The sequence below is a fragment of the Prochlorococcus sp. MIT2304 genome, assembly GCF_059772405.1.
In genome coordinates this window covers 1291353-1406695 of record NZ_CM186286.1, presented here as the reverse complement: position 1 = coordinate 1406695, position 115343 = coordinate 1291353, and the positions used below count along the sequence as shown (strand labels likewise).

Annotated in this window: 110 protein-coding genes and 1 pseudogene (2 of these 111 cut by a window edge); 61 read left to right on the top strand and 50 right to left on the bottom strand. The window is 34.7% G+C overall.

Features of this window, described 5'->3' with window-relative positions; translation table 11 throughout:
- The 4 genes from AC6EIY_RS08055 to AC6EIY_RS08040 all read left to right on the top strand — a co-directional run.
- A protein-coding gene (locus AC6EIY_RS08055; RefSeq protein WP_498506423.1) for a DUF4214 domain-containing protein crosses the window boundary here: on the top strand, positions 1-751 show its end. 2273 nt of this gene lie to the left of the window's left edge; only the last 751 of its 3024 coding nucleotides appear in the window; the start codon falls outside the window, past its left edge; the stop codon is at positions 749-751.
- Between the two features lie 3 nt (positions 752-754).
- Positions 755-964 (top strand): hypothetical protein, encoded by a 210-nt coding sequence (locus AC6EIY_RS08050; protein ID WP_498506422.1) that lies wholly within the window; start codon positions 755-757, stop codon positions 962-964.
- Positions 942-2369, top strand: coding sequence for a hypothetical protein (locus AC6EIY_RS08045; RefSeq protein WP_498506421.1), 1428 nt, complete (start codon positions 942-944; stop codon positions 2367-2369). Before AC6EIY_RS08050 ends, AC6EIY_RS08045 begins: the two co-directional genes overlap by 23 nt.
- 73 nt (positions 2370-2442) lie before the next feature.
- Complete coding sequence (locus AC6EIY_RS08040; protein WP_498506420.1) at positions 2443-2616, top strand: hypothetical protein; 174 nt, start codon at positions 2443-2445, stop codon at positions 2614-2616.
- Between the two features lie 872 nt (positions 2617-3488).
- On the opposite strand, the gene AC6EIY_RS08035 is transcribed toward AC6EIY_RS08040, so the two are convergent.
- The gene (locus tag AC6EIY_RS08035) at positions 3489-5045 is read right to left on the bottom strand and encodes a zinc-ribbon domain-containing protein (RefSeq protein WP_498506419.1); all 1557 of its coding nucleotides are present in this window, start codon (positions 5043-5045) and stop codon (positions 3489-3491) included.
- Between the two features lie 379 nt (positions 5046-5424).
- Between AC6EIY_RS08035 and AC6EIY_RS08030 the strand changes: the two genes are divergently transcribed.
- From AC6EIY_RS08030 to AC6EIY_RS08010, 5 genes and pseudogenes are all read left to right on the top strand, one after another.
- Positions 5425-6879 (top strand): tyrosine-type recombinase/integrase, encoded by a 1455-nt coding sequence (locus AC6EIY_RS08030; RefSeq protein ID WP_498506418.1) that lies wholly within the window; start codon positions 5425-5427, stop codon positions 6877-6879.
- Between the two features lie 7 nt (positions 6880-6886).
- Complete coding sequence (locus AC6EIY_RS08025; protein ID WP_498506417.1) at positions 6887-7360, top strand: thermonuclease family protein; 474 nt, start codon at positions 6887-6889, stop codon at positions 7358-7360.
- A complete protein-coding gene (locus tag AC6EIY_RS08020) occupies positions 7339-12033 on the top strand; it encodes a tetratricopeptide repeat protein (RefSeq protein ID WP_498506416.1) in 4695 nt (1564 codons plus the stop codon). Before AC6EIY_RS08025 ends, AC6EIY_RS08020 begins: the two co-directional genes overlap by 22 nt.
- Positions 12030-12227 (top strand): annotated as a pseudogene (locus AC6EIY_RS08015) (PD-(D/E)XK nuclease family protein); the annotation flags it as partial. The gene AC6EIY_RS08020 and the pseudogene AC6EIY_RS08015, both read left to right, overlap by 4 nt.
- A 103-nt stretch (positions 12228-12330) precedes the next feature.
- A complete protein-coding gene (locus tag AC6EIY_RS08010) occupies positions 12331-14775 on the top strand; it encodes a DNA-directed RNA polymerase (protein WP_498506415.1) in 2445 nt (814 codons plus the stop codon).
- A 128-nt stretch (positions 14776-14903) separates the two neighbouring features.
- On the opposite strand, the gene AC6EIY_RS08005 is transcribed toward AC6EIY_RS08010, so the two are convergent.
- A complete protein-coding gene (locus AC6EIY_RS08005; protein ID WP_498506414.1) occupies positions 14904-15068 on the bottom strand; it encodes a hypothetical protein in 165 nt (54 codons plus the stop codon).
- Between AC6EIY_RS08005 and AC6EIY_RS08000 the strand changes: the two genes are divergently transcribed.
- The 13 genes from AC6EIY_RS08000 (at position 15060) to AC6EIY_RS07940 (ending at position 26314) form a co-directional block, all read left to right on the top strand.
- On the top strand, positions 15060-15284 hold the full coding sequence (locus tag AC6EIY_RS08000; protein ID WP_498506413.1) for a hypothetical protein: 225 nt from the start codon (positions 15060-15062) through the stop codon (positions 15282-15284). The genes AC6EIY_RS08005 and AC6EIY_RS08000 overlap by 9 nt on opposite strands.
- Complete coding sequence (locus tag AC6EIY_RS07995; RefSeq protein ID WP_498506412.1) at positions 15281-15742, top strand: hypothetical protein; 462 nt, start codon at positions 15281-15283, stop codon at positions 15740-15742. Before AC6EIY_RS08000 ends, AC6EIY_RS07995 begins: the two co-directional genes overlap by 4 nt.
- The gene (locus AC6EIY_RS07990) at positions 15743-16012 is read left to right on the top strand and encodes a hypothetical protein (protein WP_498506411.1); all 270 of its coding nucleotides are present in this window, start codon (positions 15743-15745) and stop codon (positions 16010-16012) included. It abuts the gene before it with no gap.
- Positions 16009-17844, top strand: coding sequence for an N-6 DNA methylase (locus AC6EIY_RS07985; protein WP_498506410.1), 1836 nt, complete (start codon positions 16009-16011; stop codon positions 17842-17844). The genes AC6EIY_RS07990 and AC6EIY_RS07985 overlap by 4 nt, the downstream gene beginning before the upstream one ends.
- A complete protein-coding gene (locus tag AC6EIY_RS07980) occupies positions 17845-19299 on the top strand; it encodes a class I SAM-dependent DNA methyltransferase (RefSeq protein WP_498506409.1) in 1455 nt (484 codons plus the stop codon). It abuts the gene before it with no gap.
- The gene (locus AC6EIY_RS07975; RefSeq protein ID WP_498506408.1) at positions 19296-20420 is read left to right on the top strand and encodes a restriction endonuclease subunit S; all 1125 of its coding nucleotides are present in this window, start codon (positions 19296-19298) and stop codon (positions 20418-20420) included. Before AC6EIY_RS07980 ends, AC6EIY_RS07975 begins: the two co-directional genes overlap by 4 nt.
- Positions 20417-22723: an EcoAI/FtnUII family type I restriction enzme subunit R gene (gene hsdR, locus AC6EIY_RS07970; RefSeq protein ID WP_498506407.1), complete on the top strand. Its 2307-nt coding sequence runs from the start codon at positions 20417-20419 to the stop codon at positions 22721-22723. Before AC6EIY_RS07975 ends, hsdR begins: the two co-directional genes overlap by 4 nt.
- Positions 22724-22981: 258 nt before the next feature.
- On the top strand, positions 22982-23773 hold the full coding sequence (locus tag AC6EIY_RS07965; RefSeq protein WP_498506406.1) for an SIMPL domain-containing protein: 792 nt from the start codon (positions 22982-22984) through the stop codon (positions 23771-23773).
- Positions 23774-23809: 36 nt separating this feature from the next.
- The gene (locus AC6EIY_RS07960) at positions 23810-24100 is read left to right on the top strand and encodes a hypothetical protein (protein WP_498506405.1); all 291 of its coding nucleotides are present in this window, start codon (positions 23810-23812) and stop codon (positions 24098-24100) included.
- Complete coding sequence (locus tag AC6EIY_RS07955; RefSeq protein ID WP_498506404.1) at positions 24097-24447, top strand: hypothetical protein; 351 nt, start codon at positions 24097-24099, stop codon at positions 24445-24447. Before AC6EIY_RS07960 ends, AC6EIY_RS07955 begins: the two co-directional genes overlap by 4 nt.
- Before the next feature lie 516 nt (positions 24448-24963).
- Positions 24964-25839, top strand: a complete 876-nt coding sequence (locus AC6EIY_RS07950; protein WP_498506403.1) for a hypothetical protein — start codon at positions 24964-24966, stop codon at positions 25837-25839.
- A 17-nt stretch (positions 25840-25856) separates the two neighbouring features.
- Complete coding sequence (locus AC6EIY_RS07945; RefSeq protein WP_498506402.1) at positions 25857-26012, top strand: hypothetical protein; 156 nt, start codon at positions 25857-25859, stop codon at positions 26010-26012.
- A gap of 149 nt (positions 26013-26161) precedes the next feature.
- Complete coding sequence (locus AC6EIY_RS07940; RefSeq protein WP_498506401.1) at positions 26162-26314, top strand: hypothetical protein; 153 nt, start codon at positions 26162-26164, stop codon at positions 26312-26314.
- 324 nt (positions 26315-26638) lie between these two features.
- Here the strand turns inward: AC6EIY_RS07940 and argJ are convergent, their stop codons facing one another.
- A complete protein-coding gene (argJ, locus tag AC6EIY_RS07935) occupies positions 26639-27901 on the bottom strand; it encodes a bifunctional glutamate N-acetyltransferase/amino-acid acetyltransferase ArgJ (protein ID WP_498506400.1) in 1263 nt (420 codons plus the stop codon).
- Between the two features lie 15 nt (positions 27902-27916).
- Here argJ and coaE point away from each other — a divergent pair, with 15 nt between their 5' ends.
- Positions 27917-28561 carry a dephospho-CoA kinase gene (gene coaE, locus AC6EIY_RS07930; protein ID WP_498506399.1) on the top strand — a complete coding sequence of 215 codons (645 nt, stop codon included), beginning with the start codon at positions 27917-27919 and terminating at the stop codon, positions 28559-28561.
- Here the strand turns inward: coaE and gatB are convergent.
- A complete protein-coding gene (gene gatB / locus AC6EIY_RS07925) occupies positions 28558-30033 on the bottom strand; it encodes an Asp-tRNA(Asn)/Glu-tRNA(Gln) amidotransferase subunit GatB (RefSeq protein ID WP_498506398.1) in 1476 nt (491 codons plus the stop codon). The genes coaE and gatB overlap by 4 nt on opposite strands.
- Before the next feature lie 99 nt (positions 30034-30132).
- Between gatB and thiO the strand changes: the two genes are divergently transcribed.
- On the top strand, positions 30133-31236 hold the full coding sequence (gene thiO, locus AC6EIY_RS07920; RefSeq protein ID WP_498506397.1) for a glycine oxidase ThiO: 1104 nt from the start codon (positions 30133-30135) through the stop codon (positions 31234-31236).
- A gap of 37 nt (positions 31237-31273) precedes the next feature.
- On the opposite strand, the gene ndk is transcribed toward thiO, so the two are convergent.
- Positions 31274-31729, bottom strand: coding sequence for a nucleoside-diphosphate kinase (ndk, locus tag AC6EIY_RS07915; RefSeq protein ID WP_498508188.1), 456 nt, complete (start codon positions 31727-31729; stop codon positions 31274-31276).
- 142 nt (positions 31730-31871) lie between these two features.
- Here ndk and speA point away from each other — a divergent pair, with 142 nt between their 5' ends.
- Positions 31872-33815 carry a biosynthetic arginine decarboxylase gene (gene speA, locus AC6EIY_RS07910; protein WP_498506396.1) on the top strand — a complete coding sequence of 648 codons (1944 nt, stop codon included), beginning with the start codon at positions 31872-31874 and terminating at the stop codon, positions 33813-33815.
- 1 nt (position 33816) lies between these two features.
- Here speA and alaS read toward each other — a convergent pair whose 3' ends face one another.
- Positions 33817-36477: an alanine--tRNA ligase gene (gene alaS, locus AC6EIY_RS07905; protein WP_498506395.1), complete on the bottom strand. Its 2661-nt coding sequence runs from the start codon at positions 36475-36477 to the stop codon at positions 33817-33819.
- Positions 36478-36771: 294 nt separating this feature from the next.
- On the opposite strand from alaS, the gene AC6EIY_RS07900 reads away from it, so the two are divergent.
- The 3 genes from AC6EIY_RS07900 to AC6EIY_RS07890 are packed head-to-tail and all read left to right on the top strand — an operon-like array spanning position 36772 to position 40975.
- On the top strand, positions 36772-38547 hold the full coding sequence (locus tag AC6EIY_RS07900; protein ID WP_498506394.1) for a flavin reductase: 1776 nt from the start codon (positions 36772-36774) through the stop codon (positions 38545-38547).
- A 2-nt stretch (positions 38548-38549) separates the two neighbouring features.
- Positions 38550-40400, top strand: coding sequence for a flavin reductase (locus AC6EIY_RS07895; RefSeq protein ID WP_498506393.1), 1851 nt, complete (start codon positions 38550-38552; stop codon positions 40398-40400).
- A gap of 50 nt (positions 40401-40450) precedes the next feature.
- Complete coding sequence (locus tag AC6EIY_RS07890; RefSeq protein ID WP_498506392.1) at positions 40451-40975, top strand: NAD(P)H-dependent oxidoreductase; 525 nt, start codon at positions 40451-40453, stop codon at positions 40973-40975.
- Here AC6EIY_RS07890 and mrdA read toward each other — a convergent pair.
- Genes mrdA through AC6EIY_RS07875 form a run of 3 tightly spaced genes read right to left on the bottom strand, consistent with a single transcriptional unit; the run spans position 40972 to position 43835 of the window.
- The gene (gene mrdA, locus AC6EIY_RS07885) at positions 40972-42813 is read right to left on the bottom strand and encodes a penicillin-binding protein 2 (RefSeq protein ID WP_498506391.1); all 1842 of its coding nucleotides are present in this window, start codon (positions 42811-42813) and stop codon (positions 40972-40974) included. The two genes, AC6EIY_RS07890 and mrdA, sit on opposite strands and share 4 nt — an antisense overlap.
- A gap of 16 nt (positions 42814-42829) precedes the next feature.
- Complete coding sequence (locus AC6EIY_RS07880) at positions 42830-43207, bottom strand: hypothetical protein (RefSeq protein ID WP_498506390.1); 378 nt, start codon at positions 43205-43207, stop codon at positions 42830-42832.
- A 16-nt stretch (positions 43208-43223) separates the two neighbouring features.
- Positions 43224-43835, bottom strand: coding sequence for a DUF8672 family protein (locus tag AC6EIY_RS07875; RefSeq protein WP_498506389.1), 612 nt, complete (start codon positions 43833-43835; stop codon positions 43224-43226).
- Between the two features lie 306 nt (positions 43836-44141).
- On the opposite strand from AC6EIY_RS07875, the gene AC6EIY_RS07870 reads away from it, so the two are divergent.
- Both AC6EIY_RS07870 and AC6EIY_RS07865 read left to right on the top strand, forming a co-directional pair.
- Positions 44142-44459, top strand: coding sequence for a hypothetical protein (locus AC6EIY_RS07870; RefSeq protein ID WP_498506388.1), 318 nt, complete (start codon positions 44142-44144; stop codon positions 44457-44459).
- Positions 44460-44796: 337 nt separating this feature from the next.
- Positions 44797-44922, top strand: a complete 126-nt coding sequence (locus tag AC6EIY_RS07865) for a hypothetical protein (protein ID WP_498506387.1) — start codon at positions 44797-44799, stop codon at positions 44920-44922.
- A gap of 338 nt (positions 44923-45260) precedes the next feature.
- On the opposite strand, the gene AC6EIY_RS07860 is transcribed toward AC6EIY_RS07865, so the two are convergent.
- From AC6EIY_RS07860 to AC6EIY_RS07840, 5 genes are all read right to left on the bottom strand, one after another.
- Positions 45261-45638, bottom strand: a complete 378-nt coding sequence (locus AC6EIY_RS07860; protein WP_498506386.1) for a hypothetical protein — start codon at positions 45636-45638, stop codon at positions 45261-45263.
- Between the two features lie 37 nt (positions 45639-45675).
- The gene (locus AC6EIY_RS07855) at positions 45676-45846 is read right to left on the bottom strand and encodes a hypothetical protein (RefSeq protein ID WP_498506385.1); all 171 of its coding nucleotides are present in this window, start codon (positions 45844-45846) and stop codon (positions 45676-45678) included.
- 8 nt (positions 45847-45854) lie between these two features.
- Positions 45855-46130 carry a potassium channel family protein gene (locus AC6EIY_RS07850; RefSeq protein WP_498506384.1) on the bottom strand — a complete coding sequence of 92 codons (276 nt, stop codon included), beginning with the start codon at positions 46128-46130 and terminating at the stop codon, positions 45855-45857.
- A 14-nt stretch (positions 46131-46144) separates the two neighbouring features.
- A complete protein-coding gene (locus AC6EIY_RS07845; protein WP_498506383.1) occupies positions 46145-46453 on the bottom strand; it encodes an ion transporter in 309 nt (102 codons plus the stop codon).
- Positions 46454-46697: 244 nt separating this feature from the next.
- On the bottom strand, positions 46698-47426 hold the full coding sequence (locus AC6EIY_RS07840) for a hypothetical protein (RefSeq protein WP_498506382.1): 729 nt from the start codon (positions 47424-47426) through the stop codon (positions 46698-46700).
- A 307-nt stretch (positions 47427-47733) separates the two neighbouring features.
- On the opposite strand from AC6EIY_RS07840, the gene AC6EIY_RS07835 reads away from it, so the two are divergent.
- On the top strand, positions 47734-47901 hold the full coding sequence (locus tag AC6EIY_RS07835) for a hypothetical protein (protein ID WP_498506381.1): 168 nt from the start codon (positions 47734-47736) through the stop codon (positions 47899-47901).
- Between the two features lie 291 nt (positions 47902-48192).
- Positions 48193-48378: a hypothetical protein gene (locus AC6EIY_RS07830; RefSeq protein WP_498506368.1), complete on the top strand. Its 186-nt coding sequence runs from the start codon at positions 48193-48195 to the stop codon at positions 48376-48378.
- 1034 nt (positions 48379-49412) lie between these two features.
- On the opposite strand, the gene AC6EIY_RS07825 is transcribed toward AC6EIY_RS07830, so the two are convergent.
- The gene (locus AC6EIY_RS07825) at positions 49413-49604 is read right to left on the bottom strand and encodes a hypothetical protein (protein WP_498506380.1); all 192 of its coding nucleotides are present in this window, start codon (positions 49602-49604) and stop codon (positions 49413-49415) included.
- A 1246-nt stretch (positions 49605-50850) separates the two neighbouring features.
- On the opposite strand from AC6EIY_RS07825, the gene AC6EIY_RS07820 reads away from it, so the two are divergent.
- From AC6EIY_RS07820 to AC6EIY_RS07810, 3 genes are all read left to right on the top strand, one after another.
- The gene (locus AC6EIY_RS07820; protein ID WP_498506379.1) at positions 50851-51339 is read left to right on the top strand and encodes a hypothetical protein; all 489 of its coding nucleotides are present in this window, start codon (positions 50851-50853) and stop codon (positions 51337-51339) included.
- Between the two features lie 284 nt (positions 51340-51623).
- The gene (locus tag AC6EIY_RS07815) at positions 51624-51932 is read left to right on the top strand and encodes a DUF1651 domain-containing protein (RefSeq protein ID WP_498506378.1); all 309 of its coding nucleotides are present in this window, start codon (positions 51624-51626) and stop codon (positions 51930-51932) included.
- Positions 51933-52944: 1012 nt separating this feature from the next.
- The gene (locus tag AC6EIY_RS07810; RefSeq protein ID WP_498506377.1) at positions 52945-53184 is read left to right on the top strand and encodes a hypothetical protein; all 240 of its coding nucleotides are present in this window, start codon (positions 52945-52947) and stop codon (positions 53182-53184) included.
- 249 nt (positions 53185-53433) lie between these two features.
- Here the strand turns inward: AC6EIY_RS07810 and AC6EIY_RS07805 are convergent, their stop codons facing one another.
- Positions 53434-53664 (bottom strand): hypothetical protein, encoded by a 231-nt coding sequence (locus tag AC6EIY_RS07805; RefSeq protein ID WP_498506376.1) that lies wholly within the window; start codon positions 53662-53664, stop codon positions 53434-53436.
- 224 nt (positions 53665-53888) lie between these two features.
- On the opposite strand from AC6EIY_RS07805, the gene AC6EIY_RS07800 reads away from it, so the two are divergent.
- Complete coding sequence (locus tag AC6EIY_RS07800; protein WP_498506375.1) at positions 53889-54188, top strand: DUF1651 domain-containing protein; 300 nt, start codon at positions 53889-53891, stop codon at positions 54186-54188.
- Here AC6EIY_RS07800 and AC6EIY_RS07795 read toward each other — a convergent pair whose 3' ends face one another.
- Complete coding sequence (locus AC6EIY_RS07795; RefSeq protein ID WP_498506374.1) at positions 54189-54374, bottom strand: hypothetical protein; 186 nt, start codon at positions 54372-54374, stop codon at positions 54189-54191.
- 48 nt (positions 54375-54422) lie between these two features.
- Between AC6EIY_RS07795 and ppnP the strand changes: the two genes are divergently transcribed.
- Complete coding sequence (gene ppnP / locus AC6EIY_RS07790; RefSeq protein WP_498506373.1) at positions 54423-54740, top strand: pyrimidine/purine nucleoside phosphorylase; 318 nt, start codon at positions 54423-54425, stop codon at positions 54738-54740.
- Between the two features lie 547 nt (positions 54741-55287).
- Here the strand turns inward: ppnP and AC6EIY_RS07785 are convergent.
- The 4 genes from AC6EIY_RS07785 to AC6EIY_RS07770 all read right to left on the bottom strand — a co-directional run bounded on the left by AC6EIY_RS07785 (position 55288) and on the right by AC6EIY_RS07770 (position 56806).
- The gene (locus tag AC6EIY_RS07785; RefSeq protein WP_498506372.1) at positions 55288-55413 is read right to left on the bottom strand and encodes a hypothetical protein; all 126 of its coding nucleotides are present in this window, start codon (positions 55411-55413) and stop codon (positions 55288-55290) included.
- Between the two features lie 137 nt (positions 55414-55550).
- On the bottom strand, positions 55551-55760 hold the full coding sequence (locus AC6EIY_RS07780) for a hypothetical protein (RefSeq protein ID WP_498506371.1): 210 nt from the start codon (positions 55758-55760) through the stop codon (positions 55551-55553).
- A 53-nt stretch (positions 55761-55813) separates the two neighbouring features.
- A complete protein-coding gene (locus tag AC6EIY_RS07775; RefSeq protein WP_498506370.1) occupies positions 55814-55960 on the bottom strand; it encodes a hypothetical protein in 147 nt (48 codons plus the stop codon).
- Positions 55961-56635: 675 nt separating this feature from the next.
- Entirely contained in the window at positions 56636-56806 is a 171-nt protein-coding gene (locus AC6EIY_RS07770) for a hypothetical protein (protein WP_498506369.1), read from the bottom strand.
- A gap of 462 nt (positions 56807-57268) precedes the next feature.
- On the opposite strand from AC6EIY_RS07770, the gene AC6EIY_RS07765 reads away from it, so the two are divergent.
- From AC6EIY_RS07765 to AC6EIY_RS07745, 5 genes are all read left to right on the top strand, one after another.
- On the top strand, positions 57269-57454 hold the full coding sequence (locus AC6EIY_RS07765; protein ID WP_498506368.1) for a hypothetical protein: 186 nt from the start codon (positions 57269-57271) through the stop codon (positions 57452-57454).
- 536 nt (positions 57455-57990) lie between these two features.
- Positions 57991-58275 (top strand): galactose oxidase, encoded by a 285-nt coding sequence (locus tag AC6EIY_RS07760; RefSeq protein ID WP_498506367.1) that lies wholly within the window; start codon positions 57991-57993, stop codon positions 58273-58275.
- A gap of 27 nt (positions 58276-58302) precedes the next feature.
- The gene (locus tag AC6EIY_RS07755) at positions 58303-58548 is read left to right on the top strand and encodes a hypothetical protein (protein ID WP_498506366.1); all 246 of its coding nucleotides are present in this window, start codon (positions 58303-58305) and stop codon (positions 58546-58548) included.
- 401 nt (positions 58549-58949) lie between these two features.
- Positions 58950-60167: a DUF4214 domain-containing protein gene (locus AC6EIY_RS07750; RefSeq protein ID WP_498506365.1), complete on the top strand. Its 1218-nt coding sequence runs from the start codon at positions 58950-58952 to the stop codon at positions 60165-60167.
- Positions 60168-60674: 507 nt separating this feature from the next.
- A complete protein-coding gene (locus AC6EIY_RS07745) occupies positions 60675-62963 on the top strand; it encodes a tetratricopeptide repeat protein (RefSeq protein ID WP_498506364.1) in 2289 nt (762 codons plus the stop codon).
- 201 nt (positions 62964-63164) lie between these two features.
- Here the strand turns inward: AC6EIY_RS07745 and guaA are convergent, their stop codons facing one another.
- Both guaA and cbiD read right to left on the bottom strand, forming a co-directional pair.
- A complete protein-coding gene (guaA, locus tag AC6EIY_RS07740) occupies positions 63165-64751 on the bottom strand; it encodes a glutamine-hydrolyzing GMP synthase (protein ID WP_498506363.1) in 1587 nt (528 codons plus the stop codon).
- Positions 64752-64827: 76 nt separating this feature from the next.
- Positions 64828-65973, bottom strand: a complete 1146-nt coding sequence (gene cbiD / locus AC6EIY_RS07735; RefSeq protein WP_498506362.1) for a cobalt-precorrin-5B (C(1))-methyltransferase CbiD — start codon at positions 65971-65973, stop codon at positions 64828-64830.
- A gap of 79 nt (positions 65974-66052) precedes the next feature.
- Between cbiD and AC6EIY_RS07730 the strand changes: the two genes are divergently transcribed.
- From AC6EIY_RS07730 to pdxA, 5 genes are all read left to right on the top strand, one after another.
- Positions 66053-67207, top strand: coding sequence for a pyridoxal-phosphate-dependent aminotransferase family protein (locus tag AC6EIY_RS07730; protein ID WP_498506361.1), 1155 nt, complete (start codon positions 66053-66055; stop codon positions 67205-67207).
- A gap of 217 nt (positions 67208-67424) precedes the next feature.
- Positions 67425-67847 (top strand): DUF6554 family protein, encoded by a 423-nt coding sequence (locus AC6EIY_RS07725; RefSeq protein ID WP_498506360.1) that lies wholly within the window; start codon positions 67425-67427, stop codon positions 67845-67847.
- Between the two features lie 146 nt (positions 67848-67993).
- A complete protein-coding gene (locus tag AC6EIY_RS07720; protein WP_498506359.1) occupies positions 67994-68404 on the top strand; it encodes an HNH endonuclease in 411 nt (136 codons plus the stop codon).
- A 260-nt stretch (positions 68405-68664) separates the two neighbouring features.
- The gene (locus tag AC6EIY_RS07715) at positions 68665-69564 is read left to right on the top strand and encodes an SDR family oxidoreductase (RefSeq protein WP_498506358.1); all 900 of its coding nucleotides are present in this window, start codon (positions 68665-68667) and stop codon (positions 69562-69564) included.
- A 173-nt stretch (positions 69565-69737) separates the two neighbouring features.
- Positions 69738-70763 carry a 4-hydroxythreonine-4-phosphate dehydrogenase PdxA gene (gene pdxA / locus AC6EIY_RS07710; RefSeq protein WP_498506357.1) on the top strand — a complete coding sequence of 342 codons (1026 nt, stop codon included), beginning with the start codon at positions 69738-69740 and terminating at the stop codon, positions 70761-70763.
- Positions 70764-70772: 9 nt separating this feature from the next.
- Here the strand turns inward: pdxA and accB are convergent, their stop codons facing one another.
- Both accB and efp read right to left on the bottom strand, forming a co-directional pair.
- On the bottom strand, positions 70773-71270 hold the full coding sequence (accB, locus tag AC6EIY_RS07705; protein WP_498506356.1) for an acetyl-CoA carboxylase biotin carboxyl carrier protein: 498 nt from the start codon (positions 71268-71270) through the stop codon (positions 70773-70775).
- Entirely contained in the window at positions 71267-71830 is a 564-nt protein-coding gene (gene efp / locus AC6EIY_RS07700) for an elongation factor P (RefSeq protein WP_036906095.1), read from the bottom strand. The genes accB and efp overlap by 4 nt, the downstream gene beginning before the upstream one ends.
- 63 nt (positions 71831-71893) lie before the next feature.
- On the opposite strand from efp, the gene AC6EIY_RS07695 reads away from it, so the two are divergent.
- Positions 71894-72970 carry a peptidylprolyl isomerase gene (locus AC6EIY_RS07695; protein WP_498506355.1) on the top strand — a complete coding sequence of 359 codons (1077 nt, stop codon included), beginning with the start codon at positions 71894-71896 and terminating at the stop codon, positions 72968-72970.
- A 12-nt stretch (positions 72971-72982) separates the two neighbouring features.
- Positions 72983-73966 (top strand): thiamine-phosphate kinase, encoded by a 984-nt coding sequence (gene thiL / locus AC6EIY_RS07690; protein WP_498506354.1) that lies wholly within the window; start codon positions 72983-72985, stop codon positions 73964-73966.
- Between the two features lie 16 nt (positions 73967-73982).
- Here the strand turns inward: thiL and gap are convergent, their stop codons facing one another.
- Positions 73983-75005: a type I glyceraldehyde-3-phosphate dehydrogenase gene (gene gap / locus AC6EIY_RS07685; protein WP_498506353.1), complete on the bottom strand. Its 1023-nt coding sequence runs from the start codon at positions 75003-75005 to the stop codon at positions 73983-73985.
- A 139-nt stretch (positions 75006-75144) separates the two neighbouring features.
- On the opposite strand from gap, the gene murC reads away from it, so the two are divergent.
- Genes murC through AC6EIY_RS07670 form a run of 3 tightly spaced genes read left to right on the top strand, consistent with a single transcriptional unit; the run spans position 75145 to position 77893 of the window.
- Positions 75145-76629, top strand: coding sequence for a UDP-N-acetylmuramate--L-alanine ligase (gene murC, locus AC6EIY_RS07680; RefSeq protein ID WP_498506352.1), 1485 nt, complete (start codon positions 75145-75147; stop codon positions 76627-76629).
- 3 nt (positions 76630-76632) lie between these two features.
- Entirely contained in the window at positions 76633-77508 is an 876-nt protein-coding gene (gene murB / locus AC6EIY_RS07675) for a UDP-N-acetylmuramate dehydrogenase (protein ID WP_498506351.1), read from the top strand.
- Between the two features lie 37 nt (positions 77509-77545).
- The gene (locus AC6EIY_RS07670; protein ID WP_498461772.1) at positions 77546-77893 is read left to right on the top strand and encodes a YbaB/EbfC family nucleoid-associated protein; all 348 of its coding nucleotides are present in this window, start codon (positions 77546-77548) and stop codon (positions 77891-77893) included.
- Here the strand turns inward: AC6EIY_RS07670 and rsgA are convergent.
- From rsgA to msrB, 5 genes are all read right to left on the bottom strand, one after another.
- The gene (gene rsgA / locus AC6EIY_RS07665; RefSeq protein ID WP_498506350.1) at positions 77862-78800 is read right to left on the bottom strand and encodes a ribosome small subunit-dependent GTPase A; all 939 of its coding nucleotides are present in this window, start codon (positions 78798-78800) and stop codon (positions 77862-77864) included. The two genes, AC6EIY_RS07670 and rsgA, sit on opposite strands and share 32 nt — an antisense overlap.
- The gene (locus AC6EIY_RS07660) at positions 78787-79032 is read right to left on the bottom strand and encodes a sulfurtransferase TusA family protein (protein ID WP_498506349.1); all 246 of its coding nucleotides are present in this window, start codon (positions 79030-79032) and stop codon (positions 78787-78789) included. The genes rsgA and AC6EIY_RS07660 overlap by 14 nt, the downstream gene beginning before the upstream one ends.
- A 2-nt stretch (positions 79033-79034) precedes the next feature.
- Positions 79035-80165, bottom strand: a complete 1131-nt coding sequence (gene dnaJ, locus AC6EIY_RS07655; RefSeq protein WP_498506348.1) for a molecular chaperone DnaJ — start codon at positions 80163-80165, stop codon at positions 79035-79037.
- Positions 80166-80209: 44 nt separating this feature from the next.
- The gene (gene grpE / locus AC6EIY_RS07650; protein WP_498506347.1) at positions 80210-80992 is read right to left on the bottom strand and encodes a nucleotide exchange factor GrpE; all 783 of its coding nucleotides are present in this window, start codon (positions 80990-80992) and stop codon (positions 80210-80212) included.
- 94 nt (positions 80993-81086) lie between these two features.
- Positions 81087-81554, bottom strand: coding sequence for a peptide-methionine (R)-S-oxide reductase MsrB (msrB, locus tag AC6EIY_RS07645; protein WP_498506346.1), 468 nt, complete (start codon positions 81552-81554; stop codon positions 81087-81089).
- A gap of 89 nt (positions 81555-81643) precedes the next feature.
- Here msrB and dusA point away from each other — a divergent pair, with 89 nt between their 5' ends.
- On the top strand, positions 81644-82651 hold the full coding sequence (gene dusA, locus AC6EIY_RS07640; RefSeq protein ID WP_498506345.1) for a tRNA dihydrouridine(20/20a) synthase DusA: 1008 nt from the start codon (positions 81644-81646) through the stop codon (positions 82649-82651).
- A gap of 16 nt (positions 82652-82667) precedes the next feature.
- On the opposite strand, the gene AC6EIY_RS07635 is transcribed toward dusA, so the two are convergent.
- From AC6EIY_RS07635 to AC6EIY_RS07610, 6 genes are all read right to left on the bottom strand, one after another.
- Positions 82668-83420, bottom strand: a complete 753-nt coding sequence (locus AC6EIY_RS07635) for an RNA recognition motif domain-containing protein (RefSeq protein WP_498506344.1) — start codon at positions 83418-83420, stop codon at positions 82668-82670.
- A gap of 127 nt (positions 83421-83547) precedes the next feature.
- Positions 83548-84939 carry an argininosuccinate lyase gene (argH, locus tag AC6EIY_RS07630; RefSeq protein ID WP_498506343.1) on the bottom strand — a complete coding sequence of 464 codons (1392 nt, stop codon included), beginning with the start codon at positions 84937-84939 and terminating at the stop codon, positions 83548-83550.
- Positions 84940-84993: 54 nt separating this feature from the next.
- A complete protein-coding gene (locus AC6EIY_RS07625) occupies positions 84994-86343 on the bottom strand; it encodes a PP2C family protein-serine/threonine phosphatase (protein ID WP_498508187.1) in 1350 nt (449 codons plus the stop codon).
- Between the two features lie 103 nt (positions 86344-86446).
- On the bottom strand, positions 86447-87712 hold the full coding sequence (gene ftsY / locus AC6EIY_RS07620; protein WP_498506342.1) for a signal recognition particle-docking protein FtsY: 1266 nt from the start codon (positions 87710-87712) through the stop codon (positions 86447-86449).
- The gene (nusB, locus tag AC6EIY_RS07615) at positions 87709-88335 is read right to left on the bottom strand and encodes a transcription antitermination factor NusB (protein WP_498506341.1); all 627 of its coding nucleotides are present in this window, start codon (positions 88333-88335) and stop codon (positions 87709-87711) included. Before nusB ends, ftsY begins: the two co-directional genes overlap by 4 nt.
- A 20-nt stretch (positions 88336-88355) precedes the next feature.
- Positions 88356-89081 (bottom strand): DUF502 domain-containing protein, encoded by a 726-nt coding sequence (locus AC6EIY_RS07610; RefSeq protein WP_498506340.1) that lies wholly within the window; start codon positions 89079-89081, stop codon positions 88356-88358.
- Positions 89082-89268: 187 nt separating this feature from the next.
- Between AC6EIY_RS07610 and queG the strand changes: the two genes are divergently transcribed.
- The 3 genes from queG (at position 89269) to AC6EIY_RS07595 (ending at position 93652) form a co-directional block, all read left to right on the top strand.
- Positions 89269-90213 carry a tRNA epoxyqueuosine(34) reductase QueG gene (queG, locus tag AC6EIY_RS07605; protein WP_498506339.1) on the top strand — a complete coding sequence of 315 codons (945 nt, stop codon included), beginning with the start codon at positions 89269-89271 and terminating at the stop codon, positions 90211-90213.
- A 44-nt stretch (positions 90214-90257) separates the two neighbouring features.
- Complete coding sequence (locus AC6EIY_RS07600) at positions 90258-91085, top strand: tetratricopeptide repeat protein (protein WP_498506338.1); 828 nt, start codon at positions 90258-90260, stop codon at positions 91083-91085.
- Positions 91086-91168: 83 nt separating this feature from the next.
- The gene (locus tag AC6EIY_RS07595) at positions 91169-93652 is read left to right on the top strand and encodes a DNA gyrase/topoisomerase IV subunit A (RefSeq protein ID WP_498506337.1); all 2484 of its coding nucleotides are present in this window, start codon (positions 91169-91171) and stop codon (positions 93650-93652) included.
- Here the strand turns inward: AC6EIY_RS07595 and purF are convergent.
- From purF to AC6EIY_RS07560, 7 genes are all read right to left on the bottom strand, one after another.
- On the bottom strand, positions 93649-95106 hold the full coding sequence (gene purF, locus AC6EIY_RS07590; protein ID WP_498506336.1) for an amidophosphoribosyltransferase: 1458 nt from the start codon (positions 95104-95106) through the stop codon (positions 93649-93651). The genes AC6EIY_RS07595 and purF overlap by 4 nt on opposite strands.
- A gap of 61 nt (positions 95107-95167) precedes the next feature.
- Complete coding sequence (purL, locus tag AC6EIY_RS07585) at positions 95168-97579, bottom strand: phosphoribosylformylglycinamidine synthase subunit PurL (protein ID WP_498506335.1); 2412 nt, start codon at positions 97577-97579, stop codon at positions 95168-95170.
- Between the two features lie 3 nt (positions 97580-97582).
- A complete protein-coding gene (locus tag AC6EIY_RS07580) occupies positions 97583-98365 on the bottom strand; it encodes a PRC-barrel domain-containing protein (protein ID WP_498506334.1) in 783 nt (260 codons plus the stop codon).
- Between the two features lie 2 nt (positions 98366-98367).
- On the bottom strand, positions 98368-99528 hold the full coding sequence (gene dnaN / locus AC6EIY_RS07575) for a DNA polymerase III subunit beta (RefSeq protein ID WP_498506333.1): 1161 nt from the start codon (positions 99526-99528) through the stop codon (positions 98368-98370).
- A 373-nt stretch (positions 99529-99901) separates the two neighbouring features.
- The gene (gene thrC, locus AC6EIY_RS07570) at positions 99902-101008 is read right to left on the bottom strand and encodes a threonine synthase (protein WP_498506332.1); all 1107 of its coding nucleotides are present in this window, start codon (positions 101006-101008) and stop codon (positions 99902-99904) included.
- Between the two features lie 26 nt (positions 101009-101034).
- Positions 101035-101598 carry an alpha/beta hydrolase gene (locus AC6EIY_RS07565; RefSeq protein WP_498506331.1) on the bottom strand — a complete coding sequence of 188 codons (564 nt, stop codon included), beginning with the start codon at positions 101596-101598 and terminating at the stop codon, positions 101035-101037.
- Positions 101599-103458: an ABC1 kinase family protein gene (locus AC6EIY_RS07560; RefSeq protein ID WP_498506330.1), complete on the bottom strand. Its 1860-nt coding sequence runs from the start codon at positions 103456-103458 to the stop codon at positions 101599-101601.
- 75 nt (positions 103459-103533) lie between these two features.
- On the opposite strand from AC6EIY_RS07560, the gene AC6EIY_RS07555 reads away from it, so the two are divergent.
- The 3 genes from AC6EIY_RS07555 (at position 103534) to AC6EIY_RS07545 (ending at position 110535) form a co-directional block, all read left to right on the top strand.
- A complete protein-coding gene (locus AC6EIY_RS07555) occupies positions 103534-105219 on the top strand; it encodes a DNA repair protein RecN (protein WP_498506329.1) in 1686 nt (561 codons plus the stop codon).
- 44 nt (positions 105220-105263) lie between these two features.
- Positions 105264-108212 carry an excinuclease ABC subunit UvrA gene (gene uvrA, locus AC6EIY_RS07550; RefSeq protein ID WP_498506328.1) on the top strand — a complete coding sequence of 983 codons (2949 nt, stop codon included), beginning with the start codon at positions 105264-105266 and terminating at the stop codon, positions 108210-108212.
- A 196-nt stretch (positions 108213-108408) separates the two neighbouring features.
- Positions 108409-110535 carry an HAD family hydrolase gene (locus AC6EIY_RS07545; RefSeq protein WP_498506327.1) on the top strand — a complete coding sequence of 709 codons (2127 nt, stop codon included), beginning with the start codon at positions 108409-108411 and terminating at the stop codon, positions 110533-110535.
- A 48-nt stretch (positions 110536-110583) separates the two neighbouring features.
- Here the strand turns inward: AC6EIY_RS07545 and AC6EIY_RS07540 are convergent, their stop codons facing one another.
- From AC6EIY_RS07540 to AC6EIY_RS07530, 3 genes are read right to left on the bottom strand one after another with little or no spacing between them, the layout of a single operon-like run.
- Complete coding sequence (locus AC6EIY_RS07540; protein ID WP_498506326.1) at positions 110584-110835, bottom strand: hypothetical protein; 252 nt, start codon at positions 110833-110835, stop codon at positions 110584-110586.
- Positions 110836-110852: 17 nt separating this feature from the next.
- Entirely contained in the window at positions 110853-112004 is a 1152-nt protein-coding gene (gene mraY / locus AC6EIY_RS07535) for a phospho-N-acetylmuramoyl-pentapeptide-transferase (RefSeq protein WP_498506325.1), read from the bottom strand.
- Positions 111985-112260 carry a DUF3134 domain-containing protein gene (locus AC6EIY_RS07530; protein WP_498506324.1) on the bottom strand — a complete coding sequence of 92 codons (276 nt, stop codon included), beginning with the start codon at positions 112258-112260 and terminating at the stop codon, positions 111985-111987. The genes mraY and AC6EIY_RS07530 overlap by 20 nt, the downstream gene beginning before the upstream one ends.
- A 287-nt stretch (positions 112261-112547) precedes the next feature.
- Between AC6EIY_RS07530 and AC6EIY_RS07525 the strand changes: the two genes are divergently transcribed.
- Positions 112548-112748: a cytochrome B6 gene (locus AC6EIY_RS07525; protein WP_498506323.1), complete on the top strand. Its 201-nt coding sequence runs from the start codon at positions 112548-112550 to the stop codon at positions 112746-112748.
- Positions 112749-112883: 135 nt separating this feature from the next.
- Positions 112884-114086, top strand: a complete 1203-nt coding sequence (locus tag AC6EIY_RS07520; RefSeq protein WP_498506322.1) for an argininosuccinate synthase — start codon at positions 112884-112886, stop codon at positions 114084-114086.
- 41 nt (positions 114087-114127) lie between these two features.
- Here AC6EIY_RS07520 and rpsF read toward each other — a convergent pair whose 3' ends face one another.
- The 3 genes from rpsF to AC6EIY_RS07505 form a co-directional block, all read right to left on the bottom strand.
- Positions 114128-114568 (bottom strand): 30S ribosomal protein S6, encoded by a 441-nt coding sequence (rpsF, locus tag AC6EIY_RS07515; protein ID WP_498506321.1) that lies wholly within the window; start codon positions 114566-114568, stop codon positions 114128-114130.
- Positions 114569-114644: 76 nt separating this feature from the next.
- Positions 114645-115103 carry a Tic20 family protein gene (locus AC6EIY_RS07510; protein WP_498506320.1) on the bottom strand — a complete coding sequence of 153 codons (459 nt, stop codon included), beginning with the start codon at positions 115101-115103 and terminating at the stop codon, positions 114645-114647.
- A 22-nt stretch (positions 115104-115125) separates the two neighbouring features.
- On the bottom strand, positions 115126-115343 hold the 3' end of the coding sequence (locus AC6EIY_RS07505; protein WP_498506319.1) for a shikimate dehydrogenase. It continues 670 nt past the right edge of the window; the window shows 218 of its 888 coding nt (coding positions 671-888); its start codon lies off the right edge, out of view; its stop codon occupies positions 115126-115128.

Genomic DNA, 115343 nt, shown 5'->3' with positions numbered 1-115343 from the left:
TGGTACAGATACAGTGAAATATTCTGGAAGCTTCAAAGATTATTCCTTTAATCGTATATCAGATACTCTAGAAATTACTGATCTAAGAACGGGCTCGAATGATGGAATTGATACTCTAAAAGAAATTGAATTAATCCAATTTACAGATCAAACCGTTGAAGAATCAAAGGTAGACATAGTTAAAACTTATAGCGGTAATTTCAGAGATTATAAGTTCTATAACAAAGGTAATGGCAGTTATGAAATCAAGAATAGCTCGACAGGAACAACTGACGACATCACTGGACTTCCCTTATTAACCTTTACAGAAGAAGCAACAACAAGTTCATTTAGAGATGTCAGTGCCATCGTTGATATCAAAGGTGTCTTTGATCAAGTCACTGGTTTAAATACAGACTCAGGACGTATGTTCCGTTTATATAACGCTTCGTTTAAGCGATTACCTGATGCTGATGGATTGGAGTATTGGATTAATCAGTTCAGTTCTGGAGCAAACTCCATCCGAGTCGTTGCATCATCATTTCTAGGTTCAGCTGAATTTACAGAGCGGTATGGAGAGAACGTCTCGGATTCCACCTATGTGAATACTCTCTATACAAATGTCCTAGGGAGAGATGCTGATACAGGAGGCTTAAACTATTGGTTAGGACAGTTAGATAGTGGAGCAGAAACAAGATATGAAGTACTATTAGGGTTTGCTGAATCAGCTGAAAACAAAGCTCTCTTTACAGACATGACTGGGTTTGCTTAACCAATGAAATATTTTTTACCACTAGCCCTAACCGCTACATTCCTCTTCCCCACCCCATCACAAGCAGACACCAATCACTTCGGTGCAGGAGGAATCTTCGAATTAGATCTAGGCGATAGTGAGATACCTTTGACGCCGAAGCAAGAAAGAGAACAACAGCTTCTAGAAGAAAATTTAAAAATGAAAACTAATGAAACTAAACAGACCCAATAAATTTAATAAGACACGTCACTCAAACCAAGAGGGAACAAAAACTGCACTAGCTTTTTGGAAGTTTCCAAAGAACAGGTATAGAACCGAAAAGCACCCAGTCATCATCAGCAAAGTTAAATGCTCAAGCAAGGTAGAAACCATCCTGAGCTTCCAAGAGAAACAGATGCTTGAAGGCTTGGTTAATGCAGTCCAGACAAGCCAAAGAGACGCTATCAGAATCGCACTTTACGAGCTCTCTAAAACGTCTCCAGAGGCTTCTCTAAGGCTTCTGAAATATGCGAGTAAGGGAAGCCAAGAGAAGGGTCACACAAGTCGCTCCAGCAAGATTACAGCCAAGCTTCCGAAGGCTGAGAAGGTGGTGTTCGATGAGCTGCAAACCAACTGCAAATTAACCAGCAAAGAGACGGTCAGACTAGCGATTATCTGGCTTGCTATGAGCGTTAAGGATGAAGATTTTAAGCTCACCAAAAGTCCACGAGTTAGCCAGAAAAAACTAGCTAGAGAATGGAGTAAAACCTACGATAAAGAAAAAGGTTCCAAGCTCACTGCACTCACTGAAGCTGCTGATGCTGCTTACGAAAAAGCAAAAGAGAAAGCCGAGGAAAGACGAGAAGAGGAATACAAAAGAAGAGGTGAGACTCTCGAGTTGATGAAAAAAGATGGGAGTCTCGCTATGTGGGCTGCTCTTCAAGATGCAGATCAGAGTTGGCAATTAGATCCACAAATTATTGATGAATATGAGGCGAGTTTAAATAGTGAAAGTTTTGAGAAATGGATTATTGGTTTAGAAGAGCTAAGTGAGCGAGAAAAGGAAATCGAACGCATAAAAGCATCTTTCCCGCCTGGAACAGAAGACGATCAATTGGCTAATGACATATATGAAATCAATCGAAGAGAAAGACAAGAAGAGGAATTTTTAAATAGCTGTACTGATGAAGAGTTAATAGATCAAAGCCCTGAGTTGTTCTTTATGAATCGACCTGAGCTGAATGGAATCTTTTTTTATGATGATGTCATCTCTTTTAAAACAGACAAAGAATACAAAAGGAAAGACGGCGAAACCGCAGACGAATACTTCAATCGAGCTTTTCCTCTTAATGTCTTAGAAAACATAAAAAAGAAGCAAGAGGAGAGCGCAGCTCAAGCAAAAGAAAGGATGACTGAACTCAATAAAAAGTTTCAGAAAACTGCAAAAAAATATGGGCTTGACCTAAGCAGAGAGGAAAGAATAATGAAACAGGAAGATAGACACATAGATACACTTAATCAATACCTCAAAGATGCAAAAGAAAAAGATCGACGTGAAGAGATAGAACAATTGAATGCCGAATTAGATAAACGTCTCAGATTAACCAAAGAACAGATCATTCAATATTGGGATAACACTCACCCAAACCTCTTCTGAAAACTAACTTTTCAGTCTAACCCTCCTACTCTATTAGAGGTAACGACCTCAAATAAGAAATTCCATACCGATAATGCCAATCATCAACGAGGCAAAAGAAAGAGTTTGCCGAAACCTCCTGAATAAAGTAATTGTCTTCGATCAACTGATTGACAAAGCTGAAGCCATAGACAATCCAGACAAAGCAAAAGAACTATTCCTCAAGCAAGCCAATATCCTTAACAGGCTTGAGAAGGTTATTAGTTAGAGGAAGACAACAGCTCGCTGCGCTCGCAAGACAACAATTTAGTAACTCTAAAACGAACGACTGAGCGAAGCGAAGGAGTGAGTTTTCCCAACCTACTCAAACATCCTCTAACAAACTCGATACATATAGCTACTATGAACCTCACAATCATCAATAACGAACAATCAAATCATTTAAAGACTTATGGATTAAAAGAATCACTCTTAATAAAAACTCGATACGTCGAAAAGAGTTCCAAGCCTATACGACAATTAAAAATTAAAAATACATAACTTAGTAAAAGTCCAATCAGTTGATGACGTTAAAAGCTACGCAACATAAAAAGCCTGTCTTAAAGACAGCACGAATTATTTACCTATTAAGGAACTCATAGGAGATGGAGTGTGGTTGACTCCATCTCTTTTTTAGTCCTTAGCAGCTGTCAGCAATACCACGACAACAGAAGCAAAGAAAACTAAAACCAGCACCGTTGTCAAAGGACTAAACATTGCTGGATCAAAAGACATAAACCTAATGAATTAAAAGTATGAGACCTTTGAACGAATTAATTAACTCTGGTAAAACATTAACCAAGAGAGAGAGAAGCAGTAGAACGTCATATTCAGGCTCACTCGGAAGAGATTTCGCAAAGAGAACTGAATGCCCTAAAAGTTAAGGCTGCTATCCGAAAAAGACGATTGTTATGGGCTAATGAATAAAGGGATCTGAGGCTATAGATTACTTAAATCAAAGCTAGAAGGTGACTGTTTTTCAACGAATGAACAATGACATTCACCAAAGAAAAGTAGCCTTCTGAAGATGGAGCTTAACAATTACTCAAATACAACTAATAAACCTATGAGTGTATAAAAACTAAACAGCAATGAAAAGAATCAATCTTTACTATCAGTTTTTGATCTCCTCCTCCTATTTTGGGAACAAACTTTGCATCCTTGTCTCTGCTTACTAGTCCTATCTTTTACTGGTTTTTGATATAGATGACCTTTAGGACAAATCCAATGTGCTTTATAGTTAGTGCCATAGGAAACTTGGCTTGGCTTAAGAGGTTTATTTAATTCATAATCCCATTCAATAGCTATTTCAGGGAACAAATCTTCTAGGCTTTTACCTACAGGTCCTGGAAGACATGAGATTAATTCTCGATACCTTTTTTCATTACAAAAATCTTTTTTAGATAGATAGTCATCAGGTTGATTAATCCCAGCAAGCTTGACTGCTTTTACTACTATATTATTTAAAATATTTTTATCTAATTTGTTTGACTTCGGCAGAACAACATCATCTACAGATAAAGACTCTAACGGGTACTCTCTTATATAAATAACATTAATATTAGCTTTACTAAAATAGCTTCGTTTCTTTAATTCTCTATCTACAACATCTTTTCTATGATGATAATACCAACCATCGTATTCAATACCTAAAGAGTACTCAGGTATGAAAATATCAAGCTCATTGCCATCAATCTTTTCTCGATGAAGGATATTTTTAAAGATCAATGCAAGTTCAGACAATATTCTCAGTTCAGCTTTAGAGGTTTGATTAGAACATTTGGGACACCCAGTGTTACGTTTTGACCTGCAATAGATAGTTGCTGGATAATCATCATGACCTCTAGGGCAAATCCACCAAACCTTTTGATTGCTACCTGAAGTGAATTGAGTTGGTTTTTTATCCTTATTTTTTTTATAACTCCATTCTTTCGCTAAATCAGGTTCTAGAGTTTCAAGATTATTTTCTTTAGTGACTCGTCTTCCAGAGCATATTGGGCAATTTTGTGGTGATGTTTTATTAGTTCTTGCATTTAAGCTAAGAGGATAATTGTGGGGTTTATCTGGACAATTCCACCAAAAGACTTCATTCAATGAAGGTAATACCTGATTAGCTTTAATTCCATTTTTCTTTTCATCCCACTCTTTTGCAATCTCAGGATGACAAACTTCTAAATTATAATTTTCGCTTGGAATAGATTTATTACAAACTGGGCAAGGTTCTTTGTCTTTTAATAAACGAGTTCGAATATCGCCGATCCTTAAAGGACCATATCTCCATCCACACTCACATCGAAAAAAAGCTCGCTTTTGGCTACCTGGAGTTAACTTAGAGGGATCTAAATCAATGTTTTTTTCATAATCCCATATTGATAAGAGTTCAGGCATTACATCTGGAATAGTTTTTGGAATTTTGCCTGCGCATTCGGGACAATTTATTGGATATTTTCGAGTTCTATTACATATCTTTGTTGAATATCTATGCTTTGAATTCTTTGGACAAATCCAATGAACTACTAAATTCTTACCTTTTGAATAATCCTCAGGAACACCTAGACCTTCTTTTTGATTTTTTTCATAGTCCCACTCCTCTGCAAGTTTTGGAAAAAGAATTTTTAGATTATTTTTTGCAAGAAATTCTGGAGTATGTTTTGTCATAAGCAATCAAATATACAATCGCCAACCAAACCATTAGCCAATTAATTATCGCATATTTTCACCATAAATTTCTCTTCCCCATTAACGTATAAGCCAGGACTCTATTTCCCCCTCATACCCCTTCAAACTATGTGCATATTAAGTGGTAGCATTGCGGTAGCACTTAAATTAAGCAGCCCTAAATTCCTTTTATACTAATAGATCTAGAGTTACGTTGTATAATCGGCATTATTAGAAACATATAACACTACTCTAGTTTTAGCAATGCTTTTAAAGCATGTTACTATGATTACCATAAGATTACCAAGTCGCTTCTCAAGCTGAAAAGCTTGTCACTGCGATGGCATCGTTACCAAAAGATTACCAATTGGCTTAAATCTTGCCTAAAAACTCACTAGCCAAGAAACAAAATATCCTCGATAGAAAAGAGATTCCAGGAGATCCCTATGCATACGTCTACAGAAGAGTAGATAGGAATAATCGTTGGTTCTTATATTACTTGGATTCAGACAAAGGTAATAAACACAGATTTACTCTAAAGAATCCAGACGGTACTTATCCACTACCAACCAAAGGAGGACAAGAAGAAGCTTGGATGCTTGGTGTGGCTAAGTTTATTGAGCTAAAGGCAAAGACTGATAGGGGAGAAGAAATCAAGGCATTAACGTTTGGAAGTATGGTGCATCAGTTCTTAGATAAAGAAAAAAGAAGAATCAGTTCAATTCCACAAGAGGGTATTACTAAAGAGAGTTATCGGTTAATTGATACGCAGTGTCGTTGGATCAGAGATTATATAAACGATGACAAGAAAGAGATTCATAAACTCAGGAAGAACACGTTCTTGAACTATGAGACCTGGAGAAAAGAAAGAGCTGTTCAATTCAATAAACCGATCCCTAAACAAACAACCATCACAGCTGAGATGTCATGTCTCAGAAGAATGTTTAAACAGATAGCTGTAGACAATAACTTTATTCATCAAGACAATGTTCCATCTATTCCATCTATCAAACAGTCAAAAGATAAGAAGCATCGTAGAGATGACCTAACCGCTAAAGAGTGGGAAGAGCTTGAGAGAGTTGCTCGCCTCTACTACATCAAAGGCAAGACGAGAATATTGGATGACAAGTACACCATCAAAAAAGATAGTCAGGGTAAGTATGAAACCATCTCAAATATTGCTTTTAAAGGACCTCGAGGAAAGAAGCAATTAGTCCATAGAGAGTTGTCTTACTTAGCAATGAGAGTCTCTATGGATACTGGAATCAGACCAGGTTCAATGAGAAAACTAAAGTGGAAAGATATCAGTGAAAACACAACTATTCCAAAGGAAGAACGAAAGATCTGGGTCAACATTGATGTACCAGCTGAGAAGACCAAAACAGGAAGGTCTTATCGAGTAGCCGCTCCCATTGCCAAGTTCTTAGAACGCATAAGAGTCCTAACTAAATTTAAAAAGATGGAGGATTACATCTTTGCCAATCAAAACTCAGGTAAACAAATTAGTGAACGAATTTGGCAAAACAATCTCTGTGAATTGTTAGTCGAAGCAAGGCTCGCAGACTGGAGAGATGACCACGATAGTCAAACAAAGAAAGTCATAGTTCACTCTGGTAAAACACTCACCTGGTATAGCTTCAGGCATACATACATAACGATGCGTTTATCAGCTGGTGTACCTCTTCCAACAGTTGCAGCCAATACAGATACGAGCATGAAATATATCCAAGAGCATTACTTCCATTACAGGGCTGATGAATCCACTGAGATCCTTGGTAAAGGTCGAAAGATTAAACCAGCAGAGGAAAGTTTGAGATGGATTGGAGCCAATTAGTTTCACAATGCCAAAGAATAAACTGAACTCCGAACAACGATTTATTAGGAATCTCCTTATTGGATTTTTCTCAGCGTTATTTGTTGTCTTTGTATTAGCGATGCTTGCGCTATTCCAGACACTGATTACTTATCCAAGTGCTCCAGAGCTACCAAGCGTCACGATTCAGAGCTGTTATGACGGGGATACTTGTACAACTACAGAAGGAGAAAAGATCCGACTTGCTTGTATTGATACTCCTGAATTAAGAGGTAAGAAGGCTGATCCAATTCCAGCAAAGGCAGCAAGAGATTACCTCAATGATTTAATTGCTGGATCAACAGTCACAATCAGGCGGATTACTGAAGATCGATATGGAAGAACAGTCGCTGAGTTATCCAAAGGTCCTATGAATATTCAAGAAGACCTAGTTGAAAAAGGCTTTGCACGTATCTATGAAAGATACGCAAGTCAATGTGAATGGAGCAAGAAAGAGAAATGAAACTAAAAAATACTGCCATTGCTTTAGGAGTTGGTGCTGCGACTGCTGTTGGTCTTTCTTTATTGCAGGTAGATAAACCAATGGTTATTGCTGGAGTAATTTTTTTTACAGGTGGAATAATTACTACCAAAAGTTTAAGAAAAAAGCCAGCAAAAAAAATATCTATAAATTCGTATCATAAGGAGAATAATCAAGTGAACTTAGAAGCTCTAGAATCACTAAAAGAAAGAGGGATCGTAAAGCTACAGAGTGGCGACCATGAAGGAGCTATTGATGACTGCAATAGTGCTCTTGAATTAGATGATAAATATCCTCAAATTTATTTCATAAGAGCTCTTGCTAAAAGACATACAGGTGATATCGAAGGAGCAATAAATGATTACTCTACAGTATTAGATATTGACCCTAATGCCGAAGAGGCATTCTATAATCGTGGCATTGCTAAGGAACAATTAGGGTTATATAAAGAAGCAATTAATGATTACAATAGTACTCTTAAGATTAAACCTGATTTTTGGAATGCTTACTTAAATCGAGGAAAACTTAAATCAGAATTAGGTGATCATATAGGTGCAATAATTGATATGACAAAAATTATCGATGAAGATCATAGCAATTCTGCTTCACCTCTAGCTTATAATAATAGAGGAAGATCAAAAATGCGTGTTGGTGACTACAAAGGATCAATAGAAGATTTAAATCAAGCTTTAAGAATAAAGCCTAATCTTGTTGCTGCCTTAATTAATAGAGGGCTTGCAAATTCATATATTGGAGATACAAGTTCTTCACTTAAAGATTATAATAGAGCTATTGAATTAGAACCAGAATCTACGATTTGCCTAGGTAATAGAGCTTACATCAAGTTTATTTTAGGAGATGAGGAAGGAGCTGATTTAGATATTAAAAAGGCATTAAGTCTAGATCCTGACTGTCCAACTATCATAGGTAATAGAGGAATTATTCAATATAAAAAAGGTCAATATAATAAAGCTTTAGTAGACCTTGATTGTTGCATAGAGTCAGAGCCACTTAACCCTATATACCTTTATTACCAAGGAAAAGCTAATTATGAAATGAAAGCGTATGAGAAATCGATTGAAAGTTTAGATTTGGCTATAGCTATTAATCCTGTTGAAGCTGAATATTATTTTTCACGTGCTCTCTCATACGAAAAATCAGGCAGAATTGATGATGCAATTAAAGATCTTGAAAAAGGAGTTGATTTAGATCCAAGTGATGAAGATGCAAAATCTATATTAAAAAACATAAGAGATATCCAAGAGATTAATGTTGGAGAGTACCAGGATAAAGACACTGGAGAGAATTCTTTAATAAGAAGTGGTGAAATGAAAATCTCGACTGGAAATATCTTTGAAGCAAAGAAAGATTTCGAAGAGGCTATTAAAATAAATCCAAATAATGCTATTGCATACTGTAATCTAGGTCTAACACTTCATAATACTAAAGACCTAAAAAATGCTCTAGTTGCCTATAATAAAGCAATTGATATAAATCCATTACTTGCAATTGCTTTCAGTAATAGAGCTGCTTTAAAAAATGACCTTCTAGACCCTACAGGTGCAATAAACGATGCAAATAAAGCTATAGAAATTAATCCTAATTGGGCAAATTCATATTACAATTTAGGTCAAAGTTATTTAGCTATTGCTCAGTCATATGAAGCTATAAAGGCTTTTAGTAAATGTATTGATTACAATGAAAATTTTGCATACGCATACTCTCAAAGAGGATTAGCTAAAAGTAATTTAGAAGACTATGAAGGTGCTATATCGGATTGCAACAAATCAATTTCTATAGATCCAAGAAATGCTCTTGCATACGCCAACCTTGGATTAGTTAAAAATCATTTAGAAGACTATGAAGGTGCTATATCAGAATATGATAAAGCTATTAAAATTGATCCTCATAATTATGGTTATTACAGTAACAGAGGCGTTAGTAAAATTGGTATTACGAATTTTTCAGAGGCTATAGAAGACTTTAATAAATCAATTGAACTAAATCAAAATTATTCATTTAGTTACTTAAAGAGAGGAGTTTTAAGGTACTTAACAAAAAATTTTAATGGTGCTATTCAAGATTTAGAAAAAGCAAAAGATTTAGGTAATAATGAAGCTGTCGAATATTTAAATGAGTATTATGAATCTAAAAATTCGACTATAAATTCTATAGATGTAAATCTACTACTTGAAATAGCCGGAGATAAATATAAATCAGGAGATATTGACTCAGCTTTAGAGAATTTAGAAAAAGCTTTAAAGATAGATCCAAAGAATCAAGATGCCTATAGATTAATAGCTTTCTATAAGATGGGTAACGACAATATAGGTGCAATTAAAGCTTTGAATAGTTACATCGATATAGATAAATTAAATCCTATTATTTACGCTTTAAGAGGAGAATGCTATTTAGGACTTCAAAAAGAGCAATATGCACTTATAGATTATAATATATGTATAGATCTAATTACTAATACTAATACTTACTCAGACTATCTTGATGAGGTCTTATGTAACAGAGGAAAGGCTAAGTATATTTTAAATGATAATAAAGGATCTTTAAAAGATTTCGAAGAAGCATTAGAAATAAATCCTAATAATGAGGAAGCAATCAGGTTAAAAGAACAAATTGACTTCCAATCTTGTTTTCAATTCCAAAAAGCAGAGAAACTCATCGAGACTCTTGCCCCTTGGAATGTTTTAAGAAAGGAACTTATCCTATCTGCTCGACTGGGATACGACGTAGCGATTAACAAATTGAAGAGTGGTTATGAAAATATGGAAAAACTAGTTAATAGTCAAACAAACAACATTGCTAAAGAACCGCAGTCATCAAAGCATTACATTCAAAGAGGCTTACTAAAAGAACATTATGATCCTTTAGACGCTATTAATGACTACACAAAAGCATTAGGTCTAAGCCCTGAATCAGCTAATATCTATAGATATCGTGGTGCATTAAGGCAAAGTACAGGAGATATATTAGGAGCTATTGATGATTATAGGAAAGCTATTGAAATTGATCCAGAAGATAAGGATATTGACCCTTACAATAAAGAGAAAAATATAATCGTTGATCTTCTCAATGAAGGAGGAGAAGATTTCACTAACTTACAATATGAAAGAGTTATTTACCCTAAAGAATTATTAGGAGATTTATTAAAGGACAGGAACGAAATAGTTCTAGAAAATTTTGAAGATTATTCTTGCCGTGCTCAGAGCAGATATATTTCAAGAAATTATTTAGGAGCACTGGACGATTACAATAAAGCAATAGAGATCAATAAAAAAGATAAGGGATTAGCTTCCTTATACGTTAATAGAGGTAATTGCAAAGATTTTATTGGCGATTCTAATTCTGCTATAGAGGACTACACCACAGCATTAGAAATTAATCCTCAATTTATTGATGCTTACTATAACCGTGGTATTACTAAAAGAGACTTAGGTGACGACATTGGAGCACTTTCAGATTTTGAAAAAACAGTTGAATTAAATCCTGATCTATCTGATGCTCATCAAAATATAGGGAGTATAAAGTTTCGCTCTTCAGATTTAAAAGGTGCTTGCTCTTTCTGGAAGAAAGCATCCAAATTAGGTAACAATTATGCCGATAATTTAATTGATCAGGAATGTATTTCGGAGGGAGTCTTAGCTAGTGCAGAGTTCTATAAGAATAGAGCGGAGGAAAAATGTGATTATGAAGATGATTATGAAGGAGCAAAAGATGATTATCTCAAATCAATTAAAGTAGACCCAAATAATGCAGATACTTATTTTGATCTAGGAAATGTATATGATTCTTTAGATGATGAAGAAAATGCTATTAAATCCTGGGATAAATCGATAGAACTCGATCCAAGTAATCCTGGACCTTACTTTAATAGAGGTTTGACAATTTATTATGATGACTCTGAATTGGCAATTAATGATTTTAAAAAAGTATTAGAACTACAACCTGAAAATGAACGAGCATTAGCATCTATAGGAGATCTTTATGCAGAAGAATTAGAATATAGTAAGGCAATTAAGTATCTAGATAAAGCAATAGAATTAGATGACTCAATACATAAGGCATATAGTAGACGTGCAGAGTGCAGAAGAGAATTTAATGATTTCAAAGGAGCATTGTCAGACACTTATAAAGCATATGAAATTGATCCTGAAGCAGTATTTCCTTCTTTAATGATTGATGCTGCCTCAGATCATTACCATCTAGGCGAATATCAAAAAGCAATTGACCTATTAAATGAAGAAATTGATGATTCTTCTGATTATCTTGATGTAGACCTATATATACAACGTGGTAAGTATAAAAAAGCTGCAGGAGATATAGAAGGAGCTAATTCTGACCTGATGATTGCCTATAAAGAGGTTGATAAGAAGATTTCAGAATCTGACGAATTTGAAGAATCAGAAATAAGTAATCGAGCTGAAATAAAGGAACTGCTAGATGATTTTAATGGTGCAATTAGTGATTACAATCAACTCCTGGAATCAGGTTTCTCGCATTGGAAGCGTATTTATCTTTGCAAGTCAGGTAAATGTAAGAAGGCATTGGGAGACCTTAAGGGTGCCTGTGAGGATTGGAAAAAATCAGCAGAATTAGAATTCGAAGAAGCAATTAAATTGTTGAAAGAACATTGTGAATGATCGACCTCAAAAGAAACTGCAAAAAAGAACCTGTAAAAGCAACTGGCGTTCATAGTAAAGAGTCCTCTTCCTATACCCCTAATCAAACAGCAGATTTCAAGATAAGTAGAGGTCGTTTCTCAAACTTCCTAACTTGCAAAAGATGCTTCTATCTAGATCGAGTGATAGGTTTTGATCCTCCTAGAACTCCTGGTTCGAAGATTTTCAGAATTAGCTAATGTACAACATCAGAAAAATAACAACTATCGGTTTAGCAGATGTTTTTGTTTAAAAATATCCAAACTTAAAAAGTAAATAATGTCAGAAAAACAATTACTACATGAAATAAATTCAAGTCGAGAAGCAACAGAAGAGATTAGAAAACAAGTTCTACAAGCAAAGCAGAAAGGTTATTTCAGTAGCACAGAATTTGGCAGACATTTCCTAAGTACCTTCGTTCCCGACTTCGCAAAAGAACTTCTCCAAACAACAAGCAAAACAGCATGGGGAAGAGCAACAACTACAAACATTGTTATCGCATATCCATTAATGCAGGATGCAATCTCATTACTTGATCCTGAAGGATATCTCCTTTCAGTTATCTGTCTAAAATCAATCCTTGATAGCTTTGGAGTATGTAAGTACGACTTACCCAGAACAGCAGAAGCAGCAAGCTTTATTGGTAGAAGAATAGAAGATGAACTGAGGACGAATTACTACATCGAGGTAGCCCCAGAGTCTCCCGTGACAGCTCTAATCAAAGAGTTGAACACCAAAGGTTCAAGCCCTCACTTCAGGCAATACGGAGGCAAAAAGACCATAGAAAGACTACTGAAGGAAAGAGGTTGGACAGGGGATGATCTTTACCCAGATTGGACAAACCAACAGAGTCAAAGAGTAGGTCTATTTGTTTTAGACGTAGCCTTGAAGCTTCAATTCATCTCAAAATCTACAAAGCAAATCACACCTAATAAGAAGCAAAGTTTCCTTCAACTATCAGCAGAACTAGAAGCACACTTCGCTCATTACCAAGCTGAGTTAGAAGCGATCAGCGTTAAAACTCATCCATTAATTGAGGTGCCAATTGATTGGGAATACGAGGTTGGAGCATCTTGCAAAAACTTTACTGGCGGCTACTACCACCAATGGATCAGACAACTTAATCCGCTTGGTCGTAATGGATCTAAAAGCGAATTTGGAAATGATGCAATCAATCTCTTAAACACACTCAACAGGACATCATGGATCATTGATCAAGACATTTTTAATATTGCAAGTAAGGCACTTGAAAGAGGATCAACAATTGGTTCCTTGAATGCCATCGAAAGAAGTAAAGTTCTTGATCAGGAGATGCCTGAGCGAATTAAACAACTAGAACCAACAGATATCGAAAGAGTTGACTGGAGAAAAATGAGAGCAGTTGCCTATACAAAACTTGCTGAATCAAAAGAAAAAAGTGTCAGATCAAGACGCGTTATCTCACTAGCTAATAGATACAAAAATGAACCCCACTTCTACTTGAGTTGGAGCTGTGATTCAAGAGGAAGAATGTACAGCCAACAATCATTTCTCCATCCACAATCGAGTGATCTTGAACGTGCCATCATCAGCTTTGAGCGAGGCTGCAAACTCAACAAGAGAGGAGAAGAGTATGCAGCCCAGGCAGTCGGCGCTGCATTTATTGGGAGCAAAGTCTCTTATGAAGAAAGAAGCAAATGGACATACGGCAACAAAGAACTCATCCAAGAGATAACCAAAGATCCACTCAAAATGAGCGAACGCTGGGAAGGCTGTGACGAACCTTGGCAGTTCTTACAACTCGCATATGAGTTCAATCGAGTTTGTTTCCTTAGAGAAACGAATGAGTGGAAAGTTGGAATAGGAGCTGACTCAACTGCCTCTGGTCTTCAACTCTTAAGTGCAATGAGGAGAGATCCAAAAGGGATGAAGTTCACTAATCTCTTAGCACCCGATCACCCTAATGATCCTCCTCAAGATGCCTACAAAGAAGTCTTGAGAATTGCTCGAGAGATAGTCTCACAAGATCCAGCAACCGAATGGCTACAGCAGTACTTAGTTAAGAGAGAGCTAGGTAAAAAGATACTGATGAAAGCAGTGTATGGAGCGACATTGCAAACCTACAGATCAGACATCAAACAGTTCTTCATCGATGAAGGCGTATTCCCTGACACCATCAGCTACAAACCTCACATTGAATACATCACGAGTGTCTTAGATAAAGCTTCAAAAGAAGTATTCCCTATGGCATTTGAAAGTTTGAGATGGATTAAAGCTTTATATAAACAAGCTCGAAAGAATGGATCACAATCAATCCAATGGACTACACCTAACCAAGACAAGATCCATTTGTCTAAGAATAAGATTGATGTAGTGCAGGTCAGAACAACTCACCTAGGCAAAGTGACACTCGGCATCGGTGAAGGTAAGAGACCTGACTACAAAGCAATGGAGAAAGCTTTAGCACCATCATTTGTACATAGCTATGACGCTGCTGTTCTTAAATCATCCTTCCAAGATTGGATACAACCAATCGCATTGATTCATGACTGCTTAAAAGTACTTCCTAACGATATGGACAAAGCAAAAGAAAGGATTAGGCATGGATTCGTTCACACATGCAGTGGTGATCCTTTATCGAAACTAGCTGATGATTTAAATGTGCAACCAGTGCAATTGCCTCGATTGAGGCAAGGTTCAGGTGATCTTTCTGAAGTTTTCAAGTCGAGTTACATGTTCAATTGAGCTTCAAATCCACTTGTTTTTACTGAAATCAACATTTTGTAATAAAAAATTAGACCAAACCTTAACCTAAGCAAATCAACTGCACTACATGCAGTTTGAGAAGATTACAGGGAGAAAATCTCTATGTTTTATAAACTTCTGGCTTCAGAAGTTTCTGGTAGTAGTTGCTTTTTTCTTTCTGGATGATGTATAAATAGTTCATACAAACAAACAAGCTTATGCTTACCACAAAACACTTCGGATCTCGCATCCAACAAAGAGGCATTCTCCAATCCACCATTGAGATGGCTCAACGCTACGGATTCCCAAAAGGGGATAAAATAGTTTTAGGAACAAAACAAATTGATTCCGCCATTAAAGATCTTGACCAAGGGAAAAAATACTTTGAGCAAGAGAAGAAAAATCTACTCAAGGCTCGTGACCAGGGTGGGATTGTCGTAGTCCAAGCGAATGGAGCATTTATTACCGCTTATCGCGTTGACTCTTACGTCAGGAGTTTTGGAAAATGATTACAAAAGCCAAACTTGTAAAAACATTATTCCGCTTCAAAAAAGTTCGAGGTACAGGAGTAATGGTAAGAATGAGTGTGAGAGGCAAAGAGACTGATGTCATCGCTTATGAGAGAGACTTCCCTTGCGGACTATTAGCGAACAAAAGTTTTCTTATTGGTAAAGATCTAGAGATCCAATTCTCACCTCAAACAAATAGTCGTTCAAAGATTCGCTACGAGCTCTTGAAATGGGTTAATCAAAGTGATCAAATAAAAAGCGGAATAATCAATCACTTGATCACTGGAATAGATAAAGCTTGCGTAGAAGGAATTCCTTGGGAAAAGGATTTAAACGAGGAGCATTCTAAAGATTTAAAGATTCGAGAACGACTTGAAAGGATTTACTTAGGGAAAGACAGCACGCAAATTAGTCAGGAAGATTCCCTAAATAACAAAGGCATTGAGGAGAATCAATAAATGGCTAGAAATCACGGAAACAAAATGTACGTGCAGCTTTTGCTCGATCCATCTAGATTCATGCTGATCGAGCAGATAGCTAAAGATAAAGGTATGAAGACCAATGCACTTCTGAGACAAGCAATTTACGACTGGCTTGGGTTCATGATGCCTAAAGAAATTATCTTGGCAGCTGAAAAACTCGACGAAGCACGCTGGCAGCAGTCAGTACAAAATAGAATTCTCGGAAGAAATAGACGCTCAAAAAAGATATGTCGAGGTGAGTCATGAATGAATTCCAAAAAAATGCACTTCACTCTATTGTTTATGCATTAGATCATGGACGAGGAAAAAGGAACATAGACGATCAATTTGCATGGATATTGCTAATGCTGCTATGGGCTAAATGGATACCACAAACAACTAAAGAATTTATCGGTTACTTCGATTCACTTGAATCTATTAATTTCAACTCTACTCATCTAGTAAAAGAGATTTCAAGAAGAATTGATTTAGACCTTAGTGATATTTGTGAAACAAATAACTATAAAATAATAAAAAAATTTGAGCTTGAAGAATTAAGAAATATTCTTATGCCTACTGCAAGACTAGTAGCCAAAGATGACAAAGAAAATATTGATTTCATAATCAGGGAAATATATTTTCTAAAATCAAATGTATATGGCCGAAATGGCGCAGAGATAGTAATAGATCCACTTGTTTATAAGATAACTAATGATATTTTTCATTCTAAAAATATCAAAACATTAGGATGCCTATATCCCTTAGGCTCCAGCTTAGCTCCCTTATTTGCTTCTGAGAATAAGACCTTATTAATGGACATAAAGTCACCATGGATAACATGGCCAAAGGCATATATAAAATTATATGGTGATTCTATTAATCAAGAGATATTAAATTCTTCAAGTCGTCCAGATGCTATTTTTTCTGGTCCACCATGGAATCAAAAAACTAATGATTTTTATGACATTTGGTCACCTATCATTGGAGAAGAACAACTAGAATTATCAAAAACGATTAAAGATTTAGATGCAAGAAGAGTATATTTTTCAACTCTTAATACAAAAAAAATAACCATTTGCTTAGTGCCTCCAAGAATACTTTTTCAGACTAGTAAAGGACTAACTCATTTTAGAAAAACAATCATAGAGAATAACTGGTTAGATGCGGTTATTCAACTTCCTAGTGGAATGATTACAGATACAAATATACAAGGTATTCTATTAATTATGAATAAGGAAAGAACTGATAGCGATCCAGTATATTTTTATGATATTTCAGGAGTAAAGAAGAAAAATAAAGATGAAAAACATACTTTTTCAAGATGGAATGACAATGAATTAAACAAGTTAATTAATAATATTATTAATAAAAAAAAGGTTGCAAATTCGGCTGCAGTAAAGATAAATATAATCGAATCAAATGAATATGACTTAAGTTTAAAAAATTATATTATTAGCAAAGAAGAGAAGAACCTACTCTCTTATCTTGACACTCGTAAATCAGTAGAGCTTGGAGAAATAGCAGAATTAATTCGTCCACTATTTATTGAAAGAGATAGTAAGGGTAGTGAATTAAGAGAAGCCATGATATCAGATATTAATTATCTAGGTCTGCTTGAAGAACCTGCTAAAAAAACTTTGGTTAAAGAGGGTTTTATTACTAGAGCAAATCCAACTTTTATAAAAAAAGGTGATCTATTGATCTCGATCAAGGGAACGATTGGAAAAGTAGCTCTTGTGACAAAGGAATTAAAAGAAACGATCCCTGGTCCATCTCTATGTATCCTTCGCATACATGATCAATCAAGGTTCACTCCTGAATCTTTATTGCTTTATTTACGTAGCTCTTTTGGCCAACAAATAATCTCATCAGCGACACAAGGTACAACTATTCCCTTTTTACCTGTCAAATCAATTAGATCAATGAAGATAATCATTCCTACTCTTGAAGAACAAAAAGTTGTTAAAAGAACGTCTAAAAAGTCTAAGGAATTATTTACTTCGATCTCTGATATGCAAATAAAGCTTGATCAACTTATAAATGACGGATGGCTAAGTATTGAAGACAGGCAACACAAGGCATCTCAAGGAGGTCAATAAATGTACGAAGAGGCTTTTAAAAATATTGATAATGCTCTAAGAAACGACTCTGGGTGTAGCACTGAGCTTGATTACATAGAGCAAACTAGTTGGATACTATTTCTAAAATACCTCGATGACTATGAAAGCGACAAAGAAACAGCAGCTCTCTTGAACGGAAAATCATACGAGAGAATCATTAACAAAGAGTTTCGTTGGGGGAAGTGGGCGTTCCCTATAAAGCCGAACGGAAAACTAGACGAAGACGATGCATTGACTGGATCTGACTTGATAGTTTTTGTAAATCAAAAGCTTTTTCCTCATTTAGCAAAGCTCAAGAAAAGTGCAGAGAATGCTCGAAGCCTTAAGTATAAAATAGGTGAGATTTTCTCTGAACTCGTAAATAGACTACAAAGTGGTTATGCACTTCGAGATGTAATAAATAAAGTAAACAGTCTGAAATTTCGTAGTAATAAAGAAAAATTGGAACTTAGCAGCTTATATGAAGACAAGATTAAAAACATGGGAAATGCTGGGAGGAATGGCGGAGAGTATTACACCCCTAGACCATTAATTAAAAGCATTATTAAAGTAATAAACCCCAGGATAGGAGAAACCATTTATGACGGTGCTGTAGGTAGTGCAGGATTCTTATGTGAGGCATACGATTGGATGAGTAAGAGTAAAGAATTAAATGCAGCAGAATTTCAACTTCTACAAGAAAATACTTTCTTTGGAAAAGAAAAGAAAATACTTGCTTATATCATTGGAATCATGAATATGATTCTTCATGGCATAGAAGCACCTAATATTGTTCGTACTAATTCCCTTACACAAAATCTTGAAAATATTCAACAGCATGAAAAAGTAGACGTAATACTTGCTAATCCACCATTTGGTGGTAAAGAGCGTAAAGAGATTCAGAAAAACTTTCCCATAACAACATCTGAAACCTCTTATTTATTCTTGCAGCATTTCATCAAGATGTTGAAAGTCAGAGGAAGATGTGGAGTGGTAATCAAAAGTACTTTTTTGAGTAATCCTGATACTGCAAGCGTTGCATTGCGTAAGCAGCTTCTCGAGGATTGTAATCTATTTGCCGTCTTGGACTTACCTCAGGGTTCTTTTATAGGGACAGGAGTTAAGACAGTGGTCTTGTTTTTCGAGAAAGGTAACCCAACCGAAGAGGTTTGGTACTACCAGCTTAATGTTGGTAGAAGTATGGGTAAAACTAACTCGTTGAATGAAAGTGATTTGGCTGATTTTGTTGAAAAGTCTACAACAAGACAATTAAGCGAAAATAGTTGGTTAGTCGATATTGGAACAATCAATCAAGAGACTTGGGATTTAACAGTTAACAATCCCAATATTGTCGAAGAGATTGATAATCGAACCCCTCAAGAAATTATCGCTGAAATTGAACGACTTGATGTACAAGCAACTGAGGCTCTTCAGAAAATAAAGGAGTTATTATGATTTTGAAAAATATTAGTTTTAATGAATGCTTAGAAAAAGTTAAAACGCCACCCAAGCTTGAGAAAAGTAAATATTTAAAGGATGGTAATTTCCCCGTTGTTTCTCAAGAGGCTTCATTAATTAGTGGATATTGCAATGACTCTAAAATGCTTTTTAAAATTAAAAAGCCTATCGTTGTCTTTGGTGATCACACAAGGATTTTAAAATATATAGATTTTGATTTTATTACCGGTGCTGATGGAGTCAAAATACTTCAGCCTATAGATGATGTGGATCCAAAATATTTTTATTATTTGTTAAAACTATATATGCCAGAAAGTACTGGTTATGCAAGACATTATAAATTACTCAAAGAACTTAACTTTTCTATTCCTTATTTCACAGAACAACAACGAATCGTCGCCAAGCTTGATACTGCTTTTGCTGAGATTGATAATTCTGAGAGAATCTTAAAAGATAGATTAAAGAAATTATCTACTTTATTTAATTCATATATTGAAGAAAAGCTTCGAGACCTAAAAAAGAATTTTCCTGTTGTTGAATTGAAAGAAGTGATTAAGAGTGTTCAATACGGGACATCAAAAAAATGTTCTAAAGAAGGAGAGTTCCCTGTTTTAAGGATGGGTAATATGCAAGGTGGAAAATTTGATCTGGATGAGTTGGTTTATTTAGACGACCAAAGGGAAGCTAATAAATATCAAATTAGTAAGTTCGATGTTTTTTTTAATCGAACAAATAGTGCTTTGCATGTAGGGAAGGCTGCAATTTGGGAAGGACAAGAAAAAGCTTTGTTTGCTGGTTATTTAATAAGAGTTAATTATGACAAATCTAAAGTTGATCCTTACTTCCTTAACTTCTTCCTAAATGTAAAGTCAACTAGAGAATATGGATATTCTGTAATGACAGAGAGTATTAACCAAGCAAATATAAATGGTACTAAATTAAAACAATATCCTTTTGTTAGAGCTGATTTGGAAACTCAAAAGAAATTGTCTTCAAAATTTTGTGATTTAGAAAAAAGACTTGTTGAAGCAATCAATCTCACTAAACAATCACTAGAACTTTACGGCAAACTTACAAAGAGCGTCCTTTCAAGCGAATTAAAACAAGAGGAATCATGAACGAAGCAGATACCCGAGCCGAACTGATTGATCCACAGCTATTAGCAGCTGGATGGAAAACTGATAGTGCTACTGGTGTTCGTGTTCGTCGTGAGCACCGTATTACTTTTGGTGAAATCAAGCCTAGTGGTAGAAGAGGAAAAGAATCGAGAGCCGACTATGTCTTGGAGTATCGGAATAGAAAATTAGCCGTCATAGAAGCGAAAAGCGACGAAGAGGATGTCTCTGAAGGTGTAGGACAATCTATAAGAGATGCACAAAAACTCAGGCTTAAGACTAGTTACGCAGCTAACGGCAAAGAGATCTATGAGATAAATCATGAATCAGGCGAGAGAAGATATATCGACAATTTTCCTACTCCTGATGAATTATGGAATCGAACATTTAATGTTCAATCAAAGTGGATTGATCGCTTCAATGAGATTCCTTTTGAGGAGAAGAGTGGAACAATGCCTATTCGCTACTACCAAGAACTAGCTGTTAATAGCGTTGTAGAGGCAATTGCAGATGATAAAAAAAGAATTCTTCTGACTTTGGCTACAGGAACTGGCAAAACATTTATCGCTTTTCAAATCGCATGGAAGCTTTTCAAAACGAAATGGACTCTTAACAAAAATCATAAACGTCATCCAAGAATACTCTTCATCTGTGATAGAAATTTTTTAGCCGATCAAGCATTACGAGATTTCTCAAGCTTTGATGAGGATGCACTGATTCGTATTGATCCAGGAGAGATAAGTAAAGAAAAAGAAGTCCCTAAAAACGGAAATATTTTCTTCACTATTTTTCAGACATTTCTGAGTGGTCCAAATGATGATCCCTATTTTGGACAATATGAAAAAAACTTTTTTGATTTAGTAATTATTGACGAGTGTCACAGAGGTGGGGCTAACGATGAAAGTCAATGGCGTGCAATTTTGAATTATTTTTCAGAATCTGTACACCTCGGACTAACAGCAACTCCAAATAGAAATACCAACTCCAATACATATAAATATTTTGGAGATCCAGTTTTTACTTATAGCTTAAAAGATGGTATTCAGGATGGTTTTCTTACACCATTCAAAGTAAAGAGAATTCAATCAACAATAGACGACTATCAATACCACCCAGGTGACGAAATAATAGAAGGAGAAATAGATGAAAATCGTGTCTATGAAGAGAGAGATTTTAATCGCATCATTGTTAGTAAGGATAGAGAAAGAAAGCGTGTTCAAGAAATCATTCGATCTATCGATTCACAAGAAAAGACAATTGTCTTCTGCGCAAGTCAAAAACATGCGGCAATGATTAGAGATATGATTTGTGAAGAATCAAGTATTAAGTCGGTTGACTACTGTGTAAGGGTTACCTCAGATGACGGCAAGCTTGGCGAGACGTATTTAAAATATTTTAAAGATAATGAAAAAAGTATCCCTACTGTACTTACAACAAGTCGAAAATTAAGTACAGGTTTGGATGCTCGAAATATTAGAAATATTGTTCTCATGAGACCAGTTAATAACATTATTGAGTTCAAGCAGATAGTTGGAAGAGGCACAAGGTTATTTGAAGATAAATTCTTTTTCACAATCATCGATTTTGTCAACGCATATCATTTATTTAATGACCCTGACTGGGATGGAGAACCTGAACCCGAACCTGATGGCGATGGCGATGATGATGGTGATGGAACGGTTAGACCTCCTCTACCACCAAGACCACCTAGACCTGCTCAAATCAAGGTGAGGTTAAGTGACAACCGAATACGAGAAATAGAAACAATGACTAGTTCTTATTTCTATGTCAATGGAAGACCCTTAAGTGTTGAAGAGTTTTTAAATTATTTATTTGACGACGTAAAACTCCCAGAACTATTTAAAAGCGAAGCTGAATTACGCAAAGTGTGGTCTAATCCAATGACAAGAAAAGATCTAATAGAAAAACTAGAATCGCAAGGATGCGGTATCGATGATTTGAGGAAGTTGCAAGAAATGATAAATGCAAAAAATAGCGATCTTTTCGATGTTCTTGAATACATAGCTTATGCCAAAAAGCCTGTCACAAGAGTTCGACGCGTAGCAACGAACAAATCAAATATTCTAAACTTACTCAATCAAAATCAACGAGAGTTTGTTTCTTCTGTCCTTCAAAATTATGTTGAAAAAGGTGTTGAAGAACTTGATCCAAGCAAACTAAGTAAAGTTCTCATGGCTAAATATGGAACCCTGAATGACGCTCAGGAGAAGCTTGGCTCTGTTGAGGAAATTAAAAATACTTTTATCGATTTTCAACAATACCTCTACAAAGAAATAGCAGCATAGGCTTTGCAATACTAATCAATCAGTTGAAATTCCTAGTTTTGCAATTTTCTTAATTAGTACATTCAAACTCTTGCGACCCCGATCAAGATATTGCATGATCAGGAACCAACTCACAAATTGGCACACTCATTAAAGGTGCGCTGATGGGAAGCGAAATACCAGTTCCTTGGTCAATCAACGAAAGCCAGAGATTCATTTATTCGAATTGAATTGATTTTTCGCTAGATACAACTCCTCACAACTTCGACAATTAATCCAATGAAAGTTTTATCGCTTTTGAGGGCTTTACCTGCCAATTCGGTTCAAATTATTCGTCGTACACCTCCTCTTGTTTTCGCTACAACAGTTTTATCAATCGGCGGTCTTATTGGATTTACAAGTGCATCTAAGATTTTGGTTGATGGACTTAAACCCGCTGCAAACACAATCACAGTAACTGGAGCGAGCACCGAACGAATCGAAAGTGATATCGCAAAATGGGATATTAAAGTTGAAACAGAAGGTAATTCACAAGTTGATTCTTATAAAAAACACAAAGTATCAATCAATAAAACAATTGCATTCCTTGATCGATTTGGGGTAAGAAATAATGACTCCCAGTCTGTTGCTTTATTACCTGCATCCACATCAAAAAAAATAAACAAAAACCCTAAAACAGGTGAAATAATTTCCAAGAAATGGGTTACATCTCAATGGATAGAAATTGAAAGTAATGATGTTTTCAATATTGATCAGACATATAGACAAATGAGTGAACTACTTGGTAAAGGAGTTCTTGTAAGACCAAGTCGACCTGAGTTCACATACACAAAACTCGCAGCTAAACGCGTAGATATGCTCGCCAAAGCTACGAAGGATGCACATACAAGAGCAGAAGCCATTGTCTATCAAACTGGTTCAGAACTAGGCAATGTAAGAAAGGTTGATACTGGCGTTTTCCAAATCACAGTACCCAATTCAACAAGAGTAAGTAGCTGGGGGTCTTATGACACAAGCACAATTAATAAAGACATTACTGCTGTGATGGGAGTCACATTCGAAGTCAACTAAAGCGTAAAAGTACTAACCAACTACTTAAAAGAAATCATGTGTTTAGACCCAGAAGACCATATGGTCTGGTACGACAGAACAAAAGCTCTTTCAACTGAAAGACTCCATAATTTAGATCTCTACTGGAGAGACAACTTTGAGAACTCGGTTCATCAAGAACTTCATTCAATGGTTCAAATGATCTTGGTTGAAAGAGGTGAACAAACCTTAGAAATGAAAAGGCAAGAACAAATCAAAGAACTTAATAGATCTCTTAGGTTATCTAATCCTTTTGGTCGAATTGTTTCAGGATTCAAAAGTGTATTCACTATGAGAACAAAGTCATGAGTAAAACAAACAAAAACGAGAAGACACAAAGACAACTTCAGTTAGCAAAACTCGATGAAATGCTTTGGCTTTCAACCCCACTAGGGAAGTTCATGAGTTCTATTAGTCAACAAGCGAAAAAGGTTTTCCCTTCATCAAGACCCAATAAATACACTCAAAGAACTTGGGTCGTTCGTATCCCTAATGCTTTTGTCATAGATAGATCTAAAGACTCTCATGGATTCCAAACTGTTGTAATTGCTGAAACACCTGATCAAGCATTAGAGATAGCTTCCGAGTCTACTAATTGGGAAGTATTAGATTTCGCAGTAAGTGATTTTCAAGTTTTCCCAAATACACCTCTTTAGGACTTCTTTGATCTGATAGAGACAAAGCTAACGAAATAGATTGCGACTGATTACTTCACACTAAAGTTGCCATTATTATAGAGAAAGAAGCATTTACACTATCTCGCACTCGATTGGCATCGAGAATAAAGAAATGGGTCACTGCGAATATCGAAAGAAGTAGCTCGTGATTTGGTTGGTTGAAGCCTTGGAACTGAGACATAAGGCAACTCAGGTTATACCTATAATTTCAACCCTGTTAGTTAGACGCAATTAGAACGGCGGATACATAAACCTCTCCAAAGTGAAAAGACAACTTAAGAAGGTAAAACACAGGACGTATAAGGCGGCGCCAACCGTCTCCCACGGTGGTGGGTGAGCGATTGGAGAAACTTCCTTTTTACATCCAAGTGAATATCTTCTATTAGCTCAGGTTTAAGACTGAGGTGGTTGTCTCTTCCGTAAGTCAGGCAAGTTACCAACCTCGGAAGTAAGACGTCTTATTTCCCTAGGGAAACAAATACACAGATATAAATAATGTCAGATCTAACAATAATATTTACGCCAACAAACGATGACGGAAAACCTGATCAACGCTTTAGAGAAGATGTTGAGTGGGTCTTTAATCGAGTTGGGAGTGAGGTATTAGAAGGACTAAAGAAGTTTGAACAGCAGACCGATTCAGTCAATACAAACTATGCAAAGTACGCTTACTCATTGGTTAAGGCATTCCTAGAAAGGAATACTGAGATTGATCACTGGGAGTCTTCGACACCTTCAAATCAATACAAATGGAGATCCAAGAAAATCAGCAAATCTCTTCAACCAAGTCTTCAAAAGCTTGGTTTTAAAAAGGTATTTATTAGCAAGATCATTGGAGCTGCTGAGTTAATTCATAACTTAGAGAAGCTCATTAAAGAACAACCCAATAACAAAAGATTGAAGGAGCAGCTGGAATGTTTTCAATCTTTTCCTCTTAGCTCTCAATACGTTTTAAACAATATGAGTGCGATGGGTTTTAGTGAAGTCATTGCTCTATCAGCTCGTAAACAATGGAATAGTGAGACTGATACTTATGATCCAATTCCACTAACCAAAAGCGATCTAGAAGAGATACAGAGGGAATATCCAAAGAATCCAAACGAAACCAGAGGGAAGAGAAAAGATAAAGCTCCAACAACTCTCCGACTATTGGACGAACCCTCAAAAACAAATTCTGAGGCGATAGCAGAACCAAAGACAAACCATGAACGTCTTTATGAATTGGTCTTATTAGCCAAGTCAATCAATACCGATGGTGCTTATAAAGATCCTCTTTTCATCGAGATCTTGAAAGAGGCAGAGGAAGATCTTTGCACTCTCTATCACTTAGCCCTACTCCCAATAACAACTCCACAATCATCAACCGTCTAAGCCACCAAACAACATCAATGCATACACATACAAACAACCAAACAAAAAGGATCCGATTCTGGTCTGAGGGTGAGATCTCAAATGATGCTTTTAAACAAGTAAAAAGTCATTGGTCAGAGGACGAAAGACAAAACGCTGAGTCCATGCTCAGTGAATGGATACTTAAATCTTAAATCTAAAAATATACCATGACTAAAACATCATTCAAACCAAAGATCAATACAAAAAGACTGCTGATATCAGAGAACAAACCTCTTATCAGAACAAGGAATAACGATCTGAGTATCTCCAACAGAGTTAAACGAAAAACACTAAAGATCAAATGATTACTGACGAAAAGAAGCGACGAGAAGCATTTAAATTCAATGCTGACTTATCAGACAAAGACATCAGATCCATCCGAGCAACAGCTCAGGGAATGTCGACTTATCAATATGAATCCTTCCTTAGAGATATAGGAATTGAGTTCGAATGATTCTTAGACCAATCAGGTGATGTCTTTAAAAGCTTCCGACAAACCATAAAAAAAGCCGCTCTGTCCATGTCCAATCGAATATGGATAGGCACGAGTTATTTACTTTGGGATCTGAGATAGAGATTGCTTACCTCTATCTCTAGGTCCTTAAAAAATTACCAGAAATGTCTGAAAGGTGATTACGTATAGAGCTAGGACTAGCTTCCCCCCATGGGGTCCCATAAGGTCAGAAGATAGGCTTGAATATGTCGTTTAGCATGATTACCATAAGATTACCAATCTTTTTTAATCTCTATAACTTACTGTTATCACTAGCTTTTTAGTCTAAGTGGTGTAGTCGGCATTAATACGAACATATTGATCAGACAAATCGCACCCCCAAGCAGTACCAGAACCTTTTCCTATCCCTACCCTTAGTCTGATACTTATAAGATCATCAATCAAATATTTTCCTTTTAATCTTGCTTTCATAAAATTGCTAACTATTTGTCTATCAAAATCAAGAGGTGATCCATTAGAAAAAAGTTCATAAGGTCCAATCCATAATTGGACCTCACTAATATTAAAAAAGATACCTGCACGACCGAGTGCAGCAATAATTCTTCCCCAATTAGGATCGGAACCATGAATTGCAGTTTTAACTAAAGAAGATGAAGCAATTGCGCGAGCCATAACACGAGCATCTAAGTCACTTTGAGCACCTTCAACCTTTATCTCCAGCAAACAATTAGAACCTTCTCCATCTCTAGCTATTGCCTTAGCCAAATGTTGGGCTGTTAAATGTAGTCCCTCTTCAAGTATTGCTAAATATTTTGAATCTAATTCTGCGCCAGAAGAAAAAGCTAAAAATGTGTCATTTGTACTCGTATCTCCATCAACTGTAATGGAATTAAAAGATGATTCTGCAACTCGCTTTATCATATCCGACCATAGAATATGATTTACGCCTACATCACAAGTAATATAGCTCAACATTGTTGCCATTGAAGGATGAATCATACCCGAGCCTTTAGCCATTCCACCAATAGATATTCTTCGCCCTCCCAAAACTGTTTGATAGGCAATTTGCTTGACTTTAAGATCGGTTGTCAAAATTGCATTCGCCGCATCCAGGTATGCCTCCTTATCTAAACTGCTTATAAGTTGATCCAAATGCCTTTTTACTCTTTGTACTGGTATTGGCTCACCAATTACACCCGTGGAACATATCAAAACTTCCTCATTAGATAATCCCAGTCGTTGAGCAAGCTCATTTGTAATAATCTCACTATCAATTTTACCTCTACTACCTGTGCAAGCATTTGCGTGTCCAGAATTGATAACTACAGCACGTATTTTCCCCTCAGATGCGTTAATACGATCAATACACAGATCCACGCAATAAGCACGAGTCACTGATTGAGTAAATGTCCCACTACAACAAGCACCATCAGGTGCATACAGCAAAGCAAGATCTTTCTTCCCAGAAGACTTCAATCCTGCGGATATGCCAGCAGCCAAAAAACCATCAGGGGTAGTAATACCACCAGATATTGGAGACCATACAGAAGATGTCAAAAGACTCAAATTCAGAAGAGCATTTTTCACTTACTATCAATATTAATGATTGACCAAAAACAAACAAATAAACTTTGTCTTAGATGGAAAGGCAAACAAAGAAGAATTGGTATCACTGGAGGTATTGCTAGTGGAAAAACAATCGTTGGAGATTTTCTATTTCAAACAAAGCAATGGCCAATTTTAGACGCTGACATATTTGCTCATGAAGCATTAAGAGCTGAAAGTAAAATATTCAAAAAAGTCTTGTTGAGATATGGAAATAAAATAATTCAACATTCGAGTAAAAATGATCAAATTATTAATCGAAAAGCATTAGCAAAAATAGTTTTTCAAAATGATGCTGAAAAAAAATGGCTAGAGGAAATAATACATCCATTTGTCAACAAAAGAATTGAAGAAGAATTAGAAAAATTGAAATCAAATTCAGTAGTTATTTTGATTATTCCTCTTCTATTTGAAAAAAATTATACAAACTTATGTAGTGAAATTTGTTATGTAGATTGCTCTAGAACTACGCAATTAGAAAGACTTCAGTCAAGAGATAAATTAAGTTTTGAAGAAGCAAATCAAAGAATTGATGCGTTATGGGACAACTCTTTTAAAAAACAATTCGCAGATTATATAATTACAAATTCTAGTAATAATGATACATGGAAGAAGCAGTTAAAAAAATTATATAATTTCTAGGCTTGTAATTTTTTATTTAATATTTGATTGGCGAGTTTTGGATCCGCTTTCCCTTTTGATTCCTTCATTAATTGACCTACAAAAAAACCTAGCAATTTCTTCTTCCCAGCTTTAAAGGATTCAACCTCATTGGGATGATTAAGGATCAATTTATCAATAATTTCCTCAATAACTTTCGGATCACCAATCATACCTAAACCACGTTCTTTGACTAATTGCTTTGGAGAACCACCTTTACGTAATAGTTCAGGCAATATTTCTTTAGCAATTTTTCCACTTATTTCTCCTGCATCAATCATTTGCAACATTTCTGCTAATTCATTTGGCTTAAGCGATAATTGATCAAATGATAATCTATTAGATTTAACATACGCTGCTAAATCTCCAGTTATCCAATTTGCTGAAGATTTTGGTGCTCCACCTTCATTAACAACTTTTTCAAAATAATTAGCCATTGAAGATTCGTCAGTTAAAACTCGCGCATCATAAATAGAAAGGCCAAGATCTGATGCGTATCTATTCCTTTTTGCAGCTGGCAATTCTGGTAATTCCGAGCGCCATTTTTCTTTTAATGCATAACTTACTTCAATTGGACCTAAATCAGGATCAGGAAAATAACGATAATCGCTACTACCTTCTTTTGATCTCATGCTTTTAGTCAGTTGCTTACCTTCATCCCATAACCTCGTTTCTTGTTTTACTTCTTCTCCAGATTCGTAAGCTTTAATTTGCCGCTTAATTTCATATTCACAAGCTTTCTGAATAGCTGAAAATGAATTCATATTTTTGATTTCTACTTTTGTACCAAATGGATCATTAACAGTTGGTCGAACTGAAATATTCACATCACATCGCAAAGACCCCTCCTGCATATTCCCATCAGATACTCCTAGATAACGCATAATTCTTCTGATTTCAGCTGCATACTCCGCAGCCTCTCTACCTGTTCTTAAATCAGGTTTACTAACTATTTCAGCTAGTGCTACACCTGCTCTGTTGTAATCAACCAATGAATGGGTGGAGCCTGACAACTGATCACTACCTGCGTGAACAAGTTTTCCAGCATCCTCCTCCATATGTAATCTTTCAATACCTATTTTTTTGACATAAGTTTCCTTGCCTTTTTCCGCTACTTCTACCTCTATCCACCCGTCTTCTGCAATAGGTTCATCAAATTGAGATATTTGATAATTTTTTGGTAAGTCTGGATAAAAATATTGCTTCCTATCAAACTTACTGTGAGAGGCAATATTTAAATTCAAAGCCATCGCTGCTTTTACTGCATATTCCAGAACCTTTTTATTTAGAACTGGCAAAGTGCCTGGTAAGCCACATACCACTGGGTCAATATGAGTATTTGGATCATCACCAAAATTAGTTGATGCACTAGTAAATATTTTGCTCTTAGTTCCCAACTGCACATGCGTCTCTAATCCGATTACAACTTCCCAAGAAACATTGGATTCTGACATTAATTTGACCTAGATATGTGAATCTTATGAAAGAAAAGCTCAGTCATGGAAGCTAACGTAATCTAAAACATTGAAAATAACATTTTTCAAATCCAAGTAATGGGTGAAGTAAACGAAAAACCATTATTAATTCTGGGAGGAGGATTAATGGGTCTTGCAATAGCCCATGAACTTGCTCAAAAAGGCAAACGCGTAGAAATTTTAAGTAGAAGCAGAAGTGAAGCAGCAGGCTTTGTAGCTGCTGGAATGCTAGCCCCTCACGCTGAGGGACTTCAAGGTGAGCTTTTAAGTCTTGGTCAAACTAGTCTTCAAAGACACCCGAAATGGATAGAAAGCATTGAGAAAAATAGCAAAATGTCGTGTGGTCTCAAAACTTGTGGGATTGTTGTTCCATTTGAAAGCCTCAAAGGCTGTGAATCCTACCCAACATATAAATTTGGTGAAAAGCTAAACAGGAATGAACTCCTTCAAGAAATTCCAGGACTCTCAAAAAAATGGAAATTAGGTTTACTTTTTAGACAGGACGGTCAAATCGATAATCGAAGACTTTTAATGAGAGCACTTGAAAAAGCTTGTGTTGAATTAGGTGTTCACTTTCAAGAAGGAGTTGAAGTAATTGAAATCATGAAAGATTCAAACACTTTTCAAGGTGTCAAAATTAAAGACATTAATGGAAATATCAATCATTTAAAAAGCGAAGAAGCAGTTCTCTGCTGCGGAGCCTGGAGCAAACAAATATTTAAAACACTCCCTATTTTTCCTGTTAAAGGCCAGATGTTATCTATTCAGGGACCAAAACAGATTCTAAAGAGGATTATTTTTGGACCCGGGATTTACTTAGTTCCAAGAGATGACGGCCTAATAATCGTAGGAGCAACCAGTGAGCGTGAGGCAGGCTTCCAAAAAGGACTTACTCCAAAAGGACAACGCGAGCTGCAAAAAGGGATTCAATCTCTTATTCCTGAACTTAATCAACTACCTCATATGGAGAGATGGTGGGGTTTTCGTCCATGCACACCAGACGAAGGTCCTTTACTGGGAATGTCATCAATTAATGGACTATGGCTTGCTACTGGTCATCATCGTAATGGAGTTTTATTGGCGGCGATAACCGCAGAATTAATTGGAAAATCTATTTGCTCGAGGTCTTTAACTAATGAGGAAAGTAGTTTTTTGTCCCAATTCAGATGGGACAGATTTTAAAACCACTCACCAAAAAATTGTGAAGTTCAGCAATAATTTATTCCACTCTCCATGATTGATCTGATGGGGTCCAATCAACAAGTTCATTTTTCTGGAACCATAGTTCAATTTCAAATACTGCCGTATTAAAACCATCAGAACCATGAATAACATTACGACCAATATTCACAGCCAAATCACCTCTAATAGTTCCAGGTTCAGCCTCAAGAGGCTTCGTTGCTCCAATCAATTTTCTCGCACTTGCAATAACTCCTTCACCCTCCCAAACCATTGCAACAACAGGACCACTTGTTATGAAATCAACTAAACCTGAAAAGAAAGGACGATCTTTGTGTACACCGTAATGTTTTTCAGCAAGTTCTTTGCTTGGTGTGAGTTGCTTTAGGCCTACTAATTTGAATCCTTTGGTTTCAAAACGACCAAGAATCTCAGCGATTAAACCTCTTTGTACACCATCTGGCTTGATAGCAACAAAAGTTCTTTCCAAAGTCATTGCGATATTCATTAATATGAAGCCATAGTCTTCCTAAAACCACCCTCTTGGCAAGTAAAACATGACACTTAATAAAACTGTTCTCAAATTTAATTGTATTAATCGTGAATGATCAAAACTTGGCAACTTTGTTATCGCATAAATGACTGTGAAAAATACTAATCAATCTCTCTCTTGGACTATCCAAAACAGCTCAGACCTCTATGGGATTGATCGATGGGGAAAGGGTTATTTCACAATCAATGAAAAAGGGAATATTGGTATTTGTCCTAACGGTTCCAAAAACAAATCTCATGATTTGATGGAACTATTAGATGAACTCGAAAGTCGAAAACTAAAATTTCCTCTGTTAATAAGATTTGACGATATTCTCGAAGACTGCTTAAAAAACTTACATAAAGCTTTTGAAAAAGCAATAAGTGACTATCAATATCAAGGAAAATACCAAGGTGTATTTCCAATTAAATGTAATCAACAGCGTCACGTAGTTGAAGAATTAATCACCTGTGGTTCCAAATGGAATTTTGGCTTAGAGGCTGGAAGCAAGCCAGAGCTACTAATTGCTTTATCAATATTAGAAGATCCTAAAGCTTTACTAATATGTAATGGCTATAAAGATAAACGTTATATTGAGACAGCTATTTTAGCACGTCAGCTTGGACGTCAACCTATAGTAGTTATAGAACAAGCAAATGATGTTGATCTTATAATCAGATCCAGTCATTTACTCGGAGCATCTCCACTCATAGGAATTAGAGCAAAGTTATCTAGTCAAAGCAGTGGAAGATGGAGTAGCTCGATTGGTGACAAGTCAAAATTTGGACTTTCAATTCCAGAAATATTGAAAGCAATCAAAAGGTTAAAAGAAGCAAAACTTCTCAATGAATTAAAGCTTTTACATTTTCATCTAGGGAGTCAAATTAACGATATAGGTGTTTTAAAAGATGCCTTACAAGAAGCAGGACAAATTTATGCAGAATTAATTAATCTTGGGGCTCCTATGGGATACTTAGATGTTGGAGGTGGTTTAGGTATTGATTACGATGGAAGTCAAACAGCCTCAATAGCATCTACTAATTACTCACTTCAAAATTATGCAAACGATGTAGTAGCAACTATTAAAGAGTGTTGTGAATCAAAAAAGATACCACTACCCACATTGATTACGGAGAGTGGAAGAGCAATTGCTAGTCACTTTTCAATCTTAATCTTCAATATTTTAGGCAAAAATTCGTTACCCTCTGACATTCCTAAAGAAGACGAAAAAGAGTGTCTCTCTGTCAGAAATTTACGTGAAACATTAATCCATATACAGTCTCTAGAACTTAAGCAAGAGGAAGATTTAGCCAAACTACAAGAAGCATGGAATGATTCACTTAAATTTAAAGCAGATGCATTAGCGGCTTTTCGTCTCGGTTATATAGATTTAGTTGAACGTGCAAAAGCCGAACAGTTGACATGGGCCTGTGCAAAAACAATTGTTAATCAGTTACCAAAAAATATACTTCTACCGACAGAACTAAAAAAATTAAGTGAAAGTTTAGCCATAACATACTACGCAAATCTTTCCGTATTTAGATCCGCTCCAGACACTTGGGCCATTGATCAAGTTTTTCCAATTATGCCAATCCATCGGCTTAGCAAAGAACCGAACAAACTTGGTCACTTTGCAGATTTAACATGCGATTCAGATGGAAAGCTTGATCAATTTATTGACAATGGAAAAATTAAAAGCTTGCTACCTCTTCATGAATTTGATCAAGACGAAAAATATCTAATTGGACTTTTTTTAGGAGGCGCCTATCAAGAAGTAATGGGAAATCTACATAATTTATTTGGGAGTACTAATGCAGTCCATATAAGATTTACAGAGAAAGGAACATACAAAGTTGAGCATGTCATTCGTGGAAATTCAAAATCAAATGTTCTTGAATATTTGGAACATGATCCAGAAATATTATTAGAGCGATTACGAAAATCAAGCGAATCAGCTATTCAAAGCGGGCATCTTAAAATCCAGGATGCACAAAAATTAATAGAGCATGTGGAGGTAAGTCTCCGTCAAAGTACTTACCTACAGAGCTAAATTAAGACAATTGTTGAGTCAAATCCTCATTAGCTTTTTCTAAAGCTAGATCCAGCGATTGAGGTTGACTACCACCAGCTTGAGCGAGATTTGGACGACCACCGCCGCCACCACCACAAATTTTTGCAACCCCACTGATAAATTTGCCCGCATGAAAACCATCTAAGACCAAATCAGAAGAAAATGCAGCAACAAACACTAATTTATTATCGATCTCCTGATTTGGAATACCTCCAAAAACAACAGCAGAGTACTTGCCCAAATGATCTATCAAACTTGAAGCCGCAGATTGCAATCCAGCTCCGTCAACTCCATCTAAACGTCTGATTAATAATTTACTCTTACCAACACATTTTGCATAACTCGCCAAACTCAATGCCTTCACTAATGCGAGTTCATTCTTAAGTTTGATAAGTTCTTTTGTTTTATCTTTCAATTCCATTTGAAGAGATGAAACTCTCTCAACAATTTCATATGATTGAACCTTGAATGATTTACTTAACTCCTTAACTACCAAATCACGTTCGTTAAAATAATCTAAAACTGATGGACCAGCGATAGCCTCTATTCGTCTAATACCTGAAGCAATACCTGTCTCATTAATAATTTTAAACGTACCTAGTTGTGAAGTGCGAGTTACATGGGTTCCTCCACATAACTCCATAGAAACACCTGGAACATCCACGACACGTACCACATCACCATATTTCTCACCAAACATTGCCAAAGCACCAGCAGCCATAGCATCCTTAATTGGCATTGTTTTAATTTGAATTGGATGATCTTCATTAATCCATTGATTTATCAGTACTTCCATATCATCAAGTTCTTTGTTTGTTAAAGGTTTTGGAGCATTAAAATCAAATCTCAATCGATCATTTGAAACTAAGGAGCCTCTTTGACTTACACTTGAGTCAATCGATAACTTTAAAGCTGATTGTAATAGATGTGTAGCTGTGTGATTTGATGTAGTTCGTTGACGAAAAGATGGAGTTACATTCATCTGAACAGATGAATTAACTATTAGAACTCCAGTCTTAATCCTTCCAGAATGAATAAAAATATTCTTCTTTTTTCTAACGTTTTCTATAGACACCTCTAAATCTTGAGATGTTATTAAGCCTTTATCTCCAATTTGGCCACCCGACTCAGCATAAAAAGGCGTTCTATTAACAATAATCTTGACTAAATCACCTTCAAAAGCTTGTTTAACTAATTCATTATTTTTAAAAATGCCTATCACGGTAGAAGTGGTTTGTAACTTTTCATAGCCATCAAATATTGTTTCATCAAACAAAGAAATTTCTCTTTCAATTGAACCTTCTTCAGTTAAATCAATACTGACAGAAGCTGCTTTTGCACGTTTGCGTTGCTTCTCCATTTCAGCTTCAAAGCCAGTTATATCAACAGAAATACCTTTTTCATTTGCGATCTCTTCTGTTAATTCCAAAGGAAAACCATAAGTGTCATAAAGCTCAAATGCCTGAGCACCAGAGATAAGATCACATTCATGAGCTGTTATCTCTGCTAAAAGTTTTTCTCCCCGTTCAAGAGTTTCAAGGAAACGAGATTCTTCTATTTTTAATTCACTAAGAATAATTTTCTTTTTCTCCAATAATTGAGGATAAGCATTTTTCATCAGCTCAATTGCAACTTCAGCTAGCTGAGGTAAAAACGACTGATTAATCCCTACCAGTCGACCATGTCGAATCATACGCCGTATGAGACGACGAAGAATATAGCCTCGCCCAAGATTGCTTGCAGTTACACCGTCACAAATTAAATGAGTGACAGCTCTACAATGATCGCCAATAATTTTTAATGATGTTTGATTTTTTTTATTTGTAGTTTCATAATTAACTTTAGCTAATAAAGCCGCTGACTCAATGAGAGGAAAAATAAGATCCGTTTCGTAGTTATTAGATTTTTTTTGCAAAATTTGAGCCATTCTTTCTAAGCCCATTCCTGTATCAATATGACAATTCGCCAATGGTTCAAGAGTGCCCTTTAAGTTTCGGTTGTATTGCATAAAAACCAAATTATAAAATTCTATAAATCGACTATCGTCTTCAAGATCTATACCGTCATTTCCTAATTCGGGTTTAAAATCAAAATATAGTTCAGAACATGGACCACAAGGTCCTGTAGCTCCAGATGACCAAAAATTATCCGAAGCACCCATTCTGATGATTCTCTTTGCATCAACCCCTTTAACTTCTTTCCATATTTGCTCGGCTTCTAAGTCTTCTTCAAAAACGCTAATGACTATATTCTTTGGATTGAGTTGAAAAACATCAGTAGTTAATTCCCACGCCCATTGAATTGCCTCTTTTTTAAAGTAATCACCAAAAGAAAAATTACCAAGCATCTCAAAAAAAGTATGATGCCTAGCTGTTCTCCCTACATTTTCAATATCATTTGTTCGAATACATTTTTGACTGGATGTTGCTCGAGGAGTAGGAGATTCTTTCAATCCTAAAAATATAGGCTTAAAAGGTAACATCCCCGCAATTGTCAATAAAACAGTTGGGTCATCTGGAATTAAAGAAGAACTTGCAAGTTTCTCATGATTATGTTTAGTAAAAAAGTTTATAAAAGCTTCTCTTATTTCATCTCCTGAAAGAGATGGAGGATTCATTAAGGTAGAAGAATTTTTTTTCATAACTAAAAATTATTTCTACAAAGGTTTTTGAAAACAATCACAAAAATGGTCAGATTGGCTCAACTTGCCCTTAAACAATAACAAAATGGAAACCCATGAGACTTCGAAAGACAAAATATTCAAAAAAATCCGTCGAGATCCACACCTATTGCAAACAAATAATATTTACGGGAAGCAGTATCACACGTGCAAACCTCAATATCCTAATATGGTAAAAAATGATCTAGGTATTTTCACTCAGCAATCTAATTTGTTGCATCTTTCTAGCTCTCTCTGATTAATGGCTTTAAGAACATGATTTTTACTGAATCGACAGCTTTAGAAAATCAGAAAAAGGATACTCACAGGCTCACACTGCAATATGAAAAAATTGCTGAAGATACTCACACTTTAAGATCATTGGATTGGGATCGGAGCAGGTTTGATATTGAATTTGGCCTTAGAAATGGGACTACATACAATAGTTTTTTAATAAGAGGCAAAAAAACTGCACTCATAGATACAAGCCATTTAAAATTTAAAGATATTTGGTTTGAAAAACTAAGACAAGAAATCAACCCAACAGAAATTGATTTTTTAATAGTCAGTCACACAGAGCCAGATCATTCAGGACTCATTAAATATTTAATTGAACTAAATCCAAATATTGAAATCGTCGCATCTAAAGTTGCTATAAAATTTCTAGAAGACCAAATCCATCAACCTTTCAAGTCAAGAGCAATCAAAAGTGGTGAGGAGCTAAATTTAGAAACTAATTCAATCAGCGGAGTCGAGCACAAAATTGAATTTATTAGTGCGCCAAATCTACACTGGCCCGATACTATTTTTTCTTTTGATCACGGTACTCAAGTTTTATATACTTGTGACGCGTTTGGTTTACATTACTGTTCAGAAAAATTGTACGACGAGAATCCAAAACTATTAAATGAAGATTTCCGATTTTATTACGACTGCCTCATGGGTCCTAATGCCCGCAGCGTAGTTCAAGCATTAAAAAAAATTGATGCATTGCCAACTGTGCAAACTATTGGTGTTGGACATGGACCAATCCTTAATTTTAATACGCAGTTATGGCTGGATAATTATAGAGAATGGAGTAAGCAAAGGAGTAAAGGTGATAACTATGCCGTGGTTTGTTACCTCAGCCAATATGGTTTTTGCGATCGGCTTAGTCAAGCAATTGCTCATGGCATAGGCAAGGCAAATGCTCAAGTTCAATTAGTTGATCTTATCGCTTCAGACACTCAAGAATTAACTGCTCTAATTAGTGATGCAAGCGCAGTTGTTGTACCAACATGGCCAATAAAATCTGATTCGGAATTGCAAAGTAATATTGGGACACTACTTGCGTCATTAAAACAAAAACAGTGGGTAGCTACTTATGATTCTTATGGCGGAAATGAAGAGCCAATTGACTTTATTACGAACCAATTAAGAAAGCTTGGACAAAAAGAAGCATTTAAACCACTTCGAGTTCGTGACGAACCAAATAAAACTGTTTATCAACAATTTGAAGAAGCTGGTACAGATTTAGGTCAAATTCTTACTAGAAAGAAAAATCTTGCTGCTACAAAAAGCCTTGATGGAGAATTAAACAAAGCGCTTGGTTGTTTAAGCGGTGGGCTCTACATTGTTACGGCTAAAGAGAATTCAGGTGCGGACAGTCGAGACGGTGCGATGGTTGCAAGCTGGGTCAGTCAAGCAAGTTTTGAACCCCCTGGAATCACCGTGGCAGTAGCTAAAGACAGAGCGATTGAATCATTATTACAAGTCAACAATCGTTTTGTTTTGAATATTCTTCAAGAAAATAATTATTTGCACCTCTTCAGACACTTTTTAAAACGTTTTCCACCAGGTGCTAATCGATTCGAAGGAGTTGAATTAATGAATGATCTTGCGGCTGGAGGACCAGTTCTATCTGATGCGTTAGCTTTCCTTTCATGTAAAGTTATTCAAAGAATGGAGACGCCAGACCATTGGATCATCTATTCATCAGTTGAGAAAGGTAATTTATCTAATACTCAAAGTAAAACAGCAGTGCATCACAGAAGAGTTGGTAGTAATTATTAACAATGGCAGTAGAGAATATTTCTTCACCAAGGTTAAATACTTTCATAAAAAAGACCATCCAGATTCCTATTGAGGAGAACTTAATTTGTTTAAGAAGCCTAAATCCAAAAAGAACTAGATTTGAAGTTGAATATTCACTTGAAAAAGGTAGTTGCACAAATACTTTTTTATTTAAGTCATATCAAGATAAAGATTCTAAATCACAAGAATATATTTTAATTCACCCTCCTGGTTTAACATTTGAAAAAGAATTCTTAGAAGAGTTTGAGACAATAATAAGCAAAGATTCAGCTGAAATTAAGATAGTTATGGGTCATATCAATCCCAATAAAGTAGCGTTTGTAAAACGAATGCAAGTGAAATATAAAAATTTAACGGTTATTTGTTCTAATCCCGGAGCAAAGTTATTCAAGGAAATTTGGAATTTACGAAAACCATCTAAAGATAAATATCCAAAAGAAGCATCGGAGAAAGTTGCAATCCTTCCAAATATACAAATCATTAGACAACTAGACACTCTGCAACTAGATAATAATTTTGAGATTACACTCATTCCCGCGCCAACAGCACGTTGGCCTGGTGGACTAATTGTTTTTGAAAAGGAAACTGGTTTATTGATGAGTGACAAATTGTTTGGTGCGCATGTATATGAAGAAAAATGGGCTGAATTGAACAGTATTAGTACGGATGAAGAAAGAAGACATTACTTCGATTGTTTAATGGCACCAATGTCTACTCAAGTGAATAGTATTATCGAAAAATTCGAAGATTTTGAGATTGATACGATAGCCCCTGGACATGGGCCTGCAATCAGCGGTAGTTGGAGAAGTTTATTAAACAACTACCAAAGCTGGGGAGAAAGCCAAAAATACAGCAACTTAAGAGTTGCTTTATTATTTGCTAGTGCATATGGAAACACTGCAGCTATTGCTGATGCCATCGCTAGAGGAATTAGTAAAACAGGAGTCAAAGTTAAGATTATTAATTGTGAATTCACCGCTTCAGATAGTTTAATCAATGAAATTCGTAAAGCCGATGGATATCTAATTGGATCACCAACTTTAGGAGGACATGCACCTACCCCAATTGTTTCTGCGCTAGGCACGCTTTTGGCTGAGGGAGACAGAGACAAACCGGCTGGAGTATTTGGAAGTTATGGATGGAGTGGAGAAGCTCTTGATTTACTTGAAAAAAAATTAAAAGATGGGGGCTTTAAATTTGGATTTGAACCCATAAAAATCAAATTCAGTCCTGACCCATTAATGATTAAAAAACTTGAGGAAACAGGTATCCAATTTGGTAAACAATTAATTAATACAAAATTACGTCAACAAAGAAAGGCTAATGTTGGCTTAAATACAAGTAAAAGTGATCCAACAATTAATGCACTTGGAAGAGTTGTAGGATCACTATGTATATTGACTGCTCAAAAAGGAGATAAAGGTAATCAAATTAGCGGAGCAATGGTCGCAAGCTGGGTGAGTCAAGCAAGCTTTTCTCCTCCTGGTATTACGATTGCAGTAGCTAAAGAAAGAGCTGTAGAAAACTTACTTCATACTGGTGATAATTTTGCTTTGAATATCTTAGAGCAAAACAATCATCAAAGCCTCCTTAAACAATTTCTCCAATCATTCAAACCTGGAGATAATAGATTTAACAATCTTGAGATCAAATTAAGTCCAAGCAATCAACCGTTGTTAAATGAAGCTTTAGCTTGGCTGGAGGGTACAGTTAGTCAACGAATGGAGTGTGGGGATCATTGGCTGATATATGCTGAGATTAAACATGGAAAAGTCCTTAAAAAAGATGGAGTAACAGCAGTTCATCATCGAAAAACCGGAGCGAACTACTAGATCCATTACAAAAACGACTTGATCCATTTATATTTCCTTCCCAATTCACAATGTCTAATAAAAAGCTTCTTGTCATAGCTGCAAGCAATGGTGAAAATCTGAAGTTAGCCAAAAGATTTTTACTCGCAGGCAAGGAACTAAATTACTCATGCGCATTACTTGATTTGACAGAATCACAAAATGATTTACCAATATTTAATCCACGTCATAATTCAAAAGAGAAAGCACCAGATAATCTTCATTTGATCAATGCTCAAATGGAAAGCCATTCACATTGGGTCATTTGTGCTCCAGAATATAATGGTTCAATTCCTCCAATTCTTACAAATGCAATAGCCTGGCTTTCTGTGCAAGGAAAAGATTTTCGAAATTTATTTAACGAACGTCCAATTGCAATTGCAAGTTTTTCGGGAGGAGGGTGTATGGAGTTATTGCTTTCAATGCGAATTCAGCTGACCCATCTTGGAGCTTTGGTTTTAGGTCGACAGTTAGCTACCAACAAGTCAAAAATTGCTGAAGATACATCAATTAACGCAATCTTAACTCAACTATTAAAATTAAATCATTCTAATTAATTCTCGGACTCTTCTCCAACACTAATCAATTGCTCATTAGAGTTTAATTCATACCATGTCTGAAACATTTTTTTTGCCATAGGGAGAGCGTGGACTGAACCACCACCAGGAGTATTCTGAGCAAATGCAACTATGACTATTTCACCCGAGTCATAAGGCGCAAAGCCAGCAAACCATGCATGATCTTTACCTCCACTGCTATCTTCAGCTGTTCCAGTTTTACCAGCGACTGGAGGGATTATAGAGGGATCTATATTTATTCCAATGGCAGTACCACTAGTTACTACTTTTCGAAGTCCACGACGGATTGTCTCAAAAGTTGTATCTCGAATATCTACTTTTTGGAAATATTTTTCTGATCTCCAATTAATATTTCCATCAACCAAATGAGGAGTAATCAAATAACCACCATTTGCAAAAGACGCATATGCTCGTGCTAATTGCAATGGAGTAACCAGAACAACCGATTGACCAATGGATGCACTAGCCATATCCTCTACGATCCAGGGAGTTTCTCCAGGCTTGCCCCAGCCACGACCTTTATCAGCCCATTCCTTATTCCCTACTAAACCCTTATTTTCATCAATTAAAGTTTCTATGCCAGTGTAATTATCGAAGCCAAGTTTAATCGCTGCATCATATAAAGCCGAGGGCCCAACCCCTACACCTACTTGATAAAAAAACGTATTGCTCGAAACTCTAAATGCATCTTCATATCCTATCCACCCAAAACCTCTCTTGTTATATTCTGGAAAACAATGACTACCATATTTAATACAAGGAACGGTCTTTAATTTTTGACTGGGAGGAAATTTGCCACTTTCCATACCGGCAATAGCCGTTATGGGCTTCCATGTACTTCCTGGATCGTATGCATTAAATGCTCTACTCAAAAGGGGACGATTCGATGACAAAAAAAAGTTGTTATATTGTTGATTAGTAAAAGGCTGAGAAAAAAAATTCAGATCAAAAGTAGGTTGACTAGCAATTGCTCTAATTGCACCTGTACGTGGATCAAGCGCTACTATTGCTCCTCCGACTTTATCGGACAAAACTTTTTCGGCAGTCCGTTGAAGCTCTAGATCAAGAGTCAATTTGATATCCTTGCCAGCTTTAGGAAGCTTTAACCCTAGACTCCGTTGAACCGTACCTATTGCATCAATCTCAAGCATTTCTCCGCCCCATTTACCTCTCAATTCAGGTTCAAAAGCAGCTTCAATTCCTTTTCGTCCAATTCGATCGGAAAATTTATAACCTCTTTGTGAAAGCTCCGAAAACTCATCTTGAGTTATCAATTGTGTATAACCTAAAGCATGAGCGGCTAAAGACTTATAAGGATAATTTCTAACTAAACCAATATCAATCTGAGCACCATACAATTTACTCTCTTGTTCTTTAAATCTGATAACTTGCTCAACGGATAAATCACGCAACAATACTTTTTTATAAGGAGTCTCGGAATTACTTCTGTTAAATGCAATCTCTAATTGACTTGCAGAAACATTCAACAGATCAGATAAAGCATCCCTTAGATTAATCCATTCAATATTAGTTAACAGTCTAGGTTGAACAGATAAAGAATAAAAAAGTTTATTGTCGGCAAGAATTACACCATTACGATCTAATAGCCTGCCTCGTATTGGTGGGTTAGAGATTAGCTTGATTCTATTTTCTTCTGAGAGTTTTTTATAGTAAGAGCCATTAATTATTTGTATCCAAAATAGACGAGCACCTGTTACGAAAAAAATTAAGCAAGTAAATAAAAAGAAAATAAAGGGTTGATTGAAAGCACCCACATGCTTTTTAGAACTGAGATATAAATTCTCCTTTTTCTTCATTATTAGAATTCAAGAATTATTCGTCATCTAAATTTTTTGAGTCATTACTAAGATAATGCCTCAATTGATCTAATTTATTATCAATTCTATTTAAAGTTGAAACTAAAGAATCATGATCATTACTTTCATAATCAGGAGAATTCTCTTGAACAGTTACATCAACAGAAACAACTGGATAGCCTAAACCAGGAATCAATTGATCAATCTTATCCCTTACTGTCTTTGCAGAAGTTTTGCCGTCAACTTGGAATTCTAAAAATGGATCTTTTGATTTTAATACATCCATTATTTTTTGAAATCCACCATTTTTAGCATTGTTAACAATGCCCATGCCAAAAGGCAATGCAGACTCCATTGCAAATAAATGCAAATCCCTTAATTGATCTTTAGCCATAATGGCTTAACAAAAGCTACTTAAGAATACCTGTTTCTGACGTTGGAAAGTAAGGAGTACAACTATTATTAGAAATACCTATGGACCAACCACCAAAGATTGACATCACAATTATTGTCGCGAATGGAAGAAAAGCTTGATGTGTAGTTTCAAGAGTTAACCATTCTCGCCAACCTCTTACAAAACGCTCTCTAGCAAACCTATTACGCTCTCTTGAAGCTTGATTAATTTTCTTTCTAAAAGATTTCTCTACCCAACGTTCAAAAGACTTTTTTTTAGTAACCGCCATTTTTCTTTCAACTTCTAGCAATTGCCCCGCAGTAAGCTGAGGATGAAAAGTACTAATTAATTCAAGCGTTTTTAAAAACATTTCAACTGCGGCGTCTTTAATCATCCGCTCTTCGTCTTTCAGAAAAGTCCAATCTACTTCTGGATAAAAACGCGCTCTATTAAGATTGATTTGCTCTTCTCCTAGCTGGCCAGGCTCCCTTAACCATCTATCAGTATTGTTGTCAAAGCGTCGCCAATATAGAAAAGGATTTATAAAAATAACCTTTCCTGAGATGGTTATACTATCTTTCTGAAGCCTTCGGCTCAACTGCAAATCAGTCTGTTGTGCAACTGTCAAAAGTAATAAGCTATTGAACCAATTTATCTTTTTTTTTTGCAGTCGACCACCCCTAGAAAATAATACAAATTAGCATAGCTATAAGAAATACAAACCAACTCAAAAGGCAAAGATAGATTTATTTGATCAATTTCTCTCTAAATCTCTATTTTTTGCTTGTCTGGAAAGTTACCTCACTTGATTTCATGCTTATTTTCTAGATAAACAATATCAAAATGTTTACAGGAATAAGTATCTTTTGAATGAGTGCATGCAAAACAACAATAATTCAGTTATGTTCATTCCGAACACATTCCAACAAAAGAAATGCTTCGTAAGCAAGAAAAAAATGCTGTAACAAGAGGAGTGATCCTCGCTATTGGTTGGGGATGGGGTTTAGATAGATTTTACGAGGGTGACAAAAAAGGAGGAATTCTCTCAATCATTGGCTGGGGTATTATCTTTTCGAGTTTTCTATACTTGAAATGCTCGGGTATCGAATATGTTGATGGTGTAAAAGATTATTCCAATTATAGTCCTAACCCTTTAATAGTTCTTCCTTTAATTGCTGGTTTATATGGAATATATTTAATTATTAGAAAAGGTTTTAGATTAGCTAAACAGTTTGAAAATGCAGAGGACTAGCCAATCTTGCAGGTCAAAAATCAATTCAGCCTCATGATCTAAGTAATTTTTTTTAAGTAGTGAAAACCCCAATAACAGTAAAAATGAATTGACAGGACAACTCCTCACTCAATAGTTCTGTTAATAAAATTGAGGAGTGAGATTCTCCGAAGTGGAAACAAGGAAACACGTGCGTCTGATCTCCAAAAAAACCGTCTTGTCAACAATGAGGCGGTTTTTTTGTAATTATTTTGAATGTAAAAAACTCAAAAAGGTAATGAGAACGGTATCCTTTACTACTTGTAAACTTTTTTGATAAGTAAATAGATTAAATTTAAAAAAAAAACCCTTTAAAAAAATGACCGAGAAAAATAAAACAAGCAAACAAAAATACAGTGGGAAAGGAAAAGCGATGCTTGCCTATGACACTGTTCAAATAGGTTCTAATGTATTTTCTTGTGTTGCACTTAATGAATCGCTTTAAGTTTCTGCTCTGTAAAACAAGAATCAAAAGTCTTCATCCAATGTGTCAAAGAGATTCAATCGAATGGACAAAGTTCTTCTGATGCTGTTCGCCTTCATAACGGTGGTAAGTAGAGATCAGTCAAAAAGGCAAAGAAATTTAATGAGTTGTTAATAAGAATTCAGCATTGAAAGTAGCTAATGGAGATAATTTGATTTTGTGTGTAATTAATCAGGTTTGTACTCTTTTCAAATAATTCTTGCAAATATAAATTCATTTTTATCAAAACATATTGAGTGCTTTGTTTCTTTGCTATTTAAATTCAAAAAGTTTCATTTAATCAATATCCATTTTTCTTTTTATACTAATTTTGTTGTACCCCAATCAACTTTCACTCCAAAGCCTTCAGGTATATCTTCACTAATATCTCTTAACTCTAGCCATTTAATCTCATCATCTATAGTCATATTTTTAAACCTTCTAACATATATATCTCCAGCCAAATCTGGATCTTCAACACCAAAAAAGTCACATATTTCTTCTACTCTTGCCCAATGCTCAATTTCATTAGTTGCTCGTTTAAATTCAGTCATATGAAATTTCGCTCCTTCATCCTGACTTAGTTTTTCTAGAACTGAAGAAGAAAGAATAACAGTTGCGAAGTCCCATCGAGAGCAATCTTCTCCTTGAACCACAAGATTCCTTTTATTGAGTTCTTGCAGCCACGCTTCGTCCATAATCATCCACTCAATTAAATTATTTTATCTTATTCAATCAATCTTTCCAATACTCATACCACTCGGCTTCTACTAGTTCAGCCATTGATAACGAGTTGTAAAAACCTCTCCATTTCTTTTCTGAATTTACATCAGTAGCACTCAATGAGACCATAAGAACTATTGCTCCTTCTTTAGTAAAAAAATTTCCTGTATTTGATGTGAACATCAATTCAATTAGGTATTACTTGAAAACTCATTTTCATACAATTCGTTTTTATTTTTATCGTGTACCCCTATTGATTCACTAAATCCAGATGCAAGTATTCCAGTAGGTATTGCAATTGCAGCAATACCCATAAGAGAAGTTATCGATGCAATCGTTTTTCCAACAGCCGTTACTGGTATGGAATCTCCATAACCAACAGCACTGACAGTTGTGATTGACAACCAAAGACATCTTGGAATTGAACCTAACAAGATTGGTTGAATAGAAGATTCAGCAAGATACATAAAAGTACTGCTGATCAACAAAAGTAAAACTGTTTAAAAAATCGAAATTTGTAATTCTTGACTCTTTGAACGAATTGCATAATTAAAGTGATATATACTTTGCTTAATTTTTCACTCCTTCCAATTTTTAATATTCTCAAGAGACGAATAATCCTGAGAATTTTTAATTCAGCACGAACACCAATAAAAGATGGGACAACTGCAATAACATCAATTATTGCCATTGGTGAAACCACATAACGTAAAACGCCTTTCCATCCTTTGCCATATTTCTTTTCAAGTGGTGCAACCCATAAGCGACAACAATATTCAACACAAAACACCAATAACCCAATCCAAAAGGTCTATCTGATTCCCAAATTTATAAGCGATTGAATTTTCAGTAGTGATAACTGCGAAAAAAATGGAAATAAAAATGGTAACTCCACAGATTTTATTAAATAAGGAAGTTCTCACTCCTGGTTAATCATTTATTATCTGCTCATAGATTCTGAGACGTAATTCATTCATCGCTGCCTACCGACTTAAATAGAAATGCCCATAAGTTAAGCAAATCTTGTTGTTTTGCTAAGCTTCACCTATTGAAAGAGATGCCCTGGTCTCATCAATAAAATGGATTTCAAGTTCATTACTAAAGATGTCCGTACCATTAGAAGGAACAACAAGGGGCAAATCTCTATAGGTAAGCAAGCAATTTTTCATATTCAATTCCTTCGATGAATAATTACCCTCATGTAGTCCACCCTCTGCCTGAAACTCACCGGCCTCTGTCCTCGACCAGATGATAAACCAATCAAGTTTTTCCAATTTTTCTAATTTTGCCTCATTTAATTCGTGGTAGTCGTCAGAATCAAAAAAATCCATTACTGATGTCTCTACACCCTTACCATCAACTTCTATTACTCCTTCATCCAAGTGGATACAATATTCCTCAGCCGCGTCCTCTTCAAGAAGGACTTCATTATTAAAAGTCTTTTGTGCTAGTGCTAACATTTCTTCTTTTCTGTCATCAAGAATTTTACTGACAACCATGTCCTCATCCCAATGTCGATTATCAATAACGTATCGGAGTGGTCCAAATCTTTCAGAAAGTGCCTTATTTGCAGCATCTTTAGCAATTTTCGCTGCCTTATCACTATCCTCATAAAGTTCTTCTTTTAGACGTTTCAGGTCACTCGCTAATGCATCCATTTGTTTATAGAAATCGCCGTAGTACTTTCCAGATCTCGTTTTTTCAGTTGAGTAGAAAACCTTAATATATTGAATATCTCCATTGTAAGTAACTGCAAATGACATTAGATGCTAACTATCTATTATTGAAATGATGACGCTTTTTGTTAACCCTCGCCATAATTATTTTTTTTAATTGAAATACAAAGTTGCATCAAATTCCAAAACGACTCAAACAACTGATAACAAGAAATATCCTTAATCAGTTAATACCTACATATCTATAGTCAATACTTTTAGCAATAACTAGATCTGCGAAAATTACTTACAATACCTATTTCACAGTAAAGGATTTTGCACGAATTTTCTTAGTTAATTGTATGGCGTTAGAAATTCCTTGTATTCCATGGGATAAGGTTAGTCATCATCATCAGTGAACCATACCTGCGTGGATGATTGCAGAAGCCAGACTCGGTATTACCTACCAACAACTCTAGTTTCCAAATCTAATTCTTCGTCCAGTGCTTACGGATCATCAAGAACAAAAGGTGACGTTTTGGGTGGCAGTCTTGCTGCTGCAATATCTAAAAAAGAAGCGTAAGCTACACTATCTTATTAGTTACAGTTATAATTTTAAAAGTGGGTGATGCGAATTGCTAATTAGATGTTTTTCTTTTATCGACTCTTTTAGGAATTTATTAAAAAAACAAATAACAGAACAACTCCTCTCACAAACAGTTCTTTAGTAAAGGACGACCCCTAATACCACTCTTAAGGCAAGGGGTCTTTTTTGTTGGAAGAATAAAGATTAACACTTTAGGATTTTTCTCCTATAGATATTTTCAATCAATAGGAGTAGATATAAATCAAGGCACTATTAGGAGGTCAAGCCATGTCATGCGGTAATCCTTTTAAACATGCAATCGAAGACGTAAAGGAAACATTCTCAAAATCTTGTGGAGTTCCTATGCAAGGGAACGATTGGTGCGATCTGGTTTCGAATTATGAAACTGATTTTGATGCGGTCGATTACGAGAATGAATGTTTGCAGTTTGGCAACTGCTCAATGAATTACTAAAAAACATTAAATTCAATGGAGGTCTAATCATGCAAGCAACACGTAGTTTCAGATCTAATGGGTCGAATACTCTTTCATCAATCTTTCTTTGGTTTTCTGTACTTTTAATCTCACTTGGAACACTTCCTCATCTAATTCCTTATTACTTTCAGTTGAAATATTGAGGTAAAAATGATGATTCTCGATCTTCTCAAACTCATTCTCAGAAAACACAAAGATTATTGGGTGGTTGGTTAAACAGGAGTTTTTTCTCATGTTCACCTGATCTGGATTTATTAGAGATGAATTAGGAAATATATCACTTCCTATCAAGTAGATGGTCGTAAATCAGAGTGACAAGTTCAGTAATACATGTGGATGCTGAACTTAAAGGAGGCAACCAAAATCTCAGACCCGTTTTAAGGAAAAATTGTAATAAGACGATCAATATCCTTCCGTACGTTTTATATCCGTAATGATCGAGACAAGGTAATCCCTGATTAATTTGAAGATTGTTGTTCTCTTTATACACGACTTCTTTTTTCGACTTAAAACCGATATATTCCTTGAGTAATGAGATAATCTAATATCACCATAATGGGTTTTTGGACTTCTACTTTGAGGCACAAGAGTAGTTTTGATCTTCAACAAGATATAGCCCACCTTAGAAATAGGCAAAACGATCTTTAATTAGGAACAATTTCTGATGCTTTCACTTTTCGAATTAATTAGAAAAAAGAAAGCAGAACACTCCTCAACAAAATTGTTCTGTAAATAAAGAAAGGCACTCAAGGAAGCTGATGCAGCAGGGTGCCTTTCTTAATCCATGTGTTTAATAAGTTGAAGGTATAAATAATTCTTTAGGTGAAGGGAAAAAAGACTTGATTTCGAAAAGGCTTTTGTATGCCTACTCCTCCTCATAACCAATTTTATTTGCTGGGTTAGTAATAAAAAGAATGATTAAAAAGACCAAGTTCGGAGGTAAAGAAAGTTTTTTAAGAAGCAAAAGAGTCATTCCCTGTGTCACATTAAATTTCTCCTTTTTCTTAATCATATTATTTCTCCCAAAAGAGATACAAGTTAGAAAATTGGTTAGTAATATCAACCACTGCAGTGCTGGTAGAAACTAATTTCCATCCCATAGAATTTCTTTTTTTTATAATTTCCCCAATCTCAGTTTCCTGCCTAGAAGTATTAGCATTACCAACTGCATAGTAAATATCAAGATCATTTTCAATTTTTGCCATAAGACCTAATCAAGTACTTTTATTAATTGAATTCAAATCCTAAAAGAATTTTAAATAATTTAGGACTCCCAGCACTTCTTGTTAAGTAAATGGTTGATTAGTCAGAAAAAAGTTTCGCTGGATAAGTAGGTCCTAAACTCAAAGGAGGTGACAAAAATCTCGCGCCACCTTCTTCATGAGGTACGCGTTTTTGCGATCACAAAGTTTTGAATGCGTAAAAAAGTAGTTAATAAATTCTGAAGAACTAAATCTTTGAAACAAAACATCAGTTCCTATAACCAACTGTTGCAGCATTGACATCAAAACAAAAATGCTTTTCTTCATATAAAAAATACTTCTTAGTTTCATTCTAATTAATATGTAAAAGAAACTATTTATATAATTTTAGCGAAAATTTGAAATAAAAATCTTTAATAGCCTCATTAAAATAGTCAATAAAAAACAAAGACTTACAAATAATTAATCAGGGAATCTTATAGTTTTTTAATACTTTTTTCTTTACATCGAATCTACAAGCAAGGTATGAGAAAACAAACTATGTACGATCTCTCTGTTGAAAAATGAGAAAGTGACAAAGAAAACATAGTGGGAACAGATACTTGAAGACCGTTATCACTCTGCTCCTTCATTTACACAAGGTGCTGAGGGAGAAGTTGTTTTCAGCAAATTTTTAGCATTCGCAAATGAAGTGTGAAATTTTTTGTTTTTTTACACCAAGCAAATATTTTCTCAATATTTAAGAGATTATTTTTGTTATTGCCATCTTGGTATCAGGTGTATAAGAATATGAATACAGAACAACTCCTCACACATAGTTCTGTACCGAAAAAGCATCCAATTGGATGCTTTTTTAGTGCCTGTGCCAATCGATAAACCCGCCTCAAGACAATTTCATCTTTTACAAGTTCATTTATGTTTGAGTTGTGAGGAGTAAGAGACTCTCCGCAGTGGAAACAAGGAAACACTTGCACTAGATCTCTGCAACAAGTCCGCCCGAACAGAACAGGGCGGTTTTTTTGTGCCTTTTCTAAAGTGTAAGAGTGATATTTCCACCTCCACAAGTTGTTTTCGGGTTACTGCTTTTAAGTACAGCAGTAGTTTTGATTTTTGATATCAGATACAACCCTTTCGGAAATAGTGAAGACGATCTTTAATTTGATAGCTTCAAAGCACATTTAGAGGTGTCTGAATTGCTGATTATTGGATCAGAAAAATCCTATGTTTTGATTAAAGGTAAAAGTAAGGAATGAAAATCCGACAATTAGTTCTTTCTGCAATGTTTATTTCTCCAATGGCAGCAATGGCAGATGGATATCACCACCAGAGGGAATACACAACTCAACGAACTTGCTTTAAAGAAATCTACAGAGAGGAATATGTTGCTGGGAATAGAAGATCAAAGGGTTGTGTGAAGTCGTATTTGGACAAGGTCGCAGTATCTTGCTCATCATTGAGTTGGAATCTACCATGCGGCAGATTTCGTCACCCTAATAATCATACTCATTATTTCCCTCATACTTATCGCAAACATAACAGACCAAATCAAGAGCAAATATTAATTTCTCGTAGTTATCAAACAAGCGGGGAAAGTTGTAGTTCGGGTAATGCAACTAAAGGTGGATTAATTGGAGGTGTTTTTGCCGCTGCAATCTCCAAGGAAGATGCTCATGCATGGTCTATTCCTTTTCCTTTAGTTGCTGATCTTGATATGGGCATTGCTAACGCTGATTGCTAATTAAAAATAATTGCTGATACTTCCGGTTTGATTAGAAAGGTAAAAGCAGAACTATCGCAACAAAAATCAGCTTTGTGCAAAAAATAAGAGAAAACAAGGATGCTAAAGCAGTAGCGCCCTTTTCTTAGACAAGTCATTAATTCACACATAGACAAAAGTAGTATATTTGTATTAAAATACATGCATCACAGCTGCAAGCAACCAAAGCACCAGTGAGCAGGTGCTTTTTTTTCTCTCCTTCGTGATCCCTCTGACTACTGACTTCATCAGAATGTTTGCAGGAAATGAATCCACAATTAGATATCAATCACATGAATGAACCTGTTAGAGAAGCATTACCATCATCATCAGGATGGTTAGTTGCGCCAGCAAGAGACTTTTGTTTGCTCTTCATTCGTGATCCGAAATCTGAAATAGGGTTTCCGACTGTCTTCACTCAACTATGGTTTTGCACGAAAGAAGGTATTCCAACACGACTTAAAAACACAAGAAAATTGGACTATCAATCCTCTTATGAAACTTGGAATGAACTCATCAGTAATGGTTGGGAGTTAGTAGAACATCAATTCAATGCTTGTGTTGATGCTGCCTAAGCGTGGTTAATACCATAGATATTTTCATATAGTAGGAGTAAAAATAAATCAAGAGTTATAGCACTCTCAAATACATTAAAGGAGATCTTTGTATTGACTCTGGGGAGGAACCTCACACCTCCTTTGATAAACAGAAAGCACTTTTCCTGAGGTCTTCTCTGCAAGATCGGAACGACCGCAAAACCTAATTGATTTCAGGGATTTTTAATTTCCTTGCAATTAAAAATAAAAGATACTGCTCCTAAAACAGGAATAATAACGATCAGTAAATGATAATTAACATTTATAATTTAGTAAAAATACCCTGGTGTTCTTACCACTAGTTTTAATAAATTTCATGGGTTACTGAGATTCAGGAGTCAACGCACTTCCATAGTTCTGGAGTGATGGACTCAAAGGGGGGCGACCAAAATCTGGCCCCCTTCTTCATGCAATAAACTCTTTATCGTTAGAGCATAGCTTTCATTGGCAATTGTTGGTGTAGGTGGATATGGGGCATATAAGTTTCTATCTAAGAAGTGAGATTTTTATTTAACCGTCCACTTATTCTTAGATCCTTTGCTCTTGTTCCTATTTTGCAGGTTCTCATCAGTTTGTCTTGCCCTAGTGACAAAAGGTGCAGACAGGAGTAGAAAAGAGATAGCAGAACAACTCCTCACACAATAGTTCTGTTGTAAAAAGGCACTCGACTTGGCGTAAGTAGGGTGCTTTTTTAATGGTTGGTTTGAAAGAATTGGCAGATGTGACAGTTGAAGAACTCAAATACTCAACATCCCTCTTTTCATAACGTTGATTAAGTTGTACTTGTGAGGAGTTGAGATCCTCCGCAGTGGAAACAAGGAAACACTTGCGACTGATCTTCAAAAAAACCTGCTTTAGGCAGGTTTTTTTGTATCTGTTTAAATTTAAAAAAGCAAAAACCTAAACAGATCAATAGAACGGTTATCTCCACAAATGTTTGAGAGTTACTAACCAACCCATCAATTAAAATTAAGTATTAGCTAGTTTTTAAATGACCGAAGAAAATAAAAAGGACAAAAAAAAGTGCGGTGGAAAAAGCAAAGCAATGTTTGCTTATGGAATTATTCAACTAGGTTCTAGTGTTGTTTCTGCTGTCGCACTTGCTGCAATAGCCTTGAGTTTTTGTTCTGTGAAACAAGAATCAGAACTATTCAACAAATGTGTTGATGAGGTTCAAGCGACTGGTAAGAGTTCTTCCGATGCAGTTCGCTTCTGCAATGGTGGAAACTAGTCGTTAAGTAAAAGGTTTTTCAACTAAATAACCTATCAACAAAAAAGGGGTGACTTAAGTCTCATCCCTTATTTTATGTGTTTAAGTTTTCCAATACTCGTCCCACTCAATCTGAAATTCTGACTGCGATAAAGAGTTGCAAAAACCTCTCCAATTCTCTTTTCTGAATTTACGTCAGTTGCACTCAACAAGACCATTAGATCTATTGCTTTTTCTTTGGTAAATGATTTGCCATGATTTGAATATCACTTACGAAGCAATCTCTTCCCAAGGATCACATGAAGATAGTTCCTTGAATGGTATCAATTTAAAGTCACCTCTTCTGATACCACTACAGATCAAGCCATCTGGATGTTCTCTCTTAAATATTTCAACTGCATCTTCTTTTCGTTGCGATGCAATAGTGACTTTATAAATCACATCACCTGAATCACGAATCTTATAAACAAAAATCCAATCATACTCTTTACTATCCATCATCAGTTCATGCTGACTAACTTTGTTTTAACTCACTTTGCTCTGATCGACCATTACACAAGCGCTGAACTTAAAGGGGGCGACCAAAATCTCGCCCCCTTTGTTAATACAAATCATTTGACGACTCCAAATAATCTTAATAGTATATCTGTACTAAAATATTCCTCGCGCAAGCAGTCCTGGCTCATAAAGCACCTGCGTAATACCAGTGAGCAAGGTGCTTTTTGATGCCTCGAATTAAAGATAGAATTATTAATCAACCAATCAGAGAAGCCATCCCAACTCCAGCAGGATGGTTGGTATCACCTACTAGTGAATTCTATATGTTCTTTATTCGTGATCCAAAATCCGAAATGGCATTCCCTAGAGTGTATACACAACTCTGGTATTGCCTTGAAGATGGCACTCCAACCAAATTAAGAAATACAAGAAGAATTGATCTCGAATCTGCTATTGAAACTTGGCATGAACTCTTAACTCAAGGTTGGGAACTAATGGAACATCAAATTAATGATGCTGCTGCTTAGTCATCGAATCAGATATCTAAAAATTCCTACGAGAGCGATCCCAATAATTCCATAAGTCCAAACGGAACCACTATTTCTTGAGATTCGTTCCATCCAATCTGGTAGACCATTATTTTCAATGATGAATAGATAAAGCAATGCCAAGATCAGTAATGGGATAACAAGTGCATAAATGAAATTCAACATCTATAGATTATGATTAGTGATTAGAAAATTAGATTCAGGAATTTCTAAATGGATAACTATCAAAATGTAGATGTTGATAAATTAGCAAATATTTATTTTGAAGGTAAAGTTATTAGTCGGAACATCTTTTTAAAAGATGGTTCAAAAAAAACATTAGGAGTGATGTTGGAGGGTGGATATGAATTTAAAACTGCGTCAAGAGAACTCATGCAAATCCATTCTGGAAAACTAAATGTCAAAATTGCAGATGATCAAGATTGGATATTAATAACAGAGGGTATGGATTTTAATGTCCCCAAAAATTCTTCATTTTGTTTAGAGGTTTTAGAATTAGTAAACTATACATGCTCTTATTTTGATGATTAAAAAAATTAGAGTAAGGAAACACTTGCGACTTATCTTCAAAAAAATCTCCTTTCGAACAGGCCTTTTTGTACCTTTTTAAATACTGCGTATGGAAAATTTGTAGAGAAGTCGTTAATAAATTAGTAGGAACTAGACCTTAGAAATAAAAGCTCAAGTGTGGAGAAAACAAACTATGTACGATTCCTCTATGAAGATGCTCAAAATATCCCACGGTGAAGTGTATTTTTTAGACTATAACTACTATTTTATAGACGAATTATTCCTACTCAATAGTTCCAACCATATATGTGGTACCAAAACGCAGTCACCGACAAAGCTTATAAAACAGAATATACCACGTGGAACGCACGTAGAACGTTTATCCAAAGGAAAAGTGTGGACTCATAAACCGTATAAATAAATCACTTATAAACCCAGTTAGCAGAAACTTTTTTTGCTTCTGGGTTACTTTATTTTGCAATCTTTTTTGCTTCGTCCATATTTCCTGCAACCATTGTTTCTTCAAAAGTCTTCTCCTCCTTATCGATCATCGTGACTTGAAACCTCATTACCAATCTTGATAGAAAACATCGTCATCAATAAGGACATAAAACTCTTTTTTTGCAAGTAGCTTTTCCGATTCAAGTAATGAACTCTGACAATTATGAGTAGGAGGTTCTCTATATTCTTTCATCTTTTTTCAACGGGTATACAACGTACCTAATAACCAACTATCAGTTAAAAACTTTTGACTATGCTTCAATATCTTTTCTTGCTTGCCATTGAAGTTTGCTGAATCAAGCAGTTCTTGCTCCCAAGCTATTTGTTCTCTCATTGCTGTTCTTCCTCTTGTTCTTTTTGCAGTTTTAGTTGCTCATATGTCTTCTTCAATCTCTTGTATTCCTCATGAAGTGCACCAAGTTGCCATGCATCTCGGAATCCTCTTGGATGTTCCATTAGTAGTCTCACTACTTCAGGTTTATGTGTCTTCATTTCTAAGAACTCTTCTTGCCATGAGATGTCATCCCATTTGGTGCTCATGCTTTCCCTCTATATTTTTTAAACTCTTCTAATGAACTGACAACTATGCTCTTTTAATCCTCAGGGAAGCGTGCCTTCATGATTGCTGGAATTTCCAAGCAGTCTGGATAGGGGTTATTCAAATAAAAAATAACTTCCTTCTCTTCCTTCAAAACAATGTAATTAGATAATCCACCTGCATAATTATTTTTTTTAGTCATGCTGCCACTCCTTCTCTTTCAACATCTTTTGAACTGTAAATCTATTCATATGTTCTTGTTCCTTTTTTGCAGGGGCTCATCAGTTTGTCTTTTCTTGGTGACAAAAGGTGCAGAAAAGAGTAGAAAAAAAAGACCAACTCCTCACACTAGTTCTGTTGTAAAAAGGCACTCGACTTCGCGTAAGTAATGTGCTTTTTTAATAATTGATTGTAGAAAATTGGCACATGTGACAGTTGAAGAACTCGAATACTCAGCATTTATCTTTTCGTGACGCTGATTAAGTTGAATTTGTGAGGAGTTGAGATCCTCCGCAGTGGAAACAAGGAAACACTTGCGCTTGATCTCACAAAGAAACCGCTCTAACAGAACTGGGCGGTTTTTTTGTGCCTTTTCTAGAATGATTTAATGATATTTCCACCTCCCCAAGTTGTTTTCGGATTACTGCTTTTTAGCACAGCATTAGTTTTAATTTTTGATATCAGATATCACCCATTCGGAAACAGTAAAGACGATATCTAATTAGGAATTTTTTCGGATGCAGAACCTTTACGTAATTGATTAGAAAAGGAAAAGCAGAACAACTCCTTACCAAAATTAGTTCTGTAAATGAAGAGAGGGACTCAAGGTCGCTGAAGCAGCAGGGTCCCTTTTTTAAAGCAATTTAAATAAATGAAATCAATTTCCTTTATCGTTGATATCTTCTGAATAAGATTGAGTTCCTATCTCTGATGGTGGATTATTTCCGAAGTCATCAACTAAAGTATCTGCATCACTTGTGAAAAGCTTGGTGATCCATTGCTTAGTTGCAATAATTACTGTCCAGATCTTATGTCTTTTTCTTGTCATAGATATACCCCAAAAGTAGTAAGGAGGCGAGATTTTGGTCGCCCCCCTTTGAGTCCATCACTCCAGACCTAAAGAAGTGCGTTGACTCCTGAGATTGTTCTACTACTAGTAAATAGAAATTGCTATGGGTAAGAACACCAAAGTATTTCTACATTTGGGTTCTCTCTATAGATATTTTCTAATAAGGAGAGTAGACATAAATCAAGAGTCATCGCACTCTCAAAGATATTAAAAAAGGGAGAAATGTGCATTGACTCTAAGGAGGCATCTCACCCTCATGATGTAGACAGAGTCAGCTTTCATGCAGTCTCTGCAATGGTCGGAACAACCCAAACCCCTGATTAGTTTCAGGAGGCTTTCTTTGTGCGGTAATCAGAGTTAATACTTTAGGGTTTTTGTCCTATAGATATTTTCAATCAATAGGAGTAGATATAAATCAAGGCACTATTAGGAGGTCAAGCCATGTCATGCGGTAATCCTTTTAAACATGCAATCGAAGACGTAAAGGAAACATTCTCAAAATCTTGTGGAGTTCCTATGCAAGGGAACGATTGGTGCGATCTGGTTTCGAATTATGAAACTGATTTTGATGCGGTCGATTACGAGAATGAATGTTTGCAGTTTGGCAACTGCTCAATGAATTACTAAAAAACATTAAATTCAATGGAGGTCTAATCATGCAAGCAACACGTAGTTTCAGATCTAATGGGTCGAATACTCTTTCATCAATCTTTCTTTGGTTTTCTGTACTTTTAATCTCACTTGGAACACTTCCTCATCTAATTCCTTATTACTTTCAGTTGAAATATTGAGGTAAAAATGATGATTCTCGATCTTCTCAAACTCATTCTCAGAAAACACAAAGATTATTGGGTGGTTGGTTAAACAGGAGTTTTTTCTCATGTTCACCTGATCTGGATTTGTTATTAATAAATTAGGAGTCACAGCACCTTCTGTGGGTCAAAGTTAAATAAAGGATGGAAATTTAGTTCAGTCAGTTGAGTGCTTGACTCAAAGGGAGCGACCAAAATCTCGCTCCCTTCTTTAATGGAAAAAATAGGTGACTTGACCTAATAGACAAATATAGTACGTTTGTATTAGTGTTATCCCCATCACTAAACCGACAAAGGAAGCACGAAGGGATCATCGTGCTTTTTTTGCCTCTTCTCACAAGGAGAACCAAGATGGATCGAATTAAAACGCCAAAAGTTGTTGCTCCAGTTGAAGCACTTGAGCATCCAAATGAGTGGAGTTATTTCACTAATCAGGAACTGGTGAAGTCCAGAGGAAGTTCAGTTTGTCTTACATGTGAACACTTCACTTATACGTGCGATAAATCATGCGTTACTCTTTTGACTTGTCCACTTCACCAACGTCTTATCCCTCAAGGTGAACATCTCACAAAGCGTTGCCTGAATTGGCAAAAGAAGAAAGTATTACAAATTGGATGGTGTCCAGAAGTTGCATAACAAACTAAAATTATTTCCTCAAAACCAATGAATTTACTTACCACTGCTGATTCTGTGATGATGTTTTGCATCATCGCTTCAATGGCAATTTTTGATGCCTTCTCAACTCTTCTTTCGATCCTAAAGAAAGGAATATTTGTTGATCAGAAATCGTTACTGATGCAAAAGACCAATAGCGAATTGAGGGCAATGCTGGTTGGCATAGACAAAATTTCCAAACTCAATAAAAAACAATTAGTCGATTTAGTAATAGAAAAAAATGAATTTTTTTGATACAAAGAATTTCTCATTACGTAGAGAAGTCGTTCATAGATTTTTAACAACTAAATCAGAGACATTAAAACAACGAGTATAGAGAAAATAATCTTTCTACGATTTCTCCGTAGAGAAGGTGACAAGGTGACACGGTGAAGTGAAGGCGAAGTCACGGTGAAGTGAGTTTTTGAGTGACTGACTACGTTTTACTGCCCTGAACTATTCCCACTCAATAGTTCCTACCATATATGGGGTACTAAAACGCAGTCACAGAAAGAGTTTATTTCTTTAATAATTGCACGGTGAGGTCTCATTAAAGAGCATTCCCAAAACTCAATGGCAAGAGTCCGGTATTTTATTTAGCATATATAGAAGATCTAGATTAAATATAGATCTCAAAGAAAAAAGAATTATTTTTGATGGCAAATCTGGAAACCAAGCACATCATTTCTAGTGCAACTTATTACTCATACACTATTGATGCAATCAAAAAAAACAATAATGAAGTAACTTTCTTTGTAGATGGTGAAGGTAGTTCTACGACTTGGGGACATCAAACAAAAGGATATTTACCAATAAATGCTGTATCCATATCTGATAATTTGAAAAATTGGATTGAGGAGCAAATATGGAAATTAGATAGACTCTTAAATATTACTTTTAAGAAAGTTGATAATTTTAAAGATGCAATGTTAAAAGTCGTCCACACAAATGAAGATTTACCTGGCATGAGTTCTGGGTCATATGGTGCAGCATCTTCAATGTATTCATGGGGTTCTTTCACCAGTAATAATGAGAATTTTGATAGATTTAAAAAATATGATGCATCTCTAGAAACAGCACTGCAAATATCATCAATAGACAATTCAAATAATTTTCATAAAAACTCACTTATACATGAAATCGCACATTTACTAACTTTAGAGCATCCTTTTGAAGCAAATGATGGAGATGTCTACGGAGATGTAAATACAACTAAAACTGAAGATACTGTAATGGCATATGGGACTAGAACAGGAACTTATTCCCTTTGGTATCAAGATATAGACATACAAGCATTGCAAGAAGTTTGGGGAGTAGAGCAACCAAGAATATTTGAATCTAATTTTCGAGATTATAATTTCTATAAAATAGATAATGGATATGGCATTAAATTAAAAGAAGGAACAACTACTATTGATGAAATTACAGGAATAGAAAATCTGAAATTCACTGATCAACAAACCAATCTAATTTCCGATATTAAAGGAGTGTTTGATCAAGTCACAGGATTAAATACAGACTCAGGCAAAATGTTCCGTCTCTACAACGCTGCCTTTGCAAGATTCCCTGATGCTGATGGTTTGAAGTATTGGATTGGTAATTTTAGTTCTGGTATTGATGATGAACGAGCAGTCTCATCTTCTTTTCTTGCCTCTGCTGAATTTAAAGAACGTTATGGAGCAAACATCACACATGAGAAGTATGTTCAAAACTTATACCTGAATGTTTTAAATCGAGAATTAGATCAAGGTGGTTATGACTACTGGGTTGGCAACTTGAACAATGGAGTTGAACAGAGGCATGAAGTTCTTTTAGGTTTTTCTGAATCAGCAGAAAATAAAACTCTATTTACTGATATGACTGGTTTTGGTTGATCTACAGATTTTTATTATCTGTAGAGAACTCATAGATAAACAACAATTTCTTAGAAATCAAAATAAGACTACCAACTGTATAGAAAACAAACTTTCTATGATTGCTCCATAGAGAAGGTGACAAGGTGAAGTGAAAGTGAAGTGACTACTTGAAAACCCTTGTGACTCCCTCACCTCAAACTTGCGGTGAAGTCACGGTGAAGTGAGTTTTTGTGTGACTGACAACGTTTTACTGCCCTGAACTATTCCCACTCAAGAGTTCCTAGCAAAAAGAATAAAGATATAACTGGATTCTCAAGGATTATTTGATCGTGACAAACCCATAACAAACTGACAATGTCTAGGAATGAAAAGAATAAGAACTAATCTATGAGTTGATTTTATCAAAAATCATAGAAAATTAACTAAAAATTGCACTCAATCTCCCTCTATAACAAGTAAATTATTTCAGAAAGAATGAACAAGAGTTGTAATTAATAGTAAAATAGTAAAAATAAAAAAGAGAAAATGAATAGTTCTAATCAAGAAGATGAAGAAAAGAAGAACATTGCCGAAGTAAAAACATTTACAGTTCCATGTGAGTTAGAGAGAATCAAAGAAAATTTTACTGTTAACACCAATACTTCTTCTAAACCTTCAAAAGAAAAAATAATTAATCAAGCAATTAAGTTTCATTCACAAGGAAACATTTCCGAAGCAACAAAATATTATCAATATTTCATAAGTCAAGGTTTTAAAGATCACAGAATGTTTTCTAATTATGGATTAATCTTACAAAGTCTTCGTAAATTCAAAGACGCAGAATTGTTATGCCGAAAAGCAATTGAAATTAAATCTGATTTCACAATAGCGCATTACAATCTGGGGAACATATTGATAAATCTTGACAAATTACAAGAGGCAGAATTGTCATACCGAAAAGCAATTGAAATTAAACCTGATTACGCAATGGCGCATTCTAATCTAGGAAACTTATTGAGAGATCTTGGAAAATTACAAGAAGCAGAAATATCAACTCGCAAAGCAATTGAAATTAAACCTGATTACGCAATGGCGCATTCCAATCTTGGAATCATATTGAGAGATCTTGGAAAATTACAAGAAGCAGAAATATCAACTCGCAAAGCAATTGAACTCAATCCGAATTTCGCAAACTCTCATTATATTCTTGGAAAGATATTGAAAGATATTGGTAACTTACAAGAAGCATTTGATTCTTATCTAAAATCAATTGAACTTAATCCAACACTACCTAATATTTATCCGTCAATAACTAGATTAATAAAGGATTCAGATCCATCCCAATTAAACAAATCTAAATTAAGAAAAATATTAAGTATTCTTCTAGAGAGAAATGATGTACCTCATAGAGAACTAATAAGAGCATTTAACTTCGTATATAGCAATGAAATAATCAGTATTCTAAAACAAATAGATTCAGACTTTCCAAAAATAGAATTAATTTTCAAAAATAAAGTCATAATTAATTCCCTTAAAAAGATTATCTTTTGTGATCTCAAATTAGAGAAAGTGCTAACCGAAGTAAGAAGAAATATATGCTATCGTATTGCTAAAAATATAGAGACTATTAATTATTCTGAATTACAGTTTATTATTGCTTTGGGAGAACAATGTTTTTTTAATGAATATGTTTACTCATTAACTAAAGAAGAAAAAGACTTTCTAAATATTATCATCAAACGATGTCAAGATAATCAATTAAATGAAAGAAATATTGCGATTTTATCTTGTTATTTTCCACTATATAAACTGCTTAAGCAAATACCAACCTTAAAATCTTTTAATTCTTCCAATCAAAGTTTAAAAGATCTAATAGAATTTCAACTAACAGAACCTCTAAAAGAAATTGAATTATCACAAAATATCAAAAAACTAGGGTCAATTAATAATCACGTTTCTCAAAAAGTAAAATCTCAGTATGAAGAGAACCCATATCCTAGATGGAGATATGGAAATTATTCAGAAAGTCAAAAGACATCTATTATGCAAATAATTAATAATGAAATCAATCCAAATTATATAAATCATAATGTGGGTAATAGGCAATTAAAAGTTCTCGTTGCTGGATGTGGAACAGGTCAGCAAATTTTACAAGTACAGAAATATAAAAATGCTCAAATAACTTCTATAGATTTAAGTTTATCTAGTCTTGCGTATGCTCAAAGGAAAATAAATGAATTTGGTATTGATAATATTGAACTCATGCAAATGGATATATTAGAAGTTAGTTTGCTAGAAATGAAATTTGACATTATTGAATGTGGAGGAGTTTTACACCATATGAATAATCCCTTACAAGGATTAAAAACACTGTTAGGTAGTTTAAAAGATAATGGTTTTCTTAAACTAGGTTTATATAGCGAACTAGCAAGACAAGATATTGTTAAAGCAAGGAATTATATTTCCAGCAAAAAACTTCAACCAAGCGAAGATGATATTCGTGATTTCAGAGATACTGTATTTTCAGGTAAAACACCAGAACTAAATTCTCTCTCAAAGAGGACTGATTTTTATACACTTTCATGCTGCCGGGATCTTTGCTTTCACGCACAAGAACATAGATTCACCATTAACCAACTACAAGAAACTCTCAAATCTAATGAATTAGAGTTTCTTGGATTCTTGCTTCCAAAACCAGTTAAATCTCTCTATGAGCAATATTTCCCAGAAGATAAAAAACAAACGAACTTACAAAACTGGGCAAAGTTTGAAGAAAAACATACCAACACCTTCAGAGGAATGTATCAGTTCTGGGTTTCTAAAATGACTACATGAATCCTCACAAAGCATCTCATTTGTGATTTTGTAAAGAAAACCATCTTTCTACGATTTCTTCATGAAGACGCTAACAAGTCACAAAACAAACCCGTGACAAACGCAAGGTGTTAGATCCCTGTTATTTCGTCAACTAATTTCAGGAAGTGAACTTGTGACAAACTCTATTTTTTAGACTATATCTACCTTTTAGTAGACAAGTCATTCCCACTCAATAGTTCCTGGAGGCTTGCTTGTTATATCCAAAACAACTCTATTAACTCCTTCAACTTCGTTAACTATACGGTTAGAAATTTTCTCTAAAATTTCATATGGTATGCGAGACCAATCAGCAGTCATTCCATCTTCACTGGAAACACAACGCACAACAATTGGCCATGCATAAGTTCTTTGATCTCCCATTACTCCAACTGAATAAACAGGCAATAAAACAGCAAAAGCTTGCCATATCTCGTTGTACAAACCAGCATTATTAATCTCCTCTCTCACAATTAAATCTGCATCCCTTAAACAATTTAATTTCTCATGAGTAACCTCTCCTAAAATTCTTATAGCCAACCCTGGGCCAGGGAATGGATGTCTCCGAACAATTTCATTTGGCAATCCCAATGATTTACCAACTTTTCTAACTTCATCTTTGAATAAACGTCTCAAAGGCTCTACCAATTTAAATTGTAAATCTTTTGGCAAGCCTCCTACGTTATGATGACTTTTAATTTTAACAGCTATTCGTTCACCAGTTTTAGGATCAATATTTGTTCCAGAACTCTCTATTACATCTGGATATAGAGTGCCTTGAGCCAAGTAATCAAAAGGGCCCAAACGAAGACTCTCCTCTTCAAAAACCCTAATAAATTCTGTACCTATAATTTTACGCTTTTGCTCAGGATCAGTTACTCCTTTTAATTTTGAAATAAATCTTTCTCTGGCATTTATGTATTCAACATTAATTTTGAACTTTTCATCAAATAAAGACATTAAAAACTCTGGCTCACCTTTTCTCATAAAACCTTGATCAATAAACATGCACGTCAATTGATGTCCTATTGCTTTGTTTAATAAAAATGCAAGAGTTGATGAGTCAACACCACCCGATAGAGCCAATAAAACTTTTTTATCACCTACCTGTTGTTGAACTTGAGAAACAGCTTCATCTATAAATAAATTTGTCGTCCAATCTGGCTCACATGAACAAATATGGTATACAAAATTTCTTAATAAAACCATTCCATGTGTAGAATGAACAACTTCAGGGTGGAATTGCACTCCATAAAACCTCTTTTCGTGAAAAGCAATTGCTGCTTCTAAAGTATTGGAAGTATGAGCTAATCTGACAAATCCCTGGGGTAATTGCTGAACTGAATCCCCATGACTCATCCACATTGTGGATCCACTTATGACATTAGTTAATAAAGCTGTTGAATCATCAACTTCTAAAGGTGCCTTTCCATATTCAGCTTTACCAGTAGCAGGTTTTACAGATCCTCCTAACTGATGAACCATTAATTGCATTCCGTAACAAACCCCAAGTACAGGAATACCTAAATTAAAAATCTCTTGGTCGCAATATGGCGCATCTTCTTGATAAACTGACCCAGGGCCACCGCTTAAAATAATGCCTTTTGGCTGAAGAGAACGTAATTGGGCAGCAGATGTGGTGTAACTCATAACTAGTGAGTAAACCTCTGTCTCTCTAATCCTTCGAGCAATTAATTCTGAATATTGAGAACCAAAATCGAGAATTACGATTGCTGGATTACGATTCTCATCTGAAATCTTTGAAGCCATATCAACCTAATAAATCCTTATAAAATATTCTTATCAAATAGATTAATAAAAATTAAAGGGATATGCCTATACATGCCTATTTATTCAGCATTAACCCTAAAGAATTTATTTGTTTTAAACCGTCCAAACCGGCCCAACGAATTTGTCTTTTACGATCAAATAGTACACACCCTACCCGCATCGAAGAAGACATATACCTATTTATAAAGCCCCGACTTTTAATTTCAACCTCTTCAGCCATTCTACCCCAAACCAAAGATACCGCTTCTAGGCTTTTTTCTTCAAGGGTTAATAAGGCATTTTCCACTGACGTTGATTGACTTAGAGACCTAATCAAATCAAAAGAAATAGCTTCTCTAACTGCCAGTGACGTGAGAATTTCAATTCTTCCATCAGCGAGATGATGATGTGTATGAAAAACACCACCAGAAAGTTTTACTAATTTTCCATGATATCCAAATAATAAAAGTTTCTTTACACCATTTTCTGCAGCAGCAACAAGAAGAGGTCCTACCCAATTACCCGTTTTGATAATTTGATTGGCTGGAAGTCCAAATTTTAGTGCTAGATCCATTCCATTTTCACCAATCACAAAAGCTAGAAATCCATTAAATGATGGTTTAGAACATTTGTCATGCAGAATATCTTTGCATTGCTTCAGCTGATCTGGAGATGAACTGATTTGAGCCTCAGCCTGTGTGCCGATGAGGGACAACCCATCTACTACTCCAAATGCTTCATTACTCGTCTTCAAAGCACGATCTTTACCTTGAGGTAAAACGATTTCTACTTTTATTGAATTACCTTTGGGCAAAAGGGGATAAAGATTTATACACAGCAAATCACGTGCAAAATTAGATATGCATGGAAGGCCAGATGATTGAAATTTGCCTACTCCAAAACCGGGATGAAAATCAAGCCAATCAGGAAATCCATCCTCAACTCTTTTCCCAGATTTAAAACTTACTTTACTGAATTGAATAAAAGCCCAAATTTCTACTCCTCTTGTGATGTCCAAAGGCAGTCCTGATTGACAATGACTAATTGCTAAAGATTTCTTACCATTATCAAGTACAGCGGAAGAACAAATAGGCACCACAATTGATTCTTCTTGATTTGGCAAATCAATTCTTTCAGTCTCTTTAAATTTATTGCCAATAAGAACATTCGTTGCAGACTTTGCAGCCGCAACTACCCAAACTGGAAGCGTAAATTCATTCAAATTATTGGAAGAGCTGACGATAAAAGAAATTCCATAAATAGTTTTTTAAACTAATAATAATCTAGATTTAAATAAGTAAATGCAAGACAAACTCAATCTAATGATCCCTGGACCAACACCGGTACCAGAAAATGTTTTGAGTTCTATGAGTAAGCACCCCATCGGTCATAGAAGTGGAGATTTTCAAAAAATTGTTCAAAAAACAACTGAGCAACTCAAATGGCTTCATCAAACAAAAGCAGACGTTCTTACAATTACTGGAAGTGGTACAGCTGCAATGGAGGCAGGAATAATTAATACATTAAGCAAAGGTGATCAAGTCATCTGTGGAGATAATGGAAAATTTGGTGAAAGATGGGTAAAGGTTGCAAAAGCATATGATCTAGATGTAAAAATTGTAAAAGCTGATTGGGGAGAACCTCTTGATCCAAATCAATTCAAAAGACTTCTCGAAGAAGACACAAATAAAAAAATTAAAGCTGTAATTATAACTCACTCAGAAACTTCAACAGGAGTAATTAATGATCTTAAATCAATTAATAATGAGGTAAAAAATCATGGTAAAGCTATTACTATTGCTGATTGTGTAACAAGCCTTGGTGCATGTAATATTCCAATGGATGAATGGGGAATTGATGTAATAGCCTCGGGTTCTCAAAAAGGTTATATGATTCCACCGGGTCTCAGTTTTGTTGCCATGAGCAAAAGAGCATGGGTCGCAAATAGTCAATCAAATTTACCTAAATTTTATTTAGATTTAAAACAATATTTAAAAACTGCAAATAAAAATAGTAATCCATTTACTCCTGCAATAAATTTATATTTTGCTTTGGAGGCATCACTCACAATGATGCAAAAAGAAGGCCTAAATAATATCTTCACCCGCCACGCTCGGCATCAAAAAGCAACTCAAGAAGGAATAAAAGCCATGGGTTTAAACTTATTAACAAAAGAAAGTTTTGGAAGCCCAGCAATAACAGCTGTTAAACCTGAGAATATAGATGCAGAAACTATAAGGCAAGTAATAAAAAATGACTTCGACATACTCCTTGCTGGAGGACAAGACCATTTGAAAGGAAAAATCTTTAGGATTGGTCACTTAGGATTTGTCAATGACAGAGACATTATTAGTGTGATATCAGCTTTAGAAAGCACTCTTAATAAAATAGGCAAATTAAACGTACCAATTGGTAACGGTATTGCTAAAACAATTTCAGTACTTAATAACGAATAATATTTAAATAATCATATCAAAAGATAGTTATCATAGTCATCTTTAAAATATAATTGATATCATAAGCACAATATTTAATTCACGAAATTTTAAATAAAATCATTATCATTTTTAAAAACAATAAATTTAATGAATAACGCAAAAACGATATTATGAAATAAAGCTCGACAGAAGAGAGAAAAATAGATAATTTAAGATTGATAATCTTTTTAAAATCATGCCAATTGGGATAAAGCGAAATTTCTTACCAATTTCAATAATTTGTTTAATCTGCAGTACTACTTTAGGATTAAAAGTTAATGGAGCAGTAACAAACGGAGCAGACATATATTGCTTTATGAGGAATGGGGGCAACACACATGAACCAAGCTGGGAAGCAGCCTATGAATTTATAAAAAGCAAAAAACAAGGTTTATTCAAAACATCGCCCAAGCAAGCTGCCTCATTAATTGTTGAACAAGTAGTTCAAAATCCTGTAAAATATGAAGATTGTATTAATTATTTAGGCGATCTATATACAGGAGAATCTAGCTCCATGGGAGTTAATAATGATAAAAACTTACCAAAAGGATCAACTACATCAATCAACACCACAGAAAAAAATCCTAAAGGGAAATATATTGATCGATATAATTACTGATTAGTTTATTTTGTGTATTAAGACAAAAAATAAGGAATAAATCTTTCGCGATTAAATAATAAATCTTATAAACTTTAAAATAGCTATTTTCGATACATTGACTTATTGCTCTATCAAGGCAAAATTAAAATAATTAATTAATACGTATGCACAACAGGGACGCGGTTTTCTTAGAAGATCTCTGCCCAAAACTACGTGATAGAAGATGGCGAAAATCACTACATGAATTTACTGGGAACCGATGTATATATTGTGGGAAAAATTCAGAATCAATAGATCATGTTTTACCGCAAAGCAAAGGTGGATTAAGTATTACTGAAAATTGTGTACCAGCTTGCTTATCTTGCAACGGAAGCAAAACAGACAATAATGCTTTTGAATGGTATAGAAAACAACGTTTTTACGATCCAAGGCGTTCAATGGCTATAAGAGCATGGACAGAAGGTGATATACGTCTGGCTTTAAGACTTCTACAATGGGCTCAAACTAAACGACATGAAAACATTGAACAATCAAAATCTATCGTAAATGAAAGTTATTCTTGGCAAGTAGCCTAAGGTTCTACCAAACTTGACAGGCGACTGAAGAATTATATTTCTCACATACAGAAACTAAATTAGAAGACCTCTGAGGAACAAAAGCTATACATAGAAGAGAGCAAATTGATGCAAGCAAAGGCTTTATCAAGCTTAGACTTTTATTCTGCCTAGATAATCTTTTATGGATCCTTAATTTGCTAGCACCATTTACGGAATTCAGACTAGGCTTAAAAGAAGAAGCAATCATTGCTAAATAACAACATAATACATTTGTACTAATGAATCAGGATTTTGTCAAGCGGTTTGATCCTCTACCGCCTAAATCAAAATTAATCATATTTGGAGGCGGCTTTAGTGGACAAAGAATTGCAGTTTTAGCAAGACGTCTAGGGGTAAAGGTTTTGTGCAGCAGAAGAAGCAAAGAAAGTGAAGGAGCTGATTTCATATTCAATACAGAAAAACAATTATCAAATGAAATTCTCGAAGGAGCAACACATGTATTGAGTTGCATACCTCCTTCATTGAATGGTGAAGATCCAGTTCTACTTAGACTCAAAACTCAATTACAAAACTCAAAAAATTTAAAATGGGTTGGCTATTTATCCACTACTGGAGTATATGGGGATACTAAAGGAGGATGGGTAGATGAAAATACTTCTCCTAATCCCCAACAAGAAAGAAGTATTCGTAGATTTGCATGTGAAAAACAATGGATAGAAACCAAGCTTCCTCTTCAAATTCTTAGATTGCCAGGTATTTATGGGCCTGGAAGGTCTGCGTTTGACAGTCTATTTAAGGGAACAACGAAAATGATAGATAAGCCCGGTCAAGTTTTTTCAAGAATTCATGTCGATGATATTGCTGGATCTGTATTATTTTTAATCAATCTCTATTCTCAAGGGAAAAATCCATTAGTGATAAATGTAGCTGATAACTTACCAAGTAATAATCTTGAAGTTATTAATTTCGCAGCGAAAATAGCCAAAAAATCTGTTCCATTAGCAATTCCTTTTGAAATTGCAAAAAAAGAGATGAGTCCAATGGCGCTATCTTTTTGGCAAGAAAATCGAAAAGTTGATAATAAGCTTTTGTGTAAAAAGCTAGGATATTCTCTGATTTATCCAGATTTCAAATCTGGTCTAAAAAATTGTTTCTCTAAATTAAAAATGAATGAATAGTTTTTGGAGTGATAATAATCTTTAGTTTCTATTCTTTTCATAAAACACTTAAACTTGATAAATTACCTGAGTCAATAAACTATTTCGAATATCCAAAACATACTTAAAATCATCAAAAGACTTAGATTATTAAATCATTTACGTAAGATAAAAAATCAAAATCACATCGAAACATGAAAAGAAATCAAACACCAGAAACAAAGAAAAATACTCTTATTATTTCTTTGGGTGATCCTGCAGGAATAGGAACTGAAATAACGCTAAAAGCGCTTGGCTCTAAATACTTAAATAAAAATATACACCCTTTACTTGTAGGGTGTAAAAAAAATATTTATCAAACATATATTCAGCTAATCAGTCAGGGAATACATAATATTACTGACCCTAAGGAACTTGATATTATTGATATTCCTTTAGAAAAAGAAATTATTCCAGGAATAGTTGATGAAATAACTGGTTCAGCAAGTTTTAAATGGCTTGTCAAAGCGACAAATATCCTTTTGGAGGGTAAAGCTAAAGCTCTCGTTACAGCTCCTATCTCAAAAATCGCATGGCATAAAGCAGGGCATGAATTTGCAGGTCAAACTGAATTATTAGGTAAATTAACTAATAAAAAGACATCCATGCTTTTTACAGCGATCTCACCAAACAATGGTTGGAGATTTAATACTTTATTAGCTACAACACATATTTCTCTTAATAAAATAAATAATAATTTAACTAAAGAGTTAATTAGATATAAATTAGATGAGTTGTTGAATTTTTGTCGTCAGTTCACAAAAAAACCATTAATTCATGTAGCAGGCTTAAATCCTCACGCAGGAGAAGAAGGAAAAATTGGAATAGAAGAACAAAACTTAATTATTCCTACTTTGAATGAGTGGAAAATAGACAATCCCGGAATCAAAGTTATTGGACCTATACCTCCAGATAGCTGTTGGATTTCATCAGCAGACGCATGGAATCGCCCCTCAAATGAAAATAATGCACCTGATGGAATTCTTGCCTTGTATCATGACCAAGGTCTGATACCAGTCAAGCTGATTGCTTTTGATGAAGCTGTTAATACAACTCTTGGATTACCTTTTGTGAGAACATCACCAGATCATGGAACTGCTCTTGATATTGCAGGTAAGTTCAAGGCAAGAGAGGCAAGTATGGTTGCTGCTATCAATAATGCCTGGCTTCTTTCTAGATAAGTAAAACTTTTATAAAGGTTTTAATCTCATTAAAACTTGACCAAACTCAACTGGTGTTCCATTCTCAACTAGAATTTCAACCACTTCACCACTCACCTCTGACTCTAATTCATTCATTAATTTCATAGCCTCAAGAATACAAACAGCTTGTCCAACACTAATTCTTGATCCAATTTCCACAAATGGGGGTTCTTCTGGGCCTGGTGCACGATAAAAGGTACCAACCATAGGAGCAGTCACTTCAACCAAATCAGAGCGGGAGCCAGGGACAGAAGGAGGAGGAGTACTTGGAACTGCAGTAGCCTCAACTTTACGTTGAGGTGGTGGTGAATCACTCTCTTCTAATATCTGTTTCTTCTGAGAAATAATTGAATCCGAGGGTGTTCCTAAATTACGTTTTACTTCCAAGTAAAAGTCTTGTCCCTCAAGTCGAAACTCTTGAATATCGCTCTCAGCTAAAGTTGCCAACAAGCGATGTAGCTCTTCGTGATCAAGATTCATTGTCATTGTGTTTCTCGGCCTAGATAACTGTCATTTCGAGTATCTACTCGAATTTTCTCACCAATTGAAATAAATAATGGGACCATGACTTGGGCTCCTGTTTCCAAGATTGCAGGCTTTGTACCTCCCGAAGCAGTGTCACCTTTTACCCCTGGATCAGTTTCTTTTATTTCTAAAACAACTGAGTTGGGCAATTCAACTTCAAGAGGTTTTTCATTCCAAGACACTACATTAACCTCCATACCCTCCTTTAGATATTTCCTACTTTCACCAATTTGTTTAGCTGTTAGGCGCGTTTCTTCATAAGAAGTCATATCCATAAATACAAAATCATCTCCATCCATGTATGTGTGTTGTAACTTTGATTTTTCCAGAAGAGCTTGCGGAACCATTTCACCAGCTCTAAAAGTCTTTTCAACAACACTACCGCTCACAACAGCTTTTAATTTAGTCCTGACAAAGGCAGAACCCTTGCCAGGCTTGACATGTAAGAATTCAATTACACGCCAAACTGCACCGTCTAACTCGATCGTAGTGCCAGTGCGAAAGTCGTTACTTGAAATCATTCACACAAAAGATACCAATCGATCATAAGTCTGTGCCAAAGTCATGCAAAACATAGAATTAACATGGCAAAAAAGATTTGCATTCTTGCCCTGGTAACAATCCTATTTTCTTTGAGCTCTCCATGGATTGAACCTGCTGCTGCAAGCCTTCCAAATGGTAATCGACTCAAAGATCCATATGCAATATTAAGAAATTCTTTACCGATTGACCAAAAAGAATTACGTGAATTACAAAACAAACTGGAAGATACCAGCGACGATCTTCGAGGAAGTAGATGGTCAGCCATCAGCAAAGCCACTTCGAGAAGTCAATTCTTGGTAAGCAATAGAAAAAATCAAATTCTTGAATCAATACCAGAGGAAAACAAAGAAAAAGCAGTTAATCTGCTCACAAAATTGAAAGAAGAACTTGATGACTTAGGAGAAATTACAAACGAAAAGAATAAAGTCTCATTTCTTAACGTCCGACGTGAAAGTTTGAAAACAATTGATGATTTAGAATCTCTTTTAATCACTGATGCATTTCCATATAAAATACCTAGTGAATATGACAATCTACCAAGACTTTTAGGTAGAGCAAATGTAGAAATAAAAACATCAAAAGGAAATATGAGCGCAATTATTGATGGATATAATGCTCCTCTTACCGCTGGTGCATTTATAGATCTTTCCTTGAAAGGTTTTTACGATGGTTTACCAATTAATAGAGCTGAAGAATTTTTTATTCTTCAAACTGGAGATCCTAAAGGAGAAGCGATTGGATATATAGACCCTGATAATAATGAGTTGAGAAAAGTTCCATTAGAAATAAGAACACCTAATTTTGAAGATACACTTTATGGCGAAACTTTTGAAGAGGTTGGACTTTACACTGAAACCCCTGTTCTTCCATTTGCAACTTTAGGCACACTTGGATGGGCGCACTCTGATACCGATTTAAATGATGGTTCATCTCAGTTTTTCTTTTTCTTATATGAAGCTGAATTAAATCCAGCTGGGCGAAATCTTATTGATGGAAGAAACGCGGCTTTCGGCTACGTAATAGAAGGTTCTGAAATCTTGAGTAAACTTGGAGTAGATGACAAAATCATCTCAATTAAAGTACTAAATGGTTCAGAAAATCTCAAACTCAAAGCTTAATTTTCAAACAAAGTGACAACAACAATTAAAGATTTAGGTGAAATAGAATTACTTAATCGTTTAAAAAGATTTATGCGATCTGCTCAGATAGATGATGATGTCGCAGAAATAAATACAATTAATAAAAATATATTGATTAATACTGATTTACTTGTAGATAAAATTCATTTTTCTGAAGAAATATCTAATGCCAAAGAAATTGGCTGGAAATGCATTACCACAAATATTTCTGATCTAATTTGCAGTGGCTCAGACAACATAATTTCCTTTACCGTTGGACTTGTTTTGCCAGCAAACACAAGGTGGCAATGGGTAGAACACCTATACGAAGGAATGTCTGAAGCGATGCAAGAATTTGGTGGAGAAATAATTGGTGGAGATTGCTCTTGTGGAGAAACAAAAATGATTTCAATTACTGCAATTGGAGAAATGAAGCCTCCCAGATTGCATAGAGGAAATGCTTTACCAGGGGACTATATTGTCAACACTGGATTCCATGGATTGAGTAGATTAGGTTTAGCACTTTTAACATCAGAACAACTACCAAGCGAAATCTCAATAAGTTCAAACCTTACCAATAAAGCCATTAACGCACACAAACGCCCTTATCCCGCTCTAAAGGCACTCAAAGCATTAAAAGAGTGCAAACCTAAATCATTGAGTTGGAGAGCTGCAGGAACCGATAGCAGCGACGGACTCATTGAGTCAATAAGAGGAATTTGCCAAAGCAGTAATTGCCAAGCAATTTTGTCGAAAAATTCTATTCTTCGAGATCCTGAATGGCCAAAAGATTCACTTTGGGATGAATGGATGCTAAAGGGGGGGGAAGACTATGAATTGATAGTTACTCTTCCTAAAGAATGGGCAGAAGCTTTTTCTAAAGAATTGGATTCTGCCCATATAATTGGGTTTATAAAAGAAGGTAAACCAAATATTTCCTGGGATAACTTAGAGTCAATTAATATTCAGGAATCCAGTCTATTTCAACATTTTTAGCAATAGAGCATAAGTTTTATTTCCATTTTTGAGCAACAATTTCAGCCAAATCAACAACCCTTTGGCTGTAACCCCACTCGTTGTCATACCAGGCTAAAACTTTAACCATATTGTCATCTATGCACATTGTTAATGCTTCATCAACAATAGTTGATTCATTAGTTCCAGCATAATCAGAGGAAACCAAAGGCAAATCTCCATATTTGATTATTCCTTTCATTTCACCTTCTGAGGCAGTTTTCAACAATGCATTTACTTCTTCAGCACTGGTTTTACGACTTGATTCAAAAACTAAATCAACTGCAGAGACATTCGGAGTTGGTACACGCATAGCAATACCTGTAAGCTTTCCTTTCATTTCTGGATAAACAAGAGCTACAGCTTTTGCTGCACCTGTTGACGTAGGAACCAAATTCATTGCGGCAGCTCTTGCTCTGCGCAAGTCACGATGGGCATTATCCAATATTCTTTGATCTCCGGTATAGCTGTGAATTGTGGTCATTAAACCCTTATTTATTCCTAACTTTTGATCTAAAACTTTCACTATTGGAGCTAGACAGTTTGTGGTGCAACTTGCATTGCTGAGAATATCAAAATCTCCATGAGAATATTGATCAGCATTAACACCAACCACATATGTTCCAACACCGTCACCTTTGCCAGGAGCAGTAAGAATTACTTTCTTAGCCCCTACCTGTAAATGCTTACTAGCTCCAACATCTGTATTAAATACACCTGTTGACTCAATAACTAGATCAATACCCCACTCTTTCCAAGGGAGATTTAATGGGTTTCTATCCGAATAACATTTAATAGTTTTACCATTAATTTCAAATGTATCGTCGGTATGTGAGATTTCAGCATCATTTATTGCACCGAGAATCGAGTCGTATTTAAGTAGGTGAGCACAGGTTTTTGGATCAGAAGTAACGTTGATTCCAACCACCTCAATATTTGTATTCCCACCCCTACTGAGCCAACAACGCATAAAATTGCGTCCAATTCTTCCGAATCCATTAATCGCAACACGCAAAGTCATTTCAAAAACGGTTAAACCGCATAAGCTACTGGCCGCTGATCATACAGAACGATGAGCATTTTGAAAAAAATATGATGCCTTAAGCAAATAAAAAGGTACAAAATCACTGGAATTCTTTAAAAAATGTGCCTTTTGAAAGATGAAGAGTTATCTTTCACTCGACACCAAAGTGAAATTGAAGAAGTTACGAGTCTTACCTCCTCACATCCATTTCATTGGAATCGGAGGCATTGGCATGTCTGCCCTAGCAATGATTCTGGCTAAAAATGGATATTCCATATCAGGTTCAGACATAAAAAGTAGCCATATCTTGAAAGAATTAGCTAATAATCATGTAATTATATTTAACACTCAGAAAGAATCAAACATTGATAAACTTATAGAGAAAAAAAATAAAAATATTTTAGTTGTAATCAGCTCTGCAATCCGTCCTGAAAATCTCGAATTAAAAAAAGCTAAAGAATGTAAGTTACAAATAAAACATCGCTCAGAAATCCTAAAATTCTTAATCGATCAAAAGAAATCTATAGTTATTTCAGGTTCTCACGGTAAAACAACCACAAGTACTTACATAACAACTATTCTTTCTATTTTAAAGAAAGATCCTACTGCTGTAATTGGTGGTGTTGTTCCTCTATATAATAAAAATTACAACGTTAGTAATAGTGAAATATTAGTAGCCGAAGCAGATGAATCAGATGGATCATTAGTGACCTTTAATTCTAATATTGGAATTATCACAAATGTAGAGCTCGAACATGTTGATCATTATCAAAATCTAGAAGATTTAATAAAAACAATGAAAAAATTTGCAGAAAATTCTAATTACCTAATTGCAAATTATGACTGCCAAAACCTTAAAAATAATATAAAAGCTTCTCAATGGTTTTCAATTCAAGAAACTAATAATATAGATTTTGCACTAATTCCAAAAGAATCTAATGGTTGTAAAATTATTGCAGAATATTATGAAAACGGAAAATTTATCGATGTAATCAATGTACCTATTCCCGGCATACACAATTTAAGTAATACAATTGCTGCACTGGCTGCTTGTAGAGTAGCTGGAATTCTTTTTAAAGATATAAAGAAAGGAATTGAATATTTACAACTTCCTTCAAGAAGATTTGACTATAGAGGTTTATGGAAAAACAGATTAATAGTGGAAGATTATGCTCATCACCCTAGTGAAATTGATGCTGCAATATCAATTGCTTCTACCATGAGAAATACAAAAAATAATTTTTCCGAAATTCTACCTGAAAGAATAGTATCAATATTTCAACCTCATAGGTATAGTAGAACTAAAAAATTTCAAAAAAACTTTGCAAAAAGCCTAAGTAAATCCGATTTAGTTTTAATAACACCTATCTACTCTGCTGGTGAAGATCAAATCGAAGGAATAAATAATAAGACTATTGGAAATGAGTTAAGAAAATTAAAACCAAATCTAGAAGTATATACTCCAGATAATAATCAAGATCTGATAAAACTAATAAAAGAAAATACTCTAGAAAAAGATTTGATTTTAGTTTTGGGAGCAGGAGATATTAATATGATATGTGCAAGTCTATTTTTAAAATTAATCAATAATAAGTCAATAAAAAATAATTTAGCTGCTTGATAAATGAATTGTATTCAATTAGAAAAAAATATTTCATTATCAAATTTTACTACTTGGCGAATAGGAGGTCCTGCAGAATGGATTGCTCAACCGAAAAATATGGAAGAAATTAAATATCTAATTAATTGGATAAATAAGAAAAAAATTTCCTGCAATATTTTTGGTGCTGGATCAAATCTTCTAATTAACGACAAAGGAATTAAAGGTTTAAGTTTATGTATGCGTAATTTCAAAGGTGTACATATTGATAAAAATAATGGAGTTGTTGATGTTCTTGGCGGTGAAATGCTCCCAACGTTGGCCAGAAAAGCTGCTGCAAATGGACTTCATGGACTTGAGTGGGCTGTCGGGATACCAGGCACAATTGGTGGAGCAGTAGTTATGAATGCAGGAGCGCAAGGACATTCCATATCAGACTATCTCGAAAGTATTGCAACATTGTCTTTGAAAGGAGAATACAAAATGATCAAAAAAAAGGATCTCAATTTTGGATATCGACACAGTCTGCTTCAAAATGAGAACTTGATTGTCTTATCTGCCCGACTCAAGCTGGTTTCAGGTCAAGCAGAAATAATTCGACAAGTTACTAATGAAAACCTAAATCATCGATTACGAACTCAGCCTTATAAATCCCAAACATGCGGGAGTGTTTTTCGAAATCCAGAACCTTTAAAAGCTGCAAAATTAATTGAAGAACTTGGTCTAAAAGGTTTTCGTTGTGGTGGAGCTGAAATATCAAAAATACATTCAAATTTTATAATTAATGCAAACAATGCTTCTTCTTGTGACGTCAGAGAGTTGATCAAATACATTCAAAAAAAAGTGTTTAATTCTTATGGAATCTTGTTAGAAACAGAAGTCAAACAATGTGGCTTTTAAATTTAAACCCTAAAATCAATAACAATAGGAAATTCTCATGGCTGGATTCGGACTACCAAATTTTGGACAACTCACTGAAGCTTTCAAAAAAGCTCAACAAATTCAGCAGAATGCTCAGAAACTTCAAGAGGAGCTTGAAGTTATGGAAATAGAAGGAACGAATAATGACAATCGAGCAAAAATATGGATGTCAGGAAATCAAAAACCTTTACGAGTAGAAATTGATCAATCTCTTCTTTCTGAAGAAAGAGCAATAGTCGAAGAAGCAATATTAGATGCCATGAAATCCGCTCATGAAGTTTCAACTTCAACGATGAAAGAGCGAATGGAAGATTTAACCGGTGGATTCAAGCTTAACCTGCCTGGTATGGGAGATGAGGATTAATCATTTCCTCAAGATTCTCACGATAAAAAGGATATCTTTCAAGATCCTTATTAATTACACAACCAGGCTCATCTCTATGCAAACAATTACGGAACTTACATTTTGACTTACTTAACTGAGTTCGAAACTCAGGAAACAAATAAGCAAAGTCAGATGTCTTGCATACAATTTCTGGACGATTAAACCCTGGCGTATCAGCAAGAAGTGATCCATTTCCAATAGCATAAAGTTCGACATGTCTTGTTGTATGAGTACCTCTCTTTAACTTTTTGGACACAGATGAAGTGGGTAATGAAACGGTTGGGATGAATTGATTAATTAAACTTGTCTTTCCTACTCCAGATGGCCCAGCAAGTACAGTTAATTTTGTTCTTCGAAATCGTTCTATTAATAAATCAATGCCCTGAGAAGTATAAATAGATACTGGTATACAATCATAACCCCAAGATTTTAATTGATTTATATGTAAGATCAAATCATTCTTTGTAATTAAATCTATTTTTGTTAAAACTACCAAAGGCTTTATGTTTGCACATTCAGCTGTTAATAAAAAACGGCTTGCTTGCTCAATATCAAATAAAGGCTCATCAACTGAGATACAAATAGAAACTAATGTAACGTTTGCCACGGCCGGACGTTTTAAAAAGCTTTTTCTCTTCTCAACTTCAGAAATTACTGCTCGTTTATTTTTAAAGTCTACAGACTCCACAAAAACTATGTCACCGACATCTATAAATAAACCTTGATAATCTAACTTGCGTCTTCTTGTGCATAAAAGTCTAATTTTTTTATATGATTGATCAAAAAACTCATCTTTAAAATCTTTATAGTCAATCTCTACAATTAAAAAATTTGCCTTAAGTGCAACAACAATACCTTTTAAATTCTTAGATTTATTTTTCTTCACTCGATATTACTAAAGTTACTTTTTTAGAGTCTTTATTCAATATCTTTACTCTATAACCCTTCTCTTGTAAACCATCAATCACGCTAGTCTCAGCTTCACCAATATCAAGGTCTACTTTTAAAATTTGATTAGAAGATAAGTTTTCCAACACCAAACAGCATTTAACAAAATTGACTGGACAAGTAAGGCCACACAAGTCTAAATAATGATTAATAACATTATTTTTTTCCACTATTATTTTCCAAACAACTTACTAAATAAGCCACTTTTATGATAATGATGTTGAGGTCCACGTGCAGAGTAATGTCCAGCCAACTTTTCTAATAAATTTCTTTCAGAATCTGATAATTTTGTAGGTAATTTTATCTTTACTGTTACTTGGTGATTACCTCTAGCAACAGGATTACCTAGTTTTGGCACTCCTTTGTTTTCTAAATTCAAAATAGAGTTAGGTTGGGTTCCAGCTGGAATTTGTAATTTAGTCGGGCCATCTACAGTATCTATTTCAATAGTATCACCTAAAATTGCCTGAAGGTAACTAATATTTACCTCAGATAAAATTGTCAATCCATCTCTCTTTAAAGTAGGATTATTTCTAACCTTTAAAAAGACATATAGATCTCCTGAGGGACCGCCCTTTAATCCAGCATTACCCTCGCCTGAAACTCTTAATCGTGTTCCGCTATCAACCCCAGCAGGAATATTAATTTTTAATTTCTTTCTTACTTGTTTAACCCCTTTTCCTCCACAAGTGTTACAAGGATCTTTAATCACTTGTCCAGAGCCACCACAAGTTGGACATTCAGCGACTTGGGTAAAACTGCCAAAAGGTGTACGAGTAGCTCTTCTTACTTGACCTGCACCACTACATGTAGAACAAGTAACAGGACCAATGCCTTTCTTAGCCCCAGTCCCTCTGCAAACATCGCAAGTTTCTAAATGAGGAACCGTAATCTCTTTTTCTTGTCCAAAAATAGCTTTATCAAAATCAATCGTTAGGTCGTAACGTAAATCATCTCCCTGTTGAGGTCCACGTCTTTGAGGGCGAGAACCTCCTGGAGAACCAGGTCCACCAAAGCCATTAAAAAAAGTCTCAAACAAATCTGCAAAGCCTCCCATATCTCCCATGTCAGGCATACCAGCGGCCCCACCAATTCCAGCTTCTCCAAATTGGTCGTAACGAGCTCGCTTTTGAGAATCACTTAAAACTTCATATGCTTTACCTATTTCTTTGAACTTATCCTCCGCACCTGGTTCTTTGTTCACATCCGGGTGATATTTCCGAGCTTGCTGTCTATAAGCTCTTTTTAAAGTGTCAGCATCAGCATCTCTACTAACACCCAATAGATCGTAAAAATCAGCCATTAGTTCATTTAAACAAATTCAATTCCCTTTCGATCGTCATGTAGTTAATTCTCATCTTTGGGTGAGTCTTCTGAAGATTGACTCTGTTCTTGATTATCAGCACTCTCATCAGGAGTATCTTGATTAGCTGTTTTCGGTCCTGGTCCCATTGAAACTTTCACCAAAGCATGCCTTAAAACACGACCATTCAAATGATAACCCCTTTGTAATTCTTCAATCACAATATCCTCAGCCTTTTCATCACTAGGCTCTCTCATGACAGCTTCATGCAAAGAAGGATCAAAAGGCTGATCAACGACACGCATAGGAGCAACACCTAATTGCTTAAGAACTTCAACTAATTGCTTATAAAGTCCTTGGTAACTTCTATGCAATGCTTGCGCTTCTTCGCCTTCAGGGTTTAATTGCTGTCTTGCTCTTTCAAAATTATCGACAACAGGAAGTATTTCACTAAGCGTAGTGCATGTAAGTTGAATTTTTAGATCATCTTGATCACGCGTCTGACGCTTTCGGAAGTTATCAAAGTCAGCAGCTATTCTCATGTATTGGCTGTTTAAAGTTTCATGCTCTTTCTCTAATTGCTGTAATCTTGCTTCAGTATCTGGAACTTTAATATTTGAATCAGATTTATTTGATGATTGTTCGTTTATAGCTTCTACTGAATCATTATTATTCAATTCAAGCTTTACTTCTGGATTATCAGAAACCTCAACTTGTTGGGATGATCCATGATTTTTATTAAAACTTGCAGCGTTTTCGTTGGAATTATCTTGTGATGCACCATCTTGAGATAATTCATGTTCGGAAGAGGACACGTCTGAATTCATATAATTTGAACAACTAACTAACCATGTTGATAGTAAAGGGTTTTTTATACAAGCTACGGAAGCCCACACCTATTAAATAGGAAAAGAAAATCATTTACGAATCAACTTCAAACGCAAGAGCGACACCATTATTGCAATATCGCTTACCAGTTGGCCTTGGACCATCATTAAAAACATGCCCTTGATGCCCACCACATCGTCGACAATGATATTCAGTTCTAGGGACAATTAATTTGAAGTCTGTTTTTGTCTCTATTGCATCCGGTAAATGATCGAAAAAACTTGGCCAACCTGTTCCACTGTCAAACTTTGTTTTTGAAGAAAATAAAGCGAGTCCACATCCTGCACAAAGAAAAACTCCTTTCCTTTTCTCATCATTTAAAGGACTTGAGAAGGGTCTCTCGGTTCCTTCCTTGCGTAAAACATAAAAAGCTTCTTTGGGTAAACGAGTTTCCCATTCTGCTTCCGTTAAAGTTTTATAGTTATCCATAGGTTTAGAGGAAGCAAAAGCACTTTTTGGTTTGATAATAAAACCAAAGAGAGCATTCACGAATCCAATCATTAAAAATCTACGGTTCAAAGAAATTTTTCAATTCAACCAATATTAATAAAATATATTCCCTAAAAGTTGAAAAAATTCATTCATAAAAAATGATCTCCAACTCTTGCAAAACAAATGAATTCGCTAATTACAGATTAAGTATTGCTCCAATGATGGATTGCACGGATAGGCATTTTCGTGTTCTCATGCGACAAATCACAAAAAAATCTCTTTTTTATACAGAAATGATTGTGGCGCAAGCAATCCATTACAGCAAAAATAGAAATAAATTATTAGATTTTGATGAAATTGAGCACCCAATTTCCATACAGCTGGGAGGAGACAATCCAAAACTTTTAGCTGAGGCAGCTCAAATAGCAGAAGATTGGGGATATGACGAAATTAATTTAAATATTGGATGCCCAAGTCCAAAAGTAAAATCTGGCAACTTTGGAGCTTGTCTAATGGGAAGACCAAAAATAGTCGCAAATTGCATAGAAAAAATGAAAAAATCATGCAATATCCCAATAACAGTTAAACATAGACTTGGTATTGATAACCTCGATAGTGATGAATACCTTATGCGATTTGTTGATAATTGCTCAATTGCAGGAGCAGACAGATTTATTGTTCATGCAAGAAAAGCTTGGCTAAACGGATTAAATCCAAAAGAAAATCGAATAATTCCACCCCTTCAATATGAAAGAGTTGAAAAATTAAAAAAAAACAGGCCTGAATTAATTATCGAACTTAACGGTGGAATAAATACAATCGATGATTGTATTAAAACTCTCAAAGTATTTGATGGAGCAATGATAGGGAGATCAGCATACTCACGTCCATTCATGTGGACAAAAATAGATTCGATGATTTTCGGACAAAAAGAAGAACATTTTTCTAGATCAAAAATAATAATAAAAACTATTCCTTTTGCTCAAAAACATTTAGAAAATGATGGACGTCTGTGGCACATAGCTAAACACATCCTAAACCTGATAGAAAACATACCAAATGCAAAAATATTGAGACAAGAGTTAAGCGAAAAATGTCAAAATAATAAAGCTGACGTTTCTATTTTAAAAAAAATTGCCCAGCAACTTGAAGATGCTGGGCATTAAAAAAGGAACAAAATCTTTAAGATTCTGCGCCGCCATAATCTGCAGTTGTGTCATCTCCCCCTTCAGGAGAAGCTCCTCTTCTTCTTCTACTGCGACCTTGATCAAAGCCATTAGCATCTTGAGAAGCATTTCCATGACTACGGTCTTCCCAACCTTTAGCTCCAGAAGGTCTATCTTGAGCTGATTGATCTTGGCCGCCACCGCCGTAACCGCCACCTTGGCCGCCACCGCCGTAACCGCCACCTTGGCCGCCACCGCCATAACCGCCACCGCCGTAACCGCCACCTTGGCCGCCACCGCCGTAACCGCCACCGCCGTAACCGCCACCTTGGCCGCCACCGCCATAACCGCCACCGCCGTAACCGCCACCTTGGCCGCCACCGCCGTAACCGCCACCGCCGTAACCGCCACCTTGGCCGCCACCGCCGTAACCGCCACCGCCGTAACCGCCACCTTGGCCGCCACCGCCGTAACCGCCACCGCCGTAACCGCCACCGCCGTAACCGCCGCCTCTTCTGGGAGCACTGCCTCTGGGTTCAGCTTTGTTGATTCTTAAGGGACGGCCCATAAGCTCAGCACCCTGTAGAGATTCAATTGCTGAAGCTTCAACTGCTTCATCAGCCATCTCAACAAAAGCAAAACCTCTTTTGCGTCCTGTATCTCGTTCTAAAGGTAAAGAACAATTTGCCACCTCCCCAAAAGGAGAAAACAATTCAATGACATCTTCCTGCTCAGCGCGGAAGGGTAAGTTGCCGACAAAAATACTCACTTGAAAATTGGACTGAAAATAAAATGTAACTAATAGGCTACGAATAGCCAAAATTAATAACTCTAAAATGAGTTATCAATGTCCACTTTAATACCGAAAGCCCTCAAATAGATTTAAAACAATTTTTTTACTTAAATAATTTTTCTCGCCACAAAACAAGCTGCTCTTGAACCCTTTCAAAACCAGTCCCACCATCACTCAAGCGTGACTCAACCACACTTGAAGGCAAGAGCTTTTCAAAAATATCTTTTTCAAAAAATTTATGAAATGTTTTCCATGTTTCTAAAGGAATATCTTTTAATAAAACTCCTTGCTCTATGGAAGTCTTCACAATTCGCCCAACCAATTGATATGCCTCTCGAAATGGTATCTCCTTAGCCACTAAATAATCAGCAACATCTGTAGCATTGGAAAAATCCGATAAAACAGCACGATTAAGTATTTCTTTTCTAAAAATCAAACCTTCTTCGAATAAAATTGATATTGCAACTAACGAATTCTTAACAGTTTTCACGCTATCAAAGATTGCTTCTTTATCCTCCTGAAAATCTTTGTTATATGCTAACGGTAACCCTTTGATCATCGTAAGCATAGCTTGTAAATGCCCAAAGACTCTCCCTGATTTACCTCGAACTAGTTCTGGAACGTCAGGATTCTTTTTTTGAGGCATAAGACTACTACCAGTAGCACATCGATCTGTTAGTTGAATAAATGCAAATTCTTCAGACGCCCATAAAATAACTTCCTCAGATAATCTACTTAGATGAGCCATAATTAATGATGAGGCTCCTAAAAACTCTACGACAAAATCTCTATCACTGACAGCATCTAAACTATTAGAATAAATGTCTTGAAATTGTAATTCTGAAGAAGTAATTCTTCTATCTATAGCGATAGAAGTTCCTGCCAAAGCAGCTGCTCCCAATGGAGAAATATTAACTCGTTTTCTTACATCTATTAATCTATTTCTATCTCTTTGTGCCATCTCAACATATGCCAATAAGTGATGCGCTAATGACAAAGGTTGTGCTCTTTGTAAATGCGTATAGCCAGGAATAAGTGTATGAAGATTTTGCTCTGCTAATAAAAAAAGAGCTTTCTGAAGACGCTCCAAATCCATATCAATTTCATCAATACGCTTTCTCAACCATAATCTGAGATCTGTTCCAACTTGATCATTACGACTACGGCCAGTATGAAGTTTCTTCCCTAGTGGACCTATCAAATCTATTAATTTTTTTTCTACGGCAAAATGTATATCTTCATCAGAAATAACAGGTTGAAACAAACCACTAGATGCCTCCTTTCTAATTTGTTGCAGACCCTTTTCTAATTTAATAGCCTCCTCCTTGGAAATTATTCCTTGAATTCCAAGCATGCGTGCATGAGCAATTGATCCATCTAAATCTTCTTCTAATAAATAAATATCAAACTCAATTGAAGCATTAAATTTTTCTATAAAAGGATTGAGTCCTTTATCAAATCTATCGCTCCAAGTTTTGCTCAATGCCTTTTCCAAATTACTAATACAAATAAAGCAAGAGTCTTGGCAATTGTCAGGAGGTCTGCCAAGTTAATTCAGGAACCGTTGATCTTCATTGACTTTTAAAACTACCATTGATGCATCATCTTCAAGATGATGATCACTCACACCAACAAACGCATCTAATCTTTCAAAAAGTTTATTCAGTATTTTTTTAGCACCTAATCCCTCTCTAGCAAATTTATCTAAAAAATTTATCAAACGATTTTCGTCAAAACGTTCACCTGAGATACCAGGTGCATCAGTAACACCATCGGTGTAATAAAGAAGAACATCTCCAGGCTGAAGAATAATCTCTCCACATCCATATTCAGCTTCAGGTTGAAGACCTATCAATAGGCCAGGAGCATCTAATCGCATGATTGATTGTGACTTAGCACTCCATAGCAATGGAGGATTATGTGCTGCATTAGCAAAACGCAGTTTTCTTGATTTCGCATCAAAATCTGAATAAAACAAAGTTACAAACCTATGTGATTGAGTTAGATCTTCAAGAGCTAATTGATTTAAATCATGCAAAATAGAATCAGGGGGTAATCCTGTTAAAACTTCTGCTCGAAGCATTCCTCTCAACATAGTCATCAACAATCCGGCAGGTACGCCTTTACCCATAACATCACCAATTACAAAAGCCCATCGACCACTGGATTTTGCAGTTGCATTCAAGTCTGGACGAGTAGGCATAAAATCGTAATAATCACCACCTACTTGAAAGGCAGGCCTACAACAGGCAGCTAATTCAACCCCATCAATAATTGGACATTGATCAGGTAATAGTTGTGATTGGATTTCAGCCCCAGTACTTATTTGCCTATCGACTTTTTCATGATTTCTAATAACCTGAAATATGACATCATTTTCTATCGCTACTCCAGTCAAATCAGCAACTATTTGAATATGTTTTCGATGAACATTACTTCCAAAAATAATCTCTTTTTTATCAATTACGTACAATCGACCTCTATGTCTGCCCCGAGAAACTATTGATGTAGCAATAAAATTACAAGAATCAAAATATCTTTGAACCAAACGATCTAATATTGCAATATTCTTTTCCTCCATCCCGAAACCAGGTTTTTTTCCTTCCTCTAAAAGAAATAATTTTCTAAAAAGTTCAGGATCTTCATCACTTGGAGACATTTGCAATTGTTCGCACCAAAGACTGCCGTTATCTTGAAAAGGAATTAAAATTGCCCATTTGACACCAACTAATTGAGTCGCAAAAAGTGGAATAAGTTCAAGAAAGCGCTGTAAATTAGTGAAACTACGCAGAGCGAAGCTCAATGAAAGCAATAAGTCTTGATTAAAGACTTGCTCTTTAGAAAGACTATTAATTAAATCTGTCAGCGACTTAGAGGCATCACTTGATAAAGAGTTAATTGAATGAAAATACTTTTTTTCTGAAATCGGAGAATTTTCTATCACTATTCTCCAGCAACAAAGAAATTCAAATTTAGCAACATGTACCAAAAATTTCTAGATCTCATCGAACAGTTAAAAGTGCCTCAATAAATTCAAAGCTGTTAAATGGTCGTAAGTCCCTAATCCTCTCGCCAGCGCCTATAAATCTGACAGGAAGTTTCGCTTCTGATGCAACAGCCATCGCAACTCCGCCCCTTGAAGATCCATCGAGTTTTGTAAGTATTACGCCAGTTAATTCTGCTGACTCAGCAAACGCTAAAGCCTGCTTAAGTCCATTTTGACCTTGACTAGAATCAAGAACTAATAAAGATTCAACATTTGCTGAAGGGGCAAGTTTGGTAATAATTTTTCGGATTTTTTTTAATTCCTCCATTAAATTATTTTTCGTTTGTAATCTTCCTGCAGTATCAACCAATAATAAATCGACATTCTTTGATTTACATGCTCCAATAGCATCAAACACTACCGATGCTGGATCAGCATTTTTAGATTCGTTTGCAATTACTTCAACCCCTGTTCTCTTACCCCATACTTTTACTTGTTGAACCGCTGCAGCTCTGAAAGTATCTGCAGCAGCAATCATTGCAGAAAAACCACTTCTTTTTGCAACACTTGCTAATTTACCAAGAGTCGTTGTTTTACCTACACCATTAACACCAACTAACATCCAAATATTCAAAAAACCTTTTTTTGGAGAAAGTAAATCAACACCACTATCTTTTATTGGCTTTTCTAAAATATTAACTAATTGTTCTTTTAAAAAACGCAACCCCTCAGAAGCTTCAACGACTTCCTCGTTTAACTTTCTTCTTAAAGAATCTAAAATTTGATCAGTAGCAGAAACTCCCGCATCTGATCTAAGTAAAAGAGTTTCTAAATCATCAAGAACTTCAGGGGTTAGTGGATCATCGCCTAATTTATCTAATAAATCAGTAACAAAACCTTTACGAGTTTTTTCTAATCCTTGTTTTAACCTACTAAGCCAATCAATTTCATCTAATGAGAATTGATTAATTTTTTTACCTTGTGCAGCTAAAACTTCGGCTGACCAAGTAAAAGTATCATCAAAATCGCCAAGTTCAGGCTCATCTTCTTCTTTTAGATCTTTAATATCTTGAGAATTATTTACAACTGAAATATCTAATTTAGGTTTGTCTTTTTTACTAATTTCTTTTTGAAGTAATTCTTTCTCCTCTTTTTGTTTTTGTTTAAGTTGCAAATAAGCTTGTTTTGCCCAATCTAAAGAATCATCTACAGCAGCTTGAGAATTCTCACTGTTATCATTATTAAAAGAGGTTTTTACTTCCTGAGGAAAATCGTCTTTCATTTCGTGGTAAGCATTAAATTAGAATTTTGAAGATTTCTTAAAACTCCATTAATCATTCTGCGACCTTGTTCATCGCTATATCGATTAGCTAGATTTACAGCCTCATTACAAGTAACAGCGGTAGGAGTATTAAAATCAATCAAATCCACCAATGCCAATCTCAAAATATCTCTATCAATTCTAGGTAATCTTTTTAAACGCCAACCTTCCATGACACTATCCAGATTCTTATCAATCTCTTCTTGCTTATCAATAACTTTATAAACTCGCTTAAGAGCTAGCTCACGTATTTCTTTTTGATCAACTAGTGCTATTAATCTTGGTAATTCGATACTTTCAGATAAACAATTAAGTATATTCTCAGAATCAACTAAACAAATTTTTAAATGATTACGACATTTTTTCAACAAACCTGCATCTTCTTGAAATTCACTGTCTAATAGTTCCTGATTAGCTTTTTCTAATTTCTCCGCACATAAATCTAGTTGCTCACGCCAATGTTGGGTTAAAGATTCAATCGCATGACTCAGCAAACTTTCAACATTGAGGTTTTTAGTATGTTTTTTGTTTATTTGTCCTAGAAGCAAAAGAGCTAATTCTCTAGAAATTGATTTTAATTGCATAAGTATAATTAAAAAATAATTTAAGAAGATGAAGCTCTTAACTGAGAAAACAAACTGGAAAAAGAAGTATTTGTAGAATTATTCCTATCGTCAGGATTTACAATTCCAGCAGAAATAATTGTTCTAAATGCATCTTCAACAGATATATCTAAGTCCTTAACAGATCCTTCTGGAACCAAGGTGTACCAGCCAGTCGTAGGGTTTGGAGCTGTAGGTATAAAAACACTTAATAAAGGTTGATCTGGTTCAGTTTGAAGAGATGGTCCAACAACGCCCGTAACAAAACCAACACTAAATAAGCCTTCACGAGGATATTCAACTAACACAACTCTGCGAAATCTTGTTGAATTATCTCTAAGAAAAGTTTCTAACAATTGTTTGAGAGTTTTATAAACTGATCCCGCAAGAGGTATTCGAGAAAGCGTTCCTTCCCCAAACTCAAGTAACCATCTCCCTACAAAGTTCCTGGCCATTAAGCCTATCAATAAAATACCCAGGAGTGGAACAGTTAAGCCCAACGCAAGATTGATTAGATCTTGCAATAAAGGATTAAGAGTAATAAAGGGATTTAATTGTTTAGGTATAGAAGTTAATATTGCCAGAACAAAACGGCTGACAATCGTAGACAGCCAAATAGTGGTAGCTAAAGGAATAACCACCAACAGACCAGCTATCAGGTCATTTTTAAGATCCTGCTGAAGCCTTGAGCCAAGAGTCAGGTCTTCCTTTGGAGAGGAGGACTGCACCAAATAAAGAGAGTCCGAACAATGTATATATATACAATCTAACCAAATTCAGTGCATTAATTAAATAATTTAAGCTATTAATAGAAATAAAACATTAAAAGAAAGCATTTGAAGGCCCATATAAAGTCGCATTTGCCTAGAAAACCTTTTCAGTAAAGGTAAAAAAATTGTTCTTGAAAAGCTGATTGTGAACACGAAGAAATCGATTGCTCTAACAAAAAAAATTAAAGAGGAGGCTTTTAAAGAAGGCTTTGATGCAGTAGGGATTGCAAAAGTTCCAGGATCTTCAAGATTAAACCTTCGAACAGCTGCCTTGGAAAGATGGCTACAAGCTGGACATCAAGCAAAAATGGAATGGATGAAAAACCCAAGAAGAAAGAATGTTGAAAATATGCTTCAAGGGGTAAAAAGTATTCTTGCTGTCGGACTTAATTACTATGTAGAGACTGACAAAACGCCTAAAGACATATCCATTGCCAGATATGGATGGGGAAACGATTATCACAAAATTATTGAAAAAAAATTAAAGAAAATCGCCATATTTTTAGAAAAAGAGAGACCAGACTCAAAATGGAAAATATGCGTTGATACAAATGCTTTTTTAGACAAAGCTTGGGCTGAAGAAGCTGGAATTGGGTGGATTGGAAAACATAGCAATATAATTAACTCTAAAATTGGTTCATGGATGTTCATAGGTCATCTTTTATCTACTGAAATTTTGGAAGCTGACAAACCTTCAGAACCAATATGCGGCGAATGTGAAAAATGTATTGATGCATGCCCAACCAAGGCAATTGAAGAACCCTTTGTTGTTAATGCAAATAAATGCTTGGCTTATCACACTTTAGAAAACAGAGAAAAAAAATTACCAGAAAATATAATTAACAATATGGGAAATTGGATTGCAGGTTGTGATATCTGTCAGGAAGTATGTCCATGGAATCAGAAAAATATCCCTAATACCTCTGAACCAGATCTACAACCATCTGAATGGATTATGAATATAAACAAAAAGGATGCATTATCTTGGAGTGATTCAAAGTGGAAAGAAGCTTTAAACAAATCAGCATTAAAAAGAATTAAACCATGGATGTGGCGTAGAAATATAAACTCAATATCAAATAATCAGTAAAAATGAAGAATTACTTTCCAAAAATTTATCATTTTCTAATTTGTTTGGTTCTATTTGAGTCTTCTATTATAACAAGATCATCGAATGCGTTTATTCCTAGAATTAACGAGCCAAATCAAAAAGAACTTGAATCTACATCAATACAAATAGGTAAGACAGCTATACAACTAATTCGCTTTGGGCAAAACAATGAAGCAATTAAACTTTTAAAACTAGCCGTTAAATTAAATCCTAAAGAAGTTGAACTCTGGACAAGTCTTGCAGAAGCGCAAGTTAGAGCAAATAGAGAGTATCAAGCATTATCAACATTAGATAAAGCACTTAAGTTAAAACCTAAAGAAGAAAGTATATATTTCAAAAAAGCATATATATATATGGAATTAAAAAATCCAGAGAAAGCCAAATTTAATATAAAAAAAGGCTTATTAATAAATACAAAAAATGAGAGAGGTTATTTTCAACTAGGTAACGCAGAAATAATGTTAAATAATTATAAATCAGCTTTAATTGCTTTTAAAATATCTTCAGGAATTAATTCAAATTTTTGGCAATCTATTAACAATGAAGGTCTTGTCTTATATGAATTAAATAGACCCAAAGAAGCTATATTAAAATTTAAATTAGCACTAAAAATTAGTAAAAATGCAGAGCCAATGCTAGCTTTAGCAATAGCATTATTTTCTTCAGATAATAGCTCTATTGAATCATTGAATTTAGCAAAAAATGCTTTAAAATCTAATCCTCAATATGTTTCAAAAGACTATCAAGCAAAGCAATTATGGGGTAAGAAATTACAAAAATCAGCACAACTTTTATTTAAAATAGAAGAAATGAAAAAAGCAGTTAAAGAAGCCAAAGAAAAAACTCAATAAATTAATGTTTAACAAAAAACTGGTTTTTAACAGATTAGTTAGTAGCCTAAATAAAGAAATTTAGGCCTCTTACGAACTCAGAGATGGCCAAGGAACGCCTGAAACCGATATCGTTGCATCAAGAAATGCAGCGTTCTTATCTCGAATACGCAATGAGCGTAATCGTTGGAAGAGCATTGCCAGACGCGAGAGACGGATTAAAGCCTGTTCAAAGAAGAATTCTTTTTGCAATGCACGAATTAGGTCTTACTCCTGATAGGCCTTACCGAAAATGTGCTCGTGTAGTTGGAGACGTTCTTGGTAAATATCATCCCCATGGAGATCAAGCAGTTTACGATGCTCTTGTAAGACAAGTGCAGATTTTTAGTTCAAGGTACCCAATTCTTGATGGTCACGGAAACTTTGGATCCATTGATGACGATCCACCGGCTGCAATGAGATATACAGAAACTCGACTAGCCCAAATATCTAACGATGCAATTTTGAGTGAAATAGATCAAGAAACAGTTGATTTTTCTCCCAATTTTGATGGGTCTCAACAAGAGCCAGATGTTTTACCAGCTCAATTACCATTCTTACTTTTAAATGGATGTGCTGGAATTGCAGTTGGAATGGCAACTAGCATTCCTCCTCATAATTTAAATGAAGTAATAGAAGGTCTAATAGCGATTATAAAAAAACCTTCCTTAAGCGAAGAAAAATTATTAGAACTGATCCCAGGACCAGACTTTCCGACAGGCGGAGAAATCTTAATAAGTAATGGAATAAAAGAAACTTACGCAAAAGGAAGGGGAAGTATAACCATGAGAGGTATTGCTCACATTGAAGAAATTAATCCTGGAAAAGGAAAACACAAAAGAAGTGGCATTGTTATTACTGAACTTCCATATCAGTTAAACAAAGCTTCTTGGATTGAAAGATTAGCTGACCTAGTAAATAATGGAAAAGTTACTGGAATAGCTGATATTAGAGATGAAAGTGATAGAGATGGAATGAGAATTCTTGTAGAAATAAAAAGAGATTCAGACCCTGAAAAAATTCTAGATTTTTTATATCAAAAAACTTCTTTACAAAGTAATTTTGGAGCTATTTTACTTGCGTTAGTTAATGGTCAACCAATACAACTAACATTACGAAAATTATTGGATAATTTCTTAGAATTTAGAGAAAATACAATTTTACTTAGAAGTAAGTATCTATTAAAAAATATCAAAAACAGACAAGAAATCGTTGAAGCACTAATCCAAGCTATAAATAATCTTAGAGAAATAATAAATTTAATTGAAAAATCTAAAGATGCAGCTGAAGCTAAAAATAATTTAATTAATAGCCTAAAGATAAATGAAAGACAAGCTGATGGAATTTTAAGTATGCCATTAAAAAAAATTACCAGTCTTGAAAAGAATTCATTAAAAAAAGAAATAGACGATTTAAAAAATAAAAGAGAGGATCTTGAATCAATTATCAATGATAGAGAAAAATTGTTAAAAGTACTTATTAAAGAGCTTAAAGAACTTAAAAAAAAGTTTGGTAGTGATAGAAAAACAAGGTTAATAGAAGGCGGAGATGCACTAATTGCAGAAAAACTTGCTAATCAAAGACCTAGTAAAGAGCTTCAAAGAATAAATGCTTTAAAACAATTACCTATAGATTCTGAAATAATTATTCAGTCTAATAATGAAATGAAAATAATTCCATCTATAACAATTAAAAAATTAAAATTAAAAGAAAGTAATCAAGACAGGAAAGATATTCTACCTTCGAAACTAATATGGCCTATTATTAACGAACCAAAGATATTAGCCGTAAGTCGACTCGGTAAAATAGGTCTTCTTAAATGGGAGTTTGCGGGACAAAAACCTGGTCCATTAGAACACTTTTTGCCAACAGGATTAGAAAATGATGAAATAATTAATCTTATTCCGTTACCAGAACAAAAAAATATAAGTTTAGGATTAATAAGTAGTGATGGAAAATTTAAAAGAGTTTCAATTGATGAAATTACCGAAATATCTAATAGATCGACTACAGTTGTAAAGTTAAAAAGGAATGTTACACTAAAATCTTGTTTGCTTTGTGAAGAAAGTAGCTATTTATATATAATAAGTGATATTGGCAGAATTATAAAAATAAAAATAACGGAAAAAAACTATCCCTTTATGGGAAAATTAGCTCAAGGTACCAATATAATGAAATTATTCCCAGGAGAAAATATCATTGAAGCTATAAATATTCCAGAAAAACAACTTGAAGACTTAGTTTTAATAACTAGTAGAGGTTCTTTCATTAAGCACAAAACAAAAGAAATTAAAACATCTCAAAAAGGAGCTTTAGGGACAATGGGTATCAATTTAAAAGATAATAAAAAAATAAATGACAGAATAATTAATTGTTTTATAAATAATAAATACGTTTATGTCAAAACAAGTAAAGATAGATATAAAAAATTAGAAAAAGATCAAATTGATGATAGTTCGTATAAAAAAGAAAAAAGATTAAATCTAGAATTAAATGATGGTGAATTTATAAAATCTACTTTTTCTATGATAATACCTGAAACAAATTAAGATAGAGAAGTTTTTTCAACCCAATTTAAATATTCATCGGTAACTGTCCCTGTAACATATTTTCCTGTAAAACAAGATAAATCTAATTCATTAATATTAGAATTATTTATTATAGCCTTAGTAAGATCTTCAACTTCTTGATAAACCATTTTATCAATAAGTAAATTTTCTTCTATTTCGTTTATATTTCTATTATGTGCAATCAATTCATTCCTACTTGGCATGTTAATTCCATAAACATGCGGGTATCGAATTGGTGGAGCAGCAGAAGTAAACGTTACCTTATTAGCGCCTGCGCTTCTTGCCATTTGAACAATTTGCTGAGAAGTTGTTCCTCTAACTACCGAATCATCAACTATCAAAACATTTTTATTTTTAAATTCAGTACTCATTGCATTTAACTTCTGACGAACAGAACGTTTTCGTAATGATTGACCAGGCATAATAAAAGTTCTCCCAACATAACGATTTTTAAAAAACCCCTCCCTATATTCAATTCCCAACTGTCTTGCTACTTGCATAGCAGCAGGTCTAGAAGAATCAGGTATAGGCATTACTACATCTACATCGCCACATGAAATTTGTTTTTTTATTGTTTCTGCTAATAGATCTCCCATTCTTAACCTTGACTCATATACAGAAATACCATTCATAATTGAATCAGGTCTAGCTAAATAAACATATTCAAATGAACATGGAAATAATTGAGGATGATTTGAACATTGCTTAGAAAAAAACTCACCTTCAGAGGTAATAAAAATCGCCTCTCCTGGCTCAACATCTCTAACAATTTGATAGTCATTATTTTCAATAACTAATGATTCGCTAGCGATTACCCACTCGGGTTTATTGTTTTCTTTTACTCTTTTACCAATTACCAAGGGACGAATCCCAAAAGGATCTCTAAAAGCTAAAAGACCATAACCTGCAATTAAAGCAATAGAAGCATATGATCCCTCTACTCTTGCATGAAGTCTATTTACAGCAGTAAAAAGATCATCTGGGTTTATGTCTTTTCCTTTTATTGAACTATTCAGTTCTGTTGCCAAAACATTTAATAACATTTCAGTATCACTTGAAGTATTTGTATGCCTCCTATCTACTTTAAAAAGTTCTTTTTCTAACTCCCTTGTATTAGTTAAATTGCCATTATGAACAAGAATTATGCCATATGGAGCATTCACATAAAAAGGTTGCGCCTCCTCTTCTCGATGAGCAGCACCTTTAGTGGCATATCGAACATGCCCTAACCCAACCTTTCCAATCAAGCTTCTCATATCTCTTGTTCTATAAGCTTCTCTTACTTGACCTTTAGATTTATTAATATGAAAAACACTACCATCCATCGTTGCGATACCTGTCGAATCTTGACCTCTATGCTGAAGCAATAACAAACTATCGTAAATTTGTTGATTACATTGATCTGAAGAAACAACTCCTACGATTCCACACATAATTATATTCCTTGGTTAAATAGATTATGTTTAAATTTTAAATTGTGATTCATAAGAAATTTTATTTAACTATTTTTTTTAAGATAGCATTTTTATATGTATCTTTTATATGAAGAATATCAACATCTATAATCGAGTTATTATCTTGGTAAACTGATAATTTATTTTGATCATTTACAGTACCTAAATATGATATTGAAAAATTTATAGCTTGTTGTAAGGATATCTTCTTATAATAATTTTTTAATTTTAAAGTTTGTTCAGATGAACAACTTACTAATACTCTGCCTCCACCTTCAGCAAAAAGCAAACGATCTAATCTTGATTCACTTGAAGGAAGTTGAATAGTTGCACCAAGTCCAGAAGAAATACAACATTCTGCGAGAGCTACTACTAAACCGCCATCCCCTAAATCATGAGCAGAATTAATCATATCTTTTTTAATTATATTTCTTAGAAAAAATTGAACTTGTTTCTCTAAATCTAAATCTATTTCAGGTGGTCTTCCTGTTTTAAGACCATGTATGTATTCTAAAAAAGATGAAGCAGATAATGAAATCCTACCATCTTGAATACTATTGGTTTCTAAAGGTAATCCTAACATCCATATTTGATCACCTTCTTTAATCCAGGATTTTTTACAAACTTTATTTATATCCTCTATTAATCCAACCATACCAATTACAGGCGTAGGATGTATTGGTATAACAGTATTGTTTGGTAACTTTGTATCATTATATAAAGACACATTCCCGCCTGTAACAGGAGTGTTCATTACTTTACAAGCATTACTTATGCCTTTACAAGACATTGATAATTGCCAAAAACCTACTGGTTTTTCAGGAGAAGAAAAATTTAAATTATTAGTAATCGCTATTGGCTCAGCTCCTACACAACTTAAATTCCTAGCAGCTTCTGCAACAGCAGCCATGCTTCCACGTTCAGGATCTAAATACACCCATCTATCATTACAATCAACTGAAGAAGCTATACCTCTATTATGGTTTGATTTAGTTTTAAAATCTTTTTGAGAACGTATTCTTATAACAGCTGCATCGGCTTCGCCAGGAGCAACAACTGTATTGGATTGAACTTGGTAGTCGTATTGCTTATATATCCAATTTTTTGATGCTATTGAAGGACTACTTAATAAATTTAATAAAACATTGTTCCAACTAATAAATAAATTATTATTTATATTTATGGTTCCATTTTTTAAATTATTAGGTAGTAAGTCTTCAGTCCATTTCCAATGATCTTTTAAATAATCTGGAGTAGACTTTAATAATAAATGTTTTTCTATAGGTGTATCATCAGCAAGTGCAGATGCTGGCAGATTTGCTACAACTTCACCTTTATGTAATACTCTAACAACTTTTTCTTTTAAAACTTTTCCTACAACTTGAACATATAATCCCCACCTCGTAAATAATTGTCTTAACTCTTTTTCTGAACCAGGTTTAACTACAAATAACATTCGTTCTTGTGACTCTGACAACAAAAATTCATATGCAGTCATTCCTTTTTCTCTCGCTGGAACAAGATCAAGATCTAATTCGATTCCTACCTCACCTTTTGAGGCCATTTCAGAACAACTACAAGTAAGACCTGCGGCCCCCATATCTTGAGCAGCAATTACATATCCTGTTTTAAACGCCTCTAAACATGCTTCAATCAATCCTTTTTCAAGAAAAGGGTCACCCACTTGTACAGCAGGTCGATCATCTATAGAAGTTTTTGAGAGTTCCGAACTAGCAAAACTTGCTCCTCCCATTCCATCTCTACCCGTTGTATTTCCTACATAAAGAACTGGAAAATCAATTCCACTAGCTCCTGAACAAACTATCTTATCTGTTTCCATCAAACCCAATGCCATTGCATTAACTAAAGGATTACCTGAATAACTACTATCAAAACCTACTTCACCTCCTACTGTAGGAACACCTACACAATTCCCATAATGCGAGATACCTGCTACCACACCTTCTAATAAACTGATATTTTTTTTATCTTCTAATGGTCCAAATCTTAAAGCATTTAATATCGCTACTGGTCTTGCTCCCATAGTAAAAATATCTCTCAAAATACCACCTACCCCTGTTGCTGCACCTTGAAAAGGTTCTACGGCAGATGGATGATTATGGCTTTCAATTTTAAATACTAATTTTTGATTACAACCAATGTCTACAACTCCTGCATTTTCTCCAGGACCCACAAGTATTCTAGGCCCTGTTATTGGAAAATTTTTAAGTAAAGGACGAGAATTTCGATAACAACAATGTTCAGACCACATAACACCAAACATTCCTAATTCATTTCTATTTGGTGGTCGCTTTAGTCTTCTACAAATTTCAACATAATCAGATTGTTTTAATCCTTCTTGGTTTAGGGAAGATAAAACATCGTATTCAACAAAAAAATTTGGTTTATTAATTAATTGTTGAAAATCATTATTCTCTGAGAAAGCTGTCATAGATCAAATCCAAGGATCAAGATCTTTTTCATTAGCTAAACCCTTTTTTCTTGATCGCTTATTCATTCTATTAAATTCTTCTGAACTATCTATATCTAAATTATCAATCCAGTCATCGTATGAGTCCACAACCCTTTCAGTTTTAGAAGTGTCTTGTATAGATTCGAATGCGCTTTCGGTGATTTGATCATCAATCCACCCCTCAAGTTTATCAGAGGCATTGTATGTAAGATCTTGAAATTGCGTTTTCCATTTTCTACTTTTGATGAGAAATTCTTCTTTAAAACTAGCTTTTTGTATAGGTAAATCTTCAAACGAATCTATATCACATGAAATAGAACCGGGTTGTTTATCAATAATTTTAGATAGTGATAATAACCAACGACTTGTTCCTGGGATAAGTGGATTTGTTCTACTAACTAAATAGTATTGTATCTTTCCATTTTTAAAGTCAAACAGAAAATCGGCAACTAAACCTAATCTTTGCGCATTTCTATTAAAAACATTCGAATTTACCAAAGTAGGAAAACGTTCTAAAGTTTGATTATCAGAAATAGAACAAGGTCCTTTTACAAATACTTCTTGTTCATTTAATCCTTTTATTTGATCTAACCTCCAAACCTCTCTTTCCAGTCTTAAATTAGAAGGACGAGAAATAAATCCTAATATTCGATGAACAGGGGGGTGCATCCATGGATTAACAACTGGTCCATGGTCAATACCGTTTTCGCAGCGAACGTTATATTTTAATAAATCGCTTAATAGTAACTGATTTTTTTTATCCAAGACTAGTTTCGTATTTGAATTGGCATGACTAAATATATAAAATTCACATCACTGTTAATAGGTGAAAATACAGCTGGAGTTGTAGGTCCATTGCAACTCAACCTAATAAAATTTGAATCTATAACTTTAAGACCATCTAATAAATATCTTACATTGAATGCAATTTGAAAAGATTCACCTTTAAAAGAAACTGGCAGAGACTCAAAACCAGTTCCTATATCTTGAGCATCGGTACTAATTTTAATTATTTTGGCTGAACTATCAGTAGATATTTTAATAACATTATTATGTTGATCAGCTAAAACAGCTATTCTCTCTAATGAAGCAATAAATTCTTTTTTGTCAAATTCCAATATATTAGAAAAAGTATCAGGTAGTAATTGAGAGTAATTTGGATAAGAACCTTCTAGAGCTCTAATCGTTATAATTTCATCAAGAGATATAAAAACAACTTGCCCTTTATCAATAAAAAAATTAATAGGCTGATTAGTATCACAAGCACTTAAAAACTTTTCAACTTCTCTTAAAGATTTAGATGGTAATGTAATAGAAAATTTATCAAATTCTGAAAAATTATTTATATCTTTTGTTTGAGATAAAATATTTTTTAAATTTAATACAGCCAATCGATGTCCATCTGTCGCTGCAGACTCAATACCATAACCATCAAAAGTAAGATTAACACCAGTAAGTAATTGTTTAGCTTCATCTGTACTGCTTGCAAATAATGTAGATTTAATTGCATTAGATAGTAATAAAGGATTTAATTTTAATGAAGTACTGCTCTCTACTAAAGGTAAATCAGGAAAATCATCAGAAAGCATTCCTCTTACTTGATATGTACCACTTTTACTGGTTAATTCAACTTGTTGACTAACTTCATCAGATGTTAAAACTAATGGTGAATCGTTTGATAATTTAGAAACAATTTCTCCAAATAATTTAGCTGGCAAAGTAATAGCACCACTTTCATCTATAGAGGCTGATATCGAAGTTTGTATTCCTAAACTTAAATCAAAACCAGTTAACCGCAACTTTCCTGTCACTTCGTCAGCAGCTAACAAAACATTTGCTAGAACTGGATGTGTCGGTCGATTTGATATAGCTCTACTAACTAACTGAAGAGCAGTATTCAAATCTGATTGCGAACAACTTAGCTTCATTCCGTTATTTCAAAAAAGTCCATTGATACAAGAATTTCATAGCTATTTAAAAAAAGCAATACCGTTAAAAAAAACAAAAATTTTCACTTCTATTATATTTCTATATTCAAGATATGAAAATTAATTAGTAGTAGTAGGTCTTGTGGTTTTTGTGGTTTTTGCAAAAAACAATGATGTCAGCAGGTGTTTTTGAGATTTTTGCTGTGGAAAAGATTTCTTAAAAGTGGATAAAAACATACTTATCCACCTATAAAAACAATTGTGGAAAAGACAAAAAAATATTAAAGCAATTATCTCTCTTTTTTCCACAATCAAAACAATCAAAATCAGATAATATCAACAGACAGTTTTTCGATTGGATCTCTAAATATCCTTAAAAACCCATTTTTTTTGTAATAGAACTTATTTCCGCATCTACACCAGTATGAAAAATTGCATCATTATTTTTAATGGCGCAATCAGGATCTTTCAAGCCATTTCCTGTTAAAACACAAACAATGGTTGAATTTATAGGTACATCGTTTTTAATCTTTAATAAGCCTGCGACAGAAGCCGCACTAGCTGGTTCGCAGAAAATCCCTTCTTCTCTACCAAGAATTTTATAAGCTTCAATTATTTCTGAATCAGTAACAGAAGTAAATTTACCATTGCTTGAATCTTTTGCTTTTAATGCTTTTTCTTTATTAACAGGATTTCCAATCCTTATTGCAGTTGCAATTGTTTCTGGATTGCTAATACTTTTACCTTCGACTAAAGGCGCTGACCCACTTGCTTGAAAACCCATCATTCGAGGAAGTTTTTTCGATTTATTAGCATTAAAAAACTCTTGAAACCCCATCCAATATGCACTTATATTCCCCGCATTTCCCATCGGAATACATAACCAATCAGGAGCATTTCCAAGATTTTCTATTATTTCAAAAGCCGCAGTTTTTTGTCCTTGTAACCTGTAAGGATTTACGGAATTTACTAAGGTTATTGGATATTTTTCAGATAATTCTCTTACAATATCCAACGCTTTATCAAAATTTCCTTTAATGGCTAATATCTCTGCTCCATATACTAATGCTTGAGCTAATTTTCCTTGAGCCACATATCCGTCTGGAATAATCACAAACGATTTCATTCCTCCTTTACTCGCATAGGCAGCTGCAGAGGCAGAGGTGTTACCTGTGCTTGCGCAAATTACTGCTTCACAACCATTTTCTTTTGCTTTACTAATAGCCATTGTCATTCCTCTATCTTTGAACGATCCAGTTGGATTGAGACCGTCATATTTCACATATACTTTTACTCCTTTTCCAATTCGATTCGCTATCGAATTGACCTCTATTAGAGGTGTTCCACCTTCATTTAAAGAAATTATGGGAGTTTTATTTGTTATTGGCAGCCAAGGTTTGTAAGCGTTTATCAGCCCATTCCAATTGTTCTTTTTAGGGCTAGAGAAAAACAGTTTTTTAAATTTTTTAGAAAATGCCACTTACTTTACAAGTATTTTTAAACAATCTAAATGCTAGACCTTCCATCTTTTAGCTTTTGAAAAGGGGAATTTGAATAGAAATCAATTAAATCTTTTAATGATTCTACTTTTTTTAGTGTTTTTTTTAACGCATTGAGGTCTAAAGCAATATTTTTGTTTGGATACTCTTTAAAAAAATCAATAAGATTAATTTTTTCATTATTTTTATAAGAACTTATTATAATTCCAGACCTTATTGCTTTTGTTCTTGTTTTTATATTTGATATCTTATTAGGGTAAATAATTTTAGATAATCGGCTTAAAAAGACTTCACCTATTTTACTATTCAGTAACCTACTGCTTGTCTCTATTGGAACTTCTATTTTATAAGATAGAAATTTGTGCAGATCTTTATTATTTTGATTTGTGATTTTCATTAGATTTTTTAATTTTTTATTTGGTTTTTTTGTTTTTGTAAAGTTATTCAAATCTTCTATTTTTATTGTTCTACTAAAATTTCCCTTATAGAGAAAAAGATTCTCTGCGCTTTTTGCGTTAGGAATAAAAAATAAAAAGAATAAAAGTATAATATTTTTATAATTTAAATTCATTTATTGTTTTACACCAGCTGCAACTTTTACTAATCTAACTATTCCTTTTTCAGAAGTTTTTTTCACTAAACCATAACCCATCGTGTAAGTATCTTTAGTTGTAAGAATTTTTGGTAATTTTTTAAATAATAATTTTCTTTTGAATCCTGGGTTTGTTTTTGATTTATTAAACATTTTATTGAATGACGAAAAATTTAAAATTTGTTTTGTATCGATTTTATATGAGCTTGCTATGGTTTTTGAACGTATTTTTGATGGAAGTTTATTGTTTAGTTTAATAAGTGTTTTCCATCCAATAGAGTCAATTTTTGTAGCAAAAATATTTACTAATTCATTTCTAAGTAAAAAACCTTTATTAGAAAATAAAAAATCAATAGTTTGGTCTAAAATTTTTTCACTGTTTAACTTTTTTTCTTTAGTAGCACTTTTTAAAAGATCATCTAACCTTTCTAATTTTAGATTGTTTTCATCAAATAGCATTTCCTTCAAACTATTTCTTAGTTCCGGATTTTCATCTTCCATTAGACGTCTTGCAAAATAGGGATATGCAGCTCCAAGTATTTTAAAATTTGGGTCAACACTAAGTGCTATTCCTTCTAAAGTTATTAAGGATCTAATAATTAATGCGTAATAAGGTGGTAATTTAAAAGGAAATTTATACATAATACCTGACATATCATCTGTAACTGCTTTAAAATCCATTTTATTTACTCCTATTTCTAAAGCGCTGGTAAAAACACTTTCAAAAGCAGGTGCAATAGGTTTTAGATCGACTTCTTTTGATAGAAATCCTAACTGTACAAAGTCATTAGAAAGTTTATCAAATCTTCTGTTAACTAAATGAACAACTGCTCTAATTAATCCAACCCTTGATTCTTGTGTAATATTGCTCATCATCCCAAAATCTAAGTAACATAATCGTCCGTCTTCCATGGCTAATATGTTTCCGGGGTGAGGGTCTGCATGAAAAAAACCGTGTTCAATAAGTTGTTGAAGACTACAACTTACGCCAATTTCTATCATTTCATTTGGATCGATTCCTAATTTTTTCACTGACTCAATATTCGTTAATTTAGTGCCGTCTATCCACTCCATTGTTAGTACTCTTCTGCTTGTTGCCTTTCTGTAGATTTTTGGAACTGCGATTTTAGTATTTTCACTGTGCAACTCTTTAAATTTTTCTGCGTTGTTAGCTTCGTTTATATAATCCATCTCCTCGAAAATTCTTTTTCCTAGCTCGTCGATTAATGCAACTAGATCGCTCCTAATAATCCCGATATTATTTTTAAACCAAATTGCTATATTTCTCACTATGTATAAATCTAGAGTGATTTGCTCTCTTAAGCCTGGCCTTTGAATTTTAACAGCAACTTTTTCTCCACTTTTCAGTATCGCTTTGTGGACTTGACCTAGAGATGCGGCTGAAATTGGTTCTTTATCAATTTTTATAAAAATGTTGCTTACTTTATCTTTTAAATCTTCTTCAATACAAGCCATTGCAAGCTTACTCTCGAATCCTGGTAACTGGTCTTGAAGCTGGGCTAATTCTTCTAAAACTACTTGAGGGACAATATCTGGCCTGGTAGACAGTGCTTGTCCAGCTTTAATGAATGCTGGCCCTAAATCCACAAGGAGTTGGGTAAATTCTTTTGCTCTATATGTCTTTCTCTCGGTCTTTTCTAGAGAACCAATTAATTTTTCCCAACCAACACCAATTAATAATAATCCGATTGGCAATAGCGTCTGCCAAAGCCTTCGGACTAGACGAATTGGATTTTTTTTGTAGATTAAGTCAATAGCAACAGGATCATACTCAAGTAGACCTGAGGCTTCAATAAAATCGCTTAATTCTTCAGCCATTTTGGTATGGCAATGTTTTACATCTCTTCTAGTTCATTTTACGCCCAGTCCGTGTCTTTTTGATTGCTTTGACTTATGTTAAATAGCCTTCGTTTTCATAACATAGCTCTATTTGGAAATCTAGAGATAGACTTTGATGAAGGATTTACTGTTTTTACAGGGCAAACGGGTTCAGGTAAATCAATATTTCTTGATACGTTAAATGCTTTATTAGCAAATAAAAAGACTACTTTCGATAATCGGTTGGTAGCCAAAGGTTCTGTTTTTTCCTCAATCGAGGGTGTGTTTTCAGTTTTGAAAAATACAAAAAATTGGTTAAATAATCAAGAAATTGATATTGATGAAGAATTAATTATTACGCGGGAATGGCGTTTCAAAGATAATAAATATAAATCTAGATTTAGAATTAATGGTGTATTAGTTAATAGAGATCAAATATCAGAATTGAGATCATTGCTTTTTGATCTTACACTACAAGGTGATACTTCTATTTTGAATGATTCATTGCATCAATTATACTTGCTAGATTCTTTAGGCTTAAAAGCAATTCAAGAATCCATTGCTAAAGTTAAAAATGATTGGAAAATATGGCATAATTCTAATTTAAGACTAGAAGCAGTAAGAGATAAAATCTCTGATTTAAAAAAAGAGTTTGAGGAAATGGAGTATATATATGAAGATTTAGATAAATTAAAATTAGAGGATCCTGATGAGCTAACAAAGTTAGAAATTGATCAGAATCGTTTATCAAACCTTTTAAGATTAAAAGAAGGAGTTAAAGCTTTATTGATTCGTTTAAATGAAAGTTTAGATGAATATCCATCTGTTTTAGACCATACTAATTTTTGTATTAATGAATTAAAAATATTGTCTCAAATAGATTCTTCTCTAGTACCTATTTTTGATAATTTTTATAGCATTAGTAATAATCTAAATGACGTAATTTGTCAGATTAATGATTATGAAAAAACATTAGATATTGATCCATCTTTTTTAAATGATCTACAAGTTAGATTATCAACTTTAAAATTTTATCAAAAAAAATATAACAGAAATATTCCAGATCTTATTAGCTATAAAAAAGAATTAATTAATTGCTTATCTTCACGTGATGATTCGATTAATATAAACCAGCTTAATTCTTCTGAATATAAAAAAAGAATTATTAGAGATCAGTCTAATAAAGAGTTATCCTCTATTAGAAAAAAAGTTGCTTTGCAACTTGAGGATAAACTTATAAAGACTTTAAAAAAGTTAGGCATTCCTAATGTTCGTTTTAAAGTTCTTTTTGAAAAATGTGAGCCAACAATTAATGGAATCGATAAAATTAATTTTATGTTTTCAGCAAACCCAGGACATCCTTTGGCACCTCTTGCTGAAACAGCATCGGGGGGAGAGAAATCTCGTGTTCTTCTTGCAATGAAGGCGATTTTTTCTACCTTTGATCAATCTAAGCTCTTGATTTTTGACGAAATTGATTCAGGTGTTAGTGGCTCAGTTAGTAGTTACGTAGCTAATTTGCTTTCTGACTTGTCAAGGCATCGGCAAGTATTTTGCGTTACTCATCAACCATTAATTGCAGCATATGCTGATAATCATTTTTCTTTAAAAAAGACTGTTCTTGCTGATAAGACTAAATCAACTGTTCTTGATTTAAAGGAAATCGCTGATAGGCAGAGAGAATTGGCTCTATTAGCAGGTGGTGATATTGTAGAAGCTAATGCTTATGCGGCGAGCTTGCTGGAACACAAAGCTGCATGATGAGCATATTTTTTTATACAATTAGCTATTAAAAATTTTCCCTAATGGGAAGTTCAAAACCTAATTCAAAACAAAAGACATTAAATATTGGTTCTTCTAATGAAGAAGTCATAACTATTCGTGGTGCCAGGCAACACAATTTAAAAAATATTGATTTATCTATTCCAAGAAATAAATTTGTTGTTTTTACAGGCGTTAGTGGAAGTGGTAAAAGTTCTTTAGCTTTTGATACGATTTTTGCTGAAGGACAAAGACGATATGTTGAGAGTTTGTCTGCTTATGCAAGACAATTTTTAGGTCAGGTTGATAAACCAGATGTTGATTCAATTGAAGGTTTATCTCCAGCAATTTCAATTGATCAAAAATCTACTAGTCATAATCCTCGCTCAACAGTTGGAACGGTCACGGAAATACAAGATTATTTTCGTTTGCTATTTGGAAGAGCGGGAGAACCCCATTGCCCTGAGTGCTCTAGGCCAATTAAGCCTCAAAGCATTGATGAGATGGTTGATCAAATCAAGACTCTTCCTGAAGGGACTCGATATCAATTACTTGCACCAGTCGTTAGAGGCAAAAAAGGAACACATTCAAAACTTTTGTCTGGACTTGCTGCAGAGGGATTTGTTCGAGTAAGAATTAATAAAGAAGTTAGAGAATTGGCAGATAATATTGAATTAGATAAAAATCAAGTTCATTCTATTGAGGTAGTGGTTGATAGATTAATTGCGAGAGAAGGGATCGAAGAGAGGTTAACTGATTCATTAACCACTACTTTGAAAAGGGGAGACGGCTTAGCAATAGTTGAAGCAGTACCGAAAAAGAATGAAGAACTTCCTAAAGGTATTGATAGAGAAAGATTATTTTCAGAAAATTTCGCTTGTCCAGTCCATGGGGCTGTAATTGAAGAACTATCTCCAAGACTATTCTCCTTCAATAGCCCTTACGGAGCATGTCCCGATTGTCATGGCCTTGGTCATTTGAAAAAATTCACTTGTGAGAGAGTTGTACCTGATCCGTCATTACCGGTATACGCTGCTGTTGCACCATGGAGTGATAAAGATAATTCATATTATTTTTCATTATTATTTTCAGTAGGTGAGGCTTTTGGTTTTGAAATAAAAACTCCTTGGAAAGATTTAAAAGAAGAGCAAAAAAATATCTTATTAAACGGTAGTAAAGAACCAATTTTAATAAAGGTGGATAGTAGATATAAACAAGATTCTGGATTTAAAAGACCTTTTGAGGGTATTTTACCTATTTTAGAAAGACAGTTGCAGGATGCAAATGGTGAAGCGGTTCGTCAAAAGTTAGAAAAATATCTTGAATTAGTTCCTTGTGCAAGCTGTCATGGTAGGAGATTACGTCCTGAGGCTCTTTCTGTAAAACTTGGCCCATTTTCAATTACTGACCTTACTTCTTCAAGTGTTTCAACCACACTTGAGAATGTTGAGGATTTAATGGGTTTTGAGAAAACTAAAAATTCAAAGCAATTGCTTTCCTATAAACAACAGAAGATTGGTGAATTAGTTTTAAAAGAAATTCGATTACGTCTTCAATTTCTATTAGATGTTGGACTTGATTATTTAACTCTAGATAGACCAGCAATGACTTTGTCTGGCGGGGAAGCTCAAAGAATAAGACTAGCCACCCAAATAGGTGCAGGTTTAACAGGAGTTCTGTATGTTTTAGATGAACCTAGTATTGGACTACATCAAAGAGATAATGATCGATTATTGTCTACTTTAAAAAAACTACGTGATCTAGGTAATACTTTGGTTGTTGTTGAACATGATGAAGACACCATTAGAGCGGCAGATCATTTAGTGGATATAGGTCCTGGTGCTGGTGTCCATGGAGGAAAAATTATTGCTGAAGGATCTATCGATAGCTTGTTAACTGCAAAAGAATCATTGACTGGTGCCTACCTTAGCGGACGTTCATCCATACCTACTCCTGCTAGTAGAAGAGATTCAGTTCAAAGAAAATTACGATTAATTGATTGTAATAAAAATAATCTAAAAAATGTTTCAGTAGATTTTCCATTGGGTAGGCTAGTTGCAGTTACTGGTGTTAGTGGTAGCGGTAAAAGTACTTTAATAAACGAATTACTACACCCTGCTTTAAATCACTCTTTAGGGTTAAAAGTTCCTTTTCCAAAAGGATTAAAAGAGCTGAAAGGTATAAAATCTATTGATAAGGTTATTGTTATTGACCAATCTCCAATTGGCAGGACTCCGCGATCTAACACGGCTACTTATACAGGCGCGTTTGATCCTATACGTCAACTTTTTGCTACTTCTGTTGAAGCAAAAGCGCGAGGATATCAAGCAGGACAATTTAGTTTTAATGTTAAAGGTGGAAGATGTGAAGCTTGTCGTGGTCAGGGTGTAAATGTAATTGAGATGAATTTTCTTCCTGATGTTTATGTTCAATGCGATGTATGCAAAGGAGCTCGATTCAATCGAGAGACATTACAAGTTAAATATAAAAATTTTTCTATATCAGATGTATTAGAAATGACAGTTGAGCAAGCAGTTGATGTTTTTTCAGCAATACCTCAAGCCGCGGATAGACTCAGAACACTTTTAGATGTTGGTCTTGGATATATTAAACTTGGACAACCTGCTCCAACATTATCTGGGGGAGAAGCTCAAAGGGTAAAACTTGCTACTGAATTATCTAGAAGAGCTACAGGAAAAACTCTTTATTTAATTGATGAACCCACAACTGGTTTAAGCTTTTATGATGTTCATAAATTAATGGACGTCATTCAGAGATTGGTAGACAAAGGAAACTCAATTATTGTAATTGAGCATAATTTGGATGTTATTAGATGTTCAGATTGGATTATTGATATGGGTCCAGAAGGAGGCAACCGTGGAGGAGAAATTATTGTCATGGGTACTCCAGAAGAAGTAGCCAAAGATTTAAATAGTCATACAGGTACTTACTTAAAAAAGGTTTTGAAATTACATCCTCCAATTAAAGGTTGAATATTTAATAGGTTTCGTACATATTCCTTAATGTTTGGAGTTGATTTCGTTGTTTTTGATTTATAAATAGTTTCAAAAACAAGTGATAGCAAGCTTTTTGAAAATTTAATATTTATTTAAATAAATCATTATTCTTTCTTTAGGTTTAAGGGGTGCAAAATCAATTATTTATCCAACAACTCACAGGAGGGTTAGCTTGGGGTTAAAACTTTTACATTTAAATTTGCATGGGCTAATCCGATCAAATGATCTTGAATTGGGCAGAGATGCAGATACTGGAGGTCAAACTTTATATGTTTTGGAGTTAGTAAAAGGACTTGCAGCAAGACCTGAAGTTGAAAACGTACAACTCATTACAAGATTAATCGTTGATAGGAAAGTATCCTCTGACTACTCGAAGCCCGTAGAAAAGATATCAAGTTGTGCTGAAATTATTCGATTATCTTTTGGTCCTAAGCGTTACCTCAGAAAAGAATTGTTATGGCCTTATTTGGATGATTTAGCTGATCAAGTAGTTCAAAGATTACGGAAACAAAATAACTTTCCTGATTGGATTCATGCTCACTATGCTGATGCTGGTTATGTTGGAGCATTAGTCAGCAGGAGATTAGGCTTGCCATTGGTTTTTACTGGCCATTCATTAGGTCGTGAAAAACTCAGAAGATTATTGGCTGCTGGAATAGATCATGATCAAATAGAGCAAACTTACTCAATTAGTAAAAGAATTGATGCAGAGGAATTGGCTTTAGCTCATTCAAACTTACTCATAACAAGTACTAAACAAGAAGCTGAAGTACAGTACGCTCGCTACGGGCGATTTAGCTCTAAAAACGTAGTAGTGATTCCACCAGGTGTTGATCTAAATCGTTTTCATCCAATAGATTCTGTTTTAGATAAAGAAGAAAAAGAATTAAATAAACTTTTTAAGCCTTTTCTGAGAGATTTAAATCTTCCCCCTCTCTTAGCTATATCAAGGGCAGTTAGGAGAAAAAATATTCCCGCGTTGCTTGAGGCTTATGGCCGTTCGTCAATATTGCAGCAAAGACATAATCTTATTTTAATTTTAGGTTGTAGAGAAGATGCACGACAGCTTGATAAACAGCAAAGAGAAGTATTTCAGCAAGTTTTTGAATTGGTTGATAAATATAATTTATATGGAAAAGTTGCTTTTCCAAAACAACATAAAAGAGAGCAAATTCCCTCAATATATCGTTGGGCTGCAAATAGAAAAGGATTGTTTGTTAATCCTGCCTTAACTGAGCCGTTTGGCTTGACATTGCTGGAAGCTGCTGCGTGTGGCTTGCCAATGGTTACTACTGATGATGGAGGTCCGAGTGATATTTTGTCTCGTTGTGATAATGGTCTACTCGTAGATGTAACTGATTTAGAGGCCTTTCGAGATGGGTTAGAAACTGCTGGTTCAAATCCATCTTTATGGAACACTTGGAGAAACAATGGAATTGAAGGAGTTAGCAGGCATTTTAGTTGGGATGCACATGTTTGTAATTACATTGCATTGATGCAGAAGCGTTTGAAATTTCTTGCACCTCGTTATTTGACATTTGTAAATACAAAAGAAATAAGTCCTATTGGTCATAAACTATTATTTCTTGATTTAGATAATTATCTTGAGGAATCTAAAGGCTTATTAATATTGAGAAATAAACTAAAAGATCATTCATTTAATAAAAATATCAAATTAGGAATTTTAACCGGTAGATCAATTAAAGCTGCCCGTTATCGATACGCAGAAACACAACTACCTACACCTGCTGTTTGGATATGTCAGGCTGGTACTGAGATTTATTATGCTGATACAAAAAAATCAGATATTTTTTGGCAAGATTTAATATCTGTTGATTGGAATCGGAGTGACGTTGAAAAGGTTTTGTTCGATTTAAAAGAGTATCTAGAGCTTCAATTAACTGAATTCCAAGGTCCTTTTAAGGTTAGTTATTTGTTAAAAGAACCTAGTCATGCAATTTTACCTTTGGTACGAAAAAGACTTAGGCAGTCTGGACTTGCCGCAACTCCTCACCTTAAATGTCATTGGTATTTAGACGTTGTTCCTTTGCGAGCATCGCGAGCGGAAGCCATAAGATTTTTGACTTTACGTTGGGGCATATCTTTAGACAAAGTTCTTGTAGTAGCAAGTCAACAAGGTGATGATGAGTTGATAAGAGGATTGACTACTAATGTTGTTCCTTTTGATCATGATTCATCATTAGATGGATTGAGAACCCAACAAAGAGTTTTCTTTTCTGATGATCAAGATGATGTCTTAGATGGTTTAAAACATTTTCGATTTTTAACAAGTCATTAATCTTTAATATTTTTAAATCTTTTTAGTATTTTTTGAACATAAATGAATTTATTTTTTGTCTTTTTCAAGGATTAATGTAAGTTGTTGATATGGTGGCTCTTCACTAATGAAACCCCAATCATTAAAAATTTTTGAATCTATATGAGTTATTATTTGTTGTTTGTTTCTTTTTTCTACTTTAAAGCCATCCGCTGACATTTTTCTCATAAGTCTTGCTGATTCTTCAAACCGAGCAGCCATGGAATCTAGAGTTTCACAGTCCCTTGTTAACCCTTCTTCTTTCCAAGTAAAATAGGTCATCAGTTCAATTTGAAGATTTAAGATTTAGCGAAAAATACTAGATTGATTATTATTAATAATAATGTAACAAACCAGAAGCTACTCACAATATGAGTTTCTTTGTTACCTTTGAGCTCAAAATGGTGATGTATTGGAGTCATCAAAAATATTTTATGTCCTTTCCCTTTTATTTTCTTAGAAATTTTAAAAATACCTACTTGAGTTATTACTGAGATTGATTCTGCTGCAAGTACTCCTCCCATAACTAATAGAGACCAAAGATTATTTGATATCAGTGCAATGCCACCAAGAGATGCTCCAATAGCTAAAGATCCTGAGTCACCCATAAATAATTTCGCTGGATGTTTATTAAGAACAAGAAAACCCATAGAACTCCCAGCCATTACTATGCAAAGAGGAGCTAGGGTTTCAGAGTAAGCTTGATTCTCTATTAAAATAGTTATCGCTAAACCTGTAAAAATTAAAGCACTACATCCACTTAGTAAGCCATCTAAACCATCAGTCAAATTAGTTGAATTGCTTTCTGCTAATAATACAAATATTCCTAAAGGATAAATTAAATTTTCTATATTAACAATTTTATTTGCTATTTGAATATTACTAGACAGCAAATTATTTGATACGCAAAAAATAATAAAAATAAGACTGATAAAAAATTGAAAAATTAATTTTTGATTCGAAGTAAGACCAGTATTAAATTTTTTTTTCAAACTTATTAAATCATCAATTAAGCCTATTAACATAAAAGATATAATGAGTAAGCTCAAAGTCAAAATAATTCTGTAATCTTGACTTTTAAAATATAAAATATTAGCTATTATGATTGCTATTGGAATAAAAAGAACTCCTCCCATAGTGGGAGTTCCTTGTTTTATATAATGTTTCTTTGGACCTTCTTCTCTAATTATCTGCTGAATTTTTATTTTTTTTAAGATGGGAACACTTATATAAGTAATAAATGATGATATTAGTGCTGCAATTATAAAGGGAATAGTTAAAGAGTAATTTTCAAAATATAAATCACAAAATAAAGATGCAAATGTAATTATTCCAAATAAAATAAATATTTGAGAATTAATATTATTGAAAAATGATATTTTTTTTTTATTTAAAGGCTTATTATATTTTTCCACAACTAAAGCTATTAAATTAATCTTCCCACTCTTCATCTGTTGTTTCTTCTTCGGCTTTATAGTCCTCTTTTTCTCCCATTAAAGCTGAAAGCTCTTCTTCTTCTACAGTACTTATTTCTTGATCATTCGAATCTTCATCCGAAACTAATCTCCCACTAGTCTCTAGCCATGATAATAAATCGGGTTCTTCTCGCAGAGGTAGAACAGGAGCAGGTTCTTGCCTGGCATAGCGAGTTAGTGCGGGGTTGATACCGTCTAAACTAGATAAATTGATTTTTTTTAGATCGCTCATATCGGGATTTTGATCGATGAATTAACATAATGCATTATGGATTAATTTTCTAATCTTTATGCTGACTTCAAAGCTGACACTGATGATTTGTACTTGGGTAGTGGCTTTCTTAGTAAGTATTTCTCTTCGTGTGGTTGGTTTTATTCATCCTCAACCTTTTTCCATAAATCTTTTTTTAGTGTGGTTTTTGCTTTTTGGTCCTTCTATTTTTCTTTTAATTTATTTTTGGGCTAGGAGATTTTTTTCAATAGATTCGTTAACTTAACTTAAATTTTCAATTGATTTTAATGTTCGCATCTCTTTTTTTTATTTTTACTACAAATGATGATGTTAAAGATCTATTGATTTTCGGACATGATATTAATTCTTGGTTGGTTTATGTACTTATTTTTTTTGGGTTAACCTCTTTGGCTTTTGTTTCGGTATGGCTCATAGGATTTTTTACTGAAAGCCAATCAGGAAAATCTATTAAGCAGCCCTGGGAATAAATTTTGTATCTTTTTTGCGATTTTTGAGATCTTGAAAATATTTGAATCAGCATTGAAAATCTAAATGAGAAATATTGTCCAATAGTTCTCTATATTTAATAAGAAGAATTGAATTTCCTCATAGGAGAGAACCATATGGGAATAGCTAAAAAAGTTGTTTTGGCCTATTCAGGAGGAGTAGATACTAGTGTTTGTATTCCCTATTTGAAGACGGAGTATGGAGTTGAGCATGTGATTGCTTTCGCGGCAGATCTTGGGCAGGGCGATGAGCTGGATGTAATCAAAAAAAAAGCTATTTCAGCTGGAGCATCGAAGTCATTAGTCGGAAACTTAGTAAAGCCTTTTATTGAAGATTTTGCTTTTCCAGCAATTAGGTCTAATGCTCTATATCAAGGTAAATATCCGCTTTCAACGGCATTAGCTAGACCATTAATTGCAAAAAAACTTGTTGAAATTGCAAGGGAATTAAATGCCGATGGAGTCGCTCATGGGTGTACGGGCAAGGGTAATGATCAAGTTCGTTTTGATGTGACAATTGGAGCTTTAGCTCCTGATTTGAAATTGCTTACACCAGCGAGGGAATGGGGAATGAGCCGCGAAGAAACGATTGCCTATGGAGAAAAATATGGAATAGTTCCTCCTGTTAGTAAAAAAAATCCTTACTCAATTGACCTGAATCTTTTGGGTAGAAGCATTGAAGCAGGTCCATTAGAAGATCCTTTTGAGATGCCATCCGAAGAAGTCTTTGGTATTACCTCCTCAATTGCTGATTCACCTAATACAGCTGAGATAGTTGACATTCTTTTTGAGAATGGTTACCCAGTTGCAATTAATGGAGAATTGATGGATCCTGTTTCTCTTGTAAAAAAAGCTAATAGCCTTGCAGGAAAACATGGTTTTGGACGTTTGGATATTATTGAAGACAGAGTAGTAGGGATTAAAAGTCGAGAAATTTATGAAACACCAGGATTGCTTTTATTAATTAAAGCTCATCAAGAAATGGAGAGCTTAACTTTACCCGCTGATTTATTAAATACTAAATTTAACCTAGAAAGACAATGGGCAGACTTGGTTTATAAAGGTTTCTGGTTTAGTCCTTTAAAAGAAGCATTAGATGGATTTATTAATTTTTCTCAAAAGTATGTCAATGGAATTGTAAGGATAAGGCTTTTCAAGGGCAATGCTGATGTTATTGGTCGAAAGTCGCAAGAAAATAGTTTGTACATTTCAGATATGTCCACTTATGGAGGTGAGGATAAATTCAACCACAAATCCGCTGAAGGATTTATTTATGTATGGGGATTGCCCAGTCGAATTTGGTCTTGGATAAACAAGTAAAATGTAAGATTCTTTATTTTATTTAGCTCTTATCTTTATCTTTATTCTTTTGATTCTTTTGACTCTTCTTTATTATCCCCTTCTACAGTTGATTCGGCTTTAACTTCAGTAGATTTTACTTCTTCTTTTTCTGTTTCAGATTTTTCAGGTTCATCGTCCTTAGATGTTGATTTTGGAGTTGGCAAAGGACCAAATTGTTTAACTGTGAGGTATCGAATAACATCTTCACTTAACCTCATTGCTTTCTCTAGGGTTGCAACTTGCTGACCATTGCCTTGATGACTTAATTGCACATATACTCCCTCTTTATGTTTAGCAATTGGATAAGCAAGTCTTCTTTTGCCTCTCATTTGGCTATCTAGTACGTCAGTTCCTGATTTCTCAAGAATTTCGCTATATTTTTTTATGTGGCTATCTACTTCTTCTTCCGGGATATCCGGACGAAGAATGTACATAGTTTCGTAATAGGGTTTTTCAGACATGGATGGAATTTCCGACTAGGACTTAAGGCTCATAAAGAGCGACGGAGTTATGATCCTATACCGAGGTGGTAACTTTTCACAATTGTATTTTTGTTGCTTCGCTGATTGTGGGCAGGTCAGGTTCCTTCCCTTGTGTGCAAGACCAAACACAATAAAAAATCATTGAAAAAAGACTAATGAATAAAGTACTAGAGAAGGTTCTTATAATTAATGATTCTAGAAAAGGACTAAAAAGAATTTCGAATACAAAACTAACTATGATTATGCCAATATTAATTAGCAATGATTGCAGTGCGTTAAAACGTAAAAAATAAGATATTTTACTATTTCTTATTAGTCCAATATAGATAGCTAAAAATAATAATAAATTTCCAAAAGGTATTGACCTTTCGATTAGAATAATTGGTATTGCAGGTATTTGAGTGATTTGAGTAAAAGGATACTTTATAAATAAATGATTACCAAATGTAAGTGAATCAGCCCAAGGAATCATATAAAGAATAACTCCTAATATTTTTTCTCCTGGTGAAGGCATAAGAAATTTTATTTTTTTAAGATTAAACTATTAAATGTTTCTCTGCACATGATTTCATTATTTGAGTAGGCACGTTATTAAAACCACTCCAAAGTTTTATTGATAAGGCACCTTGCTCGACAAGCATATCAAGACCATCAATTACAAAACAATTTTTTTTCTGCCCAAGTTTCAACCAGTTGGTTGGTCTTGGAGTATAAATTAAATCGTACAGAATAGTTTTGTTAGAGAGGCTTTCCC

Excerpts from the sequence above, each read along its gene's own strand:
- AC6EIY_RS07840 (WP_498506382.1), bottom strand. The coding sequence starts at position 47,426 with ATGTCATTTGCAGTTACTTACAATGGAGATATTCAATATATTAAGGTT.
- AC6EIY_RS07890 (WP_498506392.1), top strand. The coding sequence starts at position 40,451 with ATGTCTAATAAAAAGCTTCTTGTCATAGCTGCAAGCAATGGTGAAAAT.
- murC (WP_498506352.1), top strand. The coding sequence starts at position 75,145 with ATGAAGAGTTATCTTTCACTCGACACCAAAGTGAAATTGAAGAAGTTA.
- rpsF (WP_498506321.1), bottom strand. The coding sequence starts at position 114,568 with ATGTCTGAAAAACCCTATTACGAAACTATGTACATTCTTCGTCCGGAT.
- AC6EIY_RS07805 (WP_498506376.1), bottom strand. The coding sequence starts at position 53,664 with ATGATGGATAGTAAAGAGTATGATTGGATTTTTGTTTATAAGATTCGT.
- AC6EIY_RS07860 (WP_498506386.1), bottom strand. The coding sequence starts at position 45,638 with ATGGACGAAGCGTGGCTGCAAGAACTCAATAAAAGGAATCTTGTGGTT.
- AC6EIY_RS07950 (WP_498506403.1), top strand. The coding sequence starts at position 24,964 with ATGTCAGATCTAACAATAATATTTACGCCAACAAACGATGACGGAAAA.
- AC6EIY_RS07730 (WP_498506361.1), top strand. The coding sequence starts at position 66,053 with ATGCAAGACAAACTCAATCTAATGATCCCTGGACCAACACCGGTACCA.
- AC6EIY_RS07745 (WP_498506364.1), top strand. The coding sequence starts at position 60,675 with ATGAATAGTTCTAATCAAGAAGATGAAGAAAAGAAGAACATTGCCGAA.
- AC6EIY_RS08010 (WP_498506415.1), top strand. The coding sequence starts at position 12,331 with ATGTCAGAAAAACAATTACTACATGAAATAAATTCAAGTCGAGAAGCA.
- AC6EIY_RS08040 (WP_498506420.1), top strand. The coding sequence starts at position 2,443 with ATGCCAATCATCAACGAGGCAAAAGAAAGAGTTTGCCGAAACCTCCTG.
- AC6EIY_RS07965 (WP_498506406.1), top strand. The coding sequence starts at position 22,982 with ATGAAAGTTTTATCGCTTTTGAGGGCTTTACCTGCCAATTCGGTTCAA.
- AC6EIY_RS07565 (WP_498506331.1), bottom strand. The coding sequence starts at position 101,598 with ATGAATTTAAATTATAAAAATATTATACTTTTATTCTTTTTATTTTTT.
- AC6EIY_RS07780 (WP_498506371.1), bottom strand. The coding sequence starts at position 55,760 with ATGAGCACCAAATGGGATGACATCTCATGGCAAGAAGAGTTCTTAGAA.
- AC6EIY_RS07760 (WP_498506367.1), top strand. The coding sequence starts at position 57,991 with ATGGATCGAATTAAAACGCCAAAAGTTGTTGCTCCAGTTGAAGCACTT.
- AC6EIY_RS07720 (WP_498506359.1), top strand. The coding sequence starts at position 67,994 with ATGCACAACAGGGACGCGGTTTTCTTAGAAGATCTCTGCCCAAAACTA.
- AC6EIY_RS07870 (WP_498506388.1), top strand. The coding sequence starts at position 44,142 with ATGCTTCGTAAGCAAGAAAAAAATGCTGTAACAAGAGGAGTGATCCTC.
- AC6EIY_RS07815 (WP_498506378.1), top strand. The coding sequence starts at position 51,624 with ATGAATCCACAATTAGATATCAATCACATGAATGAACCTGTTAGAGAA.
- AC6EIY_RS08035 (WP_498506419.1), bottom strand. The coding sequence starts at position 5,045 with ATGACAAAACATACTCCAGAATTTCTTGCAAAAAATAATCTAAAAATT.
- AC6EIY_RS07975 (WP_498506408.1), top strand. The coding sequence starts at position 19,296 with ATGATTTTGAAAAATATTAGTTTTAATGAATGCTTAGAAAAAGTTAAA.
- AC6EIY_RS07865 (WP_498506387.1), top strand. The coding sequence starts at position 44,797 with ATGACCGAGAAAAATAAAACAAGCAAACAAAAATACAGTGGGAAAGGA.
- accB (WP_498506356.1), bottom strand. The coding sequence starts at position 71,270 with ATGACAATGAATCTTGATCACGAAGAGCTACATCGCTTGTTGGCAACT.
- AC6EIY_RS07995 (WP_498506412.1), top strand. The coding sequence starts at position 15,281 with ATGATTACAAAAGCCAAACTTGTAAAAACATTATTCCGCTTCAAAAAA.
- AC6EIY_RS07540 (WP_498506326.1), bottom strand. The coding sequence starts at position 110,835 with ATGACCTATTTTACTTGGAAAGAAGAAGGGTTAACAAGGGACTGTGAA.
- AC6EIY_RS08045 (WP_498506421.1), top strand. The coding sequence starts at position 942 with ATGAAACTAAACAGACCCAATAAATTTAATAAGACACGTCACTCAAAC.
- AC6EIY_RS07880 (WP_498506390.1), bottom strand. The coding sequence starts at position 43,207 with ATGGCTAAAGATCAATTAAGGGATTTGCATTTATTTGCAATGGAGTCT.
- guaA (WP_498506363.1), bottom strand. The coding sequence starts at position 64,751 with ATGGCTTCAAAGATTTCAGATGAGAATCGTAATCCAGCAATCGTAATT.
- AC6EIY_RS07825 (WP_498506380.1), bottom strand. The coding sequence starts at position 49,604 with ATGGCAAAAATTGAAAATGATCTTGATATTTACTATGCAGTTGGTAAT.
- AC6EIY_RS07985 (WP_498506410.1), top strand. The coding sequence starts at position 16,009 with ATGAATGAATTCCAAAAAAATGCACTTCACTCTATTGTTTATGCATTA.
- AC6EIY_RS07955 (WP_498506404.1), top strand. The coding sequence starts at position 24,097 with ATGAGTAAAACAAACAAAAACGAGAAGACACAAAGACAACTTCAGTTA.
- dnaN (WP_498506333.1), bottom strand. The coding sequence starts at position 99,528 with ATGAAGCTAAGTTGTTCGCAATCAGATTTGAATACTGCTCTTCAGTTA.
- AC6EIY_RS07555 (WP_498506329.1), top strand. The coding sequence starts at position 103,534 with ATGTTAAATAGCCTTCGTTTTCATAACATAGCTCTATTTGGAAATCTA.
- AC6EIY_RS07695 (WP_498506355.1), top strand. The coding sequence starts at position 71,894 with ATGGCAAAAAAGATTTGCATTCTTGCCCTGGTAACAATCCTATTTTCT.
- AC6EIY_RS07670 (WP_498461772.1), top strand. The coding sequence starts at position 77,546 with ATGGCTGGATTCGGACTACCAAATTTTGGACAACTCACTGAAGCTTTC.
- msrB (WP_498506346.1), bottom strand. The coding sequence starts at position 81,554 with ATGATTGGATTCGTGAATGCTCTCTTTGGTTTTATTATCAAACCAAAA.
- AC6EIY_RS07530 (WP_498506324.1), bottom strand. The coding sequence starts at position 112,260 with ATGAGCGATCTAAAAAAAATCAATTTATCTAGTTTAGACGGTATCAAC.
- AC6EIY_RS08025 (WP_498506417.1), top strand. The coding sequence starts at position 6,887 with ATGCCAAAGAATAAACTGAACTCCGAACAACGATTTATTAGGAATCTC.
- mrdA (WP_498506391.1), bottom strand. The coding sequence starts at position 42,813 with ATGAAGAAAAAGGAGAATTTATATCTCAGTTCTAAAAAGCATGTGGGT.
- ndk (WP_498508188.1), bottom strand. The coding sequence starts at position 31,729 with ATGACTTTGGAAAGAACTTTTGTTGCTATCAAGCCAGATGGTGTACAA.
- AC6EIY_RS07830 (WP_498506368.1), top strand. The coding sequence starts at position 48,193 with ATGTCATGCGGTAATCCTTTTAAACATGCAATCGAAGACGTAAAGGAA.
- AC6EIY_RS07520 (WP_498506322.1), top strand. The coding sequence starts at position 112,884 with ATGGGAATAGCTAAAAAAGTTGTTTTGGCCTATTCAGGAGGAGTAGAT.
- AC6EIY_RS07775 (WP_498506370.1), bottom strand. The coding sequence starts at position 55,960 with ATGACTAAAAAAAATAATTATGCAGGTGGATTATCTAATTACATTGTT.
- speA (WP_498506396.1), top strand. The coding sequence starts at position 31,872 with ATGACTGTGAAAAATACTAATCAATCTCTCTCTTGGACTATCCAAAAC.
- AC6EIY_RS07990 (WP_498506411.1), top strand. The coding sequence starts at position 15,743 with ATGGCTAGAAATCACGGAAACAAAATGTACGTGCAGCTTTTGCTCGAT.
- AC6EIY_RS07750 (WP_498506365.1), top strand. The coding sequence starts at position 58,950 with ATGGCAAATCTGGAAACCAAGCACATCATTTCTAGTGCAACTTATTAC.
- AC6EIY_RS07525 (WP_498506323.1), top strand. The coding sequence starts at position 112,548 with ATGTTCGCATCTCTTTTTTTTATTTTTACTACAAATGATGATGTTAAA.
- purL (WP_498506335.1), bottom strand. The coding sequence starts at position 97,579 with ATGACAGCTTTCTCAGAGAATAATGATTTTCAACAATTAATTAATAAA.
- AC6EIY_RS07980 (WP_498506409.1), top strand. The coding sequence starts at position 17,845 with ATGTACGAAGAGGCTTTTAAAAATATTGATAATGCTCTAAGAAACGAC.
- AC6EIY_RS07945 (WP_498506402.1), top strand. The coding sequence starts at position 25,857 with ATGCATACACATACAAACAACCAAACAAAAAGGATCCGATTCTGGTCT.
- AC6EIY_RS07725 (WP_498506360.1), top strand. The coding sequence starts at position 67,425 with ATGCCAATTGGGATAAAGCGAAATTTCTTACCAATTTCAATAATTTGT.
- AC6EIY_RS07510 (WP_498506320.1), bottom strand. The coding sequence starts at position 115,103 with ATGCCTTCACCAGGAGAAAAAATATTAGGAGTTATTCTTTATATGATT.
- AC6EIY_RS07800 (WP_498506375.1), top strand. The coding sequence starts at position 53,889 with ATGCCTCGAATTAAAGATAGAATTATTAATCAACCAATCAGAGAAGCC.
- alaS (WP_498506395.1), bottom strand. The coding sequence starts at position 36,477 with ATGAAAAAAAATTCTTCTACCTTAATGAATCCTCCATCTCTTTCAGGA.
- gap (WP_498506353.1), bottom strand. The coding sequence starts at position 75,005 with ATGACTTTGCGTGTTGCGATTAATGGATTCGGAAGAATTGGACGCAAT.
- AC6EIY_RS08050 (WP_498506422.1), top strand. The coding sequence starts at position 755 with ATGAAATATTTTTTACCACTAGCCCTAACCGCTACATTCCTCTTCCCC.
- dnaJ (WP_498506348.1), bottom strand. The coding sequence starts at position 80,165 with ATGGCTGATTTTTACGATCTATTGGGTGTTAGTAGAGATGCTGATGCT.
- AC6EIY_RS07900 (WP_498506394.1), top strand. The coding sequence starts at position 36,772 with ATGATTTTTACTGAATCGACAGCTTTAGAAAATCAGAAAAAGGATACT.
- dusA (WP_498506345.1), top strand. The coding sequence starts at position 81,644 with ATGATCTCCAACTCTTGCAAAACAAATGAATTCGCTAATTACAGATTA.
- AC6EIY_RS07960 (WP_498506405.1), top strand. The coding sequence starts at position 23,810 with ATGTGTTTAGACCCAGAAGACCATATGGTCTGGTACGACAGAACAAAA.
- gatB (WP_498506398.1), bottom strand. The coding sequence starts at position 30,033 with ATGTCAGAATCCAATGTTTCTTGGGAAGTTGTAATCGGATTAGAGACG.
- murB (WP_498506351.1), top strand. The coding sequence starts at position 76,633 with ATGAATTGTATTCAATTAGAAAAAAATATTTCATTATCAAATTTTACT.
- uvrA (WP_498506328.1), top strand. The coding sequence starts at position 105,264 with ATGGGAAGTTCAAAACCTAATTCAAAACAAAAGACATTAAATATTGGT.
- AC6EIY_RS07850 (WP_498506384.1), bottom strand. The coding sequence starts at position 46,130 with ATGTATCTTGCTGAATCTTCTATTCAACCAATCTTGTTAGGTTCAATT.
- AC6EIY_RS08000 (WP_498506413.1), top strand. The coding sequence starts at position 15,060 with ATGGCTCAACGCTACGGATTCCCAAAAGGGGATAAAATAGTTTTAGGA.
- ppnP (WP_498506373.1), top strand. The coding sequence starts at position 54,423 with ATGGATAACTATCAAAATGTAGATGTTGATAAATTAGCAAATATTTAT.
- hsdR (WP_498506407.1), top strand. The coding sequence starts at position 20,417 with ATGAACGAAGCAGATACCCGAGCCGAACTGATTGATCCACAGCTATTA.
- AC6EIY_RS07810 (WP_498506377.1), top strand. The coding sequence starts at position 52,945 with ATGACCGAAGAAAATAAAAAGGACAAAAAAAAGTGCGGTGGAAAAAGC.
- AC6EIY_RS07940 (WP_498506401.1), top strand. The coding sequence starts at position 26,162 with ATGATTACTGACGAAAAGAAGCGACGAGAAGCATTTAAATTCAATGCT.
- ftsY (WP_498506342.1), bottom strand. The coding sequence starts at position 87,712 with ATGAAAGACGATTTTCCTCAGGAAGTAAAAACCTCTTTTAATAATGAT.
- AC6EIY_RS07715 (WP_498506358.1), top strand. The coding sequence starts at position 68,665 with ATGAATCAGGATTTTGTCAAGCGGTTTGATCCTCTACCGCCTAAATCA.
- AC6EIY_RS07895 (WP_498506393.1), top strand. The coding sequence starts at position 38,550 with ATGGCAGTAGAGAATATTTCTTCACCAAGGTTAAATACTTTCATAAAA.
- AC6EIY_RS08020 (WP_498506416.1), top strand. The coding sequence starts at position 7,339 with ATGGAGCAAGAAAGAGAAATGAAACTAAAAAATACTGCCATTGCTTTA.
- coaE (WP_498506399.1), top strand. The coding sequence starts at position 27,917 with ATGATTGACCAAAAACAAACAAATAAACTTTGTCTTAGATGGAAAGGC.
- AC6EIY_RS07595 (WP_498506337.1), top strand. The coding sequence starts at position 91,169 with ATGGCCAAGGAACGCCTGAAACCGATATCGTTGCATCAAGAAATGCAG.
- pdxA (WP_498506357.1), top strand. The coding sequence starts at position 69,738 with ATGAAAAGAAATCAAACACCAGAAACAAAGAAAAATACTCTTATTATT.
- AC6EIY_RS07560 (WP_498506330.1), bottom strand. The coding sequence starts at position 103,458 with ATGGCTGAAGAATTAAGCGATTTTATTGAAGCCTCAGGTCTACTTGAG.
- grpE (WP_498506347.1), bottom strand. The coding sequence starts at position 80,992 with ATGAATTCAGACGTGTCCTCTTCCGAACATGAATTATCTCAAGATGGT.
- mraY (WP_498506325.1), bottom strand. The coding sequence starts at position 112,004 with ATGAAGAGTGGGAAGATTAATTTAATAGCTTTAGTTGTGGAAAAATAT.
- efp (WP_036906095.1), bottom strand. The coding sequence starts at position 71,830 with ATGATTTCAAGTAACGACTTTCGCACTGGCACTACGATCGAGTTAGAC.
- nusB (WP_498506341.1), bottom strand. The coding sequence starts at position 88,335 with ATGCAATTAAAATCAATTTCTAGAGAATTAGCTCTTTTGCTTCTAGGA.
- thiO (WP_498506397.1), top strand. The coding sequence starts at position 30,133 with ATGGGTGAAGTAAACGAAAAACCATTATTAATTCTGGGAGGAGGATTA.
- AC6EIY_RS07795 (WP_498506374.1), bottom strand. The coding sequence starts at position 54,374 with ATGTTGAATTTCATTTATGCACTTGTTATCCCATTACTGATCTTGGCA.
- AC6EIY_RS07770 (WP_498506369.1), bottom strand. The coding sequence starts at position 56,806 with ATGACAAGAAAAAGACATAAGATCTGGACAGTAATTATTGCAACTAAG.
- AC6EIY_RS07855 (WP_498506385.1), bottom strand. The coding sequence starts at position 45,846 with ATGTTCACATCAAATACAGGAAATTTTTTTACTAAAGAAGGAGCAATA.
- AC6EIY_RS07820 (WP_498506379.1), top strand. The coding sequence starts at position 50,851 with ATGAAAATCCGACAATTAGTTCTTTCTGCAATGTTTATTTCTCCAATG.
- AC6EIY_RS07785 (WP_498506372.1), bottom strand. The coding sequence starts at position 55,413 with ATGAAAGAATATAGAGAACCTCCTACTCATAATTGTCAGAGTTCATTA.
- AC6EIY_RS07765 (WP_498506368.1), top strand. The coding sequence starts at position 57,269 with ATGTCATGCGGTAATCCTTTTAAACATGCAATCGAAGACGTAAAGGAA.
- purF (WP_498506336.1), bottom strand. The coding sequence starts at position 95,106 with ATGTGTGGAATCGTAGGAGTTGTTTCTTCAGATCAATGTAATCAACAA.
- AC6EIY_RS07755 (WP_498506366.1), top strand. The coding sequence starts at position 58,303 with ATGAATTTACTTACCACTGCTGATTCTGTGATGATGTTTTGCATCATC.